Genomic DNA, 115,343 nt, shown 5'->3' with positions numbered 1-115,343 from the left:
AAATATCACGGACGCAGCGTCAACGTGGTTCATACCAACCCGGTCACCGGAGAAGAAACGATGGAAGCTGCCACGGTGCTTTCCACCAGTGATGGAATCGTACTGAAATTCAGAGATCGGATTGAAACGGGCATGCCGGAACGAATTATCTTTCCGGATGTACCCGACGACCTGTACGAGCACCCCACACTTTCGCTTCTGCTGGATGGTGCGGCTCCGGGTAAACATAAGCTGGAATTATCCTATCTGACCAGCGGACTTTCCTGGCAGGCGGATTATGTAGCCACACTCAATGCAGATGATACCCGGCTTGGCCTTATTGGATTGGCCACACTGACCAACCATAGCGGCATTACTTACCCGGAAGCGCATTTGCAACTGATGGCCGGAGAACTCAGCCTGATTTCAGTTGAGCCGCATCCGGCCAGAAAAATGATGGCCATGGTGGCTGATGCAACCGAGTATCAGGAGACCAGAGAAGAACCGCTGTCTGAATATCATCTTTACACATTGCCGGCCGCAACCACTCTGGCAGAAAACCAGGCCAAACAGATCACACTGATGTCAGCAACGGCTATTCCGGTTGCGCAGGAGTTTTTGTTGCGCGGGATGGAGACGTACTACTTTAATAAATATAACAACCAGGACAGCAGGCTGAATCCGGTTGTACTCTTCCAGTTTGACAATAAGGGACAGGGGCTGGGGGTGCCGTTGCCAAAAGGGACTGTCCGTGTCTATAAAAACGATGCACAAAATAACATGCAGTTTCTGGGGGAAGATCGTATCGATCACACAGCAAAAGACGAGCGGGTCCGTGTAAAGCTGGGCAGAGCCTTTGACATCACTGCCACCAGAACCCAAACGGATTTTCAGCAGCTGGACACACCTTCTAAACGCTTCACCGAAACCGCACATCAGATTGAAATTCGCAACACCCGTCAGGAAGATATCAGTATCCGGGTACAGGAGCCTATTCCCGGTGACTGGATAATGATTTCAGAATCCATGCCTCATACCAAACCTGCTTCCAGCCTGGCTGAATGGATGATGCGGGTACCGGCAAATGAGAAAGTGATATTGAGCTACCGGGTCCGCGTCAGGCACTAGAAACGCAAGTACCAGAAACGCCGGATCAGACAGTCGCGATTTCCCGGTATTACTCTCCCCGGCTTCTGATTCCCAGCAGGTAGTCTTTGACCAGATGAATCTGGGCTTCATCCATCAGCATGGGTGAGTGCCCGATACCCGCCAGCTCGGTAATCTGCACATCAGGCCGGCGCTGCATTCTGCCGGCTGTTTCCGGTGTCAGTACACCGGATTTTTCACCACGAAGTACCAGAACCGGAAGGTTCAGCCTGTCCCAGTAAGCCCATAAATCGATGTCTTTTATATGATCCGGCCTGAAGCCGGATGAAATGGCCGGATCGTAACGGTAGCCAATTGTCCCGTCTCCATATTCACGTGCACTATATTTCGCCAGATGGTGCCATTGCGCATCAGTAAACCGGCTGTAAGGTAACGCTGTACGGCGCATGTGGAATTCCAGTTCACTCAGACTGTGAAAACGCGGATCTGTACCAATCGTACCGGAAAACAGACCCAGCACCCCGGCAGGAACAAATGGCCCGATGTCACTCATTACCAGTGCCCTGATGTGGTAGGGAACCGTCTCACGCTGACGGGCAGCCAGCAGCATGCCGATCAGCCCTCCCATTGATACCCCGACCCAGTAAACATGGAGATGGCTGTTGTGGTTCTGCCGGTAAATGTGTTCAAGCACACGTTCCATATCCGACACATAGGTTGCTGCCGAATTGTAATCAGCAGCCTCGGCCAGCCAGTCACTTCGCCCCCGCCCTGCCATATCTACACAAACCACTCTGAAATCCTGCTCCAGCGCTGCTGCGAGAAAATCAAAATCCCTGCAGTTACGGGTTAACCCGTGGGCGCACACCACCACATATTTATTCTTTGGATCTCCCCAATCGGTATACGCAAGCTGACGCCGGTTCCGCCCGGGTTTCATTTTTCCGGACTGCTTTGGCGCTGGCAGGAATTGCCATGTGATCGCAGAAAAATCTTTCATGGTATTTTCAGGGATTAAGAAAAATCGGTCCGGCGCGGCAGACTTACAGCATTGCAACTGATAACAACTGCAGCTGTGTTTTTACAGCAGATACCACCGAAAAAAACGAAGGTTGTTACAAAAGCGATTACCCGGCACCTGTTTAAATAAAAACAATAAAAACAGCGAAAACAACAGCCGTTCAGTTTCCTGGAAAACCAAGGAACCTCTGATTAAGCCCTCCATGAGCCGCATAGCAGGCAAAATCGTGATGATCGCAAGGAGCGCGACGAAGGTCGCAGCTATTTTCTATGATGCCGAGGAGCACGACACAGCGAGCGCATGATTTTGCCGCAACCTTTTAGGGTACAGGTTTTTCAGACAGACTGTGGCGTTGAGCCCGTTGTGAAGGGGCCAGCCACACTGCCTCACCCGCCTTGCACTCCATCTGCAAAACACGGTGTGTGGCCATGCGGGACTTGATCAGAGCGGTTCCCTAACGTCTGCGAAGCGCTTTTGCAATCCGCATTCTCAGCGCATTGAGCTTAATAAAGCCCGCTGCATCCGCCTGATGATAGGCACCGCCATCTTCTTCAAAGGTGGCAATATTGGGATCAAACAGTGAATCTGTCCTGGAATCACGCCCGACTACCGTTACATTGCCTTTATAGAGCTTGACCCGAACCCAGCCATTGACGTTGACCTGGGATTCGTTGATCAGTCCCTGCAGCAGTTTTCTTTCCGGGCTCCACCAGTAGCCGTTATAAATCAATGCAGCGTAACGCGGCATCAGGTCATCCTTCAAATGGGCAACTTCCCGGTCAAGCGTGATCGACTCGATTGCACGGTGAGCACGCAACATGATGGTACCGCCCGGGGTTTCATAGCAGCCGCGCGATTTCATTCCGACATACCGGTTTTCCACCAGATCAAGGCGCCCGATACCATGTTTTCCACCCAGCTGGTTAAGCCTGGCCAGAACAGCCGCGGGCGACAGCTTCTCCCCGTTCAATGCAACGATATCACCCCGTTCATATTCCAGATCCAGGTATTCAGGCTCATTCGGTGCGGCTTCCGGCGATACCGTCCAGCGCCACATGCTTTCTTCCGGCTCGGCAGCGGGATCTTCCAGCGCACGGCCTTCGTAGGAAATATGCAGGAGATTGGCATCCATGCTGTAGGGTGACCCCTGCTTTTTCTTCATTTCAATCGGAATGCCCTGTTTCTCGGCATACGCCAGCAGTTTTTCACGTGAAGTCAGATCCCACTCACGCCAGGGAGCGATAACACGGATATCCGGCTGTAATGCGTAGTAACCAAGTTCAAAACGTACCTGATCGTTTCCTTTACCGGTAGCCCCATGCGAAACCGCATCAGCCCCCGTCTGCTGTGCAATTTCCACCTGCCGTTTGGCAATCAGCGGCCGGGCAATACTGGTACCCAGCAGATACTCTCCCTCATAAATCGTATTGGCACGGAACATGGGAAAAACATAATCGCGCACAAATTCTTCACGCAGATCTTCAATAAAAATTTCTTTGATCCCAAACTGAACGGCTTTGGCGCGGGCAGGTTCAATTTCTTCACCCTGACCCACATCCGCCGTGAAAGTAACAACTTCACACTGGTAAGTATCCTGCAGCCATTTCAAAATAACCGAGGTATCCAGCCCGCCTGAAAATGCCAATACTGCTTTCTTAACTTTATCCATGTCCCTTCACAATCAAAAAATTTCCAGGTAATCTGGGGTTACCTGATACCAATCCTGCCCAGCAGCAAATATTCCATCAGTGCTTTTTGTGTATGCAGCCGGTTTTCAGCTTCATCCCACACCACTGACTGGGGCCCGTCAATCACTTCCGCATCCACTTCCTCTCCCCGGTGCGCCGGCAGACAGTGCATGAACAGCGCCTCTTTTTTAGCGCCTGCCATCATTTCAGCATCCACCCGAAAATCGGCAAAATCGTTTTTACGCGCAACCGCCTCATCTTCAAAACCCATGCTGGTCCATACATCTGTTGTAACCAGATCAGCATCCCTGACCGCATCATGCGGGGAAGCAAACTGCTCGTAGTGATCCGTACCGTACAAACCGGCCCGTTCCGGCTCTACTTCATAGCCCGGCGGAGTGGAGACATGCACGTTGAAATCAAATACCTCGGCGGCCTGCAGCCAGGTATTGCATACATTATTGGAATCACCAATCCATGCCACGGTTTTACCCGTAATGCTTCCGCGGTGCTCCATGAAGGTATAAATATCCGCGAGGATCTGGCAGGGATGATATTCGTCTGTTAATCCATTAATCACCGGCACACGTGAATTTTCCGCAAAACGGGTGATGATTTCATGTTCGTGCGTACGTATCGTAATGATATCGACCATCCTTGAAATCACCCGGGCAGCATCTTCGACCGGCTCGCCACGGCCCAGCTGAGTATCTCGTGTTGACAGGTAAATGGCACTGCCGCCCAGCTGGTGCATTCCGGCTTCGAATGAAAGACGGGTACGCGTCGAATGTTTCTCGAAAATCATGGCAAGCGTTCGGTCAGTCAACGGCCAGTAACGGCGATATTGCTTGAATTCATTCTTGATCCAGCGGGTCCGGTCGAACAGGTATTCATGTTCCTGCCGGTCAAAATCCTTAAACTGTAAAAAATGCCTGATCTGCATAAATGCTTTTACTGATAAAAATATTCAGGAGTCTGCATATCTGTCCTGGTAATAAACCAGTGGGAGCAAGACCTGACTGCGCCTGACTGTGTTTGAAAATACGAAGAGGAAAGGTCGGGAAAGGCTTGTCTGGCAGCTATTATGCAGCTGCCGTTACGGCTGTTTTCCCTGATTCTCAAGAAACTGGTCAATGAGTGCAGAAACCTCAACAACCACCTGTTCAGCTTCTGCTTTTTGCATATTCAAAGCCGGCAGCAAACGCACCACTTTTTCGGAAGTCACATTGATCAGCAACCGGCGTTTCAGCGCTTCAGGTACAAGAGCACCACAGGGGACAAGCAGCTCAATTCCGATCATCATCCCCTGCCCGCGAATTTTCAGCACACCCGCCCATGCCTGCAACCGTTTCTCAAACTCCCCCCGCATAAAGCTGCCAATGGAAACAGCGTTATCCATCAATCCTTCCTGCTCGATAATATCAAGGGTGGTCAGGGCTGCCCTGCACGCCAGCGGGTTACCGCCAAAAGTAGAGGCATGATTGCCAGGCTTGAATACTTCTGCCGCTTTTCCACCTGCCAGACATGCTCCAATGGGTACACCTGAGCCCAGTCCTTTCGCCAGTGACATGACATCCGGTCTGATTCCACTGTGTTGAAACGCAAACCATTTTCCGGTACGGCCCAAACCACACTGCACTTCATCCAGCATCAGCAGCCAGCCGTTCTGATCGCAGATTTTGCGCAACCCCTGCAGGTAACTGGCTTGTGGAAAATTAACCCCTCCTTCACCCTGATAGGTTTCCAGCAGGATGGCCACAATTTCTTTATTGTTGGCAGCAACCCTGGTAACCGCTTCCAGATCGTCGTAGGGCACCCGCACGAATCCCGTCAGCAATGGCTCGAAACCCGCCTGTGTTTTGCGGTTGCCCGTGGCCGTCAAAGTTGCCATCGTCCGGCCATGGAACGATCGCTCCATAACGATGACGGTTGGCAGGCTGATTCCCTGATTATGGCCGTAAAGCCGGGCCAGCTTGATAGCGGCTTCGTTCGCTTCCGCTCCGGAATTACAGAAAAAAACCTTATCCAGGCCTGACAGGCCGGCCAGCCTGTCTGCCAGCCGCTCCTGGTGCTGAATATGGTAGACGTTGGAGGTATGAACCAGGGTTGAAACCTGTTCGCACAATGCTTTTGTCAGAGTCGGGTGACAGTGTCCAACACCGCAAACCGCGATACCTGACAGTGCATCGAGGTAGCGGTTACCCTGGTCATCCCACAGCCAAACCCCTTCACCCCTGACAAAAGTAACAGGGAGCCGTGCATACGTATTCATTACATGAGACACAGACAATCCATCCAATTTTTCTAATTCTGAAACAATATGGTGGCCTGCGCCACCCCTCCCGGGGACCAAGCCGTCCCGCATCCGATCGAACCAATGTTCACTTATTTATCATTTCATTTCAAGCAGTTTTTCTGTCGACACCTGGAATGACCGCTTATCTGTCCTGCTATCCGGCATTATTTTTTCTGCCAGGAGCCATTTCCCTGCTGGTACCACCAGCCCGATCTGGCTGAAGCTGTCCAGCGCTGGGCAAATGTCAAACGGATATCCTCTTCCCATTCCGGGTGATTATTGGCCAGTGCGATTTCACGATAAAGCGCATTACGATCCTGATTTTCAGCAGTAACGAGAGAATTGACTGACTGGCGAGATGAAAGTGGCACTGCATTGGCATCACGCAGCGCAACCAGCCCGTCACGGGTCAGCCCTACCGCACCGCTATCATAAAATGGCGCCAGCTGACTATGGCGCTGCTGCATGTTTTGTTTCAACCGGGTAACTGCGGGTGTATTGGCTTCAAAATCAACTGCTGTCGCGGTACCGGCGCACATGAAAAGAATCAGTGCAGTCAGCATCAGGAAGTTAATCAACTGTTTACACACAGATTTTTCCTCTCAGAAAACAGGATTGAACATTACGCCCAACCCTGGCTATGGCTTGGTTTTATCGGTTTTATCGGTTTTACTGTCAGTTTTACCATCAGTTTTATCGTTGATGTTTCTACCTGACTTGCCGTTTTCCTCTCCACCTTTCCCGGCCTGCCATACCTCTTCGATGATTTTGTCGGCCACTTTTTCGGCTGCGGCAGCTGGAAAGTAAATGTTAATCGTCACACAACCAGCCAGCAGCAAACCGGCGGCCATCAGCCCTGCCGGGAGGAAGTCATTTTTAGTCATATCCGTGAATAACCGGGTTACCACTCTCAATTGCCTGTTTAAGACGTTTAAGCAATTCATGCCAATCAACGCTCCGATTATAGCCGGTAATGTTAATGGCTGGTATTCCGCTGCCTTTAATCAGCATATAGCTGTCATCATGCGTCAAAGATTCAATCCCCCCCATATCGCAGATACCATTGCGCAATTTGCAGCGCCAGCCAATTTCCGCATAACCGAATTGTTCAAACAACCCGAGAAAACGTTGCTGAATAGCCGTAACCGCAGATCTGCCCCCCAGTGCGATAAGATTTCTGATAGCCGCCTGACTGATCCGGCGTTTGTCATCCCCTGCACTGCTGGTAATTTTTGCATCAAACCTGACTGGCTCCCGGTTAATCAGCTCCAGATCATTAATCTCAACATCAGCCCGACCCTGTATATTGCCAAATGAGTAGGCATGCGTCAGTAAACCAAGATCAATGTGATGCATGGCAATATCCGCAGTCAAATGCGGCGTCAAGCCAAGCGGCTCGGTCAGCACCAGATTTCTGGCCACGACAACCCCATCGAATATTCCAAATACAAGCTCACCCTCCATCGTCACCGTCGAATTGGCGTAACGCACTCTCGGTATGGTGCCGGATAACGTCCCGAACATCGGCTGAATCTGCAGGGATTCGGTCAGCTTCTCCATGGAAATCGGGGAAATCAACCCGTTAAATTGCCATTGCCAGCCGGAGTCCCCGGAATCTTTGGAATCTTTGGAATCCTTGGAGCTCTTGGAATCTTTCCTGGCGGCTGAAAAATGCGCTATCGCCATTTTTCCATCCAGTATCGGGATTTCCGCATACGGAATACTGAGCTGTAATCCTTCTGTCTGAATCGGGATTTGCGTTTTCCCCACAGGGATACCTATTACCCGGGCATGATCAAACTGAATCAAACCATCCCGCTTCACATTACGGCTCCACGGCAGACGGGCACCAAGTCCTGCAACCGCAAACCGTCCCTGCGCATCTGTCAGGGATGCATTATGTACTTCAATGAACAATGACGGGTCATTGTCTTCCGGATAATGCCAATCAATATCCATCTTGCCGGTCATCTCTGTTTCAGCCAGCGCGGTCTCCACAACCAGCGGCCGGATGATATTACCAAACAAGGTTGACAGCGTCAGATTTCTGGCTGCAAACCGGGCCTGCTGCCATGACTGATCAGCAATATTCAGCACTGCGGAAAAATCTGCCTTACCGATACCGGCCAGATTAAATTCCCCCTGCGACAGATGGATATGTCCGTCCTGTATCGTTCCTCCGGCTGCCAGCTGATGTGCTCCGCCGGAGAAATAAAATGGCTGCCAGAACACCTCCCCTTCCGGCCAGGTAAGCTTGCTTTGCCATCGCCAGCCATGCCGGTCCTGTCGTGCATCCATATCAAGCTGCAGGCTGATCCGCTCACCCGCATGCAGGCCGCTCGCATCACTGAAAGCAAGGTTACTGATATTCAGCCGGGCAGATAGTGCTGTAACAGAAGCGCTATCCCCGCTCAGATGAAAATTGCCATTCAGTATTGCCTGGCGCACCTGTACCGGCTCTTTCTTTCGGGGTAATAAACCGGCCAGGTATTTGCCATCCCCATTGATTACTTTCAGCGCTCCCTGCCATTTTTCTGTCTGCCAATCGATCACCAGTTGCCATGTCTCTTTTGACTGGCGAGTCGAAACAGGTCGTACTTCAAGTTCAAACTTTTTTTGCAGCAGAGACAGCCGGAAAGTCATTTTCAGAGATTGTCCGCCAATCCGTAATATCCCCCGGTCGCAAATCACCGATTCTCGGGTGATTCGCACCGGGCCACATCCCACATGCAGATTACGCCATCTCTGTTTCCCAATCGCCACTTGCTCCAGATTGATTTCAAGGTTCGAAGCAGGCGATCCAGTCAGCCGGATACCGGCCGAGCGAATGCTAAAAACGGGATGCCGGATATTTTCCAGCATAAAATCAAGATGAGGGGCGGCTGCCGCTACCGGACAATTCAGGATGAAAAGCAGTATCAGCGGAAGAAACAGCCGGCATCGCGCCACTGGCCGGCACACGTAATCCGGGAAACTGTCACGATGAAACCAGAACCTGTCCGGTTTCATGTCTTTCAGGAAGGGAAGATCCCGGTTGATAAATAACGATCCCCGCGATCACACACAATAAATACAATCACTGCATTTTCCACCTGTGCAGAAACCTGCAGAGCGGCAGCCAGAGCACCCCCTGAAGAAATACCGGTAAACAGGCCTTCTTCACATGCAAGGCGGCGAGCCATATCCTCAGCTTCCTGCTGAGATACCAGCAAGATACGATCAACCAGCTCCGGCTGATAGATCCCGGGCAGATAGGCTTCCGGCCATTTTCGGATTCCGGGTATTTGCGCACCTTCCTGTGGCTGTACACCGACAATTTCCACTTTCTGCTTTTGCTCACGAAAATAACGGGCGCATCCCATGATCGTACCCGTTGTTCCCATACTGCTGACAAAATGCGTAATCCTGCCTGCGGTATCCCGCCAGATCTCAGGTGCCGTGGTTTCATAATGTGCCAGCGGATTATCCGGGTTGGAAAACTGATCGAGAATAATGCCCCTGCCGGCTTTGCACAGTTGCTCGGCCGTGTCTCTTGCCAGCTCCATGCTTCCTTCTTTAGGCGTCAGGATAAGCTCGGCACCATAGGCAGACATCACCTGCCGGCGCTCCAGGCTCTGATTTTCCGGCATCACCAGAATCATGCGATAGCCCAGGGTCGCTGCAGCCATAGCCAGTGCAATGCCGGTATTGCCACTGGTCGCCTCAATCAGCGTATCTCCCGGCTGAATATCACCACGCCGCTGTGCACACATGATCATGGAGTAAGCTGGCCGATCCTTGACTGAGCCGGCCGGGTTATTGCCTTCCAGTTTTGCCAGAATGGTATTACTGGTTTTGCCGGGAATACGTTTGAGCTGAACCAGCGGGGTGTGGCCGATGAAATGTTCGATGGTGTTATACATGGCGCCTGTCCGGATACGTGTTGTCATCAATAAAGTAAAATTATCTCATACTCATACAAGGTAAACGCCCGGCGCCACCATACAAAAAACCCCCTTGCGGACGCTATCCGCAAGGGGGTCCAGGAACCGATCTGAAAGAAATTGCCTGTCAGCACAATCCCGTCACAAACTTTCAAGCAGTTTTTTCGCTTCGTCTTTCCGGGAGAAAGGTTTATCACCCGCCAGCAGTTTCTCAAGCTCCTGGCGTGCTTCAGTTTTTTTGCCGGATCTGGACAGACCAACCGCATAATGATAACGGATCTCCAGTGCTTCCGGAGCAGCCGCTACCGCCTTTTGCAGTAGTGATGCACCCCGTTCAGCCTCCCCTTTCTCAACCAGAATCCAGCCGAGGGTATCAAGAATAGCCGGGCTGTCTGGCGCCTGTTTATAGGCTTTCTCGGCATAGTCAAGCGCAGCAGCGGGATCTTTTTTCTCCTGGTATATCCAGGCCAGATTGTTAAGCGTTGCCGCATGGTCAGGGTGTTGTTTCAGGATAGTTTTGTATTCTCTGATGGCAGGATCATATTTTTTTCCTGCCAGATAAACACCTGCCAGATACATGCGCACAGCATCATCAGCCGGATTTTCCTTCAGCCATTGTGTGATGCGCTGATCAGCCTGTTTCTCTTTTCCACTCTGGCTCAGGGCAGTATGCAGTTTGATCTGCAGCTGACTGCTTTTCTGTTTCTCCAGGGCTTTTTCATAAGTCGCAGCAGCGGCAGCTGCATTCTTTTGCCCCATCTGTAAATCACCTTCCAGCTCAAACCCTACCGGCAGCTTCTCATGCTGTTTTTGTATTTCCCGGGCAATATTGAGTGCATCCTCTACACGACCGGCTCCAGCCGCCAGTTGAGCCTGCATCAGTTCAGCTTCCCAGAAATCCGGTTTGATTTTTAATGCTTTTTTCAGTAGCTCATCAGCAGCCCTGGTGTTCTGCATGGTGGCGTGAATTTGTGCCAGCTGTAACTGGGCCGGTGCTGAATCAGGCAGTCTGGCAGCCAGTTTTTCAAAATTTTCCAGCGCAGCTTCCTTGTTGCCACTCGCCAGATACGCGCGCGCCAGTAATTCTGTGACACTTAGATTATCGGAATATGTACCTTGCAGTTTTTTGGCCAGTGCGAGTGCCTTTGCGGGCTCGTTCATTGCCAGATAATGTGCTCCCAGCTGCAGGGCGGGTTGTATCTCATCCGGATTCTCCCGGCTGGCCTTTTCCAGCCATTCGGTTGCCTTTTCCCTGTTTCCCTGTGAAAGCGCAATACCGGCCAGTGCACTCATCGCCTGCACATTCTTTTTGTCGTGCTGCAGAATATCTTCAAAACGCTTTTGTGCAGCATCAGGATGCTTTTCCTGCAGGTCGATTCTGGCCAGATTGGAAATGGCAGGAAAATAGTCTGACTTGATGGATAGTGCTTTATTGAAGCTCGCACGTGCTTTGGCCAGATCTTTTTTACCCAGATAAACACCGCCTTTCAGATTATGCAGCAACGGGTTATCCGGCTGTTCGGCCAGTTGTGCATCAACCGCTTTCAGTGCCTTATCAAATTCACGCAGCTGTAAATGAGTCAGCACCAGCATGACGCCTGCCCGTCCTGTCTGATCATGCAGCTGGGTAGCCTGTTCGAGATCAGCAATCGCACTTTTACTGTCCCCCTGCCCCATCTTGCTCATCGCCATCGCGGTATATAACGCGGCATTATCTGGTGATAGCGCACCTGCTTTTTCAAAATATTCAGATGCCTGCGTGAAATCTTTCGATTGCATATAGGCCTCTCCCGCGAGTGCAAACAGCTGCGGATCCTGCTGAACTGCCTTTAACGCCGGAGCCAGTGTTGTGATCGCCTCTTTGGGCTGATTGTTCTTCAGCTGAATCGAAGCCATCAGTTTGATGGCATAAAGATTGTTAGGGATCGCCTTCAGGTACTGATCAATATACTGTTCAGCTTGTGACAGCGACCCCAGTGCAAACTGGGCCGCACCCGCAAGCAGTACGCTGGGCAAATGACCGGGAGCCGCACTGAGCACCTTTTGCAAAGTTTCAAGCGCTACCGCATGTTTACCCTGAGTAAAATCAAGTAACGCCTGGGTATAGGCTGCAGACAGGCTGCCGGGAGCAAATTTACGAACCGTATCCAGGTCTGCCTGGGCTGTTTCAAATTTCCTGGTGCTGATTGATATGGTTGCCCGATTAATATAGGCAGCTTCTGATTCCGGGTTCAGCTTAATTGCCCGATCATAATCAGCCAGCGCTTCGTCAATCTTGTTCTGGGCCCGCAGCAGGTCCCCCCTGAACAATACTGTGCTGCTGTTTTCCGGATTGAGCTTCACTGCTTCTTCCGAAAAATTCATGGCAGATGCAATGTCGTTCCGGGCAAGCGAACATCTGGCCAGTCCCATCAATGCATCCGCAAAGCCCGGTTTGTCCTGTAATGCCTGTTCAAATAATGCCTTGGCTTCCTCAACTTTCCCCAGAGCCAGTGAAGCATTGCCACGCAGAGCGAGCAACTCAGCAAAATTTCCCTTGTCAGACAATTTCCCGGTTTCATCCAATACTTTCTGGAACTGTCCTGTTCCAAGCCAGGCACGACTCAGACCAGGTAATATCTTGACCGGATCCATCCCAAGATCAAGTGCTTTATTCAGCTCCTTTTCGGCTGACAAAGCATCCCCTTCCTTGTCATAGAGCATCCCAAGCAGGTAACGGATTTCGGGGTCATTCGGGCTTTGCTGGAGCGCATTTTTTAACTGGATAATGGCCGCCTTATCGTTACCCTGCTGCTGATATTGCTTGGCTTCTGCCACCAGTGCCTGTGCATCCATCGATTTGCCACAAGCCGAAAGTACCAGAATAACAGCCACTACAGGTGCCACAATCGCCGTCGGTCTCATTCGGGTGATCTTTTTACCTGAACCGCTCATACCCACCTCTTTTGGTAATTAAATATCTGATTAAATGTTTGTATTTTTACAGCTGCCACCTTGAATACAATCCGGAGTTACAGTTTTTTATCCAAATATCATTCAAATGACGATTTATAGCACAATCTGGTAGTGAGTGAATTTAAGAAATAAACCCAAAACAGGCACCTGCTTCAGAACCAGGATTACCTGATACCCCGTTTGGATACCAGCGAGGTTATTTCAGCTTCATTTACACGTATTAAAAAAGATAAGTACACACACTCCACGCGCACATGGAACATAAACGTGTCGGAAGGTTTCGGTGAAACGGACGAAAAGAGGCGTGCCGGCAGACTGATTCCCGTATTCTCGGAGAATCAGTCATTTTGAAGGTTGTTTATACAGACAGGAATTGCACCCGTTCTCAGGAGTACTCTAAATCACAGGTCAGTCAGATACGACCCGAATGTCCGGTTCGATCGTCCTCAGGAGCTGTTCGATCCCTCTCAATGTCCCGGAGATCGAGCTGGGGCAGGTACCACATGCTCCCTGATAATGGATACGCAGGATGCTGCCCTCCAGCGCCAGAACATGAAGATCCCCTCCATCATGCTGCAAAAAAGGGCGTACTTCTTCATCCAGCAGGATATTGATACGCTCCAGTCGCTGCTGGTCTTCTTCACTGAGATTAGCCAGTACTTCGCTGGCTGCAGCCACTACAGCAGCTGACTGGTCAGTTGCTGCCGGTGCGGCACGGATTGGATCCGCTACTGCACGTGCCAGATCCTGCCAGTCTGCCCCGCCATCCTGTGTAATCGTAATCCAGCGATCCACATAAAAAATATTGGTTACATGGTCAATATCAAACAACGCGGCAGCAAGCGGATCATCCACCGCCTGCTCAGCGTTGTCGTAAGATTTGGTAACCCCCCAGGTCAGTGGCTCCTTCAGCACAAACTTTAGTGCGTTCGGGTTAGGTGTTCCTTCAATTTCAGCAATTTTTGGCATGATTTTGTCAGTGATTATTCGCCACCAGCTGATCTTCATGATCATCTGCCTCTGTTGTAGCCCCCGCCACTGAATTCATGGCTGCATGCAGGGTATGCCACGGCAGAATCGCACACTTGATCCGGGTTGGTAAATCACGCACCCCCGCCAATACTTTGAGCCGGCCGAGATGATCAAAATCTTTCTCTATCCCGTCTACCAGCATCTCTCTGAATTCCCGGATCAGCTCTTCTGCTTCCTGAAAAGATTTGCCTTTAACGGCATTCGTCATCATTGAGGAAGAAGCCTTGCAGATTGCACAGGATTCTCCCCGGAACGCAATCTCATCAATGCGCCCGTCATGCATATTGATATCCAGATCAATACGATCACCACACAACGGGTTATGTCCGGTTGCATGGTGGCTGGGAGAACGGAGAGCACCGTAGTTACGCGGCTTGCGGTTATGATCAAGAATGACTTCCTGATAAATCGATTTCAGACTCATTGTGCGAAAACCTTTTGTACGGATCGGATACCCTCCACCAGCGTATCAATCTCTTTTTTAGTGTTATAAAACGAAAACGAAGCACGTGATGTCGCTGCCACGTTGAAACGCTGCATGATTGGTTGTGCACAATGGTGGCCTGTGCGTACAGCAATTCCATCCTGATTCAGCAAAGTGCCCACATCATGCGGATGAATACCGTCCATCACAAACGATATCACTGCCACTTTATTCTGACAGTCACCCACAATTCTCACTCCCGGAAGTGCTCTGATCTGTTCTGATGCATAAACCAGCAGCTCGTGCTCATAAGCGGCAATGGCATCAAGGCCAATCTGTTCCAGATAATCGATTGCCGCACCAAAACCTATGGCAGCTGCAATAGGGGGAGTGCCTGCCTCAAACTTATATGGAATCTCGTTATAAGTTGTTTTCTCAAAGGAAACCGAGGTAATCATATCCCCTCCCCCTTTGAATGGCTGCATGGATTCGAGCAAATGCGCTTTCCCGTACAGAATACCGATCCCGGTAGGACCACACATTTTATGAGCAGAAAAAGCATAAAAATCACAATCGAGATCCCGCACATCGATTTTCAGGTGCGGCGCCGCCTGCGCGCCATCAACCAGAACAGGCACACCATGCTGATGTGCTGTGGCAATCATGCGCTTAATCGGGTTGATACTGCCAAGTGCATTGGAAACATGTGACAGCCCGACAAATCGGGTTCTGGAATTGAAAAGCTTTTCATATTCCTCAACTAAAAGCTCACCTGCATCGTTAATTGGAACCACACGAATGCGCGCCCCTTTTTCCTCAGCCAGCATCTGCCAGGGGACAATATTGGAATGATGTTCAAGCGCGGTCAGGATAATTTCATCCCCCTCCTGAATAAATTTTCGCCCGTAACCATGCATTACCAGATTGATACTGTCAGTCGTCCCGCTGGTAAAAATCACTTCCCTTTCTTCCCGCGCACTAATGAAGCACTGCAGTTTACGCCGCGCTGCCTCGTATTCCTGCGTCGCAATCCCGGATAAATGGTGTACCGCACGATGAATGTTGGCATGCTGGGTTTTCTGGTACCGCACCAGACGATCAATCACGATTTGCGGCATCTGGCTGGAAGCAGCGTTATCAAGGTAGACCAGCGGCTTGTCCTCTACCCTGATACCCAGAATCGGAAAATCAGCACGCAGCCGTTCCATTCCTGATATTGCTGTTTGTCTGACAGCTGGTGTCAATACATTGACCGTTTCCATGTTTTAACTGATCCGTGTTCTTGCAAGGATATATTGTTCGAGGTGTTGCCTGAGTGAAGGTACTGTGACACGGCTGATTACCTCTCCTCCAAATGCGTAAGTTAACAGGTTGCGCGCCACTGTCTCAGTAAGCCCTCTGCTTTGCAGATAAAAAAGTGATTCTCTATCCAGTTGACCCACCGTGGCGCCATGAGCACATTTAACATCATCCGCAAAAATCTCAAGCTGGGGCTTGGTATCCACACGAGCCCTGTCTGACAGCAGCAGATTACGGTTCAGCTGTCTGGCATCGGTCAGCTGCGCATGCGGGCGCACCATGATTTTTCCACTGAAAACACCGTGTGCACTGTCATCCATAATACATTTATGAAGCTGCCTGCTTCTGCAATGTGGATTGGCATGATCAATGAAAGTATGCGTATCCGCGAGCTGTCGGCCTGCTATTAAAGCCAGCCCGTCCACTTCACACCCGGCATTCTCGCCAGCCAGTGTAATCTTCTGGTCAAAACGTGAAATATGCGCGCCCAATGCAAGGCTGATCGAATCATATTGAGCAGATTTTGCAACAAGAGCAGAACTGTTCGCGATATGGAAAGCTTGCGGACTTTCACGCTGTACGCGGATATGATTCACACGGGCTGAATCCTTTAAGTACATTTCCGTTACAGAATTCGTCAGTGAAACGCCTTCGTGCAACGCGACATACTCTTCAATAACAGTCACACTGGCTCCTGATTCAGCTACCACGAGACAGCGCGGATAGACAGTCACTTCCTTCCGGGAAGAGATATACAGAATGTGAACAGGTACTTTCACTGCAACATCAGCTGGTACGATGACACAAACACCTTCATGCATCAGTGCTGTATTCAGTGCCACAAATACATTTTCCTGAAAATCAGCAAGCCGGCCGAGATACTGTTCAGCTACAGAGGACGTACCGGTTAAACCAGACAAACTGCTGACAGTAATGGAATTGTCAGCAGTTTGAACAGAAAGTCCGGGCACATACCGGCCATCAATAAACACCAGTTTACAGACCGCTTCATCAAGAAAGGTATCTGCCTGATTATCCGATACCGGTAAAGTGGCAGCAGATGCTCTTGGAAACGGGGTTGCCCTGAGTGAGGAAATATCAGTAAAGCGCCATTCCTCATCACGGATCGTAGGTAGCCTCAGCGATTCGACACAATTTAACGCATCTGCCTTAAGCTGATCCAGATACGATACAGAATGAACCGGAGAGATTTCTTTCTTCCACGATGCAATCAGCTTATCAAGATAGTCATCCTTGATAATCATATTCATGGCTGCGCTCCGGCCACCTGATCATTTGCATGAATCCAGTCATAACCATGCGTTTCCAGGGCCTGTGCCAGCTCCTTGCCGCTCGTTCTGATGATACGCCCTGCTTCCATTACATGAACAAAATCGGGAACGATGTAATCCAGCAGGCGCTGATAGTGTGTTACCAGAATCATGGCGTTATCTTTGCCGGACAGCTGATTAATCCCATTCGCTACGATTCTGAGTGCATCAATGTCCAGCCCTGAATCCGTTTCATCCAGCAGTGCAAGACGAGGTTCAAGCAACGCCATCTGCAATATCTCGTTACGCTTCTTCTCACCGCCCGAGAATCCCTCATTGACACTGCGATCGAGAAAATCCGGATTCATTTTGAGCAATTTCATTTTTTCCCGAACAAAATCGTCAAACTCAAGCGGATCCAGCTCTTCCTTGCCACGCTTCCCCTGAACCGTGTTGTAAGCCAGTCTCAGAAAATGATCGTTAGCCACTCCCGGTATTTCCACCGGATACTGAAAAGCGAGAAATATACCTGCCTGTGCACGTTCTTCCGGTGCCAATGCAGATAAATCCTGACCGTCAAAAAGCAGCGTACCCCGGGTTATTTCATAATCCGGATGGCCGGCCAGTACTTTAGAGAAAGTACTCTTGCCCGAGCCATTCAACCCCATAATGGCGTGTATCTCTCCACTTTTAACGGTTAGATTTACCCCCTTGAGAATCTCGATTCCACCCACTGTTGCATGTAAATCATGCACTTCAAGCAGAATTTTGCTGTTTATATTTATCATCCAACACTTCCTTCCAGCTTAAAGCTGAGTAACTTGGTAGCTTCCACGGCAAATTCCAGTGGCAGCTGCTGAAAAACCTCTTTGCAGAAGCCATTGATAATCATCGATACCGCTTCTTCCGCACCAATACCACGCTGAGCAAAATAAAACAGTTGATCTTCACCGATTTTGGAAGTCGAAGCTTCATGTTCAACCTGAGCGCTGCTGTTCTGCACCTGGATATACGGGAAGGTATGCGCTCCGCACTGACTGCCGATCAGCATCGAATCACACTGTGAATAATTACGGGCATTTCGGGCTGTCGGGGCGATTCTTACGAGGCCGCGATAACTGCTGTTGGACTGCCCTGCCGAAATTCCCTTGCTGACAATAGTGCTGCGCGTATTCGGGCCAATATGGATCATCTTGGTACCGGTATCAGCCTGCTGGTGATGGTTGGTCACTGCAACAGAATAGAACTCACCAACTGAATTTTCTCCACGCAAAATGCACGAAGGGTATTTCCAGGTAATCGCGGATCCTGTTTCGACCTGCGTCCAGGAAATACGTGAATTTCTACCTTTTGCCAATCCGCGCTTGGTAACAAAATTATAAATACCACCGACACCGTTCTCATCACCGGCATACCAGTTCTGTACGGTTGAATACTTGATATCCGCATCATCCAGCGCGACCAGTTCAACAACAGCCGCATGCAGCTGGTTGGTATCAAACCGGGGTGCAGTACACCCTTCCAGATACGAAACGGAAGCGCCTGCTTCCGCAATGATCAGCGTGCGCTCAAACTGCCCGGATTCTTCCGTATTGATACGAAAATAGGTGGATAAATCCATCGGACATTTGACGCCCCTGGGGATAAAGCAGAAAGAGCCGTCGGTAAATACAGCGGAATTCAATGCCGCATAATAGTTATCTCCCGGAGGAACAACCGTACCCAGGTACTGTTTGATCAGCTCAGGGTATTTATGCACAGCCTCTGAAATCGAGCAGAAAATAATACCAACTTCAGCCAGTTTTTCCTTATAGGTCGTTGCAACCGATACACTGTCAAAAATGACATCGACAGCAACCCCTGCCAGGGCTGCCCGTTCATGCATAGGCACCCCCAGTTTCTCAAAAGTACGCAACAGCTCAGGATCCACCTCATCCATACTGGCCAGTTTTTTCTTGGGCTTGGGTGCCGAATAATAGCTGATATCCTGAAAATCAATTTTTGGGTATTTGACGTTTTGCCACGCAGGCTCAACCATATCGAGCCATTTCCGGTAAGCTTCCAACCTGAAAGCAAGCAACCATTCAGGCTCATTTTTCTTGGAAGAAATCAGCCTGATAATGTCTTCATTGAGCCCTTTAGGCGCAATATCTGCTTCTATATCTGTGACGAAGCCGTGCTTATATGGCTGGTTCACCAAATGTTGTAATGCAGCACTCATTTTTTATAATTCCTGATTTACTGGGTTTTAAGGCTGAAACTTTCTCCACAGCCACAAGTATTATCAATATTCGGGTTGCGAAATTTGAAAGAACTGTTCAATCCTTCCTGGATAAAATCAACTTCAGAGCCATCAACAAACGGCAGCTGATCGCACTGAACAACAACTTTGGCACCGTTTGATTCAAACAGCTGATCGTTCTCTCGCACTTCATCAGCATAATCAAAACTGTACGCAAAACCGGAACAGCCTGATTTTTTAACACCCAGCCGCAACGCAACCCCTTTACCCCGTTTACCCAACTGCTGCCGGATCTGCCTGGCGGCACGTTCGGTTAATGTAATTGCCATAAGCATACCCTCTCGCAAACAGACAGACAGTCAGAATGCAGCTTCCCGCATGTCATACAGCTTAACGACGGCCTGCTCACGCTGCATTTCGCGCAGCAGCTCACGCTCACTCTGTTCCTCCACCAGCCGTTTCAAAGTCACGTGGCCAAGATAGTCATAAATGATTTCATGCAGTTTCGCCCATAAATCATGAGTCATACATTTGCCGTCATCCAGGCAGTTTTCTTTGCCGCCACACTGAGTAATGTCGATAGGCTCGTCCACTGCCAGAATAATGTCAGCCACGGACACTTCATCAAGACTCTTGGCAAGACAATACCCGCCACCCGGTCCCCGGACGCTGTCTACCAGCTTGCGCTGACGTAACTTGGCAAACAGCTGCTCCAGATAAGACAGCGATATACGCTGTCGCTCGCTGATATCCGCCAGTGCAACCGGCCCGCTGCCATGCCGTATAGCGATATCCAGAAGCGCCGTAACCGCAAACCGTCCTTTTGTCGTTAATCTCATTGCTACCCCCTAGCGTATTGTTTTAAAGCGACTTGGAAACGCTTACTGTTAATTTTGTTCAGGGTGTAACTGTATAATACCCGACAATATCAGTCAACTATATTGCATCGGGATCTTAAGTAACAGACAACCACCATTAATGTGACTATCTTTATGAAGGGAATGGTATTTTTGCAAAAAACGACTTGGAATGAATAGACAAACAGGCTGTTGGAAAACACAGTAATGACCAGGTTCAAGACAGATCACAACCGGGAAATACCATAAAACAGACGAGAGAAAAGTTGGTACCTGCAACATCACAAACAGACTTCGCCCTCCCTTTCAACAGCTTCTTGTGAGATACGCTTATTTCCTGAGGACCAGCAAGGGTGGCAGTGACAAAGTTGCGCGCGTCCCCAGCAGACCGATCACCGTTACGCCAATGACACTTACCAGCACCCCCGTCACCCCAATCCAGGGGCTCGGTGAATAGCTGATATGCAGTGCATATTTACCGATCAGATAGCCAAGGATGCTCGCTCCTGCCGCTGAGAAAAAACCAGCCAGTGCTCCAAGCACCGCAAACTCCACTGCCCACGCACGTATCAGCTGCTGTTTCCTGGCACCCAGCGTACGAAAAATTGCAGCTTCATAAATTCTTTCATCCTGAGTTGATGCTATCGCGGCATACATCACGGCAAACCCTGCCAGCAAAGTGAAGAGAAAAACAAACTCGATTGCCCGTGTTACCTGTTCAATCATGCTTTGTACGCGTTCAATCACGCTCGCCACATCAATTACCAGAAAATTGGGGAACAGGTGGATAAGCTCCTGCATGATAGGCAGCTTATCTGGCGGTAAATAAAAGCTGGTGATGTAACTGGCCGGATAGCCATCAAGCGCTCCGGGGCGAACCACAGCAAAAAAATTCACATGGAAGGTATCCCAATCCACAGTACGCAAACTTGTGATTGTTGCTGAAAACTCCTTGCCTCCCGCGTAAAAAGTCAGATGATCATTCATCTTAAGGCCAAGTGTTTCTGCAAATCCCGCTTCCATCGACAACTCATGATCAGATGAGGCAGTTTTTCCCTGCCACCACCGGCCCGCCACGATTTCATTATCCGGCTGCAGCGTATCCATCCAGGATAAATTAAATTCACGGTTGATCAGCTGCTTGGCTCGCGGATCCGGAAAATCATCAAGATTTACCGGCCGATCATTAATCTTCAGCAATCGGCCGCGCACCATCGGAAAAATTTTGGGTCGCGGAATAGCATGTTCATCAAAAAATTTCATCAGCTTTTCCTGCTGATCCGGCTGAACATTCACCAGAAAACGGTTGGGTGCATTCTCCGGAAGACGGGCATGCCAATCCTCCATCAAATCACCACGTGTCAGTGTCAAGGTCAACAGCGCCATGAACCCCAACCCGAGAGCTGTAGCCTGTACCAGGCTGGGAATCGCCCGCCTTCGTATATTTGCCAGCCCGTAACTCCACGGGCCTGATCCCTGCGGGCGGGTCAGCAGGAACAACCGGATCAGCAGCAAGCCGAACAGGCCGAACAGGATAACAGCCAGCAGAAAACCCAGCATGATCATGACCCCCAGGTTAAATGACCCGGCTTTCCAGACAAACAGAATGGACAGCATCACCAGCCCAAACCCGTACCCCGCCAGGCTGTGTAAATTTGCCAGATCAAGATCGCGCCGAATAACGCGCAACGCAGGTACCTGCCGCAAGTTCAGCAGGGGTGGCAAGGCAAATCCCAGCAACAGCAGCATCCCGGTTAATATTCCCTGTACGAACGGTAATACACTGGGTAACGGCAATACAATCCCAAGCAACTGTTGCAGCCAATATGACAAAAATTCCTGTGCAAGCACGGCAAATACGCACCCCAGTAAACTTGCAATCGAACCCAGCATCACAAAATAGAGCGAATACAGGCATAGCAGAGTAGATTCGGTCGCACCCAGGCAGCGCATCACAGCACAGCCATCCAGGTGGCGCTGGATAAAACGCCGTATAGCCAGTGCCATTGCTGCCGCCGCCACGACTACACTGGCCAGCGCAGCCAGACTCAGAAATTTTCCTGCACGATCAAGTGCTGACCGGATTTCCGGGCGCGCATCCTGAATTCCCTCCGCGCGTTCACCTGGAGATAACCGTTCACTGATCCAGCGCCGAAACTCAGCCACCTGCCCATCCTCCCCCGCAACCAGAAGCTGGTAGTTAATCCGGCTGCCAGGCTGAATCAGCCGGGTGGCCGGCAGATCTTTCTCATTCATCAGTAATCTGGGATTCATGCTCACGAACCCGACAGTATGATCCGGCTCACTCTTCACCACAGACATCACGGTCAGCTCAGTGGCACCCACTTCGATCCTGTCACCCAGCGTCACATTCAGCGCCATCATCACTTTTTCATCCACCCAGGCTGTTCCGGGTTTGGGTATTCCCTCTGCTATCCGGGTATGCTGAACCGCACCGCCTTCTGTCGGAGGATCAACCAGTTTCAGCTCCCCGCGCAACGGGTAGCCGCGTGAGATAGCCTTGATGCTTGTCAAAAGATTTTTGTCATCAACGCTGATCATGCTCGGAAATTTAATCAGCCGGGTAGTCCTTAACCCGATCTTGCGTGCGTGTTCAGCATAACCGGGCGACAAGGGAGCATCGGAAGTCACCAGCAAATCTCCCCCCAGTAACTGATTACTCTCCAGTACCAGTGCTTTCTGCACCCGATCCGAGAAAAAGCTGACCGTTGCCACACTGCTCACTGCGATAATGAGGGCCAGGGTAAGAATATGCAGTTCTCCCGCCCGCCAGTCCCGCAGCAGCAACCGTAAGGAAAGCCTGATCATGTTCATTGCAGCGTACCTTCAGGCAGATAGATAAAAATGAGAAGCTGAAAAATCAAAGCCGGGTCAATCAGCCGCCCGGCCGGCAACCAGCTTGATAACACGAGAGCAGCGGGCAGAAAGTTTTTCATCATGTGTTACCAGGACAAGCGTTGTCCCCTGCTCCCGATTGATAGTGAACATCAGATCAATGATCTGAGCTCCGGTTGCCGCATCCAGATTACCAGTCGGCTCATCAGCAAACAGCATTTTGGGATGTGTGACAAAAGCACGGGCAATCGCCACACGCTGCTGCTCCCCCCCGGAAAGTTGTCTGGGATAATGCCTGATCCGCTTTTCCAGCCCTACCCGCACAAGCCAGGACTGTGCAATATCATGGGCATAGGTATTATCAGCACCAGACAATTCCAGCGGCAGCATGACATTTTCAAGAGCGGTCAGCGAAGGCAGCAACTGGAACGACTGAAACATAAACCCAAGCAATCTGCCACGTAAACCGGCCCGCTCATCCTCATCCAGCTTAAAAATATCTGTGCCATCGAGAAAAACTGTTCCCCGGGTTGGCACATCCAGCCCTGCCAGCAAACCAAGCAGTGTTGACTTTCCGGAACCGGATGCCCCCACTACCGCAATCGATTCTCCGGCATCAACCTGGAAATTGATATCCTGCAGGATAGTCAGCCGGATCTCGCCGGTATCAACCTCTCTGGTTAAATGACTGACCTGTATGATAGGCTGGTTACTTGCACAAGCAGAAACCGATTGTTCAGCGGGGTGTTGATTTGCCATGAAAAAATTACTGTCTGTCATATTTTGTTTATTTTGTATTTTCTCATTCAAACCCGCCTGGCCGGAAACCGGCACCCGTATCATGGTGCTGGGAGACAGCCTGTCCGCAGGATACGGGCTGCCACCGGGTACTGGCTGGGTGGATTTGCTTGAACAGCGATTACAAAGCCGGTCTCCCGATGATAGCGTAATCAATATCAGCATCAGCGGAGAGATTACTTTAGGTGGACGTAACCGGATTGAGCAGGCACTCAAGGATCATGTACCCGATATCGTTATTGTTGCGCTGGGAGCAAATGACGGTCTTCAGGGTCGTTCAATCCCTTCCATTTACGAAAACCTGGAAGCCATTATCCTGATCTGCAAACGGTACAATGCCACTCCATTACTGGTCGGTATGCAACTGCCGCCGAATTATGGCATAAGTTATACACAAAAGTTTCGTGATATCTACCCGCATCTGGCGCAAAACCAGCAATTACAGCTGGTGCCATTTTTAATGGCGGGTTTTGGCGATCGGCCTGAATTCTTTCAGGCCGACGGGATACATCCCGCTATTCGGGCCCAGGAAAAGATACTGGACAATATCTGGCCTGCATTGACTGAAGTATTGAAATCAGGGGGCACCCGTCACCAGTAATGCGCCGGCCAGATAAATCAGTACAGAAATAAGCCTCCCCTAAAAATGCGCTTCTGAAACAGGCAGTCCGGGCTCGGCCTCAGAATTCTCAAGGCTGGCTGGCGTTCAAATCCAGATTTCTCAAAAACACGCGCAATTCATCCGGCAAAGGTGCTTCCAGGCGCAAAACATTACCCGTTACCGGGTGAGTACAGACCAATACTGTCGCATGTAAAAACATGCGCCTTAACACCAGACCATCCCCGGCATCTTTTTGCAGCTGTTTATTCAGCCCGAAATCACCATATTTATCGTCACCTGCAATAGGAAAACCCAAATGTGCCAGATGTACGCGGATCTGGTGTGTACGGCCGGTTTTGAGTTCGGCGCGGAGCAGACTGAAATCTTCCCAGGCCTGCTGCAATGTAAATAATGTATGTGCCTGCTGTGCCTTATCCCGGTTATTTTTATCCGAGGCAACAGCGACGCGCCTTTCTCCTTCCGCAGTCAGATACTTATTCAGCGGCAGGCGGACATGCTGCACCGGGTTTTTCCATCTGCCACGCACCAGTGCCAAATAATACTTTTCCACTGTACCTTCACGAATCTGCCTGTGCAAATCCAGCAGAGATTGGCGTTTCCGCGCCAGCAGCAGAATGCCGGAAGTTTCACGATCCAGACGATGCACCAGTTCCAGAAACTTCCAGTCCGGATGTTGCCGGCGCAACTGCTCGATTACACCATGGCTGATCCCGCTACCTCCGTGGACCGCAGTCCCGGCCGGTTTATTGATCACCAGCAGCTGATCATCCTGATAAAGGACATCAAAATGATCTGCCCGATATGTTTTTTGCATGGATATCGGACTGGCCGGCCTGATAACAGGCGGAATACGTACTTTGTCATCGAGCTGCAGACGATAACTTGCATCAATGCGTTTACTGTTGACTCGTACCTGACCACTGCGAAGTAGTTGATAAATATGACGCCTGGGTATTCCCTTAAGCAGTTTGATAAGAAAATTATCGATACGCTGACCTTCAGAACCTTCATCAATCTGTTTAACTGCCGCATGTTCCGATATAATGCCCCGCATAATTTTCTCTTTACCGGGTACTTCGCTTTTACCTATACTCTTCATACCCGAATTCCTGTAAATCTGTTTTTTCACCATGAAGCGATTACGCGGTCAGTCAAGAAGTCATGTACCCGAATTTTCGTTTTCATAAGCTGGATAAAACCAATTTCCGGCTGGTTAATGTCGCTCACCAAATAAAAAGCAGCGATGGTATTTAATTTACGCGCTCAACATACACACATCCAAGTTCCTGATTTCATACCCGGATACACAGGGTATGTTCTCCGCAGATTCTGTATCTCGCCCGTTTCTGATCCGGTCAGTTTTGCAACCAAAACATCGGATGACAGTTATCAATTGATTATTCTCAAAGGATACCGTAATCATCATCCGCATCGTGATTCAACAAACCGGGCGACAAACGCACCCAGACAAAATTCATCAGGGTGCCACACTGACAGCGAACGAGGGGTTTACCCGTAAACTGAGCGCGGGAGACACTAAATGAAACGCATGTTATTCAATGCAACCCAGCCTGAAGAGCTGCGTGTTGCCATTGTGGATGGGCAGAAGCTCATCGATATCGATATTGAAACCGCAGGCAAGGAACAGCGCAAAAGTAACATTTATAAAGCAACTGTTACCCGCCTTGAACCCAGTCTTGAAGCTGCCTTCGTCGATTACGGCGCCGGCCGTCACGGTTTTCTGCCTTACAAGGAAATTGCCCATACCTGTTTTGACAAAAATACCGACTGGTCCGGCCACCGCGTGGCCGATCTGTTACGTGAAGGCCAGGAGCTGATTGTACAGGTTGACAAGGATGAACGTGGCAACAAAGGTGCTGCGCTTACAACCTATATCTCGCTGGCAGGGCGTTATCTTGTCCTGATGCCAAACAACCCGCAAGGCGGTGGTATTTCACGCCGCGTCAGCGCGGAGGAACGGGCAGAATTGCGTGAAGTCATTAACAGCCTTGAAGTACCGAAAGGCATGAGCATCATTGCGCGCACCGCAGGTATCGGACGCAATGAAGAAGAATTGCAATGGGACCTGAATTACCTGATACAGCTCTGGCGTGCCATTGAAGAAGCGGCCGGCAATGGCAAAGGTGTCTTTCTGATTTATCAGGAAAGCAGTCTGGTAATCCGCGCCATTCGCGACTATTTTCATTCTGAAATTGGCGAAATCCTGATCGACAATCCTGAAATATATGAGCAGGCATACCAGTTCATGGCCAACGTCATGCCAGCGAATGTAGACCGTTTAAAACTCTATCAGGATGATATTCCACTGTTTTCCCGTTTCCAGATCGAACACCAGATCGAAACTGCCTATTCCCGTCAGGTGACTTTACCTTCGGGAGGGTCGATCGTGATTGATCATACCGAAGCGCTGGTCTCAGTCGACGTTAACTCGGCGCGCGCTATCCGTGGCTCGGATATTGAAACTACCGCACTTAACACCAATCTTGAAGCCGCCGAAGAAATTGCCCGGCAATTACGTCTGCGCGACCTGGGTGGCCTGGTGGTCGTGGATTTCATTGATATGGAAGTTTCCCGCAACCAGCGGGAAGTGGAATCCAATCTGCTCAGGGCACTGCGTCTGGATCGTGCTCGTGTCCAGATCGGGAAAATATCCCGCTTTGGCCTGCTCGAATTATCACGGCAACGCCTGCGCCCCTCTCTTGGTGAAGGAAACTACATCCCCTGCCCCCGCTGTCATGGTACAGGCCATATCCGGGGAACCGATTCATCTGCTCTGCATATCCTCAGAATCATTCAGGAAGAAGCGATGAAAGAACAAACCAGTATGCTGCAGGTGCAGTTGCCGGTGGATGTCGCCACATTCCTGCTGAATGAGAAACGCTCGGAAATTTACCGGCTCGAAGCACGCCTGAAAGTGGGAATTATCCTGATTCCCAACATCTACATGGAAACACCCAACTACACAATCACCCGATTACGCCATGAAGATGTCAAATCAGCGGAATTACCGCCCAGTTATGAAATGGCAGAAAAAACCACGGAAGAGTCCGTACTGCCATCCACGTCACAGGAGCCCAAGGCTGTCCGCCCCAAGGCTGCAGTAACCGGTATCAACCCGGAGCAACCTGCCCCTGTCTCCACAGAAAAACCTCGCGAGCAACTCTCGTTCCTGGACAAATTCTTCAGCCTGTTCAGACCGGCAAGCAGCGGCCAGGCGGAAGCCGATCCAACCAGAGAGGAGACGCAAACAAAACCTGCCCGCAATGAACGTGGCCGCAACAGGCGTGATCGCGGTCGCAATCGGCGCACAAAGATAAATTCTCAGGCTGCTGCAGATGAATCATTACAGGATACAAATTCTGCGGTGCCCGATCACACTGCTGAATATGCTGCTGATCAGACCAGCGATAACAATTATCAGCATCACAGAAACGATCAGTCCAACACACCCGCAATCATGGCAGGAGAAGCCGCACCTGCTTCAGACTCTGCCACCGAGAAGAAGTCAGATAGACGAGGACGTTCACGCCGTCGCCGCAGCAACTCTCATCGTGACCAGGAAAATTCAACAGCTTCAAGCCTGATCATTGAGCAAACTGACGCGACTCAGACTGCAGAAATTGCGGGAGATGAGGTAACTGAAGTCATCGGATCGACTACAGCAATTGAAATGATTGAGGTGATTGAAGCGACCAAAACCATTGAGATCGCTGATAGCAGCGTAAATTCTGCAGATGCAAAGGAAGAAGGTAAAAACAGATCTTCCTCCACTGAACCAGTTCAGGAAGCGGATACCGTAATCAACCCTGCTTCAGCAGATCAGCCGGCTATTTCTGCAGAATCCCCTGAAACAGTCGCCTCTGGCGAAGTGGATAACAGCAGCGGTGAAAAAGCCCCACGTCCCGTAATTGAACTGCCGGATCTCGCTCAAAGCGGGCTGGTCATGATAGAAACAGCTCCGGACAAAATAGCTGAGGTTACGGAAGAAGCTCCACCGGCACCGGTCAGAAGGCCACGCACCCGTTCCGGCCATTCGGCAAAATCTGAAGCCGGTGATACAGAACCACTGGTACAGGTAGAAACCAGGGATTGATGCAATCACCGGACAAAACTCTGCGGTGTGCCTGCCTGTTCAGGAAATACATGCCGCAGAGTAATGCCTCACACTCACCCGGTGGCGGACCCCAAATCAGATAACACCTGTCATCGGCAAGGTGCAGTTACAGCCTTCCTCTTGGATGATGCCGGGCATGCAACTGCCTTAACCGCTCGCGGGCAACATGAGTGTAAATTTGAGTGGTGGAAATGTCGCTGTGGCCCAGTAACAGCTGCACCACCCGCAAATCGGCACCATGATTGAGTAAATGGGTGGCAAAAGCATGACGAAGTGTATGCGGTGACAATTGCTTCATGATTCCAGCCTGTTGTGCATGGCGTTTGATCAAATACCAGAACGCCTGGCGCGTCATAGCATCACCGCGTGCAGTAACAAACAGCACGCTGCTGTGTTTACCGGCCAGCAGCGCCGGGCGTGCCTCTTGTAAATACAGATTAAACCAGTGCAGCGCCTCGTCTCCCAGGGGAATCAGGCGCTCCTTACTGCCCTTGCCCAAAATACGTACCACGCCCATATCCTGACGAACCTGTGAAACAGTCAGACTGATCAGTTCAGACACACGCAATCCGGCTGCATAAAGTATTTCCAGCATGGCCCGATCGCGTAACCCGAGCGGTTGCCGGATATCCGGGGCTGCCAGTAATGCTTCCACTTCAGCTTCAGCCAGACTTACCGGCAAATGGCGGGAAACTTTCGGGCTGTCTATATTCAAGGCCGGGTCTGCGGCAATTTTTTCCTGGCGCAACAGGTAACGGTAAAACCGCTTGATACAGGCCAGTTCCCGGCTGGCTGTACTTGCCTTCATTCCCCGGGTAATTCTGTCAGACAGAAAAGCCAGCAAATCCACCCGGGCAACCTCATTTAACAGCCCGTTTGCCCGTTTTTGCTGATCAAGCCATTCAGCCAGCCGCATCAGATCTGCCCGGTAGCTGATCAATGTGTTGCGAGACAAACCATCTTCCAGCCACAAAGCATCCGCAAACTCATCCAGCATCCGGCCGTTTGCTTCAGTTGCATTCATACAGGGTATAGTTGACGGAAACTCGGGATTTCAGGTTGATACGGGTAAATTATCCGGAGATCTCCCCGGAGAGTACACGCACAAATCGGCTGATCAGCGATTAAGAATGATTTCCAGCACAAATTTGCTGCCAAGATAAGACAGAATAAGCGCAACAAATCCAGCCAGCAGCCAGCGGATGGCAGTACGGCCACGCCATCCGTAAAGATGCCGCCCTCCCAGCAAAGCGGCAAATATCCCCCATGAAATAAAACCAAACAGGTTTTTATGGGTCAGCGTAACCGACTGGCCGAATAACTCTTCCGAAAATATCACTCCACTCAGGAGAGTCAGGCTGAGCAGAATAAATCCCGTCCACACCAGACGAAACAGCATTTTCTCCATCACCAGGAGAGGAGGCAGGTGTATGAATATGGAAGACACTACCGAATGATGCAAACGACGCTCCAGCAGGGTCATCAGTATGGCGTGCAGGGCAGCAATCGTGAAAAGACTGTAGGCGAGCATTGCTGCCAGCAAATGAGCGATGAAGGCGGTCATTCCGGCATGCGCCAGCGGATGAATGGAAGGCAGCAGCAGCGGCACCAGCACGGCGATTGCTGCGATGGCGGAAATCGGGGCAATAAGATTCTGCAGCCCCCGCAATGATGAAAAAAATCCTGATACCCAGTAAATCAGCGCGGCAAGCCATACGATTGCCGATATGGCATTCCCGATGCCAAAGCTCAACATCTCACCGGTAAATACAGAGTGATACAGCACCAGACCATGCACTCCCAGGGGAATCAACATTGCATATTGCTGCAGTTTTACACCTGGAGCCTCCCCTGCAGCCGGTTCAGCAATCCGCATGGCTCGCCAGAAATACCATCCGGCAATCCCGTAAAGCAGTGAAGCGCTGAGATAAGTTAAAATGCTGGGCATGGTGGCAACAGGTCTGGACAAATCGGCAAAATGACCATCATTTCACATCCCGGCCGGATAAGGCCGAAGACAATACTGAAGGCTGAAGTGCCTGATGGTTTGTGCAGAGTTTAACACAGGGCGTAAATCTCGCCAGCGGGTAACGTTTTTACAGGAGCATACATGTTTGACAATCTAACCGAACGACTTTCCGGTGTCATTAAAACGCTGCGTGGTGAAGCGCGCCTGACTGAAAGCAATATTCAGGAAGCCCTGCGCGAAGTTCGCATGGCACTGATTGAAGCCGATGTCGCCCTGCCTGCAATCAAAGTATTTATTGAACAGGTCAAACAGCGCGCCATCGGTCATGAAGTACTGGAAAAACTTTCTCCCGGCCAGGCTCTCATCGGTGTCGTTCATGAAGAACTGGCTGCCATCATGGGAGGAGACAAAGCAGAGATCAATCTGAATGTTGCTCCACCCGCCGTTATTTTAATGGCCGGCCTGCAGGGGGCCGGTAAAACCACCAGCAGCGGTAAACTGGCAAAGTGGCTGATGGAGCAGAAAAAAAAGAAAGTACTGCTGGTATCCTGCGACGTTTACCGCCCGGCTGCCATTGAACAGCTGGCACTTCTGGCCGAACAGACCGGCGCTGATTTCTTTCCGGTACAAACCGGCCGGCAACCCGCTGAAATCAGTATTGCCGCCCTCGATTTTGCACGTAAACATCATCATGATGTCGTGATTGTCGATACCGCCGGGCGACTGGGTATTGACGAAGCCATGATGCAGGAGATCAGTCAGCTGGAACAACTGCTGAAGCCGATTGAAACACTGTTTGTTGTGGATGCCATGCAGGGGCAGGATGCAGTCAATACCGCCAAAGCTTTTTCTGAGGCACTGCCGCTGACCGGGGTTATTCTCACCAAACTGGATGGTGATGCACGCGGCGGTGCGGCACTATCCGTTCGCCACGTTACCGGCAAACCAATCAAATTTGCCGGTGTTGCTGAAAAACTGACCGGGCTGGAGCCGTTTTATCCGGATCGCATGGCTTCCCGTATCTTGGGTATGGGAGATGTGCTCGGGCTGATTGAAGAAGCGCAGCGCACCTCGGATCAGAAAGAAGCCGAGCGCCTGATGAAAAAAATGAAATCAGGCAAGGGCTTTGATCTTAACGATTTTCAGCAGCAGTTCCAGCAAATGAAAAAAATGGGAGGAATGAGCGCCATGCTGGATAAACTGCCGCACCAGCTTAGTCAGGCTGCCCAGAACATGAATGTGGATGAAAAAATCATCAATCGTACTGAAGGCATCATTAACTCCATGACTCCTCAGGAACGGGCCAAACCGGAAATTATCAAAGCATCCCGCAAACGCCGCATTGCTGCCGGCTCCGGTGTTTCCGTACAGGAAGTCAATCGTCTGCTTGTGCAATTTGAGCAGGCACGCAAAATGATGAAGATGATGAATAAGGGAGGGATGGCAAAAATGATGAGAGCGGTTAAGGGCATGCTCCCGGGTATGCGGTAGACGTATCTCTGAAAAACTGCCTGGAGTGGCGGCGTACGTGCTACCGTGCACCGCCTGCCCCGATGGCTGCCACAACCCTGTCACCCGCCCTGATTTTCCGTGCTTCAAACCAGCCGGAATTTACCTCAAGTGCATATCGGGCTGCACTGGCCGCGCAGTGCGGGGTGAGTGTTTCGGGTACCATCTCAGCAAAATTGATAATCTTTCCCGTTTCGTCCAGAAAAGCCACATCCAAAGGAATGACCGTATCTTTCATCCACATACAGTGAATACCGGCAACCGGGAAAACAAAGAACATACCGCTGTTTTCAGGCAGGTGTGTACGGTGCATTAACCCGATCATACGGGCTGATGCCGTATCAGCCAGCTCGGCAGTAATCGTATACTCCAGAATACTGAGTTTTACGGTTGGCAACTGCTGATCTTCAGCACCAGCTGTATTCAGTTCGCTGATCATCAATAATAGTATGGCAAGGCAAAGTCTCAGCATTTTCCGGTACTGCCAAACCCTTTCTCGCCACGCTGGCTCAGCTGAAAATCCTCCACAACATTAAAACCGGCCTGAATGACGGGTACGATAACCAGTTGCGCAATCCGTTCCAGTGGTTCCAGCGCAAATGTGGCCTGCCCCCGGTTCCAGATGGAAACCAGTATTTGCCCCTGGTAGTCTGAATCAATCAGCCCCACCAGATTACCCAGCACAATCCCGTGTTTATGCCCCAGGCCGGAACGCGGCAGCACCATGGCGGCAAAACCGGGATCAGCCAGATGAATGGCAATTCCTGACGGAATCAGCAGCGTTTCACCTGGATGAATCTCAGTACGTTCATCAATACAGGCACGCAAATCCAGCCCGGCCGAACCGGGTGTGGCATAACCCGGAAAGCAGTCTTTCAGCCGGGAATCGAGCAGTTTGATATCAACGTTCATTATGGTGATCATCCCCTGTATTTATCGTAAAGACGGGCAATATGTGCCATTACCAGTCCGGCTTGAATATTTTTGCCGGCTTTTGGCAAATGGTGTGCCCCTTCATCATCCAGCAAAGTCAACGTACTCTCATTTGAGCCAATTGCCTCAACAGCATGATTGGCGACAATCAGCGGCAACTTTTTCCTTTTTCGTTTTTCTTCAGCGTAGCGTTCAACCGTATCCGTTTCTGCTGCAAATCCCACACAAAACGGGGGGGTGGGCAGGCTGGCCACATATTGCAAAATATCCGGGTTGGGTACCAGGGTCAGCGTAATATCCTTTGCAGTTTTTTTCAGTTTGGAAGCATGCTGTTCAGCCGGACGATAATCCGCAACAGCAGCCACGCTGATAAAAATATCGCAATTGCTTACTTCGCCTTTGACAGCAGCAAACATCTCGCCAGCACTGACAATATGAATCAACCGGTGAACAGCCGGAAACGGCAAACAAACCGGACCGCATACCAGCGTGACCTGTGCGCCGGCTTCAAGTGCCGCTTGCGCCATTGCCAGCCCCATTTTCCCTGAACTTCGATTGGTCAACCCTCTGACCGCATCAATCGCTTCAAACGTAGGTCCGGCTGTAATCAGCACCCGCTTGCCATCGAGATATTCAGGCTGAAAAAAACGATGTGTTGCGGCCAGCAAATCTATCGGCTCCAGCATGCGCCCTGCCCCGGTTTCACCACAAGCCTGATAGCCCCTGTCCGGGCCGAGTACCATTACCCCATCCTGCCGCAAGGTGGTCAAATTACGCTGGGTTGCGGCGTTTTCCCACATTTGCAGATTCATGGCGGGGGCGATCAGCAGGGGACAGTTTCGTGCCAGGCAAAGCGTGGAAAGCAAATCATCAGCCAGGCCATGTGCAATTCTGGCAATGAAGTCCGCACTTGCCGGCGCAACCAGAATTGCATCTGCTTCCCGGGAAAGGCTGATATGCGCCATGCCGTTTGCCGTATCAGTATCCCAAAGCTCAGTAAATACCTTTCTGCCCGTCAGCGCCTGGAAAGTGGTTGCACCGACAAACCGACGGGCTGATTTCGTCATGACAACCTGCACCACTGCCCCCTCCTGCATCAGCAGCCTGACCAGTTCTGCCACTTTGTAGGCGGCAATACCACCAGTCACTCCCAGCAGCAGGTGTTTTCCCGCAAATGAATTTACCGGAACCATATCCAGTTGATTAAAAAATTATCTTAAGAAAACAAAGCAGCCATTCATTTTCGATCGCAATGGCCGTTTCATACTGATTATTCAGGAAACCGATTACTTTTACAGGATTCGTTCAAATATGGCAATTTCTGACTGGCCGGAGGCTGAACGCCCACGGGAAAAACTGATTGAGAAAGGAGCAGCTGCCCTTTCAGATGCAGAATTACTGGCTATTTTTTTGCGTACTGGCGTTACCGGGGTCAGCGCAGTTGAGCTGGCCCGCAATTTATTGCTGCATTTTGGCAGCCTGACAAAATTGTGCACCGCAAATCTGCAAGAATTCAGTGCATTGCCTGGAATGGGGCCAGCAAAATTTGCGCAACTGCAGGCTGTCATGGAAATGGCAAAGCGAGCGCTGGCTGAAGAATTCAAGTGTGGTGACATCATGGATTCTCCCCAGTCCGTACGTAATTACCTGCGCTTAAGTCTGGGGAGCAAGCCATACGAAGTGTTTGCCGGTATTTTTCTGGACGCCAGACACCGAACGATTATTACTGAAGAACTTTTTAATGGCACATTGACACAGGCCAGCGTTTACCCGCGTGAAATCGTTAAACGTGCCCTGTACCATAATGCTGCCGCCATGATTTTTGCACATAATCACCCTTCCGGAACCGCTGAGCCCAGCCGAGCTGATGAAATACTGACACAATCCCTCAAACAGGCGCTTGCTCTGGTGGATATAAAAGTATTGGATCACTTCGTCATCGGCAGTGATGAAGTTGTGTCATTTGCTGAACGCGGCTTGATTTGATTTGAAAAAACATGTCCATACCAGCTATAATGTTTAACTTCAGTATTTAATCACAGGAGTTTGTAACATGGCGCGTGTATGTCAAGTAACGGGGAAGCGCCCCATGAGTGGTCATAATGTCTCTCATGCCAACAACAAAACTAAACGCCGCTTTCTGCCAAACCTGCAATCACGCCGCTTTTGGCTGGAAAGCGAAAATCGCTGGGTACGTTTACGCATTTCCAACGCCGCGTTACGCACCATTGATAAAAACGGTATTGATGCAGTCATTGCCGATATGCGCGCACGTGGAGAACGTGTCTGATTAAGGCTCAGCAAAACGAACAGGGAAAGGTATAGTTATGCGCGAGAAAATAAAACTGGAATCCACAGCGGGTACAGGTCATTTTTACACCACAACCAAAAACAAACGTGCCAATCCGGAAAAACTGGAGATGAAGAAGTTTGATCCAGTTGCAAGAAAACACGTGACTTACAAAGAAACCAAGCTCAAATAAAAACATTTTTTTGTTTTTAATTTACCTTGGCAACAAAAAACCCGCTTTAAGCGGGTTTTTTGTTGCCATACTATTTTGTTGCTACCGAGACTCTTATCAAGCCATGGCGTAGCTGCGCAGTCTGCGGGAAAAATTTTCCAGTAACTCGATACCACTTTCTTCTGCACGGTGGCACCAGTCCTGCAACTGCTTGAGCAGCTCATCTTTTGTAGCAGCTGAACGCTCCCATATCGCAGACAGCTCTTCCCTCATACGATAAAGTTTGTCCAGCTTTTGAGCATGACTCAACACTCTGCCCAATTTATCACGCTCTTCCTCTTTCAGGGTTTTCGCATCAGCCAATACCCAATTCCGCAAGGTCAGGCCATCCACACCATTTTCAATCGCCGCCTGCTGCATATGTACCAGTTCATTCTTGAATGCAATCTTTAATGATTTGGTATATTTTGCCAGCACTTCGTACCGATGAGAAATAACGGCCTGCAGTGTTTCCAGATCACATTCAGTCTTGGCCTTGTTCAACTGCAATTTAGGCGCTGTTTTCTTCACATGCGCCAACCCCAGTATTTCCAATATCCGGATATACATCCAGCCAATATCGAATTCATACCATTTATTGGATAATCTGGCTGAAGTCGGGTACGCATGATGATTGTTATGCAGCTCTTCTCCACCAATCAGAATTCCCCATGGAACAATATTCCGGCTGGCATCCTCGGCACGGAAATTACGATAACCCCAGTAATGCCCAACACCATTTATGATTCCGGCTGCCATCACTGGCGTCCACATCATCTGTACCGCCCAGATCGTCAACCCGATCGGTCCAAACAGAATCACATTGATAATCAGCATGGACGCAATGCCTGCCACGCTATGTCTGGTATAGACATTACGTTCCATCCAGTCATCAGGTGTGCCATGCCCATAACGGTCAAGTGTTTCCTGATTCCTGGTTTCAATTTTGTAAAGCTCGGCACCTTCTCCCAGCACCTTTTTGATACCGTAGACCAGCGGGCTGTGCGGGTCATCCACAGTTTCACATTTTGCATGATGTTTCCGGTGAACAGCTGCCCACTCCTTGGTGACCATGCCAGTAGTCAGCCACAGCCAGAAACGGAAAAAGTGACTGGGTATCGGGTGCAGCTCCAGCGACCGGTGCGCCTGATAGCGATGTAAAAAAATAGTGATGCTGGCAATTGTTATATGCGTAAACACCAGTGCCACCACAATATACCCCCACCATGGCAGATCTACGAGACCGGTCATCAGTATCGATATAATGTCCATATTTATAACTATCCTCCTTTTTGTTTATAACCTTGCAAAAAATCAATCTAAAGAGATGTGACTTACAAGTCAAGAAAATTAACAATTTTCCAGGGTTAATCCGCTAAAACTATTCGGTACACCCAGGTAAAAACCAGTCAAAATTAATGCGCCTGATCCCAGTTTTTACCTGTACCTGTTTCGATTTTTAATGGCACATTCAGTTTAAGCACACTTTCCATCAATCGGGGCAGATTCTCCTTAACCACAGACAGCTCAGCTTCGGGCACTTCCAGCACCAGCTCATCGTGAACCTGCATAATCAGCTTACTTTGAAGCTGTACTTCTGCCAGCCATCGATGCACAGAAATCATGGCCAGTTTAATAATATCAGCGGCAGTACCTTGCATCGGTGCATTGATTGCCGCCCGCTCAGCTCCCATCTGGCGGTTACGCTGACCACTGCGAATATCAGGCAACTGCAATCTTCTCCCCAACACAGTTTCAACATACCCGTTCTGCTTCGCGAGCTCTCGCGTACGTTGCATATAATCCGCCACTCCCGGGTAGCGTGTGAAATAACGATTAATGAAAGTGCGAGCAGCAGCGCGTTCCAACCCCAATTGAGCAGCAAGTCCAAATTCAGACATACCATAAATCAAACCAAAATTAATAACTTTGGCGTAACGGCGCTGTTCCGGGGTCACTTGCGCAACCGGTACACCAAACACCTCAGCAGCCGTAGCACGATGGATATCCTGTCCTTCAGAGAATGCCCGTATCAGTCCCGTGTCTCCGGATATATGGGCCATAATGCGTAATTCAATCTGAGAATAATCTGCTGAAACGATAAACCAGCCATCCGGCGCAATAAAAGCTTCACGGATACGCCGGCCTTCCGGTGTACGCACAGGAATATTCTGCAAATTGGGATCACTGCTCGCCAGACGACCGGTAACCGCAACTGCTTGGGCATAGTGAGTATGTACACGGCCGGTCTGCGCATTCACCATCTGCGGCAGCTTATCAACATAAGTTGATTTGAGTTTGGCAAGCCCGCGATAATCCAGCAAAACCTTCGGTAACGGATAATTCAGCGCCAGCTGCTGCAATACTTCCTCATCAGTGGAAGGCACGCCTTTTGGGGTTTTCTTGATCACCGGCAACTTATGCTGACCGAACAGTATCTCCTGAATCTGCCTGGTTGAATTCAGATTAAAAGCATGGCCAGCGAGAGAATGTGCCTGCTGCTCAAGCACGATCAGCTGCTGTGTCAGTTCGCCACTTTGCACCTGCAGCAAGCGGGTATCAAGCAGCACTCCATTGCGCTCCATCCGGAACAAAACGTCCAGCAACGGCATTTCAATCTGCTGGTAAATGCGGCAAAGATGTTCATCTTTATGAATTACCGGGAATAAATACTGGTGCAAGCGTAAAGAAATATCCGCATCTTCAGCCGCATAAACTCCTGCCCGCTCGATTTCCACCTGATCAAACCCGATACGTTTGGCCCCTTTACCGGTAACTTCATCATAGGTCAGGGTTTGCATACCCAAATGCCGGCTGGCCAGGCTGTCCAGATCATGTGAAAGATGAGATTCCAGTACATACGATTGCAGCAGCGTGTCGTGTGCAATTCCGTTCAGCATCACACCGTGGCTGGCAAGCACGTGCCTGTCATACTTCAGATTCTGTCCGACTTTGGGTTTATCCGCATTTTCCAGCCAGGGTTTCAATCTTTGCAGAACATGCTCACGATTTAATTGTGCAGGCACCCCCTGATAATGATGAGCAAGCGGTATGTAAGCTGCATGTCCCGATTCAGCACAAAATGAAACCCCGACCAGCCTGGCTTCCATTGGATTCAGGCTGGTCGTCTCAGTATCAATCGAGATCAGTTCAGCGGATTCACATTTCACCAGCCAATCATCCAGTTGTGATTCGTTCAGGATGATCCGGTAATCACGCCTGCTCTCATTTTTATCATCCGGCAATAAGGGCGGATCATCTTCATTCCCTTCATTCGTGATTGAAGCATCTGATACAGCCTCCTGATTTTTCTCCAGAGCAGATGGCTTAAGCTCACGCAACCAGCCCCGAAACTCAAGTTGCTCGTAGAGCTCAACCAGCTTGCCTGTATCAGGTGGAATCGCAATCAGATCATCCCAATCCACAGCAAGCGGAAGATCACATTTGATGGTCAGCAGCCTTCTTGAAACTGACAGCCAATCCAGCGCTTTACGCAAATTTTCACCTGCGACACCCTTTATTTCTTCTGCATGCGCAATCAGATTATCCAGTGTGCCGTACTGGCCAAGCCATCTTGCCGCAGTCTTGGGGCCCACTTTCTCCACACCGGGGATATTGTCAACACTATCCCCTACCAGCGCCAGAAAATCGATAATCTGTGCAGGCATCACGCCAAATTTCTGCAGCACACCCGATTCATCCAAAGATTCATTATTCATGGTATTTACCAGCCAGATACCCGGCCTGACCAGTTGGGCAATATCCTTATCACCCGTTGCAATCACACATTGTGCCTGTTTGCTGATAGCGTGCTCCACCAGTGTCCCGATCACATCATCCGCCTCAACACCTTCTTCCATCAGAAGTGGCCAGCCCATTGCCCGGATACAGGCATATAAAGGCTCAATCTGCCTGGACAGATCATCAGGCATCGGCGGGCGATGGGCTTTATATTGCGGGTAAATCGCATCCCGGAACGTTTTACCTTTTGCGTCAAACACACACGCGCTATAATCTGGCCGGTATTCCTTATGCAGGCGGCGCAGCATATTCAGAACACCATAAATAGCACCGGTCGGTTCATTAAGACGGTTACGCAAATCAGGTAATGCGTGAAAAGCGCGATAGAGATAGGAAGAACCATCGACCAGCAAAAGTGTTTTCATCAAACAAGGATCCCCATGAGCTTGCAAGCAAAGTTATCGGACGCCCTCACCCTGGAAAAACCCTGGGCAGCCAGGGAATCATGGCGGGTTCTCGGTATTGTGGCAGAGTTTGTTGAAGGGACAGAGCGGCTCGAATGCATCCAGCCCGCCATCAGTATTTTTGGCAGTGCCAGAACTCACCCCGAACACCCGTATTATAAGTTAACCGAAGCGATCGCAAGGCAATTGTCGGATGCCGGGTTTTCGGTCATCTCCGGTGGCGGCCCGGGTATTATGGAGGCAGCCAATAAAGGCGCTTTTTATGGAAAAGCCCCCAGCGTAGGATTAAATATCCAGCTTCCCCACGAACAGCACCGCAACGTTTATCAGGATATCAGCCAGACATTCCGCCATTTTTTTGCCCGCAAATATATGTTCATCAAATTTGCAACTGCCTATGTTGTCATGCCGGGCGGGTTTGGAACACTGGATGAGCTGATGGAAGCGTTAACACTCGTTCAAACAGGAAAGACCCGCAAGATGCCAATTATTCTGGTCTGCTCAGATTTCTGGAAAGGAATGATCGACTGGTTCCGGCAGGTACTTATCCAGGAGAATTTTATTTCAGAAGAAGATATTGATCTCATTCAAATAGTGGATGAACCATCTGAAGTTGTTGAAACAATTTTCCGTTACTACGAAACATCAGGGTTTGAGCCTACTGCAGCCGAACGCAACATTCAGCTCAACCTTTAGATTCGACCCGTTCATTCCGCCCGATACCGGCAACCTATTTCAATTTTTCAGATATATCAGTATGAGATCAGTATTTATTTCACTTTTCTGCGGCACTCTGATCTGGATGTCTTCATTGGCATTAGCCCAGCAACAGCCGGACGACCTGATTCCATTACCGGAAATCCCCGAACCTGCTGCTGATGAAGGAACATCGCTTCCCCCGGAATTGGGACTGGATCCCTCTCTGGAACCGGAAATCACGATTCACGAGGGGAAAGACAGGATGATCGAAGAATATCGTGTCAACGGTGAGCTGTATATGCTCAAAATCACTCCCCGGATCGGCAAACCCTACTACCTGCTGAACCGGCGCAGTGCTGCCGGCACACCTCATCGTGGTGACATGGAATCAGGAATCAGTGTTCCGATGTGGCAAATTTACCGATTCTAAACAGAATGGCAAAGGACGTATCCGCCTGCACAAATCTGCCTGGCAGCAGCTGACTCAACCCTAAAATCAACCATTTTTGCTTCATTCATGTCCGTTTTTACTCCGGTTACCAAAGAGCAGCTTGCTGTCTGGCTGCAAAATTACTCACTGGGAACGCTGGTCGATTTGCAGGGTATTTCATCTGGTATTGAAAACACCAACTATCTTGTTACGACCACACAGGGCAAGTTCATTCTCACTCTGTTTGAAAAACTCACGCATGCCGAGCTGCCTTTTTATCTCAATCTGATGGCACACCTTGCCAGGCAGCGCATTCCCTGCCCCAGTCCGGTTGCATCACGGAATCACAGCCTGTTGGGGCAGCTAAACAACAAGCCGGCCTGCATCGTAAGCTTTCTCCCGGGGAATTCAATAGTGCAGGTCGAGGTAAAACAATGTGCGCAGGTCGGCGAAATGCTCGCCAGAATGCACCTGGCCGGACAAAATTATGCCGGCAGGAATAAAAATCCGCGCGGGCTGGCCTGGTGGCAGACCACTGCTGCAACAGTCACCCCTTTCCTTCCTCCCTCCGAACAGCATCTGCTTAAAGAGGAATTACAGCACCAGGCAATGCAAACCACGGTCAATCTACCGCAAGGTATTGTGCATGCGGATCTTTTCCGGGATAACGTCCTGTTCACACCAAATGGTATAGGTGGAATCATTGATTTTTACTTTGCCTGTAACGACACACTGCTCTACGATTTGGCGATTACAGCAAATGACTGGTGTACCGGCAGCGATGGGGCAATGGATCAAACACGTGTACATGCCCTCGTAACAGCCTATCACGCTGTTCGACCTTTGGCAGAAGATGAATACCCTGCCTGGCCTGTCATGCTGCGTGCCGGAGCATTGCGTTTCTGGTTATCGCGTTTGTATGACTATCATTTGCCTCGCCCCGGTGAGCTGACACATAAGAAGGATCCGGCTCACTTTAGACGCATTCTGGAGTATCACCTGAATCATCCAGGTGTATTACCGGTTTTTCAGATCTGAAATCACCTATCGTTGCATGTAGCATATTTTCAGATGGTAACTGTTCTTCTTGCCTGTTTTTGCAGGCAACCGGATTGTTGACGAAAATCTGCCCCGAGTAATCCTGATTATTCGGGTTTACTTCAAACTACTGGAGAATAATGAATGGAAGCACGATACGTACGCGGTAAACAGGGCTTACAGTGGATCTTGAGCGGTTTTTATTTTTTTCGCATGGCGCCACTCAACTGGATACTCTTATGCTTCACCTACTTATTGATTGGTACCACACTGGGGCTTATCCCGTTTCTGGGTGGTTTTGTCGGTATATTAACTGCACCTGTTTTTGTAGCTGGCATCATGGTCGGATGCAGACAGCTGGACCTGAATGGAAAGCTTGAACTGGAATACCTGTTTTACGGTTTCAAGAAATACACCGCCTCTCTCATTACAATTGGTGGAATCTATCTGGTTGGCGATATTTTAATTACCGGCCTTTTTATGTTACGCGGGGGAGATGCGGCAGTTGGCATGTGGCTGCACGGCAAACGGTTTGATGAAACAGAACTGCCCGGCGTGATGAGCAGTCTGTTATCTGCTTCCCTGCTTTCCCTGCTGCTGGCAATTCCCCTGATGATGGCAATCTGGTTTGCCCCCATGCTGGTCGTTTTCGAGAACATGCCCCCGCTTATTGCCATTCGTAAAAGTTTCTTCGCATGCCTGAGAAATCTCTTTGCTTTACAGATTTATGCAATCATCCTGTTTATTCTTGGAATACTTTCAGCCATGCTGTATGGGCTGGGTTTCATTGTCTGGTTCCCGGTCGCATTTGCTTCTGCTTACATCAGCTACAAGGACATCTTCCATTATGAGCAGGAAGAAGATACTGGTTCAGCACCAGACAGCGAAGAAAACAGAAAAGAATCAAACCAGACTGATGAGCGCTGAGTTTCAGCCACTACAGTGCTTCCAGCTTTGCGTAAGCAAGCGAGAGCCATTTTGTTCCAGCCTGGCGGAAATTTACCTGAACACGCATATCCGCCCCATTACCTTCGCAATTCAGAATAGTGCCTGTACCGAACCTGGTGTGCGATACCTGCTGGCCAATATAAAAGCCGGCAGCACTATTCAACCCACGTGAAGCCATTTTTTTAGCCGTCTCAGTCAGCAAATTCTTATTTGCCTGAACAGTATTAGTAAAATCAGAAGTGGATGGTGTTATTCCTGACAGTGAATGGCGATACCCTCCCCCGGAAGAACCGGATCGCAACCGCTTCAGAAGTGCCTGAGGAATTTCATCGACAAACCGGGATGGCACGTTCACACGAATCTGCCCATGCAGCATACGGCTGTCCGCATAACTCAGATATAAGCGCTGCCGTGCACGCGTCATTGCCACATACATCAGGCGTCTTTCCTCTTCCAGCCCATTGGGCTCACTGCGGCTGTTTTCGTGAGGAAACAGCCCTTCTTCCAAACCGCTGATAAAAACTGACTGAAATTCCAGACCTTTTGCGGCATGTACTGTCATTAACTGCACTGCATCGTGATGCCCTTCAGCCTGATGCTCACCACCTTCCAGTGAAGCATGCGCCAGAAAAGCCGTGAGACTGTCATCTTCGGATTCATGCACAAAACTGGTCGCCGCATTAATCAACTCCTTAAGGTTATCCAGTCGCTCACCACCTTCACGTTCAGCCTGATAATGTGCCACCAGACCGCTCTGATCAGCCATACGCCGGATAATTTCCGGCAGTGGCAATCCCCTGGTTTCCTGCTGCAGGGATAAAACCAGACTGACAAAACCCGCCACCCCCCTTCCGGACTGGCTGCTTCTGGTTGCAGATTTTCCTCCTTCATATACGCTCAGTGCTGCCTGCCACAGACTGGTTCCCGACATTTTTGCCTGATCCTGCAGCTGCTCCAGTGTGCGCGCTCCTATTCCTCTGGGGGGGAAATTAATGATCCGCAACAGTGCATTGTCATCATCCGGTAATGCAATTAACCGGAGATAAGCCAGAGCATGCTTTACTTCCTGACGATCAAAGAAACGCATACCGCCATAAACGCGATAAGAAACAGAGGCGTTGAATAAACTGTGTTCCAGTACCCGTGACTGTGCGTTGGAGCGGTATAACAGGGCAATATCGGAAAGGGCCAGGCCATCGGCATGCAGCGCCCTGATTTCATCGACAATAAAACCGGCCTCATCCATATCTGTAGCAGCGTAATACACCCGCACCGGCTCGCCTTCTCCTGCCGCTGTCCACAGGTTCTTGCCCAGGCGCCCCCTGTTATTCTCGATCAGCGCATTCGCCGCATCCAGAATATTGCCATGCGAACGGTAGTTTTGTTCCAGCCGGATAATTTTGGATACACCAAAATCCTTTTCGAGATCACGCATATTGCCAATATGTGCTCCCCGGAAAGCGTAGATACTCTGATCATCATCCCCGACGGCAAAAATGGCTGCATGCTGTTGTAAACCTGACCCTGTCAGCAATTTGATCCACTGATACTGCAAGCGATTGGTATCCTGAAATTCATCCACCAGTATGTGCTCAAACCGGTTGCGATAATGATCGCGCAAAACTTCATTGCGACTTAGCAGCTCATAGCAGCGCAACAGCAATTCAGCAAAATCAACTGTCCCTTCCCGAAAGCTGACAGCTTCGTATACCTGATAACATTCAGCCAGGATCTGGTTGAAATTACCGCGTGTATCGACCTGAGAAGCCCGTAACCCTTCTTCCTTGGCATTGTTGATAAACCATTGCAGTTGCCTGGGAGGTAACGTTTTCTCATCCAGCGAACGTTCTTTCAGAATACGTTTAATGACCGCCAGCTGATCCGCCATATCCAGAATCTGGAACGCCTGCGGCAGCCCTGCATCTTCATGATGGGCCCGCAGCATACGGTGACACAGACCATGAAACGTGCCAATCCACATATTGCGAATATTAACAGGCAACATCGCACCGATGCGGGCAACCATTTCACGAGCCGCTTTATTAGTAAAAGTAACAGCCAGGATATTTTGCGGCTGAGTATGGCCCGCTTGCAGCAAATAGGCGATGCGCGTAGTCAGCACCCGGGTTTTGCCGCTACCCGCCCCTGCCAGCACCAGGGCTGACTGGTGCGGCCAGGTCACGGCCTCCAGCTGTTCCGGGTTGAGATCAGTAAGTAATGCAGTCATAGAGAAGGGAACAGCCGAATATCCTGCCTGCCGGTGATGGCAGGCAGGTATTAGAAAAACTACTTTTTGCTTTTTGCCACCAGATCCAGAATCAGTGGTGTAAGGATCAGTTCAATCGCCATGCCCATTTTACCGCCTGGAACAACAATCGTATTGGGGCGAGACATGAACGATCCATTTATCATATTAAGCAGGTAAGGGAAATCTGCACCCTTATGGTCACGGAAGCGGATAACCACCATGCTTTCATCCAGTGTGGGGATATCCCGTGCGATAAACGGATTGGATGTATCAACCGTTGGCACACGCTGGAAATTAACATGTGTACGTGAAAACTGAGGAGTAATGTAATGAACATAATCATGCATGCGACGCAGGATGGTATGCGTTACCGCTTCGCATGAGTACCCTCTGGCAGCGGTATCACGATAGATTTTCTGTATCCATTCCAGATTAACAATTGGAACTACACCCACCAGCAGATCGACATGCTGGCCAACGTCAGCGGTATCGCTCTTGGCTCCGCCATGCAGACCTTCATAAAACAACAGATCGGTACCGGACTGTATAGGTTTCCACGGCGTGAAAGTACCGGGTTTCTGGTTGTATGGCTGCGCTTCCTGCTCATTATGCAGATAAAGGCGTACCTCACCCGATCCGCTCTGACCATACGATCTGAATAACGCCTCCAGTTTCTCAAACTCATTGGCCTCCGGACCAAAATGGCTAATGGGACGTCCCCCTCCTTTTTCCGATTCCTCAACTGCCCGTTTCATGGATTCACGGTCATAACGGTGGAAGCTGTCTCCTTCCACTACTGCCACATTCAGCTTCTCACGCTGAAAAATGTGTTCAAAACTTGTCTTGACCGTGGATGTTCCGGCTCCGGATGATCCAGTAACTGCAATAACGGGGTATTTCTGTGACATTTGTTTCTATCTCCTCAAATATAAAAAATAATTTCCTAAAAAAACAGCAAACTGTAACTGACAACAGCAGGGTGATTTCTGTACATCACCCATACAGCTGCAAATGAATTCATTAATTTATCTGGTGCAATGAGGATTTTTCCCTGTTGCTTTTGCCCGTTGCAGTAACTGTTGCGCTCCCGGTAAATTCGCCTGCAGATTCTGTATACGAGAAGCATGCGACGGATGCGTGGAAAGGAACTCCACCGGCTCCATCCCCTGACCGGCCTGATCCATTTTTTGCCACAATCTTATGCTTTCAGTCGGATTAAACCCGGCCCTGGCCATTAAATCCAGGCCGATCTTATCCGCCTCGGATTCTTGCAGCCTGCTATACGGCATGATAATCCCATACTGGGCCCCCACCCCAAGAAGACCAATTGCAGTTTGTCCCAATGCGGACTGGGGTGCAGCAACTGCCTGGATGAGTGAAATTCCCAGATTGGTGCCCGCCTGTTGAGACAATCGCTCATTACTATGGCGAGCCATCACATGTCCAACTTCGTGACCAATTACTGCCGCCAGCTGGTCCTGGTTATCCACCAGATCGAGCAAACCGGTATATACGCCGATCTTACCGCCTGGCAACGCAAATGCATTCAGGGATTTATCTTCAAATACAACCACTTCCCACTCACCCCCCATTTCACGTGTAATTGCACCGGCAACACAGTTAACAAAATGGTTACTGGCCGTATTATGACTGATCCTGCTTTCGCGCTTCAGGCTGTCAAATGCCTGGAGACCCATACTGTTCACCTCTGAATCCGGCATAAAGACCAGCTGTGACCGGCCGGTGGGAGAAGTTGCACAAGCGGCAAGCACGCCAATCAGCAAACAGGAAAACAGCTGTTTTATCTTTAAAAGATGCATCATCATTCTTTCCCCGCTTTAAGGTAACAACCGGACAGGAACACGTTATTCCCTGGCACCCAGAGCCAGCGCCAGCTTACGGGACTGCTCCGCATCTGCTTCGGAGAAAGGCTGATCAGTCCAGCCGGCCAGATGTGTCTGAATAATGTTCCCAATTGCCTGAATCCAGAGTGGATGCTCATTAAGACTCGGTATGTAATGAAATTCTCCTCCACCCGCTTCAGTAAAAACAGCTTTTCCTTCCATGGCAATTTCCTCGAGTGTTTCCAGACAATCTGAAACAAAACCGGGACAAACAACATCAACCCGACTGATTTTCTGTTCTCCCAGTTCTTTAAGCACAACAGCTGTATAAGGATCTAGCCACTGTGAAAAACCAAAACGTGACTGGAAACATATCTGGTAATGATTCTCCTCAAGCGCCAGTGCTTCTGCCAGCAGTCGTCCTGTTTTCCGGCACTCGCAATGATAGGGATCACCTCTGTCCAGCGTTTTGCGCGGCACGCCGTGAAAGCTGATAACCAGTTTGTCAGGCCGGCCATGCGCCTGCCAGTAATCACGGACATTTTGGGCCAGAGCGGCGATATAACCCGGATCATCGTGATAATGCCTGACGGTACGAATATCAGGAATATTACGCATCTTCCTTAAAGCTGAAAAAACACCATCCAGCACGCAACCGGTGCTGCTGGCGGCATATTGAGGAAACAGCGGCAATACCAGAATCCGATCACAACCTTGCATTTTCATCTGCTGCAGCTTTTCTGCAATAGATGGATTACCGATAATCATTGCATACTCAACCACCAGCGGGGAATCAACCTGTTCACCCAGTAAGGCTGCGACCTGTGCTGTCTGGCGTTCGGTATGCACTTTCAGGGGAGAACCTTCAGCTGTCCATATCTGCTCGTATTTCCCGGCAGATTTGGCTGGCCGAATGTTAAGAATAATACCGTTCAGAATAAACCACCACAGCCAGCGCGGAAACTCCACGATGCGCGGTTCACTCAGGAATTGTTTCAGATAAGGACGCAATGCTTTGGCAGTTGGAGCCTCTGGCGTACCCAGATTAACCAGCAGAACACCAACTCTGCCTGGTGAACCATGTCGAAAAACGGGCTCTGGTAACATATGGCTCATCAATGGGAAGGAATATGCGGAATACTACGATAAATTGCTTGAAAGCAGCCTGGCTGTAATGTCTACAATGGGAATAATGCGCTCGTATGCCATACGCCGCGGGCCAATCACACCCACTGTGCCGACAATTTTCCCTTCCATCTCATAAGGGGCTGTCACTACGCTGATTTCTTCCAGCATTGTTTCATCTGATTCCCCTCCGATAAAGATCTTCACCCCGTGCGCCTGTCGACTCAGTTCCATTAACTGCAGCAGCCTGGATTTTCGTTCAAACAGCTCGAACAGGCTTTTCAGGCTGGAAAGATTTTCTGATAAATCACGCACATCAAACAACCGATGCTCTCCCGCGATAACGACAGCCTCACTGCTTTCCTGCAAAGCATCATTACCCATTTCAATAGCCGCATTCATGAGCCCGGTCATATCCCGGCGCAGCTGGGTCAATTCGTGCTGCAGACCTGAACGAATTTCTTCCAATGTACAACCGGCATAATGCTGATTGAGGAAATTTCCGGCTTCAATCAGATCTGACTGGCTGTAGACTGTTTCCGTAAGAATAATCCGGTTCTGGACATCCCCTTCTGGCGTTACCAGAATCAGGAGAATCCGCTTCTCGGTCAGTGCCACAAATTCTATATGACGGAAAACTGCCCCTCCCATCCGCTTGGGTGTTACCACCACTCCTACAAACTGCGTCAGATCCGAAAGCAGGCGGGATGTAACATTCATTAAACGGGCAGGATTATTTGGATGCAGCTGATTTTCCAGCAGGGTGATTTGCTCATTATCCAAAGACTTGACTACCAGCAGGGCATCGACAAAAAAACGGTAACCCAGTGTTGTTGGCATCCGCCCGGCAGAAGTATGAGGGCTGGAAACGTACCCCATTTCTTCGAGGTCTGTCATTACATTGCGAATCGTTGCCGGACTCAAATCCAGCCCGGAAAATCTGGCAAGAGAACGCGAACCAACGGGCTGGCCTTCATGGATATAACGCTCAACCAGGGTCTTTAGCAGAATTTTTTCACGTTCATTAAGCATCTGTTTATTTTACACGAATCAGCCGTACGATAAGGAGGGTTAGCCCGGGAGGAATCCCCCTCAGTCTCCAACATGCCAGTAAACAGCCCTTTACAGCTGATTTCTGCCTTTTTTACCATGGGCTGCGGTAATATCCGGTCATATCACTATTTGCAGCCAAACTGATTACTTGAAACAAAAATCAAAGTGAAGTTAACTGTTTCAGCCCTCATCATCCATGAATAGCGACTTGTTCAAAACGATTGCTTTAATTGGGAAGCATAAAAACCCGGATATTGTGATTCCCCTGCTGAATCTGGCAGCGTATCTGACTGATCAGGGTGCCAGTGTAGTCTTGGATTCACTGACAGCAACACATATCAGCAGCAGCAAATATCCCGTATTGACACTGGAAGAAATCGGCAAACAGGCTGATCTTGCAATTGTGCTGGGAGGTGACGGAACGATGCTCAACATCGCTCGCGCGCTCGTCCTGTTCGGCGTCCCGCTCATCGGCATCAATCAGGGCAGGCTGGGCTTTCTGACAGATCTTACAGCCGATACAATGCATGAAACCCTGAATGCCATGCTGGCCGGGCAGTTTGTGGTGGAAAATCGCATGCTGCTGACAGCCGAGGTAACCCGCAATGGAGAAAGCATCTTCAAAGAACTGGCTTTTAATGATGTAGTGCTCCACCGCGGTATTAGCAGCGGCATGATTGAGCTTGAAGTTCATATTAACGATGAATACGTTTATTCTTTACGATCAGACGGGCTGATCATTGCAACCCCTACCGGGTCAACTGCTTATGCGCTTTCTTCCGGCGGGCCAATCCTGCACCCCGGGCTTAATCTGATGACATTGGTGCCCATCTGTCCACATACCTTGAGCAACCGTCCAATCGTTATCGGTGCGGATGCAACCATCGAAATCAAAGTTCATTTCACAACCGAGATTAAAATCTACACAGATAGCCATTCCTGGTTTGATCTGGGTGAACATGACAGAGTATTTGTTCGTCGCTGCCCGGACACCATCAAGCTCCTTCATCCTGTCCACCACAGTTATTACCGGATGCTCCGGGAAAAACTCGGCTGGAGCAGTATTCTTCAGAAAAACAGTCGTTAACCCCCCATGCTGCAAAACTTATCCATCCGGAATTTCGTGATCGTTGATCATATTGATCTGCATTTCAAATCCGGTTTTACTGTTCTGACCGGTGAAACCGGGGCAGGGAAATCCATTCTGATTGATGCACTGGAGCTTGTACTGGGCAGACGGGCTGATATCAGCCAGATCAGGCACGGCTGTAAACGTGCTGAAATTTCTGCTCAGTTCGATGTAAGCGCAATTCCCGCTTTACAGGAATGGCTGGCGGAAAATGCACTGGAAGATGAGGCCGGTATATGCCTGTTGCGTAAAATCATGGAATCAGGCGGACGTTCACGCAATTTTATCAACGGACATCCTGCCACGCTCCAGCAATTACGTACTATCGGAGAATGGCTGGTAGACATCCACGGGCAGCACGCACATCAGCTGCTGATGCACAGCCATAAGCAATGCGAGTTACTTGATTCCTGGGCGGGAGAAACAGAGCTTGCCCGGGAAGTAGCCATCTCATACCGGCACTGGCAGGATCTTTGTCAGCAGAGATCCACCTGGGAGCAACACAATGAGCAAAATTTGCGTGAATACGAAACCCTCACCTGGCAACATCAGGAACTGGCCACCCTGAATTTCTCACCAGAAGAATGGGAAAATCTGCAAATTGAGCATAATCGTCTGACACATACGGCCAGCCTGCTGGAAACCACACAATTCAGCCTGGAATCATTATCAGAGAATGAAACAGCGGTATTGTCGCAACTCAGTACTGTCATTACCCGTCTGCACAGCTTGTCAGATATTGATAACACGCTCGCTCCTGTCTGCCACCAGCTGCAGTCCGCACAAATACAACTGCAGGAAACGGTGTATGAACTGAAACGCTATCTGCAGCACCTGGACATCGATCCCCGCAGATTACAGGAAACAGAAGCACGTATTGCTGCCGTTCACAGTACCGCCAGGAAATATCGTGTTACACCGGAAACACTGCCTGATTTGCTGAAAACAACCCGGCAGCACCTGGAACAACTGGGTAATGCAGCCAGTAGCGAAGCACTGACTGAAGCCGAGCAATCTGCCCGGGATCATTTTGAAAATCTTGCCGGGAGATTAAGTAAAATCAGGCAGCGTGCAGCAGAACAGCTTTCGGAGCAGGTAACGGAGGCCATGCAAACACTGGCAATGACCGGCGGCTGTTTCAATGTGGCGTTGATACCCGTGCCATCAGGCAGTTTTCACGGTATGGAGCAAATTGAATTTCAGGTAGCAGCTCACCCGAATCTGCCATTACGTCCCCTAAATAAAGTGGCTTCTGGTGGAGAATTATCCCGCATCAGCCTGGCAATTCAGGTTATTACCAGTAAAGCCGGCACCGTTCCCACTCTGATTTTTGACGAAGTTGATACCGGAATAGGAGGGCGTGTCGCCGAGATAGTCGGCAAACTGCTCCGGCAACTGGGAGAGGCCCGGCAGATAATGAGTATTACGCACCTGCCGCAGGTTGCCGCCAAAGGGAACCATCACTGGCGCATATCCAAGACCTCCAGCCCGGAAAATAAACAACTGCCGGTCAGTCAAATTTCAAAACTGAATAAAATTGAAAGAATTGAAGAAATAGCCCGTATGCTGGGTGGTGAAAGCCTGACTGTCGCCACGCGCCAGCATGCAGCTGAAATGCTGGGCTACAAAGAATCAGACTGCTGATCTGAGCAGACAGCAGAGTACCGGAAAAAACCTCTACCCCACATTTCCATTTCGTTCTTTGGTTTCCTCTACCGGAGCAACGTATGTAATCAGCTTTTCCGGCTGGGAAGTCTCGTTACAAACCATTTTTCCTTCCACTACCGCACCCTGGTGAATTTTTATGGTTTTATAGAAAATATCCCCGGTAATTTTAGCTGCCGGCTGTAGCTCAAGATTTTCCGCAGAATGAATCGGCCCCCTCACTGTGCCATTAATGACTACATACGGTACCTTGATTTTTCCTTCAACTATCCCCTGTTCACTAAGCACCAGCAAGGAATGTGGCTTACCACCGGCTGCTGCAATATTGCCACAAATACGACCATCCACACGCAACCCGCCAGAAAACTGGATATCACCTGTAATTACGGCATCCGATCCAATCAATGTATCGATATCACTGACTGTTTTATGTTTTCTTCCGAACATGTTCCGATTCCTTGCGAGATAACTGGATTGTCTTCGTCAACACGGCTTTACTTGAACCATTCTCATAAATAAGCACCTGCAAACTCTTTACTGCCGTATCTGCCGGTATCTGGAAGCTTTTCTCCAGTCTGTGATAAAAGCGGAAACTGATTGGGAATTCCTTGGAGGCATTCTCACCCACCAGTGAAATAAATTTCTCTTCACCATTCTGGAGTAATCCAACCACAAATTCGAGTCTGCCACTGAATTCTTTTGATCGCTGCCCCCCCTGGGCAAGCAACAAAGTGTACAGATACTCGCCTGGAAGCTGGCCTGCTTCCAGTGAAAAACGGTGAATAACAAGCTCTATATCAGCAGATTCCTCATTTCCTGAAATCATCTGCTGAAAGAGGGTTAAATCTTCTCTTAACCGTTCATTTTCTTCATCCAGTGATTTGACCTGTTTTACCAGATCAGCACGTGTGGCATTACTGATTTGCAGCTGTCTGACAAGTTCTGCAAGCTGCGAGCAAAGCGCGGTGTCATATTTTTCCAGACAGCTGTTGGATTCAAGAATCTGCTCAAGTGCAGGATCATTCGTGACATTATCTGCCGGCCTGGCCGTATTCTGCCCGACAACATACATGCCATAAGCCAGTAGAGCTACCAGTGACAACCCCAATAACACCATCAGCAAACGCCGGTGCCAGGGGACGTGGGGGCGCACAACCAGTTTAGGCGCGCTAATGCTTTGTTTGTTATTCAGCAATTTTCCCCCGGTTCTTGGCAGTTTATGGAAGTTCTACGTATACCTTAATAACAGCTCAGCATTGTTTTTGCCATTTCACCTGCAAAATATAGCCGACTTAAGGCAGCAGCGGAACATGCCGGATTCCTGTTGTCTCAGGTAGCGCATACATAATGTTCATATTCTGAACGGCTTGCCCTGCAGCGCCTTTAACCAAATTATCCGTAACCGAGAGTATCACTACCGTATCGCCATTTCCCGGGCGATGGACAGCAATCCTGCAGAAATTCGAACCACGCACCGAACGGGTTTCCGGATGACTGCCTGCCGGGAGAACATCAACAAAAGGCTCATTGGCGTAACGATTCTCGTATAAGGACTGCAAATCAACATCCCCAGTCAGTCTGGCGTAAAGTGTGGCATGAATTCCGCGAATCATGGGAGTCAGGTGAGGTACAAAAGTCAATCCAATCGGCTTGTTTGCTCTCTCAGACAGGCCCTGTCTGATCTCCGGCAAATGACGATGACCTGGTACTGCATAAGATTTGAAATTGTCTGAAGCTTCCGCATACAGCGAATGTATTTCAGCCTTGCGACCCGCTCCGGATACGCCCGATTTGGTATCAGCAATCAGATGATCCATATCCACCACCCCCGCCTCAACCAGCGGAATAAAACCCAGCTGTACTGCTGTCGGATAACAGCCTGGATTGGCAATCAGGCGTGCACCCCGAATTTTCTCCCGATTCACTTCAGGTAAACCATAAACGGCCTCAGCTACCAACCCAGGTGCGGCATGCTTCATGCCATACCATTTTTCCCATTCCGCAACATCCTTAATCCGGAAATCTGCCGCCAGATCAATGATTTTTATTCCGGAATTCAGTAAAGCCTCAGCTTGCTGCATAGCTATACCATTTGGTGTTGCGAAAAAAACAACATCACATTTTCCAAAATCCACCCTGGTCGGATCACTGAATTTAAGTGCAATTTGCCCGCGCAAGCTGGGGAAAAGTTCATCTACTCCGATCCCGGCTTCCTGCCGCGATGTAATAACTTTAATTTTTACTTTCGGATGCTGCACAAGAATACGCAGCAGCTCAACACCTGTGTAACCTGTCCCACCTACGATACCAACATTGATCATCTTTGAAAATTAACAACCAAGAAGTTAATTATTTATCCGGGAATTGCTGCCGCTCAATCGCAACATACTACAAAATCTGATACAAAAAAGCCGCCCATAAAAGGGCGGCTTTTCAATTTGTTCTGCAAATAATGACCATCACCGCTTGGAGAACTGCTTGCGGCGTCTCGCCTTACGCAAACCAACTTTTTTCCGCTCCACCTCGCGTGCATCCCTCGTTACAAAACCAGCTTTACTCAGGGCCGGCTTCAGTGTTTCATCGTAATCGATTAATGCACGGGTTATGCCATGTCTGACCGCACCGGCCTGTCCTGATTCTCCTCCGCCATGGATATTTACCATAACATCAAAATTAGAGGTGTTTCCAGTCAGCTCCAGAGGCTGACGAATGATCATACGCCCTGTTTCGCGGGAAAAATACTCGTCAGCGGGTTTATGATTTACTGTAATGACACCTGTGCCCGGTTTAATAAAAACTCGTGCAACTGAACTTTTTCTGCGACCGGTTCCGTAGTTATATTGAATAGCCATGACTGGTTGGATTAAGCGTTAATTTCAAGTGACTGCGGTTGCTGAGCCGCATGAGGGTGAACATTTCCAGCATAAACCTTCAATTTTTTTATCATGGCATAGCCAAGCGGGCCTTTAGGCAACATGCCCTTTACCGCCTTTTCAAGCGGCCTGGCAGGAAAACGCTCATGCATTTTTTTGAAAGTAGTCTCGTAAATCCCACCGGGGTAACCGCTATGGCGATAATATTTTTTATCTTCAGCCTTATTACCGGTAACTCTTATCCTGTCGGCGTTAATAACCACGATATAATCGCCTGTATCAACGTGTGGCGTATAAATAGGCTTATGTTTGCCACGCAGGCGGTGAGCAATTGCTGCAGCCAGCCTGCCCAGAACTTTATCAGTTGCATCAACCACAAACCACTCATGATTCACTTCATGTGGCTTGGCAGAAAAAGTTTTCACTAATTTTCCTTTTGTTTTTATGGTACAAGATAACCGCGGATTATGAATTACCCTGCGAACAAAGTCAAATCGGGAGGCGGGTAAAAACTGCCGCTTCGTCAAATAATAACCATCACTGACAAACTCACACCGTTCAATTCAACAAATCTATGACGCAGGTTATAATTAAGCTTTTGCTGATCCCCATGAAACAACTCATTCTTTCTCTGTTTTTACTGGTATTGGCTTCTCCGGCATGGTCACAGCAACCGGAACTGGCAGTCGCGGCCAAATCATTCATTCTGACTGATTTTCACAGCGGACAGACACTCGCCAGCTCCAATCCGCACGAGCGACTGGATCCCGCCTCGCTCACCAAGCTGATGACAGCTTACGTCGTCTTCTCTGCACTGAAACAGGAGCGCATAAAAATGGATCAGGTTGTTCCTGTTTCCAATCGATCCTGGCGTATGGTGGGTTCGCGCATGTTCATTGAGCCCAACAAACCGGTAACAGTTAATGAACTGATTCATGGTGTAATCATCCAGTCAGGTAATGATGCCTGTGTTGCGCTGGCAGAACTGATCGCCGGTTCGGAAGATCTGTTTGTACACATGATGAATGAGGAAGCCAAACGTCTGGGTATGCACAATACGCATTTCATGAATTCAACCGGACTAACGCACCCCGAGCACTACAGTACCGCATATGATCTGGCATTACTGGCAGCAGCCATTATCAGAGAATACCCGGAGCACTACCCGCTCTATTCCATGCGAGAGTATAAATACAATGGCATCACTCAGCAAAACCGCAATCGCCTGCTGTGGACAGATCCCAATGTTGATGGAATGAAAACAGGATGGACAGAAGCCGCCGGTTACTGTCTGGTGACATCGGCAAAACGTGACCAGCGACGCCTTATCTCTGTAGTCATGGGCACCGCCTCACCCAACGCTCGCAGTATTGAAAGCCAGCGTCTGCTGAATTACGGATTCCAGTTTTTTGATACCGCCCACCCCTATAAAAAAGATCAGCCTGTCGCCAATGTCCAAATCTGGAAAGGTGAACAAAACAAGCTTAAAGTCGGGTTTGACCGGGATATTTATTTCTCTCTTCCCAAGGGCAAGGTGGGAGGATTAAAAGCCCGGATGGAATACCGCCAGCCACTTATTGCCCCAATCAGCCAGGGTCAGGAAGTAGGCGCAGTAAAATTTGTCCTGGATGGACAGGAAATTGCCACCTACCCTCTGGTTGCCCTGGAAACGGTTGATACCGCCAATTTCCTCGGGCGTTCCTGGGATAACCTGAAAATGCTGTTCAACTGAACTCGGATAATAAAAAAATAGACATGATTTACCTCAACGGCAGATTCTTACCGATAGAACAGGCAACTGTCCCCGTATTGGACAGAGGTTTCATCTTTGGTGATGGTGTTTACGAAGTCATACCGGTTTATTCACGTAAACCGTTCCGGCTGGGTGAACATCTTTCCCGGCTGCAGCACAGTCTGGATGGCATACGTCTCCAGAATCCCCATTCAGAGGAACAGTGGGCTGATTTGATTGAACGCATCATTGAGCTAAATGAAGGTAGTGATCAATACCTTTACCTGCATATTACCCGCGGAGTGGCAAAACGCGATCACGCATTCCCCCGCGGAGCCACACCTACCGTCTTTATCATGAGCAACCCGCTAATGACACCTCCTGGAGAGTTGCTCGTTTCCGGTGTTTCGGCAATCACCGCCCGGGATAATCGCTGGGGACGCTGCGATATCAAAGCTATCTCGCTGCTGCCCAACATTCTGCTACGTCAGCTTGCCGTAGATGCACAGACCACAGAAGCCATTCTGCTGCGTGATGGCTTACTGACCGAAGGGGCCGCCAGTAATATTTTTATCGTAAAAGATAATCTGCTGCTGACCCCTCCTAAAGATCACCGCATCTTGCCCGGCATCACCTACGATGTCGTATTGGAACTGGCTGAAACACACGGCATCCCACACGCTGTCCGAGATATATCTGAACTTGAATTACGCACCGCACAGGAAATCATGCTGACTTCCTCCACCAAGGAAATTCTCCCAATCACACGGCTGGATGGGCAACCCGTCAGCAACGGGGTACCCGGCCCGGTTTTCAGGCAGTTGGACAGGCTCTACCAGGCATACAAACTGGAAGTAATGCGCGGACATACTTCAACTGATAACACAGCTTCATGAAAGAAGAATCTCTCATTGAATACCCATGTGATTTTCCGATAAAAATCATGGGAAAATCACAACAGGGATTCACTCAAACTGTCCTGACCATTGTTAAAACTCACGCACCTGATTTTGACGATACCACCCTCGAAGTTCGAACCAGTAAAAGTGGTACCTATCTGAGCCTTACCTGCACCATCCAGGCTACTTCACGCACACAGCTGGATTCTCTCTATCAGGCACTGCACGATCATCCAATGGTAACCATGTTGCTCTAGGGATTCTCTGAAAAATGCCGGTGAAACACCGGCATAAGGAAAAAACAGACAACAGACAGCATGCTTACCGTAACTGTGAAAAATATGGGGGTAGTCGAATACCTCACCACCTGGCAGGCCATGAAGGAGTTTACGGCACAGCGTACCCGTGAAACGCCTGATGAAATCTGGCTGCTGGAACATCCGTCTGTTTATACTCAAGGCATCGCCGGAAAACCTGAACACCTGCTTTTCCCCAGCCAGATCCCGGTTATCAGAACCGACCGTGGTGGACAAATCACCTATCACGGCCCGGGACAGGTCATTCTCTACCTGTTACTGGACCTGCACCGCCGGCAGCTGTATATCCGGCAACTGGTCAGAAAAATGGAGGGGGCCGTGATAGACTTGCTGGACGAATACGGTGTCGTTGCACAAGGCAGCGAGGAAGCTCCCGGTGTCTACGTCAACGGTGCCAAAATTGCCTCTTTGGGGCTGAAAATTCGGCGCGGAGCCTGCTATCACGGGATAGCCTTCAATGCCGACATGGATCTTGCGCCCTTCACAGCAATCAACCCCTGCGGCTATCACGGTTTGCGTGTTACACAGGCAAAAGAGCTTGGCATCACTGACGGCAAAGAAATACTCGCCGGCAAGCTGGCACAACATTTTATTGCTCAACTAACTCAATATACAACAAAGGACAGTCATTCTCATGACCGCTGACACCCATCAACGAGGTGCCGCCAAAACGGCACGCAACCCGGTCAAAATCGATCTGGAACAATCCGGCCAGCTCTTGCGCAAACCTTCCTGGATTCGCGTGCGCTCCCCCAACAGCCAGCGGTATCAGGAAGTAAAACGCCTGCTGCGTGAGAATAAATTACACACGGTCTGCGAGGAAGCTTCCTGTCCGAATATCGGTGAATGTTTCGGCCGCGGTACGGCAACCTTCATGATCCTCGGTGATTTGTGCACCAGACGCTGTCCATTCTGTGATGTGGCGCATGGCCGGCCTCACGCTCCTGATCCCGATGAGCCGATGCATCTGGCAAATTCCATCGCGGTGCTAAAGCTTAATTATGTCGTCATCACCAGCGTAGATCGTGATGATCTCAGGGACGGTGGCGCGCAGCACTTTGCAGATTGCATCCGCGCGATTCGCGCCCAGTCGCCACAAACACGGATCGAGATTCTTGTCCCCGATTTTCGCGGCAGACTGGAAATTGCACTGGACAGGCTGTCTGCCTGTCCGCCTGATGTGATGAACCACAACCTTGAAACCGTACCACGCCTGTACAAACAGTGCCGGCCAGGCGCAGACTACGCACACTCATTACAATTACTCAGGGATTTCAAGGCAGCTTTCCCTCATATCCCGACCAAGTCCGGTCTGATGCTGGGGCTGGGGGAAACCAATGAGGAAATTATCGAGGTGATGCGGGATTTGCGTGCACATCAGGTTGATATGCTAACCATCGGCCAGTATTTGCAACCCAGCAAGGGGCATCACCCCGTCATGCGCTATGTTTCACCCGAAGATTTCAAGTCATTTGAACGCATTGCCACAAACTTCGGATTCAGCCACGCCGCCTGTGGTCCAATGGTGCGTTCAAGCTATCATGCCGATCAGCAGGCGCATGAAGCCGGCATTGAGTAAGAACGCCGATCAGGAAATGATCCGCGGTTAATTTATATCGCCCCGTCCCGGACAGCCTCGGCACGGTACCCGACTTCCTGTTCAGGTACAGCGTCATCGCCATGGTCTGTACCTGCCGGCATAGCGGGAAGGGGCTCTTCATCAAATGCTTTATCGCCCTCCTCAGTTGCAATACCAAGCGGTTTGAGCCCGGCAAAATCATACCGGCGGGTATCTGCCAGATGTGAAAGCTGAATATTCTGTAAAGCCGTAAACATCGTCTCAAGCCGGCCGGGATGTTTTTTATCCCATTGCTGCATCATTTCCTTGATTACCTGCCGCTGCATATTGGGCTGTGAACCGCATAAATTACAGGGAATAATGGGAAATTGCGCTAACCGGGCATAAGCTGCCAGATCTTTCTCCTTGCAGTACGCCAGCGGACGAATCACCACATGACATCCATCGTCACTCACCAGCTTGGGAGGCATCGCTTTCAGCTTTCCACCATAAAACATATTCAGAAAAAAAGTTTCCAGAATATCATCACGATGGTGGCCCAGCGCGATCTTGGTGGCACCCAGTTCAGTCGCCACCCGGTACAGCACCCCCCTGCGCAGACGGGAACACAGACTGCAAGTTGTTTTTCCCTCGGCAATCACCCGCTTTACAACGCTGTAGGTATCCTGCTCGACGATACGGAAAGGCATATTTATTTCCGTCAGATAACCGGGCAGCACATGCTCAGGAAAACCAGGCTGCTTTTGATCCAGGTTGACAGCAATCAGCTCAAAATCCAGTGGCGCATGCACTTGCAAGTTATGCAAAATATCCAGCAGTGCATAGCTGTCCTTGCCGCCGGACAGGCATACCATAACTCGATCACCGTTCTCAATCATATTGAAATCGGCAATGGCAGAGCCAACAAGACGCCTCAGCCTTTTATGCAGCTTGTTCGCGTTATATTCGGATTTTCTGGAAAACGCATCCGTAATCATATGAATTTACAAGGTGCCTAACAAAAATACTGTTAAAAAACTGCCAGAGCTCCCCGTTCCGGAGAAAAGCAGAGGAAGAAACGTTCATATAAGACAAGACGGGTATAAAAACAGAACCGCCCGCTCTCCCTGCCTATCCGGGACAGGAAAAAGAGAAAGTCAGTTATAGTTACATCTTCAAGGTTTTACCCCTTGAATCATAGCAATTTGAACAAATAAAAATTATAGCAATGCAACAGTTGACTCGCCAGGGATGAGGAAGAACATTATCTGCACGCTTATGGTCAAACTGACCGGAAGCCAGCGTTATTCTTTCTCAAACCGGCATAAAGCAAGCGTTTAGTGCTGCCTGTCTTCCCTGGTCGTTGCAAACAAATGCATGGCAAGATTATTGGAGAGCAAATGAAAATACAATTCAACCGATTTTTTACCCGTTCCTTACTGACTGCTGTATTAGCAGGAGTTGCCGGCGTGGCTGCAGCAACAACAACCGTCGAAGTGTATAAAAGTCCAACCTGCGGCTGTTGTGCCAAATGGGTTGATCACATGCGCGACAACGGATTTACCGTCAACATCCACGATACCGGTAACGATGAAACCAGAGCAGAGGCCGGTATCCTTCCCGAGCTTGGTTCATGCCATACCGCCATGATTGATGGTTATGCCATAGAAGGACATGTCCCTGCCAGCGACGTCAAACAGCTTCTGAAAGAACGTCCCCGCGCAGTTGGATTATCAGCCCCCGGCATGCCACATGGTTCTCCTGGCATGGAAACCGGGCGGGTTGACACCTATAACGTACTCCTGATCAGAAAACCCGGAGACAAGCGCAGCGCCGCAGAGATTTATAATCGATACGGCCCGGATAAACCCCAACCGGCAGAGAAGGCATCCGAAAGTAACACAACCCAATCTATTCTGAAACTTAAATAACGTGATGTCCGTAAGAATCACAGCGCTTGTATCACTGCTCCTTACTGCTGCCTGCTCGGAACAAACCGGCCCTCTGACGGCAGGCAGCACACTGGATCAGATTTTAGGCAGAAATTCCGCTGAACAAATTGTTCGAAATTTTGATCCTGAACAAATGGCGCGCGGACAGGCGCTTTTCCGGAAAAATTGTGCGGTATGCCATGGCCGGAACGCAGAAGGCACTCCAGACTGGCGCAAGCCCCTGGAGAATGGCAGATACCCGCCCCCGCCTCTGAATGGAACGGCGCATGCCTGGCACCATTCCACAGAAGAATTGAAAAACTTCATTCTGAACGGTGGCCCTCCGGGGGAAGGACGCATGCCCGGCTGGGCGGGAATCCTGAAAGATCAGGAGATTGATGACATCCTGGTCTGGATTAAATCCCTGTGGCCGGACGAAGTTTATCAGGGGTGGTACACCCGAATCGAGAACAGACCGAAATAAGCTGCTGAAATATACTCCCTTAAGTTCTGCAGCCCGGTTTTGCAGATATGCAGCATCGCCACCCTGGCGTACCTGTTCTGTAAAAATAAAAATCCTTCACGAAAAACCATCCACCGGCAAATTATCTGTCAGATAATTTGCCGGTATCTCTTTTTCCGTCATCAGCTACTGCCCTCACGTACTTTTCTCCAGAATTTTTGCCATTTTGAAATAAAGAGGATTGTTGACATTTGCTGATGTTTATCAATAAAACTACCACCCTTCTGCTTTTCCGGAACAATTCGGATCTCTGTAATCTGCTGATCAGCAGTTATCAAATTTTCAAAAAATTCTCCCGGCAACAGCTGTTCCAGCTTCGGTAAACATAACTGAACCTGTTTCCAGCAGGCTTCCTTCTTGCACCACTCGGAAATATTTGAAATACCCTGTGGCGGACAGGTAATATCTCCGTACACTATTTCTGAAATAATAGCAATGGTTCTTTCAAGTACGGAATCGATTCTTTGCTTATCCCAAATTGCCGAAAAATTAATGTTTTTTTGGCTGCGCTTTGCAATCTCTCCCAGAGCTGCAAGGGTATAGGCAACGATATTGGCACGGTATCCGCCGTTATACCAAGGTTGACCGGATATGATTTTTTCAGCAGCTCTAAATATGATTACCCGGGCAACAGCCCTTCTGAAATAGAACCCATCAAATTTATCAGATGATTTTTCCCATTCATGGCAGATTCGAGCGGCATATTGTGAGAAATTTTTCTGTGAGCCAAGATTGACCCATTTGGGATGGTCATCCCAGACATTCTCGAATTTTGCAAGATCCGTCTTGGTGAACATCTGCAGCTTGGGATGCTCGGCCTTGAAGCGACGCTGCTCTGCCGGTGTCAGTTTTGACTGTGCATCGGCATACTGACCGCGTGCGCGCTCGTAGAACCAGCGCGTCTCGCGAGGGGATCCCTTCTGCGCCGGCGCCCAGATGCGCCGCGAAAACCCTTCCATCCGGACATGGAACGGATGATTCGAGAAGAAGTCGGCAGCATTCACCCGATTCTGGGTGTTCGCATACTCCGATATCTTCGGCACAACCATCTCGCTTTGCTGGCTGTCGATGACGGACAGCTTCATCTGGACGAATATCTGGGAAAGGTCCGCCTTGTCCCGCTTCCGCGTATGGAACAGGGATGCGGTGGTCTGCCCGCCATTGACGATCTGGAGATCGACAATCCTTGTGATCGCCAGACCGGAATCCGTTGCCTCGGTCTCGACACTCTGCGCAGTGGCCGTGATCCCGTTGTTGTAGGCAAAGAACATTCCCGGCTCGTTCAGGATCGTTGCCCGTATGCCCCGGTTCACATTGCCACGGGCCTGCAGGAAGGTGCGAACGTTCTGTTCAAGCAGGCGTGCTCCGAATTTTCCGTACAGAGTCGCCAGAGAATCGGCAGGCATGACCATGAGGAAGGACTGATAGGTATCAGCTCCCAGATGAGCAGGAAGGCTGGCGATTCCCCTGCCGAACATCTGCACGAAGTCCAAATCAAGCGGCTCCTTGTGACTTCGAGAATTGCGCTGACGATGAAGTCGCGAAATATCCCATACGTGATAGCTGGCAGGAATGCCAGCAACTTCCCCTTCCGGAAGGCTCTGCACTGTCCCGCTGAGCGTGCGCTCGGAGAGAAGAATCAGGTTGAGTGCGCCGATGGCTCCTCTGCGATCGGCGATCTGTTTGGCGAGACCGTACGCAGGCGAAGTGACCTCAAGATCGACCGCAAGATTCCTGTCGATACTTGCCTCGAAGAACCTGGACAGACGCTTGAATGTCGATTCAAGCTCTGTCTTTGTCAGGGAAGCCAGTTCGGTACGGAAATCGAAATCAGCAACAAAAAGATCCAGGTTCCCTTCGTCATTGAACCAGTATCCATCCACCCGCATCCCGCCCTGTGGAGGACGATAGTGACACAATTCGAACCCCTCGGTGAAGCCTGTTTCGACAAGTTCGTCGGCAACAGTTTCCATGAACTCATCAAGCTGGAACCGGCCATTGGCTTCGGCACCAGACAGGAGTTCCTGTCGAAAGTCGTGGAAGAATTCATAGGCTGTCTGTTCCATCAATCTCCTCCAAAGACGACCGCCTCGTCACACTGATACGGAGCGATCGTTTCAAGCCTGATGTCGTAGGCGACCTTGACAATCCCAGTCGGCAATTGCGATCGCATGAGACGCGGAAAATCATCGGCGACCCGATAGCTGCGCACGTCGCTGACGACAAAACGCGGCTCATCGTAGTCAGGGAGCGGCGCGTAGCCGTGCGCAACCAGCTTCCGGTCAAAGGCCTCGATGGCCTCTGCCTTGTCGAGCCGCGCCTGGACGGCAGTGACAAGCTCGTTGAGCGAGCGGGCACCTGCCGCGTCAGCCAGATTGCTCAGCCGGTACACGCGCAGGAACAGTGCGTCGTTCAGGGATTCGAGCTGGTCTTCCGACGAAATGCGGATGCTGCTTCGTTCGGCGCCCGAGAGGGATTTGACCTCGACAGCCGTGTTGCCGAAGATGAAATCCTGATGTGACCGTTCCGGACCAAGCCAGGCTTCGACGACGGCGTTGCTCGGCATTTCCCGATCGATCAGTTCCGTCAGGAAGACGATTTCGGCGAAGAGGCCTCGAACATCCTCTGCGGACAGATGCTGACTTCGGCCCGAGAGGAAAGTCTTCCAACGACGGATGTGCGCCAGCGAGACTGCCAGAGAGCTGGCCGAGTCGGTGGCATGCTCCAGCGCGAATGCAAGGGTACGGCACAGTCCCTCGAAAAGATCGCGATCAACCTGTCTTTCAAGAGCGAGGACCAGGTGTTGCTGCCCCTGATCTCCGGCACGAAGATCGACATCGACGCCGTTCACCGCGACCGCGTTCTTCCGATACTGTGCTGCGTGGTCGCCGTGAAGTTCCACAATGAACAGACAGGCACCACTGGCATCGCGTCCCCAGAAGCAGGGCACGGCCGTGTTCACTGCAACCTGACGGACATTGAAATCCGCTCCAGGAACGGCGATTCCATCCCAGGGCGAGGACTCAGGCATCGTAGTCCTCCTCCTCGTCAGGATCGTCCGCATAACCCTGCATCTGCTGGAGCCAGACCTTGTTGACGACGACATTGATGGTCGTCGAGTAGTCCCCGTAAGGGAAGCTCATGCCAAAGGCAGCGATCGGCCCCATCACAGCATCGCCCTTGGGCTCCAGACTGTGAATCATGAGGAGGGGTCTGTTCCTCACCATCCGGTAATGTGTGTCGGATACCGCCCCCGAGCCGTCGTCGTCGCCTGCGACTGTTCTCGCCTCAGCGCGTTGCTCGTCGCTGAGCCCGAGCTTCTCGTCACCACGCGAAGCAACCCTGTCCTTGTTCAGGCGCCACGCAATGCCATTCGGCTGATCCTTCCCGACGACACGCACCTGATTCCTCAAGGTGAATGGGCGTTCGCCGCCCGATCCACCCGAGGGAGAAATCAGCAGAACATCCGCAAGCGGACGCTTCGTTGCGATCCGTTCGAGATAGCTCACCACGTCTGATTTCTGTCCCGCAAAGGTCGAATGGCATTCGAATCGAGTGAGAAAATCGGCGATCACCTCGACGGGCACGTCTCTGAAGATGACGCCTTTCTCGGTGGACTCCTCCGGCCGTCCGCCGAATCCATTTCGCCAGTGATCGGCGATCAGCTCAAAGTTCCTGGCATTCACGTCGGGGGCGGTGGAGACGATGTAGCTTTCACGGAGTCGCCCACTGAAACTCTGTTCGACCGTGACCTCCTGGCCGGATCTCATCTTGTTCGCGGCCGTGATCAGCAGGCTGTCCGGATGCGAGCGGACGTAAAGCCCAAAGTCCTTTGGACTGAGGCGATCGCGCCGCATGCGCTTGACCTGCTGCACAAGTTCTTCGGCAGCTTCGGCGATGTGGGAGTACCAGTTGATCGAATCGCGGGAGAGATGGACACGGCAGAGATCCTCGAAGCCCAGCCGGTAGCCGAACCAGCGACCCATCTGCATGAGGGTGTCGTACATCTTCGTGTTGCGGTACATGTAGCTGACGGTCAATCCCTCGATGGTCAAGCCTCGCGACAGACTCAGACCACCGACCGCGACCACAGTCAGCCCAATACCTTCCTTCTCGTAGCGGGTGTAGTCGAGCACTTCGTCACTCTTGCTGTTGATGACGTAGAGGTGAAGGTGCTCAAAGACGCCGACGAGAGCTGCCTTCACTTCCTCCCACGTCACCCCGGCATCGGCATACTCGGCGTCGAAGGCACCCTTCAGGCCTTGCATGTACATGTTCCTTGAAGAAACACCCTCCGGCATCGCGTAGTTTGCGAGAACCGCTTCCCTGATCTTCTTTTCCCTGAGGCTCAGGAAATCGCGCACAGCCTTCTGCACCGGCACAAAGCGCGACACATTGACCATCATCGAGCAATGCTTGCTGGCCTGTCCGCGCAGGTTTCGGATGGCGCGTGCGACGATGAACTCGTCGAGTGCGCGATAGAGGCTGGGAGGCAGCTCATGGACAGGATCGTCGCGTTTGTGCGAGTAGGGAATGAGATCCTCGCAATCATCGATCGGCCTGATGATCGATTCGCTGGTCGCCTCATTCAAGAATACTTTCTCCGCACCGAAATAGGTGGTGGGTGCATCCAGGCAATAGATGAAGTCGCGAGGGAAAAGCTCTTCCTGCACATCATCGCCATAGGCATCCGGATTGATGAAGATGTTGGCGAACGGGGTTGCCGTATATCCGACGTAGCAGGACTTCGCAAACAACCCCAGGATGCGGCGAATCATGGCATTCGTCCGGGTCGGATCCAGGTCCTCCTTGTTCGTGTTGATGGATGCGTTGTCGGCTTCGTCGTCGATCAGCAGCATGGGTACATCGGAGATGCGGTCTTCTCCTTCGGCGTTCAGCGCCTTCAGCCATTTGTGCAACGCAGTGAGCGTCGTGACGTTCTTCTTGATGATCAGGATGATCGGCTTGCTGAAGTCGTTGATCTTCCAGCCGCTCTTGGCCGCTGTGTTCTTGTTGAAGTCCTCGTTGATGTTGGTAAGCGTTGCCGGATGCGGATAGCCCGGAGCGAGACCGACGCCGATGTTGCGGCGATCCTCGGGATCACTCGATCGGCCTATAAAGGCCTCGTCGATTCGCTGCTGTGTCTGCCTGCGCAGGTTGTTGTGAATGCCTGCGATGACGACAATGAACTTGTAGCCCGCATCGGCTGCACGTGCTATCAGACCCGTGTAGTTGGCTGTCTTCCCTGACTGCACATGGCCGATGACCAGGCCACGGCGGTTCCAGCTCGTGCCTTCGCTCAGTGGATCCTGAAGATGACCAAGAATGCGGGTGGTCACATCGCTCAGCGACTGGACCATCTGCGGAGGCCAGCCCTCGTTGCGAAGGAATTCCTCGTATGCACTGGCATAGGTCCAAGTGACGTCCTCGCGCTTGTGAACCCATTGATCGTCATGCTTCGCATTGACATCAACCAATGAAATGCCTGCTCCCATGCGGGTCACAACCGATTCCATGGCCTCGGTGACAATGTTGCGGAGATCTCCCGCATAGCCGAAGATTGAAGCAATCTGTCTTGCCTTTTCCTCCACCTGATCGCGCGTCGGCGTTTCCGCCATGTTGGCAAGGCCCGAGATAAGCGCGTTGGCAATGTTTCGTTCTTCCGTGATGGCTGTAATGCTCATGCAAAGGCCTCGCTGATGAATTTTTCGGCCAGCTCCATCTGACCATCGAAAAGATGCGTGGAGCGCACGATCTGAAGAAAGGCCTTCGCATCGCCCGGCCTGTCGCCGTACAGCACCTGGCGCAGGCTTCTCAGGCGCTCCATGGTCTGGCTTTCATCCACCGATCGCTGATTGATCTCGCGTGGGTGGGTTGAGTAGTCGGAATAGATCATCTCGACCGGTAGCGAGGCCGCAACCGAATCAAGCAGCGTGCGCAGCAGGTCTGCATCCTCTGGCGAGAGTCTTTCTGCCAGTGAGACGATGATCGGATGCTGGTCGTTGATCGCGAACCGGATGCCATCATGATCGGCATAGCGCTCCCAGAACGGTGCCTGGGTTTCCTGAAACAGCTTCTGTCCGCGTCCCCGATGTACCGTCACACTGCGGCTGGTGATTCTGGCGATGATCTGGCGCAGGCGCTCACGCACCACATGAGGGGGTCGCGCGCGCGACTTCTTGATGTCGATTGTCCAGGCTTCGTCCAGACTGTTGGGGAAGTCGATCTGCACCCGCGCCAGCTTGGTGGCCTCACCCTTGGGCACCAGCCGGAACCAGTCTCCCCACGCCATCAGCCGCCCGTTCCGATAGACATAGCCTCCCTGGTTGGAGATAAAGTCGCTGCGATCCTGGTAGTAGTCGTACTCGGACGCGGAAAGACGGCTGTGGTGTGGCAGCACATAGGGTTGCAGGCACACTTCCGCATCGCCGATGCGGACAATTTCCTCCGGAAGAACCTGAGTGGCCGGATTCTTTCTGCAGAAAGGATCGAATGCGGCAATGGGGTGACCGTTGATGGCAAGCGTGATTCTGGGATGCCCCTTGACCTCGCCCGAAAGGAAGCGATGGAAGACGAGGGCGAGATGTCGCCCCACCACCTCAAGCTTCTCGTTCACGATTTCCTGCCGCCGATCCCCGACTTCGTCTTCGAGTATGCGATCGAGTTCTCGCCAGAGGACTGCGGTACCGTGCCTTCCGAGCCGATCGACATAGGGCAGCGCCTGGATGTCGGCCTCATCAAGAATGCTCAGGATCCAGTCGTCTGCTGCATCGATGCGATCCAGGTTCCACTCGGCACCACAGATGGAGGCATCACTTGTGCTGACCACTGTCAGGGAGCGGCACTGCGAGAACGACGCCGTCTTCAGCCCAAGACCAAAGCGTCCGAGATCCCTTGGGGAACGGTGCCGTCTGGGGTTGTCGGTTCCATGACGCATTGCGGCCAGCAATTCCGCCTCATCCATGCCTCTGCCATTGTCGAGAATGACAAGTACGGGATGTTCGCCCGAAACATCGCAGACAATGTCGATCACATCCGCACCCGCGGAAATGCTGTTGTCGATCAGGTCTGCGATGGCCGTTTCGAGCGAGTATCCGAGATCCCTCATCGACGCCGAGAGACAGGCCGCGCTTGGTGGATGTCTGTGCTCCCGTGCCATTAATTAATTCCTGTAAGCTGCTGACAAATTTTCTGAATAACAGAGTCCGGGTTATTTTTCAGTTCACACTCCCAGACTATAATTACACGCCAACCCTGATTTATCAGTTTATCGGCCACTTCTTGGTCTCGCTTAACTGTTCCCTGAAATTTGGCAACCCAGAAATCAGTGCGTGTACTGGGTGTGGTTGCGTTTTTACACCCGGAATGCCGGTGCCAATAACAGCCATGAACAAAAATAACAGTTTTGTAACGTGGCAGAACCAGATCAGGTTTTCCAGGAAGATTTGATACGTGCAGACGAAACCGGAAACCCGCCTGGTGCAGCAGAGAACGCAGACATTTTTCTGGGCGCGTATCTTTATTGCGGATACGTGACATATTCCAGCTGCGATGTTTAGGAGAAATCCGATCTGCCATTAGTCATCTTTCATTGAATCAAGGACTTCAGCAATGATTTCTGCTATCTGTGCAGCAAGATATGGAGGGACGGCATTCCCTATCTGATGGTATTGCTGAGTTCGCGGACCCTCAAATTTATAATTATCAGGGAATGTCTGCAGACGAGCAGCTTCCCGAACAGTAAGGCTGCGGCACTGAAGAGGATCATAATGAATAAAGTAATGTCCATCCTTCGAGATGTGCGATGTGATTGTCGTGGCAACTTCATGCGACAGCTGTACCCGGAAACGATCAGAAAACATTTTTCCCGATGCACCAAGGCCCGCATTGCGATGGTCAGGAAGAAGAGATCCCGGGAAATCAGAAAGCTTTGGACTGCGCTTCATAACTTTGGCAAATACTGCCGCATACATATAGCGACGAAGATCGGACGCCATATGGGTGCGCGCGCCATGAGCGTCCAAAAAGCATAATCTGTCATCGCGCATGAATGTCAATACACGATGCTGTCCTACTATCCGACCCGGATACCGGGCTGATGACCGTTCCACAGGAGGGCTGCCGCTATTGGTGTATGACCTGATCCTGCTAACAATGGTAGCGGCACACTCATTGTTCAGCTCTCTGTACAGATCTCCTGTCGCTACTGCGACAATTTCATTCCACCATGCTTCCGGACTGTCCCTACCGCGGGATAATCCACTGCGCACAGCCGGAAGATGTCCGATGGTATCTTCAACAGCAGGAGCCTTATGCCGGCACAACCGGCGAGGCTTAACATTTATATCGCTGCGAATTCCGACAATAAACATCCTGTGACGGGCCTGCGGAACCCCAAATTCTTCTGCTTTCACAAGAAAAAGCCGTGGATCAACGCATTCACCGGGAAGCTCATCCTCTGACAATGAATAGAGACGATAACCCAGACCGTTAATGCTGCTGCCAAGAGCAGCTTTGGGGGCTGTCAGATCACCAATAATACGCCAAATTACAGGCTGGCCTTCGACTCGTGCCGACAGAAGTCCCTTGACGTTTTCCATTACAAAGACTGGAGGATGGTGATCAATAATGATTTTCAGATATTCACGATACAGAAAATGCCGCTCATCATTCTCAAAATCAGGGCTTTTCATCATCCGGGAACGACCGACAAGAGAATAAGCCTGACACGGCGGACCACCAACCAGCACCCATTTTTTCCTGCCTGTCAGGCGCTTATTTATGATTTCCTGTACATAACCGTGTGTTTCTTTTCCCAGAGCGATCTGCAGTGCGGATTTGCTGGCTTCGTGATACTGCGTATTGTATTGTCGGTACAGATCTTCAATTTCGATACCGCCACGAAGATAATCATAATAGGGTTCAGGTATTTCTTCTGATGGGAACAAGCGAAGAAAATGGCGGAGTAAGAGTGTCCTATGCGAAAACAAATCACATTCAATGGAAACAAGGCTGTGAAAGCGCGGCTTACCACTTTCACCAGGGCAGGTCGCAAAACCCTCCCCCAGTCCGCCCGGACCGGCAAACAAGTCTATTACGGGGTACTGACTGTTTTTTTCCATTCAACTATCAGGCTTAATCAAGACAAACCAGGCTACTGCAACTAATCATAAAGCACACTTGCAGCATTAAGGAGAGGGCATTTCAACACCTTTTTTTCCACACATCTCCTTCTGTACTGGATTTTGATGGAAGATGCCACAGGAGTTGATATATCCCGGCTGGCGAGGTATCAAGAATATCGGTGAAAGAATGGGTAATAACCGCAATCTTCAGTTTTATTGCCGGAAGATATATATGGCGCGCCCAGCACGATTCGAACGTGCGACCCCTGCCTTCGGAGGGCAGTACTCTATCCACTGAGCTATGGGCGCCTGGGAAAAACGGTTTACTGATGTGCTGTTCCCCTGTTTTCCAAACAGGGCTGAGAAACAGCCGATAGCAGCAAGCAGACAAATGTGTGGAGTTTGAAGAGCTGCTTACCGGTTAGATTACTGCTGTAATAAAGGCGGCCATTATACTACTACCTCCACCCAACGTTTTAACGTTGCTGAAACAGAGAAAAACAGACAACCCGGAGCTATTTTTCTGTTTTCTGTTCGTTATCCGGCCAGGAAAAATACACATAGCCCTTCTGGGGTACTTTGGCCTCTTTAAAGTGCTTCAGGGCTTCACGATCCACCTCTTTATCCCACCAGATCGCGCGTGCCTCTTTTTGTTTTTCGATAAGTTCGGGCTGTTTTGCAAACAGTTCCCGCATAAACTTGGTGTGTTCCGATTCGTAGAAATAATCCATACCTGTTTATCCCTGAAATCATTAATTATATAACCCGCCCCTTTAATCGCCGAGCGGTGATGTGGTTATTCTGTTTTTACCATCAACCCGCCCGGAATATGACCGGTCATTATAAATCAGTAACAAAATCAGCAAGAAGGAAAATACCGGATCCATATATGAAAGTATTAAAACAGGAGTGGGTTTTTTGTCAGCGCAACGGAAACGATATAAGCAAACACTACTTGCGCCAGCATCCAGGCCATCACTTTTGTCCGGCGTGTCCTGCCTAACCTGAAAGCAATAACACCCAGCATGATGTAAACCAGCAGGCCGATAATTTTTGCAGCCAGCCAGGTTTCAGCAAGCGGGTTTCTGTGGGTAATGACAGCCAGCGTAACAGCACTCAGCAGCAGAATTGTATCGTTAACATGTGGAGCAACTTTTACCCAGCGCTGCTGCAGCCAGGGAGAAACATTCAGCATCCATATTCCGCGCAGCAGAAATAATGTGTAGCTGATGATGACACAGCTTACATGCACATATTTCAGTACCAGGTAGTCACTCATCATTAGAAATTAGAAAAATGACCAGCCGTGACTTCCCGCAACAGCGCCTGCAACCGTAATCAGGCTAAGGCTCAACAGTATCCAGTGCATTCGCTGCATTCTGGCCAGTGTAGCTTCAGGGTCCTGCTGCGCGCGCTCGCTGACTTTTTTATGCAGTACTCGCGGTTCCAGTACGAACAAAAACAGAGTAAAGATACTCCACACCAGCACCATGGCATGCATCCACCAGAAACGCACCTCAGTAAAACGATACCAGGCATCGAGAACATGGATCATATAAAAACCGCTCAGCCCGACCAGTAATGTGGTAAATCGTGCCTGGCGTGCAAAGCGTTTCTCGATACGCTGAAAAATAGCTGTCCGATCAAAATCCACCGGTGACATACGGGCAATTACCGGCAGCAAGGTGGTTGTCACCATCGCCACTCCGCCTATCCATAACACAACTCCCAGCACATGCAACACCCTTGCCAGTATGAAATCATCCATCTCGACCACCTTTCAGTTTTTCAACCAGAGGCAACACACCAGCCTGATCAGGCTTCAGACCAGCCAAGTGCCTCGTCATAATCAGAGAATACGATCACATCCGCTTCTGTAAACAAATTGGATACCCACGCGCTCCATGCCTGCCACTGACTATCCGTTACCACTGCCACCCGGTTGATTTTACTGCCATGCTCACGCATAAACCGGATCTCTTCCCAGGCAACATCCATCGAATAGGACACCATATCGCGCAAATCCAGCAGCAAATTGGCTTCTCCATTGAAATGAAACTGGTAGAGCACCTGGTCTTCAAACTGCCTGAAATCATCCAGAGTGAACTCTCCGATAATTGCGACAATGATAAGATTATCTGTTTTTTCAATATTGATCATGGATCATATGCTCCAAATGATGAATGTTAGTCATAGATAGCCCTCATAACATCTGATATTCCCGCCTCTGCTTTATCCAGGATCAGTCATCCAGGGTGACGATACTTGTACGCCGCGCTGGTACACCACGAAAACTCAATAACCCCCCCAGTATGATTAACCCCATACCAGCCCAGGCAGAAACCGGCAGGCGTGCGTCCCAGAAAAACAGATCCATCAGCCCTGCAAACAGCACAGAGCTGTAGGAAAGCACCCCGACCGTGATGATATTGCTCCCCCGGTGCGCCCGGGAAATGGCTAATTGCGCCAGCGTTGCGGTTATCCCTATTCCCAGTGCCAGTGTCAGGCTTTGCAAATTGACCGGACTGAAAGAAGTGAATAACAACCACAGGCCGGTAGCAACCGTGCAAACCAGCGTGAAATAAAACACGGTGATCCATTCCGACTCACCCAGCTCGCTCAACTGCCTGACATGGAGGTGAGCAACACCTGCAAACAGGCCAGAGCCGATACCAATCAGTGCCATATACCATTGTCCCTCTGCCAGAGTGGGTCTGAGCAGAAGCACGACACCCGCAAAACCCGTCACAAGCGATCCAGCCAGCAACCAGTTAAATTCTTCTTTCAGCCATATCACGGCCAGGAAAGCAAGAAACAGAGGCCAGGTGTTGTTCAATGAAATTGCCGATGCCAGCGGCAATTGCAGAATACAGTAAAAAAACAGCAACACCCCACCCAGTCCGGATAATCCGCGCCAACAATGCGTTTTCCAGTACATTGTTGCAATGGGCATACCATAGGCACGCATGACCAGGAAGGTAGTAATCACCCCCACCAGCGATCGGTAAAATACCAGCTCGGTATTGGAAAAGAACGCTGCAGCCAGTTTAACCAGCACGCCCATGCAGGCGAACATCAAGCCCGCCACCAGCATCCATAATGAGGCCATCCCGGCAGCAAAATCCCGTTTTAATACAGATGCGGCCCGATTTCCCGCCGCAGGAAACGATGAAAGTGTTCCATTCCCGCTTCCATCGGCTGCTGATATGGACCCGTTTCATTTATCCCATGTTCATACAAAGCACGTCGCCCTGCTGTAATTCGCCTGCAGATTTCATCATCTTCCCGGGCGGTTTCCTGATATGCAGCCTGCTCTCTTTCCACAAATTCACGCTCGAACAACGCAATTTCTTCCGGATAATAGAATTCAACAATATTCATACACTGTTCTATCCCGGTTGGCAGCAACGTGCTGACAACGAGCGTATCCGGATACCACTCCACCATAACATTCGGGTAATAGAGCAGCCAGATCGCACCATGACGCGGAACCTGCTGGTTATTCTGCTGCAGCACCTGTGTGTGCCACTTCTGATAAATCTCTGAACCTGCCCGGTTGAAATCAGGATTGACTCCGACAGTCTGAACGCTGAACCAGTCACCAAATTCCCATTCAAGCCGGCTGGTGTCCACAAAATGCCCCAATCCGGGATGAAAAGGATCAACGTGGTAATCTTCCAGATAGACTTCAATGAATGTTTTCCAGTTGCACTGGTAATGGTCAATCTGGACACGATCCAGTACATACCCTGAAAAATCCAGCTCGTTACGGGCCTTCATACCTGCGAGATCACGGTTAACATCACGTTTTCCGGAAAAAATCAGCCCGTTCCAGTGCTGCAAAACTGTTTTACCCAGATTCAGACAGGGATTCTTACTGAAATGCGGCGCTCCCAGTAACTTGCCATCCATTGCATAAGTCCAGCGATGAATCGGGCAGACAATATTTCTGGTGCTGCCACGCCCTTCCAGAATGGTTGCCTGACGGTGGCGACAGACATTCGACAGCAACTCAATACCGTTTTCATTGCGCACCAGAACCCTGGCATTGTTTTGAGTGGCAGGCACGTAATAATCGCCTGCTTCCGGCACCATCAGCTCATGCCCGACATAACCGGGCCCCTGGTTAAACAGCAGCTGCTTTTCCAGCTCAAGTATCTGCGGATCTAAATACCAGTCAACAGAAAGTTGCGGTTGTGCAACAACAGGATCGGAAGTTTGTACAAAGCTGGACATTATTTTCAGTGCCACCTCTCAGTCAGGGAATAAACAAAACCAACCGGGGAAAAATCAAATTTACCGCGACAGGATACCTTAGCAGTGAACATGATCTTTTTCCACAAAATCAACCGGAGCAGCAAACAGCGTCACCTGCCCGGTATGCACCACATCATTTCTGCCACACGGTTACTGTATGGTATCGCCCGCAGCACTACTGCTCAGCCACGCCAAGATTTAACCACATCACTTTAGTCATCGACTATAATCAGTCGCTTAATCGGGTTAACAATCTGCAAATACCGTTAAAGTCGCGCATTATCCTCTTCTGTTACGGGATTACAAATGTAATGTGCCGAATACAAAGCGCCTAAAGCGTTCCTAAAGTAGTGCTCAAAGCGCTGCACGCAGATTGTCATGTCGCAAACAATTCACTCGTACCAGCCCAATACAATGAAAACAGATAACAAGTTCACCACTATTCAATTACTCATTACAGGCCTGTTCGCATTAAATCTGACAGCTTGTGACAGCGAGCAGGAGGTAAAAAAAGACAGCAGCAAGCCAGTCGTACAGGCTCAGGGACCCGCTACCGGGATACTGGCCGACTCGGCAGTGGAAGGTGTGTCCTACTCCGCCTCATCCGGTGCATCAGGCGTCACAGATGCGGCCGGACTTTACAAATTCAATCATGGTGATAGCATTGATTTCCATATTGGTAAACTGAACCTTGGCAAAATCACCGGAACAGGCCTGACTACACCCATTGAACTGGCAGCAGATGACCGGAACAAACTGCTTAATCTGCTGATCCTGTTCCAGTCACTTGATGCTGACAATGATCCGGCAAACGGCATCTCCATACCGCAAGCTGCAGCAGATGCACTGGACACGGCGCTTGATCTGACAGCCGATCCTGCTTCCTTTCCCGCTTCCCCGGCACTTGCTGCTGCCAGAGAAGCGGCCGGCATACCTGGCAGCGCCAAAACGGCGGAAGAAGCCAATACCCATTTTCTGTCACAAGCCATCAACCTGCTGGGCAGTCATCTGTGGGTAAACCAGGACGATACCAGTTTGAACTTCTTTCGCTTTTCGACGGATGGCAGCGGGCAATACCTGCATGGTATTGCCACCCCGGATGATGCCTGTGATGCAAACCGTGCCTGCGGCAGCAGGCTGGTATTTACTGCGGGCGTGGAATACGGCACCGCCAAAGCAACCGAATATGACAAACGCGGCTTCAAGATCACCAGCACGACTGAGGTGGACACCGATATTCAGTCAGGGCTGTCTCATCCTCGCCCCAACTGGCGCATCTACACCAATGGAGATGAGCTGATCATTTCCGATATTGTCATTGTGCAGCGTGAAAAAGAACAGGCGAGCCTGTTTGGTGAACTGTTCCATATCACCGAACCCATTAAACTCAGCTCCGATGATGAAGTGGCAGAGACCACCATACAGGAAATCCGTTACCGGAAAATGGATAACTCCCAGGGTATTGTTGGTGCCTGGGCGGTCAACAGGGATTCAATCAAATCTCCTGTTTTTCTGTTTTTCCCGGATAACCGCTACATGCTGATTGATCCGGTCGGCAATGCTACGCAAACCTCACCGGCTGCATGTGCCAAACCCGGAGTTGAACTTGCCAGCTATACATTTGATGCAGCCAGCGACTCACTCAAACTGTCCAGCTTCACTTACAACACGGCTGGCTGTGCCGGTTTATCGAAACTGGATGGTAAACAGATCTCCTTCAAGATCGATGCAAATGCACAAAGTGCGATACTTTCCAGCGATGGATTAGCGCCCGTCACACTGCAGCGCCTGTCCAACTGACACCTCTCCAGTCAAACAGAGACTTACCGGGAGAATACGCCAGTTACGGCATTCTTCCGGCAAGCTGAATCCGGATTACTCCGGCATGGCGATTATCCGTGTTGCACTTGACGTCCCGGTTAACCGGTTATTTGACTACCTTGCTCCGGGTGCAGGTACAGATGATATAGGCCGCTGTGTACGTGTTCCTTTTGGCAACCATAATCATTCAGACAGCCGGAAAATCTCCGGAGTTATTCTTGATATCGGCGAAATATCATCCATCCCGGAAGAAAAACTGAAATACGCCGGTCAGATTGACCGCGAAACTTTGCCGCTACCCCGATCCCTGCTCCAGTTATTCGAATTTTGCAGCCGTTATTACCATTACCCGATCGGTCAGGCCGTGATGAACGGCCTGCCGGCATCACTGCGGCAATCTAACCATATCGCTCGCCGAAAACCGGCCGTATCTCCGGACTGGAAACTGACTGAAGCCGGGAAGGCCATTCCCCTCTCAGCCATCCCTTCCCGGGCGAAAGCAAAGCATCAGCTGTTTTCCCTGTTGCATGAACATGGAATCATGACAGCTGAAGCCTGCAAAACCCTGCCACCCCATTCCCGCAAGCTGTTACAGGAATTCAGGGATAGGGGCTGGGTAGAACAATATCTGGCCCAGCCTGACAAACCAGTATTCAGTACAGCCCCCGCACCTGTTCCGACAGAAGAACAGGCACACGCCATCTCAGCAATTCTCGGCAGTACGGGTACATTTTCTCCTTGGCTGCTCAACGGTGTCACCGGAAGCGGTAAAACAGAAATCTACCTGCAGGCAGCCACCTCATTACTCGCACAGCAAAAGCAGGTTTTGATCCTGGTACCGGAAATCAACCTCACCCCACAATTGGAAGCGGTTTTCAGGAAACGCTTCCCGGGAACAACACTGGTCAGTCTGCACAGCGGGCTGAACGACAGCGAACGCTGGCATGGCTGGCAACAGGCACAACAGGGAAAAGCAGGCATTATTCTGGGCACGCGCCTTGCCATTTTTACCCCGATACCGGAACTGGGCCTGATTATTGTCGATGAAGAACACGATTACTCTTTCAAGCAGCAGGATGGGTTGCGTTACTCCGCACGTGATCTGGCCATTTATCGTGCCAGACAGGCCGGTATTCCCATCATCCTGGGTTCTGCCACGCCTTCCCTGGAAAGTTATCACCAGGCGCTCACCGGCCGTTACCGATTACTGCGGCTCCATTCACGTGCGATCAGCCGGGCGACGCTACCAGCTATCCGCTGCATCGATTTACGCATCACCTCTACTCAGGAAGGATTGTCAGAACCGGTACTCGAAGCACTGCGCCGCAATCTGTCCAAAAAACAGCAAAGCCTGGTATTCATCAACCGGCGTGGCTATGCTCCAGTGTTGCTCTGTAAATCCTGTCGCTGGATTGCAACCTGCAAACGCTGTTCCAGCCGTCTGGTTGTTCATTTGCGAGAACGACAGCTACGCTGTCACTATTGTGGTGACCAGCAGCCTGTCTCACCGGCATGCCCGCAATGTGGAGACCCTGATATCCTGCCGTTTGGCCATGGAACACAGCGAGTCGAGGCGGCACTGGTCAGTCATTTTCCGGAAGCACACATTTTGCGGGTTGATCGTGACAGCATTCGTCATAAAGATGCCTGGCAGAAGGTACTGGAACGCATTCATCGCGGAGAGGCGGATATACTGGTTGGCACCCAGCTACTGGCAAAAGGCCATGATTTTCCGAACCTTACACTGGTATGCGTGCTAAATGCCGACGCCTCACTTTACAGTACCGATTTTCGTGCTGAGGAACATCTGTTTGCCCAACTGATGCAAGTGGCCGGGCGTGCCGGCCGGGCAAATATTCCCGGTACGGTTCTGATTCAGACTGAGTTCCCGCAACACGCGCTTTATCAGGCATTACAGCGTCAGGATTACACAATGTATGCGCAAGCACAGCTGAAAGAACGTAAATCAGCCGGATTTCCTCCTTTTGTTTACCTGGCGGTATTGCGTGCAGAGGCCCCCGTGCTGACGGATGCGCTGGAATTTCTGCAGCAGCTGGCAGCAGTAGCGGCCCTTTCGGAGGATTACGCTCACATCCGGCTTTATGATCCTGTCCCCGCCCCGATGCAGCGCCTAAAAGGACTGGAACGTGCCCAGCTGCTGATTCAGGCACGCTCCCGCAGACATTTACAGCTATTTCTCAGTGACTGGCATCAGCGCATTGCCGCATTACCCGTTCGCAGAAAAATACGCTGGCATCTGGATGTTGATCCGCTGACGGTTTAAGTCCCCCCTCCTCAATCCTGAGTGCCGCGAATCAGCAACACGGGAACAGATGCTGATCGCGCCACACCCTCAGCAACACTGCCAAGCAATAACCGGCTAAAACCCGAGTGGCCGTGTGTGCCGATTACGATCAGTTCCGCCTGCCAGCGTTTTGCTTCTTCCACCAGAACACTGGCGATCCGTTCATTATTCGACTGAATCAGCCTGGTTTCGATCGGAATATTGGCAGCCCCCACTATTTCAGCAGCACTGGCCAGTATTTTCTCACCACAATCATGAATCGTTTTTTGCAATTCCTCGTAATTGAAATAATTTTCATCCACCAGATAAATCGCATCCTCATAAACATGTACGAGCTCAAGGCGGGCCCCCATCTGCTTTGCCAGTTTGATCGCTTCCTGCAAAGCATGGCTGGAAGTAAAACTGCCGTCCACCGGAACCAGAATTTTTTGATACATATCCCCTCCTGCAAAAATTGACCGGACTTTAAGAGCCCTCTGAAACATATTGGTGAGGCGCTTGTCCCGAGTAAAAAACGCAGTTTACAGAGAGTAAATGATGAGCCGCATTTTCAGACTGTTTTTAACGTGGTGACCAACGCAGGCCGTTTTTCAGAGGATCCTCAGGCGCTGCGTAAATGAGTATATCTGACCAGTAATACTGCCAGCAGGGGCAGCACAAAACCCAGAATCGTTACGGTAATCAGTAATGCGCCCAATTCACTGTAATCGGCGGCCAGCAATATCCTGCCGGTCTCCGTATCTTTGACCTCCCGGGTTACCGTAAATATCTGATTGATATATTTGGTTGCCAGCTGTGAGGCAGACAGTGCCAAATTAGTAAATGAGGCCATGACTGCAAAGAAAGTTGCCTTAAGTTTTTCAGGTGCGGAATTGGCAATCCAGGCCAGCATCGGGATCATGGATATTTGCCCCAGTGGTGACTCCAGTGCAGTATCAATCACAGCAATGAAACGTGCATCGACAACACCGCCGGTGTGTGCTGCAGTCCACTCATGCAAACCGAAATACATTGAGATCACCGGCAATGACAAAATTGTGCCGGCCACGGTCAGTGCACCGATGACGTAAGCCATCGAACGTTCGGCCATGAAACGGCGAAAAATGAACATGCCGGCAAGCGTCAATACAGAACCGATTAATGAAAGTGTCGCCATAAACTGCTGATCAAAACCCAGTTCATCAATCATCCACCAGGTTGAACCTGCACCCGGTGAGGGAACCGCGCGAAACACAAACACCAGCACCGCCGTTCCCACCAGTACATTGCGTGCATCGCTATCCAGCTCGGCTGTCAGCTGCCTGATCAAAAACAGTACGATTGCCATCGACAGGCAGAATATACTTTCTTCAGCATAGGGAATCTGCACCAGGCCAACTCCCAGTGAGACAACGGTAAACACCAGCCCGCCCCCGAGTATCCACCAGTTAACAGGCGGTGCATCAACATGCACTCCCAGCAGGGTGTTGATTTCACTCTGACTCAACCCCTGCCCGGTAAACCGTCTGATCTCACGCCACCTCAGCCAGCTCGCCAGCCAGATCCCGCACACGGATACAAACGGTATTACCAGCGCAAGCTGGTACACAAACAGATAGGCTGCCGCCTTACCCGTTTCCGAAAGCGCAGCGACATCTTTCATCAGTACAACATTCGCCAGCGCAACCAGAATACCGCCACCAATAATGGCAACACGCCCCAGCGTCTGCATCGTAATATGCATCTGCTTGCGTGTTTCAGGATCAATCAGCCGCCCATCCGCTTCAGCACGAGGCACAGCTTCCACCGTCATGGCATCAGCCACCACATCCTGCAGCACATAACCAACGGGTGACAGCAGAGATGCCAGTACATACCACTGTGATAATGGCGCAATCTCACGCATGACTTCATCATGCCCGAGCAGCCCGATCATGATGAACAGGCTGGTTGCAATCAACCCTGCTCCCAGATAGACCAGCACACTTTTCCAGCGCCACATTAAATCCACCAGGTGGCCCAGCGGCATTTTCAACGCCCACGGCAGCGCCATCCAGAAACCAAGGGCGGCCAGAAATTCTGCCGACAGCCCCAGTCTCTCCTTGACATAAAAAGTGCCAACGATTCCGGTCAGACTGGAAATACCAGCTGCCAGATAAACCATCAATGGCGGCAGGTAGGAAAGTCGCATCTCCCTGCCCAGAGACAGCAGGTTAACATCCACCCACCGCACCAGCACGGTGGGCAGCCGTGTTACGGCAAGCCAGATATCCACTTGATTATGCGCAACTCAGGCAGGACGTTTGCCAATGCGCACCAGAACATCCTGCTGCCCCCCATTACGCAGAATGGTGAGGGTTGCCGGTTTACCTGGTGCAAGGGATGCGACCAGATTCAGCATTTCAGAAGAATCAGCAATGTGTTTGCCATTTACTGCCAGCAAAACATCTCCAGGTTTGATTCCGGCATCATCAGCCGGCCCGTTCTTAAGTACGCCGGCAATCAGTGCCCCTCCCGCTTCCTTGAGGCCAAATGACTCTGCCAGTTCCGGAGTGATGTTCTGCATACTCACCCCCAGCCAGCCGCGTACGACGTTACCTGTTTCAATGATCTGCTGCATGATCTGTTTGGCTGCATCCACCGGTATCGCAAACCCGATTCCAAGCGAACCGCCGGTACGTGAATAAATTGCGGTATTGATTCCGATCAGATTGCCGGAAGTATCCGTTAGTGCCCCACCCGAATTACCGGGGTTGATTGCGGCATCGGTCTGGATAAAGTTCTCAAATGTGTTGATCCCCACCTGGGAACGCCCCAGTGCACCAATAATCCCCATGGTCATCGTCTGCCCTACGCCAAACGGGTTTCCGATCGCCAGTACAATATCCCCTACTCTGGCTTTGTCCGATTCGCCGAAAGTAATACTGTGCAGGTTATCCAGGTCAATTTTCAGCACAGCCAGATCACTTTCAGGATCTGAACCGATCACCCGTGCTTCCGCATTTCTTCCATCCATCAGTGCCACCTGGATTTCGTTGGCAGCTTCTACCACATGGTGGTTCGTGAGAATATAGCCTTCCGGGCTGACAATCACCCCCGATCCCAGGCTGCGCTCAGTTCTCGGACCGAAACGGTCACCAAAAAACCGTTGAAAGGAAGGATCATCCATGAACGGATGAGAAGGTACTCGTACCTCTTTACTGGTAAAAATGTTCACCACCGAAGGCATGGCCACTTCTGCCGCCGTATGAAATCCACCCGTATTCAGCGCCTGATCCATATTTCCCTTAACCGCTTCACGAATAGTTGCAAGCTTCCCGCGCGGCGTCCACGGAAGTAATTCCGGACGCAAGGTCGAAACCACGAAAAAAATGGCAAGAATAACGGTGACCGTTTGTGTGAAAATCAGCCAGAGTCTTTGCATAGAAAGTCCCTTATTCGAATAAACAGAAAAACTATTATGCATCAAAATATGCTGGAAAATTACCTGAATAGTCTGCTTGCCATTCAGCAGTTCCGTGATTACTGTCCCAATGGTTTACAGGTGGAAGGCCGTGCCTCAATACAAATACTGATCAGTGGTGTAACCGCTTCTCAGGCTCTGATAGAAGCCGCACTGGATTTGCATGCAGATGCCATTATCGTGCACCATGGCTATTTCTGGCGCGGGGAAGATCCCTGTCTGCGAGGCATCAGGCGCCACCGTATTGCCACGTTAATCAAACATAACATCAATCTTTACGCCTATCACCTGCCGCTGGATGCACATGTTGAACTGGGCAACAATACCCTGCTTGGAAAGAAACTGGGAATAATCGAGGAAGGCCGTTTTGGTGAGCAGAATATTGCTGCTTACGGCCATTTTCCGGAATCAGTCAGTCTCGACAGGCTGGATGCGTTACTCAGCTCAGGCCTTGGCCGCAAACCACTGATTATAGGCGACCCGCACAAACCGGTCCGGCGAATTGCCTGGTGTACCGGGGCAGCCCAGGGTTACTTCGAGGAAGCGATCCGACTGGGTACGGATGCGTTTATTACCGGTGAAATCTCTGAGCAAAACGTGCACATTGCCAGAGAATCCGGTGTTATGTTCATTTCAGCAGGACACCATGCCACCGAGCGCTACGGTATCCAGGCACTCGGTGAGCATATCTCGCGAAAATTTGGTATTGCACACCACTTCATTGATGTGGAAAATCCGGTATGAATGATACCGGAAGGACAGAGTGAACAAAGTTATGCTACGGCCATCGAATAACGAAAAAAGACTGCTTACCGGTTTTCGTCGTTATCATCCTGATGCTTGTTTTTTTTACGGGGAAGCGTCCACCAGATGAGGAAAATAAATAATCCCAGCGCCAATGCTGCTTCAAGTGCCAAAACCCACATATTCTCTCCACACAAAATGTTTTTACCAGACAGTTACTTTAACCGATATCGGCTGAAAACCCAATTTGCCGCCCTGTTGATCTCCGTTCCATTCATTTTGACAGGATGCAAAACTGAAACGATTGCAACCCGATCTCCTGCACATCCGATCCCGGCAAAAACAGCTGCCATCTCTCCAGACTTAGGCACGGCAAAGCCCGTTCAAGGCACAGGGGTTAAACCGGATAAAAGGTTACTCAAGGCAGCCAGCTGGTCAAAGCTGCCGGGCTGGCAGCACGAAAGCCTGATTCCGGCATGGAATACCTTCATGCAAAGCTGTAAATCACTTGAAAAACATCCACCATGGCAGGAAGTGTGTTCGCAGGCTGCATCCATTCGGCAAACCAGCGAACAGACCGTCCGGAAATTTCTTGAAAATCACTTTGAGCCTTATCAGGTGACTAACCCGGATGGCAGCACCACCGGACTGGCAACAGGCTATTACGAACCATTACTCAAAGGCAGTCGCAAATACTCCAGCCGGTTTCGCTACCCAATCTACGCCGCCCCAGACAATCTGCTGGCGATTGAGCTGAAAGACACACAACCGGGGGCAGGTCAGACATCGTTACGCGGCCGCCTGCAGGGACGCAAGATTGTGTCTTACTACACTCGTGCCGAAATTGAAAATAACCGCAACCTGCTGAAAGGGAAAGAATTGCTGTGGGTGGAAGACGAAGTAGAACTGTTTTTCCTTCAGATACAGGGATCCGGCCGCATCGTGCTGGAAGATGGAGAAACCGTAAAAGTTGGCTTTGCCGATCATAACGGACACCCGTACCGCTCTATCGGAAAAGTATTGATTGATCGCGGCGATCTGCCTGCCTGGCAGGCATCCATGCAAGGCATCAAGCAGTGGGGCCGGCAAAATCCCACCAAATTAAAATCCCTGCTGCAACAGAATGCCCGCTATATTTTCTTCCGTGAATTGCCGCCCGAGCTGACCGGGCCAATTGGTGCGCTGGGCGTTCCCTTAACTGCCGGCAGAAGTCTGGCCATCGACCCGAGCAGCATCCCGCTGGGTGCACCGGTTTACCTGGCCACTACCTGGCCCAATACAGCCCGGCCGCTTAACCGGCTGATGATTGCGCAGGATACCGGTAGCGCCATCAAGGGTGGCGTACGTGCTGATTTCTTCTGGGGATACAGCCCGGATGCCCAGGTCCAGGCGGGGAAGATGAAACAGCAGGCCCAGATGTGGGTTTTACTTCCCAAACAGTACAGGGAATAGGCACGTCAGCCAGTCAATCAGACGGACAATGCTGAATCACTGATGCTGATTACTTGCTTCCCACCTGATCCAGCCGTTTTTCGATTTCGGCCTGGGGAATGAATCCCGGCACCACTGAGCCATCTGCAAAAATCAGAGTGGGCGTACCGGTTACCTGGTTCTGACGACCTGATTCCAGCAATATCTGTAACGGTGCATCACAACTCTTGCTGGCAGGGGCAACCGATCTCAGCATAAAATCATCCCATGCCTTAACCCGATCTTCAGAACACCAGATAGCTTCAGCTGTTTTCATGGAGCCATTGAGAATGGGGTACAGCAGGGTCTGGATAGTGACATCCGTCACACCGGCCAGTTCTTTTTCCAGTTTTTTACAGTAAGGGCAATTGGGATCAGAGTACACAATCAGTGTACGCTTTCCGTTTCCTTTGACTGTTTTAATTGCGCGATCCAGTGGCAGCGTATCAAGTGCGATCCGCCGTGAATCGCGAATCTGCTGCATACGCTCACTGGTCAGGCTGACTCGCTTCCTGGCATCCACGATATGCCCCATGAAGAAATATTCAGCCTTCTCATCCGTATAAAAAATTTCTCCATCGATCACGGCTTCATATAACCCCAAGTAAGGCGTTTGTGTCAGACTTTCTATTTTGCTTCCCGGGAAAAGCGCCTGAATTGCTTCTTTCAGATCCGCTTCATTCGCCTGAACAATTCCGGCAAACAATGAACCCAGCAGGCTGAATAAACATAAAAACAAACGCATACCCTTTCTCCCATGTAAAAATCCAGTAACCATCAAAAATGAATTCAGCCCAATTTCAGCTCAGCGCATGACGCATCAGCCGGTTTTTCAGAAGTGGCAGCCGGTTGGTAATACCCAACCCCAGATTCCTGATGCGCATAATGGCTGCATCCTCGCTGCCAAACAGTTTCTGCAGCCCGTCCGTCACCCAACCCATGGCGAGAATATCCTCCCTGCGATTACGTTCGTAACAGCGCAGCAAAGAAAATTCACCACAATCTCCCAGCCCGTCAAACTGCATAAGAACATGAGCCAGCTCACGGGCATCGCGCAATCCCAGATTAACACCCTGGCCTGCCAGCGGATGAATCCCGTGTGCCGCATCACCAATCAAAGCCAGCCTGGGTTTGACAAGTGATTTGGCCTGTACAAAGTTCAGCGGGAAACCGCGTTGCGGCGTAATCAGCTGCATTGCTCCCGGCGCATGTTCCGCTGCCCGGCCAACCTGTTCACACAGCGCCCCGGGGGAGAGTGTGAGCAACTCATCAGCCAGCACGGTATTCGCTGACCAGACCATCGAAACCCGCTTTCCCGGCAGCGGCAGCAGAGCAAGAATGCCGTCACGGCGAAACCACTGGCGGGCAATGTGATGATGAGGCTGTTCCACCTCAAAATTGGCGACTACTCCGGTCTGATGATAGCTATGGCGATCCACCTGAATCCCCGCCTGTTCGCGCACACGGGAACTGACACCATCTGCCCCGACCAGCAACGCCGTCTGCAGAACCGTACCATCGGACAAGGTCAGCTCAACGTGGGATTCATGCCAGGCCAGTGAATCACACTGTGCCGGACAAAACAGCTGCACATTGTCCGCTTCCGTCAGCGCCTCCCAGACGGCATGCTGCAACTGGCGATTCTCGATGATACAGGCAAGCTCCGGCACACCGCTTTCATATGCGCTGAAATCAATCCGGGCTGCGCTATCGTCACCCTGCACCCGCATTTCATGGACCGGTGAAATCCGGTCCGGATCCATACGCTGCCAGACACCACAGGATTGCAGGAATTCCACACTGCCGGGGCTGATCGCATACACTCGCGCATCCCAGCTGTCATCAACCGGCAAAGGGGCTGGTTGCCGTGTTTCAATCAGCGCCAGCTTCAGCCCGCTACCCTTTAACGCAGCCAGCAGACTCGCGCCCACCAGCCCGCCCCCAATCACTACAATATCGAATTTCATCGCCGGATTATACTAAGGAACCCTCGCCTGGATCACTGTTTTCGACCACCCGGCGGAAAACAAACCCGTACACCGCACCCGTCACCACAAAGAAGCCACGAGCTGACGCGGCAGCCCGGTACGCTGTCACCATCATTACCGGATTGCTTTTGTCTGCCGCGCTACACTCGCGGCTCAAGACCTGATGGTGTTCACAATGAAGCTTCATCCCGCCATTTCCATTTCAGCCAGATGCGCAGCTGCCTGAAGCTGTCCGGTTCAATATTGTCCGGCAGGATGACCACGGTACGATAACGGTATGTCTGCCCCGCTTTCAGGCAGAGCACGGTCATATAAGATGCGACAAAAGTACTGGCATCGATGGTGGTATGAATGGATTCACCTGCATAAGTCTCAATTCTGCAGCGGTTTCTTCCGGTCAGATGCAGCATCATGACTGATCGCGGAGAAACAAGCCAGGCATAGCGCCGCAGGTAATAATAAAGGCTGCCTGCCAGCAGCAGGGTAATTATGATCTTCACCACCACAGGCAGCGCCAATGGCCAGAACACCCCGGCTGCCGTACAATGCGCAAGACTCAGCAGTGCCGCCAGTCGCCTGGAGGGCCGCAGCTGAATTGAGAGTTCATTCATTGATTGATATTGATTTAACCCAACACAGCATTTTTTCTCATGCACCCCGACTGGCTCACATTTCTGACAGCGCAAGGCGCTCTTATCGAACAAAACCGGGTATTGCATTTCGGACAGCCTGCTGCCGAACTGGCACAAGCCGAATCAGGCACAATCCTGGTCGACCTCTCCCACCTTGGCCTGATCCATTTTTCCGGCGAGGATACTCAACATTTTCTGCAAAGCCAGTTAAGTTGTGACATCCATTCGGTCAGTTCAGAGAAAGCGGGCTATGGCGGCTATTGCACACCCAAAGGCCGTCTGCTGAGCAGCTTTCTGGTATGGCAGGCCGTTTCCGATAACAGCTGCCTGATGCAGCTCCCGGCAGAGCAGGTGGAAGCCATTGCCAAACGGCTGAAAATGTTTGTACTGCGGGCCAGGGTGATTATTCAGGATCATACCGGCAATTGCATCCGCATCGGTATCGCCGGCAAGAACACTCACACGCTGCTGCAGAACGTGTTACCAGATACGATTCTTTCCACTGAACCACTGACTGTAACGGCCATCCCTGATGGACAGATCATTTGCCACAGTGAAAACCGGTTTGAAATTCTGGTGAATCCTGCTCGTGCACCTTCATTATGGAAGCAACTGAGCGATCAGGCACGGTGCGCGGGGGCTGCTGTCTGGGACTGGCTGGAAATCCGGGAAGGTATCCCGGCGATTTTCAAAGTGACCCGGGAGGAATTTGTTCCGCAGATGATCAATCTGGATGCCATAGGCGGAGTCAGTTTCAGGAAAGGATGTTATCCCGGGCAGGAAATTGTTGCCCGCACACAGTATCTCGGCAAAATAAAACGCCGCCTGTACTGCGCTCATCTGGACGTGGATTCAGGTATAAATGCTGCTGCAGGTGACGGTCTGTTCAGCACGGAGACCGGCGATCAGTCATGCGGGATGATTGTAAACGCTGCACCTTCACCCGCAGGGGGAATTGATGTCCTAGCCGTAATTCAGTCCGGCAGTACGGAGACCGGTTCAATTCACTGGAAAACACCGGACGGCCCGCAATTGATCATACTGCCCTTACCTTACGCAATTACCTGATTTCTTCAACTGACAGCGCTGCTCTAAAAACCTTTTGGGACATGTCAAAGTGACAACGCAGGCAGTTTTTCAGAGGATTTTTAATTTGTTATACCATTGTGTGACAGCAACTGCACAATATCGGTATGACCCTGTTTTTTAGCCCACTCCAGCGCTGTCCCGTCTGCTTCATTCCGAATCCGGGCATCTGCCCCGTGTTTTAACAGCAGATCAACTGTTTCGTAATGATTGCCTCGTGCCGCCATCATCAGGGCGGTTGTGCCGTTATCCGTTGTAGCGTTAATCCTCGCTCCGTAACTCAGCAGAAACTCAACTATTTCCCTGTACCCCCTGCTGGCAGCATAAATCAGCGGATTCCACCCGTCATGATCAATTTTTGCACCTTTCGCATACAGCTGTTTGACCAGATCCAGCTGCCCGTAATAACTTGCCAGCATAACAGCTGTTTCACCATATCTGTTTTGCAGGTCGGGATGGGCACCTGCCTCCAGCAGCAGCCTTCCCATTTCCGGATTTTTATTGCGAGCGGCCAGCATCAGCGCTGTTTCATCGTGCAGGTCCCGCATATCCGGGTTCGCACCTTCCTCCAGCAGGCTCTTGATACGATGGGTCTTATTGTTCTCTACCGCTGAGATTAAATCCTCATCTGCACCGGCATAAACGGGCAAACACAGGAAAACAGTACAAAACAGGGTAATAACTGACGCAATGCGCCATTGATTCCATGGAGATCTGTTCATCTCAGGCCACCTTGAACAAGTTGAAGAAGTTATGGGTTGTTACCGCAGCAATCTCAGCCACATCCGTTTCACGCAACCGGGCGATTTCCTCGGCAACATGCCGGACAAATGCGGGCTGATTAGTCTCACCCCGATGAGGAACAGGCGCAAGATAAGGAGAATCTGTCTCAATCAGCATCCTGTCTGCCGGTATTTTTCTTGCGACTTCTTTAATGATTGCCGCATTTTTGAAAGTCACAATTCCGGAAAATGAAATATAAAAATTCAGATCGAGCGCACGCTGCGCAATCTCCCAGGATTCGGTAAAACAGTGCATCACCCCGCCAATTTTATCTGCCCCCTCTTCTTCCATGATACGCAGCGTATCTTCTGCTGCTGCACGGGTATGGATAATCAGCGGTTTACCACATTGCCTGGCGGCACGAATGTGTCGTCGAAACCGCTCACGCTGCCATTCGAGGTCCCCCTGCAGCCGGAAATAATCCAGACCGGTTTCCCCCAGTGCAATTACCTTTGCATGATCTGCCAGCTCCACCAGCTGTTCGATCCCGGGCTCCGCCGTCTCTTCATAATCGGGATGCACGCCTACCGAAGCAAACAGATTCGGGTGCGACTCAGCCAGTGCGCGTACGCGCGGAAAATGTTCCAGATTGACACCAACGCATAAGGCATGGGTTACCTGGCTGGTTTGCATATTCGCCAGTAATTCATCCAGGCGGCTGGCGAGATCGGGAAAATCAAGGTGGCAATGGGAATCAACAAACATAGGATTTTTGAAGGCGGTTTCGATTCGGTTCAAGTGGTTTCTGCTCAGCTTCCTGCAACCTTGCCGGAAGCTATGGGTTTGAAAGCGGTCTTATCCACATCTGCCCAGCAGTTAGGTGTTTCAAACAGGCGTACATGTTCCAGCGCCAGCCGGCCTGTATATTCATTCAGAAACGTGTGATGCAATATGTCAAAAGCGATCAGGGCAAGGTTTTCAGCTGTAGGCTGCACGTCCAGCACGATCGTTTTATGCCCTTCCAGGGATTGCAGAAATTCCAGCACACGCGTATCGCCGGCGTAAACCAGAAAGGCATGATCCCACTGATCTATCAGGGCCTCTCTGATAACATGTTTGACCCGCGAGAAATCCATGACCATGCCTTGCTCCGGCGCCCCGGCATCGGTGATAATACCTCCCGAAATCGTGACTTCCAGCACATAGCGATGCCCGTGCAAATTGCGGCACTGGCTCTGATGTGTGGAAATACGATGTCCCGCATCAAACTCGAATTTTCGTGTAATCAACATTCCGGGAATTATAACATTGCCATCTTCTGCCGGACGATTAAGCCAGGATGATCACAGCCGCGACAGTGCCGGGCTGACCTACGTTTATCCGGTCATCTCTCGCCGTGCCGGCGGAGTTTCCATCGGAATTAATCTCAACCCCAACAATGCATGTAACTGGCGCTGCATTTACTGCCAGGTGCCTGATCTTAAGCGCGGGACTGCACCTGTTATTGATCTGGTCAAACTGGAACAGGAGCTGCGGGATTTTCTGCATGAGCTGGTATATGGAAACTTCATGCAGGAAAAAACCCCGCCTGAAGCCAGAGTGATCAGGGATATCGCCTTATCCGGCAATGGCGAGCCGACCAGTGCCCGTGAATTCGAACAGGTTGTTGAAATCATCGGTAAAGTAAAAGCTGATTTCCCCCTGCCGAAAGCACTCAAGCTGGTGCTAATCACTAACGGGAGCCTGATTAACCGGCTGTCTGTGCAAAAAGGATTACGCCTGATGACCAGGCTCAATGGAGAAATCTGGTTCAAGCTTGATAGCGTGACACAGGCCGGGCGGCTGCGTATCAATAACACGCAGGCAAGTCTGCAACGTATGCACAAAAACCTGAAAACAGCCGCATTTCTTTGCCCGACCTGGCTTCAGACCTGTGTATTCAAACTGAATGAAAGGCATCCCGACGCCAGTGAAACCGATGCCTATATCAGCTTTATCCGTACCCTCCTGCAAGAAGGAACTCATATCCAGGGAGTACTGCTTTACACCCTGGCGCGCTCTGCACTGCAACCCGAAGCTCCCGACCTTTCAAAGGCAGATCCAGACTGGATGGAAGCTTTTGCCGACAGAATCAGAGCGCTTGGAATCTCTGTAAAAACCACCACTTGAATTCAATAAAATCAGGGAAACAGCCGGTTTACTTTATCTGTTTGGCTGATTTTTTGAGATTCTTATACAGATCAGGATATTGCGCCTTCAACATCGCCGCGATGATAAGGTCATCCCGTTTTATCTTGGATAAATCGACGTGTTCAATATGAACCAGTCTCAATAATTCCCTAACCGATTTCGGCATTTCCCGTCCACTTTCATAGCGCGAACCTCCACTCTGAGTAACGCCGACCTTGCTCCAGAATTCCTGCTGATTTAATCCAAGCCTCTGACGAATTTCCCGTGGATTAGGTATATCCTTAAAAAGTTTCATATCCATTTTTTGTTTAATATCAATAATTTGAGATAACATCAATACAATGTTATATTTTTGTTATCGTCATAAAATGATTCAACTTAAGCTTGGGAATTCATTCATTAAGGGTATTTTCCACCTGCTTTTTTATCTTTCAGGCATAAACACCAGCCGGGATATTTGTTACACAGAGATAAAAACTGCCGGTACTGAACTAACGTCTCGGAAAGAATCAGCCTGAGAACAGAACAACACCAAACCGATGAATACAACCTGTTATGAGAGTGGAATAAGTGCGGAGAAGTTCGATGAAACTGAATTCATCATTTTGAGGAAAAAAATTTCAGACAGAATCAGCGATGTTCGCGATCCAGTTGCCCGGGCGGATCAATCTGCACGGTAACGTGATCTATCGCATAACGCTCTTTCAGCCAGGATGATACCAGCGAAGGCAGAGATAACGGGTCAACACCACGCGCAGGGCTGACATGAACCGTTGCCACAATCGATTCATCTGTCAGAACCCAGGCATGAAAATGCCCGGCTTCCCCGATTTCCGGCAACTGTGCCAGGCCGCTCTCCACTGCCCGGGCATCTACTCCTCTGGGCACAGCCTGCAGCAGTACATGTATTGAATCTTTAACCAGCTCCCAGGCCGAGCGGACAATCAGCAAAGCGACCAGCACCGACAGAATCGGATCAAGAATCATCCAGCCGGTGAACATAATGCCAACTGCGGCCGCAATAGCACCTGCTGACCCGAACAGATCCCCGATCACATGCAGCAAAGCACCACGCAGATTACTATCCCCCCGGTTACCGGACCATAAAATCCAGGCTCCGGCGAGATTCACAACAAGACCAGCCACAGCCACTATCAGCATGGGTCCGGCCAGGATTTCTGCCGGCGTGTGGATCCGATCAATAGCCTCCCGGATAATCCAGACTACCAGTAACAGCAGCATTACACCGTTTGCCAGTGCAGCCAGCACACGAATACGATGAAACCCGTAAGTTCTCGTACCATCAGCCGGCCGTTTACCCATCCGGTAAGCAATCAGTGCCAGCAAGAGTGCGGCAGCATCAGAAGCCATGTGCCCCGAATCAGCAATCAGCGCCAATGATCCGGATAGCCATCCGCCAATTACCTGTATCAGCGCATAACTGGCGGTAAGAAAAAAAACGAAGCGAATGCGGCGCTCGTTATCTTCTGTAAGAACCAGTTTATGATTGTGGTCCTCATGACCGACCCCGGTATGAGTATGGTTCTGGTGAGGCTGTGGAGTGGACATGAGCTGCCCTTTAATTTCTGCTCTTGTTCAATAAGCAGCATCGGAAACAGTATCAGAAGCAGCAACCGGCAGAAACGGCTGAAACCGGCGCAAGCGCAAGGCATTGCCAAGCACGAACACGCTCGACATCGCCATGGCGCCTGCTGCGAAAACCGGTGACAGGAGCAAACCCCAGGCCGGGTACAATGCACCTGCCGCCAATGGAATCAGCGCTGAATTATAGGTGAATGCCCAGAACAGATTCTGGCGGATGTTGGTGATGGTTGCTTTTGATAACGCTATGGCATTTGGCACCCCCTGCAGGTTACCGGACATCAGCACCACATCGGCAGATTCCACCGCCACATCAGTACCAGTCCCGATCGCCAGCCCCACATCCGCCTCAGCCAAAGCCGGTGCATCGTTAATACCATCACCAACGAAAGCAATCTGCCCGTAAGCTTCCTTCAGGCGGCGCACTGCTTCAATTTTGCCTTCCGGCAGCACCTCGGCCACCACTTCGTCGATACCCAGCTGTCTGGCAATCGCCTGTGCAGTACGTATGTTGTCACCGGTAATCATTGCCACCTTGAGACCCAACTGATGCAGTGCCGCAATCGCCGCCGGTGTGCTGGATTTGATCGGATCCGCCACCGCCATAACAGCTGCCGGATGGCCGCCAATCGCTGCATATAACGGTGATTTACCCTCATTCCCCAGCCGATCGGCTACGCTGGAAAAAGCTTCGATATCCATTCCCAGTTCACGCAGATAGCGATCAGCACCAATCTCCACACTGACGCCCTCTACAGTAGCGTGCACACCCATACCGGTAATGGATTCAAATTCATCCAGTGCCGGTAACGCAATCCCCTCCCGCACGGCTGCATCGACAATGGCACGGGCAATCGGATGTTCCGAGCGCGATTCCACTGCTGCAATCTGTGCCAGTACCTGATTTCGATCAAACCCGGCAGCAACTTCAAAATCAGTAAGCACCGGACGACCTTCAGTCAGGGTTCCGGTTTTATCCACTGCCACCACCCGGGCATCCCTGAGCAGTTGCAACGCTTCACCCTTGCGAAACAGGATACCCATCTCGGCACCACGACCAATACCCACCATGATGGAAGTCGGCGTAGCCAGGCCCATCGCACAAGGGCAGGCAATAATGAGTACCGCCACCGCATTGACCAGCGCAAATGTCAGTGCCGGTGCCGGGCCGAATATCAGCCAGACGGCGAAAGTGATCACCGCTGCCAGCATAACGGCCGGCACAAACCACAGCGTTACTTTATCCACCATTGCCTGAATCGGCAGCTTGGAACCCTGTGCCTGTTCTACCAGACGAATGATCTGTGCCAGCATGGTCTGTCCGCCCACGGCAGTTGCACGCAGCGTAAATGCCCCCCGCTGATTGACGGTCCCTCCTACCACTTCACTGCCAGCCGTCTTTTCAACAGGAACAGGCTCACCGGTAATCATGGACTCATCCACGAAACTGCGGCCCTCCACCACATCACCATCTACCGGCACACGCTCACCCGGCCGCACCTCAACCACATCACCCAAAGCCACTTCACCAGCCGGGATATCAACCATACTGCCATCGCGCAGCACATGTGCCACCCTGGCCTGCAAATGAATTAACCGTTTGACCGCCTCTGAAGTTCGCCCCCTGGCACGTGCTTCAAGGAAGCGGCCCAGCAGGATCAGCGCGACGATAACAGCCGCCGCTTCGTAATAAACGTTTACCGTACCGGCAGGCAACAGCCCGGGCGCGAAGGTGGCAACCACCGAATAGCTGAATGCGGCGAGCGTACCGACCGCCACCAGTGAATTCATATCCGGTGCCAGATGCAGCAATGCCGGGAAACCTTTTGTATAAAAACGCCGCCCCGGAAAAATCAGTACCAGTGCAGTCAATACGCATTGCAGATACCAGCTCTGCCGCATACCGACAGTGGTCATCACCCATTCATGCATACCCGGGATCAGGTGTGAACCCATTTCAATCACAAAAACAGGCAATACCAGCACACAGGCAATGATCAGATCACGCTTGAGCTCAGCACGCTCGGCATCCTTCTTCACGGAAAAACTATCATCAGCCTGCGCTACCGTATCAATCACCCGGGCTTCAAAACCTGCATTCTCAACAGCACTGACCAATACATCGGTACCGGCCACACCCAGTACCGTGGCACGTTCTGCAGCCAGATTCACTGTCGCATCCGTGACACCGGGTATCGCCTTGAGTGCACGTTCAAGCCGTGCCACACACGAAGCACAGGTCATACCTTCCACGGCCAGCTCAACGGTAGCTGCAGGTACATCGAACCCCACGTTCTCGATTGCCTTAACCAGCGCCAGGCGATCCACCGGACCAGTCATACGGATATCCGCACGTTCAGTCGCCAGATTAACCGACACGCCACTCACCCCTTCGACTTTAGCCAGCGCCGCCTCCACCCGACCCACACAGCTCGCACACGTCATACCCTCAACAGGCAGACTGATAGTCGTATCTGTTGCACAAACGTCAGTGTTGTTTGATGTATTCATCTTCTGCTTTCCAGAGAATAATTTTCATTTGAATCAATCCCTTCCTTTATATACAGAAGGAATCTGCCATCAAACCAGAATAATACCGGCCAGCGGTGGCAGGGTAACAATGATGGAATCCGCCTGGCCGGACCACGGCTGCCCGGTTGGAATACAATCCCCGGAATTACCGGTATTGCTGCCACCGTAGTAGGCTGAATCACTGTTAAATACCTCACGGTAGGATTTCGATTCCGGTACACCCATCCGGTAACCGCTGCGTGGCACCGGGGTAAAATTCAGGATCACCAGCATGCATGATCCGTCTCTGGCACGTCGCTGATAGCTGATAACGGATTGTTCTGCGTCGTGACAATCCAGCCAGGAAAATCCTTCCGCAAAAAAATCCTGTTCGTGCAGCGCCGGTGTATTCAGGTAGAGATGATTCAGATCCCGCATCAATGCCTGAATGCCACGATGCGGTTCACGTTCCAGCAGGTACCAGTCAAGCTCATGATTTACCCGCCATTCGCGCCCCTGAGCAAATTCATTACCCATGAAATTGATTTTCTTGCCCGGGCAGGTCATCTGATAAGTAAACAGCAGGCGCAAACCGGCAAATTTCTGCCAGCCGTCACCTGGCATTTTGTCCAGCAGGGATTTTTTGCCATGCACCACTTCATCATGCGACAGTGGCAGCACGAAGTTTTCACTATAGGCATAGAGCTGGTTGAATGTCAGTTCATTGTGGTGATAGCGTCGATGCACCGGATCCAGCTGCATGTAACGCAGCGTATCGTTCATCCACCCCATGTTCCATTTCATGGAAAAACCCAGCCCGCCCAGATAAACCGGGCGCGACACCGCCGGCCAGGAAGTGGATTCCTCAGCAATGGTTAGTGCACCAGGAAATTCACCATGCACCATCATGTTCAGCTCACGCAGGAAATCAATGGCATCAAGATTTTCCCGTCCGCCAAAACGGTTGGGTAACCACTCCCCTTCCTTGCGCGAATAATCAAGGTAAAGCATGGAAGCCACCGCGTCCACACGCAACCCGTCAATATGAAAAACGGACAGCCAGAAATGTGCACTGGAAAGCAGAAAGGATTTCACCTCATTGCGCCCGTAATTGAAGATATACGTTCCCCAGTCATGGTGGTAACCCAGGCGCGGATCCTCGTGTTCATATAAAGCCGTGCCGTCAAACCGCGCCAGCGAAAAACTGTCCTGCGGGAAATGCGCCGGAACCCAGTCGAGAATCACACCGATTCCGGCCTGATGACATCTGTCCACAAAGCTCATGAAAGCTTCCGGACTGCCATAACGACTGGTTGCTGCGAAATAGCCGGTTGCCTGATACCCCCACGATTCATCCAGCGGGTGCTCGGATACCGGCAGCAGCTCAACATGGGAATATCCCATCTCCCGCAGATAAGGAAGCAAATGATCGGCAAGTTCATAATAAGAATAGAATCTGCCATCCGGATGACGTTTCCATGAACCCGCGTGCAGCTCATAAATATTAAGGGGAGCGTGCAGCCAGTCCCAATTCTCACGCCGAGCCATCCAGTCAGCATCATTCCAGCTGTATTTCTGTTCGGAAGGAATCAATGACGCATTATTGGGGCGCAGCTCATACCGGGTTGCATAAGGATCTGTCTTGAGCACTATCTCACCACTGATCCGGTTCCGGATTTCATATTTGTACACCGCCCCCTCGGGCAAATCCGGAATAAACAATTCCCACACACCACTCTGGTCATGTACCGTCATGGGGTATACCCTGCCATCCCAGCGGTTGAAATCTCCAACGACACTGACACGCTCGGCATTGGGTGCCCACACAGCAAAACGTATACCGGTAACGCCATGATTTCTGGCCCGCTGAGCCCCCAGCATACGGTAAGCCTGTAGCAGGCGACCCTCATTAAACAAATACAGATCGTGCCCGGAAATCTGTATGGGGAACGCATAGGGATCATGGCGCTCCTCGATCTTCCCGGTTTCTGCATGCTCCATGCGCAGCAGATAAGGATGTGCGACACCTTCGCCCATCCATTCAAAAATTCCATCTTCATGTACACACCGCATTGGCTGAAAACCTGACGGGGTATGCAGCCACACACGCGCCATACGGGGCTGAAACACTCTGACCAGCCTGCCATTCGGGACAGCGTGCATCCCCAGATAGGAACAGGGACGATGCAGCCTGGCTGCCAGCAGCAATGACTGTGCAGAATCGTCCGTTAAACCGGCTGATGAGAAAGGCTGGGATTTCATTGGCATGGACTCGTTATCCCCTGTCGCTATCACTTGCGTGGCGGCTGGCAATGGTTATTCGGATCAAGTAAGATGAACAAAGAGTATGCGGTTTTTTACAACACTGCAAATCAGCGAGGCGATCATGAAAGTTCAGCAAGCCGTTCAAATGGATGATAATCCACGCTTTGTCAGCACACTTACCCGCAACACACTCGCTCTGATCCTGGCTGGTGGTCGCGGAACACGCCTCAAGAATCTGACAGACTGGCGTGCCAAACCGGCCGTTCCATTCGGCGGCAAGTTTCGTATTATTGATTTCACACTATCCAACTGTGTCAATTCAGGCGTTCGCCGCATCGGTGTCGTTACCCAGTACAAGGCACAAAGCCTGATACGCCATATCCAGCGCGGCTGGAGTTTTCTCGACGGCCGGTTCAAGGAATTCATCGAACTGTTGCCCGCCCAGCAGCGCACGGAAGACGAAACCTGGTATCAGGGCACGGCTGACGCTGTCTTTCAGAATCTTGACATCATCCATACACACAATCCCGGCTACGTACTGATTCTTGGCGGCGATCACATTTACAAAATGGACTATGGCCGGATACTGGCCGAGCATGTTGAAAAACAGGCGGATCTGACGATTGCCTGCCTGGAAGTACCGGTTGCAGATGCCAGCGCATTCGGTGTTATGGCGGTAGACGATGACTGGCGTATTACCAGTTTTGCCGAAAAACCCGGTCACCCCGCCGCGATTCCCGGAAAACCCGGTCATTCACTGGCCAGCATGGGTATTTATGTCTTCAATGCAAAGTTCCTGTATGAGCAGCTGATCCTGGATCACGATATGGAGCAGTCCTCGCATGATTTCGGGAAAGATGTCATTCCCCGCCTGGTAGAAGGGAATGCCCGTGTATATGCTCACCGCTTCCAGAATAGTTGCGTCAATATGGCTTCCGGTGTGCCCTACTGGCGTGATGTCGGCACAGTGGACGCCTATTGGGAAGCAAACATTGACCTCACCACCGTCACACCTGATCTGAATTTATACGATGAAGACTGGCCGATCTGGACTTACCAGGAACAGCTCCCCCCTGCCAAATTTGTCTTTGATGACGATAACCGGCGCGGCCGTGCGCTGGATTCACTGGTATCCGGCGGGTGCATCATCAGCGGCGCAACGGTACGCCGCTCCCTGTTATTCTCCGATGTACAGGTGCGCGGCTACAGTACGATTGAAGACTCCGTTATCCTGCCTAATGTCACTATCAGCCAGCATGTTCATCTCCAGCGGGTCGTGGTGGAAAAAGATTGCGAGATCCCCGAAGGGCTTCAGGTCGGTTTTAATTCTGAAGAAGACAAAAAGCATTTTTACGTCACGCCAGACGGCATTACACTGATCACCCCGGAAATGCTGAAACAGCGCATTCACTATATCCGTTAAATTTCCCGAGCCGGCCGCAAAGCCGGCCTGATTCTTATCCACTTCCTGTATATAAACTGATTTACGATGGACAGCCGTTCTTCCAGACTTGACCTTGTATTACTGTGGCACATGCATCAGCCGGACTATCGCGACTATAACACCGGAGAATTCATGCTGCCGTGGGTTTATCTGCACGCCATCAAAGACTATACCGACATGGCGCATCATCTTGAGAAACACCCTGCTATCCGGCTGGTGGTGAATTTTGTTCCTGTTCTGCTGGATCAGCTGGAGGATTACACCGATCAGTTCACTTCCGGCACGATTCGCGATCCCTTGTTGCGCCTGCTTGCGGCACCGGATCTGGATCAGATTTCTCCCAATGAACGTCTGCATATCCTGAACAGCTGTTTTCTGAGCAACCATGACACCATGCTCAGGCCCTACCCGCCTTATCAGCAGCTGCGTGAGCTGTACGATCACCAGCAGAAAACAGGTGACCGGGAATTAATGTATGTTTCCGGCCAATACCTGGCTGATCTGCTGGTGTGGTATCACCTCGTCTGGATGGGTGAAAGCGTGCGACGGGAACATGAATGTATCGTCCATCTCATGTCACAAGGCAAACTGTTCAGCCATGGCGACCGGATCCTGCTGTTCAATCTCATCGGTGAGCTTATTCGCAACATCATCCCGCGCTACCGCAAGCTGGCTGAATCCGGCCAGATCGAGCTTTCCACCACGCCACACTATCATCCGCTTGCGCCTCTGCTGATCGACTTCACCTCTGCCCGGGACAGCCTGCCTGAAATTACCCTGCCTGCCCATTCCGCCTACCCGGGCGGGCGCAATCGAGTAGCATCTCACCTGCAATCCGCCATTGACAGCCATAACAACCGCTTTGGCAGCAGCCCTGCCGGCATCTGGCCTGCTGAGGGAGCTGTCTCAGAGCCGCTACTTGATATCCTGATTGAACACGGCCGCCAATGGTGCGCCAGTGGTGAGGCTGTTCTGGCCAACAGCCTGCGTAAATCCCATCCCGATCAACCGTTACCTGCCCGCAACGAATACCTTTACCGCCCATACCGGTTTAAATCCGGGGACAACAGCATCCTGTGCTTCTACCGGGATGAACAGTTATCCGACCTAATCGGGTTCGAATACGCCAAATGGTACGGGCACGATGCCGCCGCCAACCTTATCCAGCGGCTCGAACGTATCCACAGCGAAACAGCCGGCAACCCGGCACCGATTGTCAGCGTCATTCTGGATGGCGAAAATGCCTGGGAATCGTACCCCTACAATGGCTATTACTTTCTCAATGATCTGTATGCCATGCTGGAAGCCAATCCCAATATCCGTACAACAACCTACAGCGACTATATCGCCGGGTTGCACGACAATAAAATTGAGGTAACACACCTTCCAGCCCTGGCAGCAGGAAGCTGGGTATATGGCAATTTTTCCACCTGGATTGGTGATCACGACAAAAATCTCGCCTGGGAATTATTGTGTGCCGCCAAACAAAGTTACGACCTCGTCATGCAAAGCACCCGCCTGACGGATCAAAAAAAGGCAGCAGCAGAGCGGCAGCTTGCTTCCTGTGAAAGCTCAGACTGGTTCTGGTGGTTTGGTGACTACAACGCGCCCCGTTCAGTAGAGCGTTTTGATCTCGCTTTCCGCAAAAACTTGGTGAACCTCTACCATCTTCTGGAAATCCCTGACCCGATCACCCTCCTTGAACCTATCAGCCGGGGAGGAATCTCTGCAGGAGAAAGCGGTGCGATGCGACACGCTTCCTCCTGATTCCGGCACATAAAATCCGGCACGAGCAATACAAACCGCTGATAACTCCCTAACTTGCAGGATATTCCGATGACCTCATCCATATCACTTCTTTTTGGTGTCCATGCCCACCAGCCAATTGGCAATTTCCCGGAGGTTATCACTGATGCACATGAGCGCTGTTATAAGCCGTTCCTGCACACCCTGTACCGCTATCCGGAATTTCGTTTTGCTGTCCATTTCTCCGGCTGGCTGCTGGATTTCCTGTTTGAGCACTACCCGCACGATATGGCACTGCTGCGCGAAATGGTCAAACGCGGCCAGATCGAGCTGTTTGGTGCAGGAGATACCGAGCCGGTACTGGCAGTGATTCCCGAACGGGATCGTATCGGCCAGCTCAAGACCTTCTCCGACAAACTCAAAAAAAAGCTGGGGCAACAGCCACAAGGCGCCTGGCTGACCGAACGTGTCTGGGAATCAACAGTCACTCCGGCACTGGCAAATTGTGGTATCCGCTATGTCATCGTGGACGATTATCATTTTATTTGTGCCGGCAAACACAAAACAGAGCTCAATGGTTTTTTCACCACGGAAGAAGATCACCACACACTGGATCTTTTCCCTATCTCGGAAGCCCTGCGTTACCGACTGCCGTTTTCTCCTGCACAGGAAGCTATCGCCTATATTGAATCACTGGCTGATCAGGCCGCTCCCGGCCATCAGCCTGCCGCAGTTTATTTTGATGACATCGAGAAATTTGGTATCTGGCCGGAAACTTATCAATGGGTTTACGAACAGGGCTGGCTAGAGCAGTTCATACAGGGAGTGCTGGCCTCTCCCTGTATCCGGCTGCAACACTACCGGGATTACCACGCCAGCGAAAAAACCCGTGGCGTTATCTATCTCCCCACCACTTCTTATGTTGAGATGAACGAGTGGACGCTACCCGCCGAACCTGCCCATACCTACGCCGATCTTGTCCAGCAGGCCAAATCCGCCGGGGTGTATGAACAAAACAAATCTTTCCTGCGCGGCGGTATCTGGAAAAACTTTTTCTCGCGCTATCCCGAATCCAACTGGATGCACAAACGCATGCTTAATCTTTCCGCACGCTACGCACAGTTACCGGCCAGACAGCGCACAGGCGCCATGCGGCAATGCCTGTACGCCTCCCAGGCCAATGATGCCTACTGGCACGGACTGTTCGGCGGGCTGTATCTTCCCCACCTGCGACGTGCTGTCTATAACAACCTGATTGAGCTGGAAGCGCTGCTTGACCAGCACACTCCCCGTACCCCTCAATATCAGGAAGATATTGACCTGGATGGTATCGAAGAAATCCACCTGCAAAATGGAAGCGTGCAGGCGATTCTTAAACTGGACGGCAGTGCCAGCATCTGCGAACTGGATACTTATCCGCTCAGGCACAATTTTGCTGATACCCTTGCCCGCCAGACAGAACACTACTATCGGAAAATCCGGCTGAATTCACAGGAAAATTCAGCACAGTATCAATCCGGAATTGCTTCCGCACATGACCGGGTCAGCTTCAAGCATGAAATCAGCCCGGCCGATCTGCAACCGGATCCACATCCGCAATACCTGTTTATCGATCACCTGAATGGCGAAACATTGCACTACCAGCTGCAACCTGTAACCCGTGAGAATGAAATCATTTTCCGGGCGGAAACGGCTTCCGGGTCACTCAGCAAATATTTCCGGATTTCCGGCAGTCAGCTGCAGGTAACGTACGAATGTACAGGTAAACCGGACGGAGACCTGCAAACCGAAATCAACCTGGCCATGCCCAGCTGCGATGGCCCGGGCGGGCGTTATATCAGGAATCACACCGTGCTATCCGGCTTCGGGCAACGCATCGAACTGGCTGATCTGACTGCACTCACACTGGAAGACGATACCCTGGGTGGCAGGCTGGTGCTTAAAATTAAATCGCCGGCCAACCTTCACGCCCGCCCGCATTTCACCGTTTCACAATCGGAGGGTGGATTCGAAAAAATCATGCAGGCAGTCAAACTGACACTCACCTGGCCGGCAACCGGCTGCAAGCAGCAAATCACTCTGCAATTTGACAAAAAGACAGATCACCACAGCAGCAACTCGGATTAACCGGACAACACCGGCAGGGCAATATATGACGACAGAATCCCGGCGGCTTGAACAGTGCAATGAAGGCGGTGTCCCCTGGAAAAAATGGGGGCCTTATTTAAGCGAACGGCAATGGGGTACCGTGCGGGAGGATTACAGCGACAGCGGGGATGCCTGGAATTATTTTCCACACTACCAGTCGGGTGCACGTGCCTACCGCTGGGGGGAGGACGGGCTGGCCGGCATCAGTGATGATCGCCAGCTGCTCTGTTTTGCGCTGGCATTGTGGAACGGACACGATCCTGTACTGAAAGAACGTCTGTTCGGTCTGACCAATCAGCAGGGCAATCACAGTGAAGATGTCAAGGAATACTATTTCTATCTGGATGCCACTCCCACTCACAGTTATCTGAAATACCTCTACAAATATCCGCAGGCCGCTTATCCCTACGAAGATCTGGTCACCACCAGCGGGCAACGCTCCCGGCTGGAACCGGAATATGAGCTGCTGGATACCGGCATCTTTAATGAGAACCGGTATTTCGATATTTTTGTGGAATATGCCAAGGCTGATACGGAAGATCTGCTGATCCGCATCACTGCTGTTAACCGGGGCCCTGAAACTGCCAGTTTACGGCTGTTGCCCACCCTCTGGTTTCGTAATACCTGGTCGTGGGAATCCGGTACAGCAAAGCCGCAACTGTCCCAGGAAAAAAATCCGGGCAACTACCGGGTAATCCGCGCCGAACATGAAGTACTGGGTGAATACCAGCTATTCTGTGCGGACAACCCGCCTTTGTTGTTTTGTGAGAATGAAACCAACGCCTGGCGGCTGTTTCACAGCAACAACACCGGCCTCTATACCAAGGATGGCATCAACAACCATATCGTCTCCGGTCAGGCAGATGCCGTCAATCCCGCCTGTCACGGCACCCGGGCGGCAGCGGATTATGCATTGAGTATTCCTCCTGGAAACAGCAGCGAAATCCGCTTGCGCCTGTGTCGTGCTGAATCCGTCAGTGCAGACACTATCTTTACTGATTTTGATCAGCTCATTGATCAGAGAAAAAAAGAAGCTGATGATTTTTATGCCACCCTGTCCGGTAACAAACTCGGCAGGGAACAGCAGCGCATTCTGCGGCAGGCACTGGCTGGCATGATATGGTCCAAGCAGTATTACGAATTCGACGTAAAACGCTGGCTGGATGAGCATCATCAGCAAAGTATACGCGACACCGGCTGGGAACATATGCAATGCAGGGACATTATTTCCATGCCGGACAAATGGGAATATCCGTGGTTTGCCGTCTGGGATACCGCTTTCCACACCCTGCCGCTGGCCATTATTGATCCCGCCTTTGCCAAACAGCAGCTCAGTCTGTTTCTGGAAAATCGCTATCAGCACCCGAACGGGCAGATTCCGGCTTACGAATGGAATTTCTGTGATGTGAATCCACCCGTACATGCCTGGGCGGTTTATATGGTTTACCAGGTCTGCCAGGATTATCACGACCAGAATGATCTGGCATTTCTGAAATCTGCCTTTGCCAGTCTGGAAAAAAATTTCTGCTGGTGGGAAGCCCACCGGGAGCCGGATAAAAATGTGTATGAAGGCGGATTCCTGGGACTGGACAATATCGGCGTATTTGACCGCAGTACCCCGCTGCCCACCGGCGGCCACATTGAACAGTCAGATGCCACTGCCTGGATGACCCTGTTCTCGCAGAATATGCTGCAAATCGCGCTGGAGCTGAGCTTCCATGAACCGGATTATGAACAGAGGGTGCTGTCCTATCTGAACCGTTTCATGTCAACCGCCGCCGCCATGCAGGATGTCAGCGATGAGCACCGCGATATGTGGGATGATGAAGATGGTTTTTTCTATAACGTGTTGCGCTTTCCGGATGGCCGCTCAACCCGTATCAAGGTACGCTCCCTCGTCGGTCTGCTGCCGCTGTGTGCCGTAACTGTCATTGAAAAAACCACACTGGATAAACTGCCGCAGGTGGCAAAACTGTTTGAAGATCTGGTTCGGCGCCGGGATTACCTGACTCGCCATCTGTTCTGCCCGATCAGGCCCGGTGTTGAAGGTCGCCGTCTGCTGGCTGTTCTGGATGAGGACAAACTGCGCCGGATACTGGCAAGAATGCTCGATGAACAGGAATTTCTGAGTCCTCACGGCATCCGCTCACTTTCCAGATATCACCTGGAACATCCCTACGAATTTTACTGGAACGGACAAACATTCACCGCGGATTATCAGCCGGGGGAATCCACCACCAATATGTTTGGCGGCAATTCCAACTGGCGCGGCCCGGTCTGGGTACCTGTCAATCTCCTGATTATCCGTGCACTGCTCACGCTGTACGCCTATTACGGCGATAATTTCCGGATTGAATGTCCGACCCGATCAGGCAAGCAATGCAACCTGTTCCAGATCGCCAAAATGATTTCCGCACGACTGCTGCATATCTTCCTGCCGGATGAGTACGGCAGGCGCCCCGTTTTTGGCAGTACAGAAAAATTTCAGACCGATCCCCACTGGCGGGATTATCTGCTGTTCTACGAATATTTCCACGGTGAAAACGGCTCCGGACTGGGTGCCAGCCACCAGACCGGCTGGACAGGCGCGCTGGCCGCCCTGCTCAGTATATTCGGCTCTCTGGAACAGGAAGAACTGACCGAACTGGGCATGCAGGAAATCCCCGCCATTCTGGCAGGAAATAACGGCCCTCTGCAAATATAGCCGTTACCTGAAAAACAAACCATGGCCTGAATTCGATTATGCCTGCAAAGCCAGGCTGGCAACATAAAATAGCTAATAGCTTCCCGGAAACCTCTCTATCCGCATTAAAATAATACGTCCCCCACATAACGTGGCATTCAGCCAATCAATCGGAGTTTCAAACATGTCATTTACCGAATTCCGCACCCAGTACCTGGTGCGTTTCTGGTCACCTATCCCGGCTTTACTGTCACTGGGAGTTGCTTCATCCTGTTACTTTGCGATTACTGGTACTTTCTGGGCGGTAACTGGTGAATTCACCCGCTGGGGAGGACATATTGCCGCATGGCTTGGTTTTGCTCCGCAACAGTGGAGCTATTTCCAGCTGATCGGCCTGAAAGATTCACCACTCGAGCGTATTGATGGCGTTATGATCATTGGCATGTTTGCCGGTGCACTATGTGCTGCACTGTGGGCCAATAATGTGCAGCTGCGCTGGCCGACCAGCCGGCGCCGGCTGGTGCAGGGGCTGATCGGCGGCATCATTGCCGGTTTTGGTGCGCGCCTGGCGATGGGGTGCAATCTGGCGGCTTTCTTCACCGGTATCCCGATGTTTTCACTCCATGCCTGGGCTTTCATGCTGGCTACGGTCACCGGAGCATGGATCGGTGTAAAACTCTGCCTGCTGCCGCTCCTGCGTACCCCGCTGCGGCTGGATACTGTACCCAGCACGCTGTTTGCTGACACGGCCGCTCTGGCCCGGCGTGCTCGCCTGCAAAATCGCTTCGGTTTACTGATTGCTGTATTGATACTCGGCTTTGCTGCCTCACGCTTTGAAGTTTCACTGGTGTTGGGTCTGGCAGTATTGTTTGGTGTATGCTTCGGCGCGGTAATCGAGCGCGGACAAGTCTGCTTTACCAGCGCTGTGCGTGATCTGTGGACCACCGGACGCACCCGCATCGCTTACGGTATCCTGTTGGGCATGGCGGTAGCCTGTCTCGGCAATTTCGGTGCAATCGCGCTGGGTGCCACACCCAAAATCTTCTGGATGGGCCCCAATGCCGTGATTGGCGGACTGCTGTTCGGTATCGGCATCGTACTGGCCGGTGGCTGTGAAACCGGCTGGATGTATCGGGCAATGGAGGGACAGGTCCATTTCTGGGTAGTCGGCATCGGCAACGTCATTGGCGGCACCCTGGTCGCCCTCTTCTGGGATGAGCTGGGTGGTGTACTGGCCCTGCCCTACCCGAAAATCAACCTGCTGGAACAGCTGGGAACAGGCGCCGGTCTGCTGGCCAGTCTGATCGGGCTGGCACTGGCAGCCGGGCTGGTTTACCTGAATGCCCGACGCCATAACCAGCGCCATACTGCCGCAGCCAGTCTTCAGGAAAACCTTGCTCAATGAGCCGGAAACCTGATCTGTCACTGGATTTACGCGGGGAACATTGCCCCTACAATGCCGTTGCCACGCTGGAAGCCCTGGCTGGCATGGCACCCGGACAGATACTGGAAGTCATTACCGACTGTGCCCAATCCGTAAACGGCATCCCCGAAGACACTCGCGCCAAAGGTTACAACTGCCTGACAGTCGAGCAGCACGGCCCGCTGTTCCGTTTTGTTATTCGCGTGCCCGGCTGATTACATTCGAAAATGACTGATCAGACTGATGTATCAGAAGTACGAAGAAGTATGAGAACGCTGATATTTCTCTACCGCCTGCATCACCAGCGAATAAACCGCAGGTACCACTACCAGCGTTAACAATGTCGATGAAATCATGCCACCAATCACTGCGATGGAAAGCGGGCGGTTGGTTTCAGCACCGGCACCCAGCCCCATCGCTGCCGGTAACAGTGCAAGGATAACGGTCAATGATGTCATCAGCACCGGTCTCAACCGAACCGGGCAGGCTTCCCTCAGTGCAGCATCCACAGATTTGCCCTGCTCACGCAGCTGGTTGGTCAGATCAATCAGCAGGATCGAATTTTTAGCCACCAGGCCAATCAGCAGTACCAGGCCGATCATGGAAAATATGTTAAGTGAATTGCCCGTCAGCCATAAGGCAAAAATACCGCCTATGATTGCCAGCGGCTGCGCGACCATAACGATAAGCGGTTGCAGAAAAGAGTTAAACTGACTGGCCAGCACCATGTACAGCAGAACTAGCGCCAGGATAAAAATAAACAGCGTATTTGACATGGTTTTAGCCAGCTCTTCCGCCTGACCGGTCATCTTCACCGCGTAGCCGGCCGGCAGAAATTCAGCAGCCTGCTGAAATACCATATCGGCAGCTTTGCCCAGCGGCAGTGTCGGGTTGGCATAGAACATTGCCGCATATTGCAGATCAAATCGCCCAATCACGGCTGCACCGAGGCTGTCGTGGAAACTGGCAACCGTATCCAGCCTGACCAGTTCATTCCCGGCACTTCGCAAATAAATTTTCTTCAGATCTTCAATCTGGCTGAACCGATTTTCTTTACCTTTAATCCTGATTTCATAACGCTGACCATCTCCCGGTTCATCACTGAACCTCGCCACATCCACCCCACCGGTAAACATATTGATTGCCGTAGCGACATCTGCGGCTGAAATACCAAGACTGGCCGCGCGCGTCCGATCCAGATTCATCACCAGCTGTGGCAAGTCAAGATCAAGATCCAGATCTATTTTACCCATTCCCGGTATTTCACCGAGCCGCCGCTGCATCTCACCGGATAAACGCCCCACTTCCTGCAGATTGGGGCCGGTCAGGTTGAACTGTAATTTTTCAGAACGCTGACCACGCACAATCGCAACCGGGGCAGGAAATGCCTGCACTCCCGGAATTCTGTCAAAACGTTCTCTCAGCTTGGAAATTAATGCTTTCTGGGTCATGGTTCGATCCTGGCGATCAAACAGACGAACACTGACAAATCCTCTGTTTACCTGGCCATCCTGCCCGGCTCCAATAATGGAAAGGTAGGTGGCCACTTCAGACGGGTAGGAAGCCAGCACACCTTCAATCAGCCGCATGCGCGAATCGGTATAGTCAATACTTGAACCCAGCGGAGTCCTGAAATTAACCGTGAATACCCCTTCATCCGCTTCCGGAGCGAGCTCCTTCTCCACTTTGCCGAAGAAAAAGCCGCTGCTCAACACCGCAACGACTGTAATCAGTACAACCTTCCAGCGGTGAGTGATCGAATAATCAAGCAGCGAGGTGTACAGCTGATCCATACGGTTGAACCAGTCAGCCATCCGGTAATAAAGGCGGCCATGTTGTTGTTCAACACGCAGATAACGTGAGCACAGCATGGGGGTCAGCGTAAGCGAAACCAGCAGGGAAATCATCACACCAAACGTCACAACCACTGCAAATGATTTGAAAAATTTGCCGATGATGCCATCCATGAAAATCACCGGCGCAAAAATACAGACAAGCGACAGCGTGGCTGCAATTACCGCAAACACGACTTCATGACTGCCTCTGACCGAGGCCGCTGCCGCATCAACCTTACCATTTCCCGCCTGATCCCGGCTCATGTGCCGAAAAATGCTTTCCAGCACAACAATAGCGTCATCCACCACCACCCCGATCAGCAGCAGCAGCGCAAGCAGTGTCATAGTATTGAAGGTAAACCCCGAGAAATACATCACGGCGACGGCTCCCATCAGGGATACCGGAATGGCAGTGGCAATGATTAACGTGGAACGTACTGAGCGCAGGAACAGCCATACGATCAATGCGGCCAGCAATGTGCCTTCCACCAGATGTTCCTGCAGCGAATTTACCAGTTCCCTGATAAAAATAGCGTCACTGGTGGAAACACTGATGCGCATACCGGGCGGTAAACCCGGGACAATATCTTCTTTCAGCTTGCGCTCGACTTTCTCGATAATGGCTACTGTATTGGCATTCGAAACCTTGACAATGCCTATTCCCAGCGAAGGCTCTCCCTTGAAGCGTGCCACCTGACGATAATCGGCCAGATCATCCGCGACCTCCGCTATTTCTTTCAGCCGGATTGGGGCGCCATTACGATACGTTACGATCAGATTGCTGATATCCCTGATATTGTGGAATTCCAGATCGAGCTTGATCAGCTTTTCGGTATTCTTCCCTATGAGAAAACCACCCGGTAACTGAATATGTTCACGCCGGAAAGCATTGATGACGTCACTTGCGACCAGGTTGTAGGAGGCCAGGCGTTCGGGCAGGATATTAATTCGTATGGTACGATCACGCCGCCCGCCAAGACGGACTTCACCGACGCCATCAATCGTCTCCAGCTTCTTCTTGATAACGTTAAAGCCGAACAGATTGAGCTGCTGCAGTGTGCGATCCCCCTGCAGCGACAGCCACATTACCGGCTGCGCATTGGTTTCAATTTTACGCACGATCGGTGGATCAGCATCGTCCGGCAATCGCCGCAGAATCTGGCTGATATTCGACTGTACCTCGTTGTAGGCAACATCAATGTTCTTATCCAGACTGAATGTAATGGTGGTAACTGAAACACTGGGTGAAGAACTGGATTGCACATGTTCAATACCGGGGATGGTATTGATGGCAGTCTCGATAATGCTGGTAATACTGGCATCAACAATATCGGGATTGGCTCCAATCAGCGTTGTTGTCACCGAAATCATGGGGAATTCGATATACGGCCAGCGATCCATGCCAATGCGCTGATAACTGATTATCCCCAGCAATACCAGCAACCCGGAAACCATCCACGCCAGCACATGGCGCTTGATTGACAACTCGGGCAGTGTCATGAATCCGCCTTTCCTGATGCTTCTTTCTGTACCGAGATTTTAGCGCCATCGGTCAGGAAAGCGGCGCCATCCAGCACCACCTGTTCACCCGCCTGAATACCTTCAATAATTTCGACCATGCCATCCTGCCTCAGGCCGGTATGCACGATTCTCTGATGAACCTGTGCCTGATCCTGACTGACCGCATAAACCACTTCACCCGCTGGCCTCAGTACCACACTTTGTTCCGGTACCACGACCACATCCTTGCGTACATCCAGCACAATCACACCACTGACGCTGGCTCCCGCATGCCAGCCAGGCTGATTTTCCACATCGGCCAGTACATCTATTGCCCGGTTACCCGCGCCGATCGCCGGTTTCAATTCTCTGATGTGAGAAACGATTTCAACATCAGAAGTCGGTGAGCTCAACCGTACTTCCAGACCGGGTTTGATATGCGAGGCAATACTCTCAGGAAATGGGAGATGCGCGCGCAGCCGCTGGTTACTGATGATCTGGAACAGCGGATCACCCACCTTGACATAATCCCCTTCGGAAACTACCCGGGATTCAACAGTTCCATCCATAGGGGAAAGCAAACGTGTTTTGGATTGATTGTGCTCGATAGTCGCCAAACGGGATTTAGCCCCCTCCAGCTGACGGTGTAAAGCAATTTCCTGGGTTTTAACATCATCCAGCACAATTTGTGAAATAAAATTGCGTTCAACCAGCCTGGCATTGCGTTCGACCAAACGCTTCTGATTGTTCAATAAAGCCTCCAGCCGGGAAACTTCACTAACCGCCTCTCTTCGCTGCAGCTGATAATCGACCGGATTCAGCAAGGCGATTTCCTGCCCTTTTTTCACATGCTGCCCCTGACGCACCTGCACTTTAAGTACACGCCCGGAAACTTCAGCCGCAATGGTCGGATCCATCAAACCTTCGAGCGATCCAACCGTTTCCTCACGCACTTCCATCGAAGCCTGTTTAGCAGTAATTACGCTGACTGAAGGCGGGTTGACGACTTTTGCCACCTCTTCCTGTTTGCCGCAAGCAGAAAGCAGTACCAGAGCAACATACAGCAGTTTTTCTGTTCCATTCAACATTACTGTTAACACCCTCCTTACAACGCAGATGAGTAAACTGGCAATCAGAAGCCCCTCTCTATGACAGGGGTAAAGGATTGGATTGGGGATAGTACCAAAATATGCCTTCCATCTGCCTGGAAAGAAAAGCATATTCAGGCCGGTGTGCTGTAATATGCGGAATGCAAAGTCAGACTATCGTATCGTAAAAGCAGGAAAGTAAAGCTGCGCCGGATACAAACAGGTCGGTGAGGGTTGTCAGCAAGTGACCGCCATAGGGGGACGGCACACCCGGCGCGGGCTTTATTACTATTGTGGGATTTTTACTGCGAAGATCTTTACCAAATGCTGTTTGTGCAGGATATTTCTACCCCCGTCAGCCCCGGAAGAGAACTAACAGGGGTATTCGGATAAAGTATTGGATAACAAAAAACAGTGCTTCCAGCTTCTTAGTACACCTCAGATACCACCTGCTGCAAAACGAGCTGATATTACGATCAATGACCCCAGCACTGCCATAATAAACACAACAGCAACCATCATCTTTCTAAAAGTTTCGGTATCACTGCCCTTTACTACTTCACCCATTTTCTCACTCCTTTCTTTATATTAACCCGAAGAAAATCATGCTCCTGATTGGCATCTGTTTTATTGATCCACGTCAATAAAATGCAGCTTTACTGTCGCAACCACCCGGTTGATCTGGTTTTTGTGCAGCAGACAGGGCAAACAAGATCTCTGCTCGTATCAGATACCTGCCCAGATACGGGCAAATGCAATTACAGGGGAGAAAACAGACTGAAGTCGATCAGTCGCTCAAAAATGAATGGGTAAAGAGAGATCAGGAAAAGGGAAAAGCCGAGAATCAATATGAGCTCAATTTTCCTGTTTAATTTTATTCTTGGTTAAGGCAGTAAACAGGGCTGGAACAGTCTTTTTTTCCTGTCGATATGCAAGGAACAGCGATTGAGTTTCCGCTTGTCTGGCTGCAGCCGGTGAAGCCGGATTAGACTGCGGAACGTAAGGTTGGGTAAAAATAGGGTCGCTATGTTTTGATATACCTCCTCTGCGCGAATCGGCATATCTGTGCGACGCAGGCAGCTTCCTGCCTTTCTCATTTTCGGTATTCTCCGCTGGTTTACTGTCATGGCGAGAATTACCGGATGCCATCCGGTTTTTCCGGTCCGGCAGATTGCGTAAAGATTGCTCTGCTTCAAAACCGGTAACCGGCTCTACCTCCAGTTTAGTATTCAACAGTTTCTCAATATTGGCCAGCAGCTCTTTTTCATGTTCGCTGACCAGAGAAATTGCTTTTCCTTTACTGCCTGCCCGACCGGTACGCCCGATACGATGGACATAATCCTCCGGATTACCGGGTAATTCGTAATTAACAACATGAGACAGTTTTTCAATATCAATCCCGCGGGCTGCAACATCAGTCGCAACCAATATCTGTATTTCACCATTCTTGAATTCAGCAAGCGCTTGTGTCCGCTGCTGCTGATTTTTATCACCGTGAATGGCTGCCGCCGAAATCTCATTACGAGTCAGCATTTGTGCCAACTGGGAAGATCCATGCTTTGTTTTGACAAAGACAAGCGCCTGCTTCAAATTTTGCTGACGAATCAGGTGAAGCAGCAGGGCAAACTTATTACCCGGATTTACCCGGTGAACAATATGTGAAATAGATTCATTCACCGTATTTCGTGCTGCAGCTTCAATCCGGATCGGCTGTTTCAGCAGGCTGTCAGCAAGCTTTCTGATTTCACTCGAGAACGTGGCTGAAAACATCAGGCTTTGTCGCTGCTGGGGCAATAATGCCATTACACGTCTGATATCCGGTAAAAAACCCATATCCAGCATGCGATCTGCCTCATCCAGCACCAAAACTTCGGTCTTCGAAAAATTAACCGCCTTTTGTTCAACCAGATCCAGCAGACGACCGGGAGTGGCTACCAATATCTCCACCCCTGTTTGCAATACCGCAATCTGGGGTTCAATACTAATTCCACCAAAAACGACCGCTGATCTCAGTGCAAGATATTTTCCGTATTTTTTGACGCTTTCATCGATCTGCATGGCCAGTTCGCGGGTTGGTGCCATAATCAATGCGCGAACTGGGTGCCTGGCAGGAGACATACTTGTACTGGCATGTGCCTGCAGGCGGTAAAGCAAAGGAAGGGTGAAACCGGCTGTCTTGCCGGTGCCTGTTTGTGCACTGGCCATCACATCCCTGCCAGCCAGAATTGAGGGAATAACCTGTGCCTGGATTGGTGTGGGATTTACATAGCCCTCATCACTGACGGCGCGAAGAATTTCGCTGGACAGACCCAGCTGGTCAAACATTATCTCGCTGCTCATAGCCTATGTTTGCACCTGCAAGAAATACACAGTATCGAATCGGTTTGAAGTATTTCCATAACAGGGTAATGAATTAAGTTAATAAGTGTAAGTATAAGCTTAACCCCTGCCGGTTTGGGCTCACTCAAAAAATACCCCTGCTCACACGCTGCAACCTGGAAATATCGCTCATTTTTTACTCAAAATCACTTTAAGATTAATTCCGCCATTTTTGAACCATTTGACCAGGCCGCTCACTCTGCCAAGAGCACTCAGAAAAATCGGAGCGCCACTAATGGCAACAGCATCCACCAGACAATACCAGGCGGATACCCCACTAGGCGGGTTGCCTTGTGTCAATTCAAATATCGGTTCAAGCGCAGCCCACCGCCAGGTACCGGCTGCGGTACCAATCAGTTCCAGCCAGGTGGTAATAAAGAATGCCGCCAGATATACCATCGGCGACCTGCCTTTGAACAGATAGATCAGGAACACCACATAAAGCAGGGCCCCCACCTGATCACCATGCTCGGATAATCCGCTAACCCCCCATGCTGACCAGAACCCGCACACAATCATCACAAACGCTGCAATTTTCCGGGCGTGCTGGAGAAAAAAACCTGATCGAGCCAGTGCTACAGCAGTCAGATAAACCATACCGTGGCCCGGGGGTACGTACAGCGGTACATTCTCCATACGGTAGGTATACCCCCCCATATAAATGGATGCAAAATGCTCACCGGCTGTTGCAAAAGCGACAGCAATCACAACCTGCATTCTTATTTCCCGGTTTTCACCACGAAGCAATAGAATCAGGAAAATCCAGGCAATGACACCCAGCATATTTTGTAACAATAAGGTTCCATGTGCATCAATCACGAGGCTAACCGCAACACAAAAAAAGGTAAATGCCGCGATGAAATAATCACGCTTCCTGTGTATCGGATTTTCGATTGTTTCCGGAAATCTACGAAACATGTTTAACCTATTTTGAAAATAAAAAAACCGCCTTATCTGACGGTTGAAAACAGTGACCTGCTTGTTTCATTTACCAGCCGAGAACAAGCCCTGATAGCAATGTTTAAAATATAAACACTTGTTGCCTGCTGATCTATCCGGATTATTTCTGAGATATCCATAGATAATTAAAGCTGCTGGCCTGAATCTATTCTGAAAGGGCCATCACAGCCCCCTCAGAACAAACAAATACAATCACACCACCAAAAAATGATTACTCTTTTCCTTTTTTGGCAGGTTTGGCACTGGCCTGGAATTCATCATGGAATTTGAATTTCGGTTCGCCTTCAAATACACCTTCCAGTTTGTAGTGTTCGTGCATGGCTTTGGTGTTCTTGACCATCT

The 115,343-nt window shown here is 50.8% G+C and carries 100 protein-coding genes, 1 tRNA gene and 1 pseudogene (1 of these 102 running past the window's edge); 32 read left to right on the top strand and 70 right to left on the bottom strand.

The features are described 5' to 3' along the window. Positions 1-1,107, top strand: the 3' portion of a protein-coding gene (locus tag IT527_RS05520; RefSeq protein WP_292967482.1) for a DUF4139 domain-containing protein. Its footprint begins 333 nt before the window's first position; only the last 1,107 of its 1,440 coding nucleotides appear in the window; its start codon lies off the left edge, out of view; the stop codon is at positions 1,105-1,107. Positions 1,108-1,156: 49 nt separating this feature from the next. Here the strand turns inward: IT527_RS05520 and IT527_RS05515 are convergent, their stop codons facing one another. The 19 genes from IT527_RS05515 to IT527_RS05425 form a co-directional block, all read right to left on the bottom strand. Further along, complete coding sequence (locus IT527_RS05515) at positions 1,157-2,086, bottom strand: alpha/beta hydrolase (RefSeq protein ID WP_292967480.1); 930 nt, start codon at positions 2,084-2,086, stop codon at positions 1,157-1,159. Positions 2,087-2,561: 475 nt separating this feature from the next. After that, complete coding sequence (locus tag IT527_RS05510) at positions 2,562-3,776, bottom strand: argininosuccinate synthase (protein WP_292967479.1); 1,215 nt, start codon at positions 3,774-3,776, stop codon at positions 2,562-2,564. 38 nt (positions 3,777-3,814) lie between these two features. After that, the gene (gene argF / locus IT527_RS05505) at positions 3,815-4,738 is read right to left on the bottom strand and encodes an ornithine carbamoyltransferase (protein WP_292967477.1); all 924 of its coding nucleotides are present in this window, start codon (positions 4,736-4,738) and stop codon (positions 3,815-3,817) included. A gap of 153 nt (positions 4,739-4,891) precedes the next feature. After that, positions 4,892-6,079: an aspartate aminotransferase family protein gene (locus IT527_RS05500; RefSeq protein WP_292967475.1), complete on the bottom strand. Its 1,188-nt coding sequence runs from the start codon at positions 6,077-6,079 to the stop codon at positions 4,892-4,894. A 176-nt stretch (positions 6,080-6,255) separates the two neighbouring features. Continuing rightward, positions 6,256-6,681 carry a YdbL family protein gene (locus tag IT527_RS05495; RefSeq protein WP_292967473.1) on the bottom strand — a complete coding sequence of 142 codons (426 nt, stop codon included), beginning with the start codon at positions 6,679-6,681 and terminating at the stop codon, positions 6,256-6,258. 48 nt (positions 6,682-6,729) lie between these two features. Beyond that, positions 6,730-6,975: a hypothetical protein gene (locus IT527_RS05490; protein ID WP_292967471.1), complete on the bottom strand. Its 246-nt coding sequence runs from the start codon at positions 6,973-6,975 to the stop codon at positions 6,730-6,732. Next, positions 6,968-9,100, bottom strand: a complete 2,133-nt coding sequence (locus tag IT527_RS05485) for a hypothetical protein (RefSeq protein WP_292967470.1) — start codon at positions 9,098-9,100, stop codon at positions 6,968-6,970. The genes IT527_RS05490 and IT527_RS05485 overlap by 8 nt, the downstream gene beginning before the upstream one ends. Positions 9,101-9,105: 5 nt before the next feature. Continuing rightward, positions 9,106-9,993, bottom strand: coding sequence for a cysteine synthase CysM (cysM, locus tag IT527_RS05480; protein ID WP_292967569.1), 888 nt, complete (start codon positions 9,991-9,993; stop codon positions 9,106-9,108). A 162-nt stretch (positions 9,994-10,155) separates the two neighbouring features. Continuing rightward, on the bottom strand, positions 10,156-12,918 hold the full coding sequence (gene prsT / locus IT527_RS05475) for an XrtA/PEP-CTERM system TPR-repeat protein PrsT (protein ID WP_292967469.1): 2,763 nt from the start codon (positions 12,916-12,918) through the stop codon (positions 10,156-10,158). A gap of 459 nt (positions 12,919-13,377) precedes the next feature. Then, positions 13,378-13,977 carry a NifU family protein gene (locus tag IT527_RS05470; protein ID WP_292967468.1) on the bottom strand — a complete coding sequence of 200 codons (600 nt, stop codon included), beginning with the start codon at positions 13,975-13,977 and terminating at the stop codon, positions 13,378-13,380. Continuing rightward, a complete protein-coding gene (gene sufU, locus IT527_RS05465; protein ID WP_292967467.1) occupies positions 13,946-14,425 on the bottom strand; it encodes a Fe-S cluster assembly sulfur transfer protein SufU in 480 nt (159 codons plus the stop codon). The genes IT527_RS05470 and sufU overlap by 32 nt, the downstream gene beginning before the upstream one ends. Continuing rightward, positions 14,422-15,687 (bottom strand): cysteine desulfurase, encoded by a 1,266-nt coding sequence (locus IT527_RS05460; protein ID WP_292967466.1) that lies wholly within the window; start codon positions 15,685-15,687, stop codon positions 14,422-14,424. The genes sufU and IT527_RS05460 overlap by 4 nt, the downstream gene beginning before the upstream one ends. 3 nt (positions 15,688-15,690) lie before the next feature. Continuing rightward, on the bottom strand, positions 15,691-16,995 hold the full coding sequence (gene sufD / locus IT527_RS05455; protein ID WP_292967465.1) for a Fe-S cluster assembly protein SufD: 1,305 nt from the start codon (positions 16,993-16,995) through the stop codon (positions 15,691-15,693). Beyond that, positions 16,992-17,783, bottom strand: a complete 792-nt coding sequence (gene sufC, locus IT527_RS05450) for a Fe-S cluster assembly ATPase SufC (RefSeq protein WP_292967463.1) — start codon at positions 17,781-17,783, stop codon at positions 16,992-16,994. Before sufC ends, sufD begins: the two co-directional genes overlap by 4 nt. Beyond that, positions 17,780-19,216, bottom strand: a complete 1,437-nt coding sequence (gene sufB / locus IT527_RS05445) for a Fe-S cluster assembly protein SufB (RefSeq protein WP_292967461.1) — start codon at positions 19,214-19,216, stop codon at positions 17,780-17,782. Before sufB ends, sufC begins: the two co-directional genes overlap by 4 nt. Positions 19,217-19,233: 17 nt before the next feature. Next, positions 19,234-19,566 carry an iron-sulfur cluster assembly accessory protein gene (locus IT527_RS05440; RefSeq protein WP_292967459.1) on the bottom strand — a complete coding sequence of 111 codons (333 nt, stop codon included), beginning with the start codon at positions 19,564-19,566 and terminating at the stop codon, positions 19,234-19,236. A 30-nt stretch (positions 19,567-19,596) separates the two neighbouring features. Continuing rightward, entirely contained in the window at positions 19,597-20,076 is a 480-nt protein-coding gene (locus IT527_RS05435; protein ID WP_292967457.1) for an Rrf2 family transcriptional regulator, read from the bottom strand. Between the two features lie 348 nt (positions 20,077-20,424). Continuing rightward, positions 20,425-22,929, bottom strand: a complete 2,505-nt coding sequence (locus IT527_RS05430; protein WP_292967455.1) for an FtsX-like permease family protein — start codon at positions 22,927-22,929, stop codon at positions 20,425-20,427. A 57-nt stretch (positions 22,930-22,986) separates the two neighbouring features. Next, a complete protein-coding gene (locus tag IT527_RS05425; RefSeq protein WP_292967453.1) occupies positions 22,987-23,709 on the bottom strand; it encodes an ABC transporter ATP-binding protein in 723 nt (240 codons plus the stop codon). Between IT527_RS05425 and IT527_RS05420 the strand changes: the two genes are divergently transcribed. Then, positions 23,708-24,349: an arylesterase gene (locus tag IT527_RS05420; protein ID WP_292967451.1), complete on the top strand. Its 642-nt coding sequence runs from the start codon at positions 23,708-23,710 to the stop codon at positions 24,347-24,349. The two genes, IT527_RS05425 and IT527_RS05420, sit on opposite strands and share 2 nt — an antisense overlap. Positions 24,350-24,437: 88 nt before the next feature. Here IT527_RS05420 and IT527_RS05415 read toward each other — a convergent pair whose 3' ends face one another. After that, positions 24,438-25,469, bottom strand: coding sequence for an RluA family pseudouridine synthase (locus IT527_RS05415; RefSeq protein ID WP_292967449.1), 1,032 nt, complete (start codon positions 25,467-25,469; stop codon positions 24,438-24,440). A 441-nt stretch (positions 25,470-25,910) separates the two neighbouring features. Here IT527_RS05415 and IT527_RS05410 point away from each other — a divergent pair, with 441 nt between their 5' ends. Further along, positions 25,911-28,484: an Rne/Rng family ribonuclease gene (locus tag IT527_RS05410; protein WP_292967447.1), complete on the top strand. Its 2,574-nt coding sequence runs from the start codon at positions 25,911-25,913 to the stop codon at positions 28,482-28,484. 127 nt (positions 28,485-28,611) lie between these two features. Here the strand turns inward: IT527_RS05410 and xerD are convergent, their stop codons facing one another. After that, positions 28,612-29,529, bottom strand: coding sequence for a site-specific tyrosine recombinase XerD (xerD, locus tag IT527_RS05405; RefSeq protein WP_292967445.1), 918 nt, complete (start codon positions 29,527-29,529; stop codon positions 28,612-28,614). A 93-nt stretch (positions 29,530-29,622) separates the two neighbouring features. Further along, on the bottom strand, positions 29,623-30,453 hold the full coding sequence (gene ccsA, locus IT527_RS05400) for a cytochrome c biogenesis protein CcsA (RefSeq protein ID WP_292967443.1): 831 nt from the start codon (positions 30,451-30,453) through the stop codon (positions 29,623-29,625). A gap of 162 nt (positions 30,454-30,615) precedes the next feature. Here ccsA and ffh point away from each other — a divergent pair, with 162 nt between their 5' ends. Beyond that, positions 30,616-31,965 carry a signal recognition particle protein gene (ffh, locus tag IT527_RS05395; RefSeq protein WP_292967441.1) on the top strand — a complete coding sequence of 450 codons (1,350 nt, stop codon included), beginning with the start codon at positions 30,616-30,618 and terminating at the stop codon, positions 31,963-31,965. Between the two features lie 40 nt (positions 31,966-32,005). On the opposite strand, the gene IT527_RS05390 is transcribed toward ffh, so the two are convergent. From IT527_RS05390 to coaBC, 3 genes are read right to left on the bottom strand one after another with little or no spacing between them, the layout of a single operon-like run. Then, entirely contained in the window at positions 32,006-32,455 is a 450-nt protein-coding gene (locus IT527_RS05390; protein WP_292967439.1) for a DUF192 domain-containing protein, read from the bottom strand. Then, positions 32,449-32,898, bottom strand: a complete 450-nt coding sequence (gene dut / locus IT527_RS05385) for a dUTP diphosphatase (protein ID WP_292967567.1) — start codon at positions 32,896-32,898, stop codon at positions 32,449-32,451. Before dut ends, IT527_RS05390 begins: the two co-directional genes overlap by 7 nt. 5 nt (positions 32,899-32,903) lie before the next feature. Then, the gene (coaBC, locus tag IT527_RS05380; RefSeq protein WP_292967437.1) at positions 32,904-34,109 is read right to left on the bottom strand and encodes a bifunctional phosphopantothenoylcysteine decarboxylase/phosphopantothenate--cysteine ligase CoaBC; all 1,206 of its coding nucleotides are present in this window, start codon (positions 34,107-34,109) and stop codon (positions 32,904-32,906) included. A 118-nt stretch (positions 34,110-34,227) separates the two neighbouring features. On the opposite strand from coaBC, the gene radC reads away from it, so the two are divergent. The 3 genes from radC to rpmG all read left to right on the top strand — a co-directional run bounded on the left by radC (position 34,228) and on the right by rpmG (position 35,399). After that, positions 34,228-34,902 (top strand): DNA repair protein RadC, encoded by a 675-nt coding sequence (gene radC, locus IT527_RS05375; RefSeq protein WP_292967435.1) that lies wholly within the window; start codon positions 34,228-34,230, stop codon positions 34,900-34,902. A gap of 67 nt (positions 34,903-34,969) precedes the next feature. Beyond that, positions 34,970-35,206 (top strand): 50S ribosomal protein L28, encoded by a 237-nt coding sequence (gene rpmB / locus IT527_RS05370; protein WP_292967433.1) that lies wholly within the window; start codon positions 34,970-34,972, stop codon positions 35,204-35,206. 37 nt (positions 35,207-35,243) lie between these two features. Continuing rightward, the gene (gene rpmG / locus IT527_RS05365) at positions 35,244-35,399 is read left to right on the top strand and encodes a 50S ribosomal protein L33 (RefSeq protein WP_292967431.1); all 156 of its coding nucleotides are present in this window, start codon (positions 35,244-35,246) and stop codon (positions 35,397-35,399) included. Positions 35,400-35,495: 96 nt separating this feature from the next. Here rpmG and IT527_RS05360 read toward each other — a convergent pair whose 3' ends face one another. Then, positions 35,496-36,689, bottom strand: a complete 1,194-nt coding sequence (locus tag IT527_RS05360; protein ID WP_292967429.1) for a fatty acid desaturase — start codon at positions 36,687-36,689, stop codon at positions 35,496-35,498. 143 nt (positions 36,690-36,832) lie between these two features. After that, positions 36,833-39,583, bottom strand: coding sequence for a DNA polymerase I (polA, locus tag IT527_RS05355; RefSeq protein ID WP_292967427.1), 2,751 nt, complete (start codon positions 39,581-39,583; stop codon positions 36,833-36,835). A 15-nt stretch (positions 39,584-39,598) separates the two neighbouring features. Between polA and IT527_RS05350 the strand changes: the two genes are divergently transcribed. From IT527_RS05350 to IT527_RS05335, 4 genes are all read left to right on the top strand, one after another. Then, positions 39,599-40,318, top strand: a complete 720-nt coding sequence (locus IT527_RS05350; protein ID WP_292967425.1) for a TIGR00730 family Rossman fold protein — start codon at positions 39,599-39,601, stop codon at positions 40,316-40,318. 61 nt (positions 40,319-40,379) lie between these two features. Next, the gene (locus IT527_RS05345) at positions 40,380-40,751 is read left to right on the top strand and encodes a DUF2782 domain-containing protein (protein WP_292967423.1); all 372 of its coding nucleotides are present in this window, start codon (positions 40,380-40,382) and stop codon (positions 40,749-40,751) included. 87 nt (positions 40,752-40,838) lie between these two features. Next, complete coding sequence (locus IT527_RS05340; protein WP_292967421.1) at positions 40,839-41,789, top strand: homoserine kinase; 951 nt, start codon at positions 40,839-40,841, stop codon at positions 41,787-41,789. A gap of 144 nt (positions 41,790-41,933) precedes the next feature. Further along, on the top strand, positions 41,934-42,716 hold the full coding sequence (locus IT527_RS05335) for a BPSS1780 family membrane protein (RefSeq protein ID WP_292967419.1): 783 nt from the start codon (positions 41,934-41,936) through the stop codon (positions 42,714-42,716). Positions 42,717-42,726: 10 nt separating this feature from the next. Here IT527_RS05335 and IT527_RS05330 read toward each other — a convergent pair whose 3' ends face one another. The 5 genes from IT527_RS05330 to hrcA form a co-directional block, all read right to left on the bottom strand. After that, positions 42,727-44,964 (bottom strand): UvrD-helicase domain-containing protein, encoded by a 2,238-nt coding sequence (locus tag IT527_RS05330; protein ID WP_292967417.1) that lies wholly within the window; start codon positions 44,962-44,964, stop codon positions 42,727-42,729. A 59-nt stretch (positions 44,965-45,023) separates the two neighbouring features. Then, positions 45,024-45,893: a phosphoribulokinase gene (locus tag IT527_RS05325; protein WP_292967415.1), complete on the bottom strand. Its 870-nt coding sequence runs from the start codon at positions 45,891-45,893 to the stop codon at positions 45,024-45,026. Positions 45,894-46,010: 117 nt separating this feature from the next. Continuing rightward, entirely contained in the window at positions 46,011-46,811 is an 801-nt protein-coding gene (locus IT527_RS05320; RefSeq protein WP_292967413.1) for a M48 family metallopeptidase, read from the bottom strand. 39 nt (positions 46,812-46,850) lie between these two features. Next, positions 46,851-47,945, bottom strand: a complete 1,095-nt coding sequence (gene hemH / locus IT527_RS05315; RefSeq protein ID WP_292967411.1) for a ferrochelatase — start codon at positions 47,943-47,945, stop codon at positions 46,851-46,853. A gap of 24 nt (positions 47,946-47,969) precedes the next feature. Continuing rightward, positions 47,970-48,986: a heat-inducible transcriptional repressor HrcA gene (gene hrcA / locus IT527_RS05310; RefSeq protein WP_292967409.1), complete on the bottom strand. Its 1,017-nt coding sequence runs from the start codon at positions 48,984-48,986 to the stop codon at positions 47,970-47,972. A 217-nt stretch (positions 48,987-49,203) separates the two neighbouring features. Here hrcA and IT527_RS05305 point away from each other — a divergent pair, with 217 nt between their 5' ends. Both IT527_RS05305 and recN read left to right on the top strand, forming a co-directional pair. Then, positions 49,204-50,094, top strand: a complete 891-nt coding sequence (locus tag IT527_RS05305; RefSeq protein WP_292967407.1) for an NAD kinase — start codon at positions 49,204-49,206, stop codon at positions 50,092-50,094. 6 nt (positions 50,095-50,100) lie between these two features. Continuing rightward, positions 50,101-51,780, top strand: a complete 1,680-nt coding sequence (recN, locus tag IT527_RS05300; RefSeq protein WP_292967405.1) for a DNA repair protein RecN — start codon at positions 50,101-50,103, stop codon at positions 51,778-51,780. Between the two features lie 33 nt (positions 51,781-51,813). On the opposite strand, the gene IT527_RS05295 is transcribed toward recN, so the two are convergent. The 5 genes from IT527_RS05295 to rplM form a co-directional block, all read right to left on the bottom strand. Beyond that, positions 51,814-52,248, bottom strand: coding sequence for a polymer-forming cytoskeletal protein (locus IT527_RS05295; protein WP_292967403.1), 435 nt, complete (start codon positions 52,246-52,248; stop codon positions 51,814-51,816). After that, on the bottom strand, positions 52,229-52,996 hold the full coding sequence (locus IT527_RS05290) for a DUF6776 family protein (protein ID WP_292967401.1): 768 nt from the start codon (positions 52,994-52,996) through the stop codon (positions 52,229-52,231). Before IT527_RS05290 ends, IT527_RS05295 begins: the two co-directional genes overlap by 20 nt. Positions 52,997-53,093: 97 nt before the next feature. Beyond that, the gene (argC, locus tag IT527_RS05285; RefSeq protein ID WP_292967400.1) at positions 53,094-54,122 is read right to left on the bottom strand and encodes an N-acetyl-gamma-glutamyl-phosphate reductase; all 1,029 of its coding nucleotides are present in this window, start codon (positions 54,120-54,122) and stop codon (positions 53,094-53,096) included. Between the two features lie 138 nt (positions 54,123-54,260). Further along, positions 54,261-54,653 carry a 30S ribosomal protein S9 gene (gene rpsI / locus IT527_RS05280; RefSeq protein ID WP_292967398.1) on the bottom strand — a complete coding sequence of 131 codons (393 nt, stop codon included), beginning with the start codon at positions 54,651-54,653 and terminating at the stop codon, positions 54,261-54,263. Between the two features lie 11 nt (positions 54,654-54,664). Further along, the gene (gene rplM, locus IT527_RS05275) at positions 54,665-55,099 is read right to left on the bottom strand and encodes a 50S ribosomal protein L13 (protein WP_292967396.1); all 435 of its coding nucleotides are present in this window, start codon (positions 55,097-55,099) and stop codon (positions 54,665-54,667) included. Between the two features lie 185 nt (positions 55,100-55,284). On the opposite strand from rplM, the gene IT527_RS05270 reads away from it, so the two are divergent. Genes IT527_RS05270 through lipA form a run of 5 tightly spaced genes read left to right on the top strand, consistent with a single transcriptional unit; the run spans position 55,285 to position 59,201 of the window. After that, positions 55,285-56,406, top strand: a complete 1,122-nt coding sequence (locus IT527_RS05270) for a D-alanyl-D-alanine carboxypeptidase family protein (RefSeq protein WP_292967394.1) — start codon at positions 55,285-55,287, stop codon at positions 56,404-56,406. Between the two features lie 23 nt (positions 56,407-56,429). Beyond that, the gene (locus IT527_RS05265; RefSeq protein WP_292967392.1) at positions 56,430-57,302 is read left to right on the top strand and encodes a D-amino acid aminotransferase; all 873 of its coding nucleotides are present in this window, start codon (positions 56,430-56,432) and stop codon (positions 57,300-57,302) included. Then, the gene (locus IT527_RS05260) at positions 57,299-57,562 is read left to right on the top strand and encodes a DUF493 domain-containing protein (protein ID WP_292967390.1); all 264 of its coding nucleotides are present in this window, start codon (positions 57,299-57,301) and stop codon (positions 57,560-57,562) included. The genes IT527_RS05265 and IT527_RS05260 overlap by 4 nt, the downstream gene beginning before the upstream one ends. Positions 57,563-57,622: 60 nt before the next feature. Continuing rightward, a complete protein-coding gene (lipB, locus tag IT527_RS05255) occupies positions 57,623-58,267 on the top strand; it encodes a lipoyl(octanoyl) transferase LipB (RefSeq protein ID WP_292967388.1) in 645 nt (214 codons plus the stop codon). Continuing rightward, entirely contained in the window at positions 58,257-59,201 is a 945-nt protein-coding gene (gene lipA, locus IT527_RS05250) for a lipoyl synthase (protein WP_292967386.1), read from the top strand. The genes lipB and lipA overlap by 11 nt, the downstream gene beginning before the upstream one ends. Before the next feature lie 32 nt (positions 59,202-59,233). Here lipA and ttcA read toward each other — a convergent pair whose 3' ends face one another. Next, positions 59,234-60,178 (bottom strand): tRNA 2-thiocytidine(32) synthetase TtcA, encoded by a 945-nt coding sequence (ttcA, locus tag IT527_RS05245; RefSeq protein WP_292967384.1) that lies wholly within the window; start codon positions 60,176-60,178, stop codon positions 59,234-59,236. Between the two features lie 402 nt (positions 60,179-60,580). Here ttcA and IT527_RS05240 point away from each other — a divergent pair, with 402 nt between their 5' ends. Together IT527_RS05240 and IT527_RS05235 are read left to right on the top strand one after the other, a co-directional pair. Beyond that, positions 60,581-61,111, top strand: coding sequence for a DUF411 domain-containing protein (locus tag IT527_RS05240; protein WP_292967382.1), 531 nt, complete (start codon positions 60,581-60,583; stop codon positions 61,109-61,111). Positions 61,112-61,115: 4 nt separating this feature from the next. Beyond that, positions 61,116-61,595 (top strand): cytochrome c, encoded by a 480-nt coding sequence (locus IT527_RS05235; protein WP_292967380.1) that lies wholly within the window; start codon positions 61,116-61,118, stop codon positions 61,593-61,595. Between the two features lie 161 nt (positions 61,596-61,756). Here IT527_RS05235 and IT527_RS05230 read toward each other — a convergent pair whose 3' ends face one another. From IT527_RS05230 to IT527_RS05170, 13 genes are all read right to left on the bottom strand, one after another. After that, positions 61,757-63,700: an AIPR family protein gene (locus IT527_RS05230; RefSeq protein WP_292967378.1), complete on the bottom strand. Its 1,944-nt coding sequence runs from the start codon at positions 63,698-63,700 to the stop codon at positions 61,757-61,759. Next, positions 63,700-64,665, bottom strand: coding sequence for a PD-(D/E)XK motif protein (locus IT527_RS05225; protein ID WP_292967376.1), 966 nt, complete (start codon positions 64,663-64,665; stop codon positions 63,700-63,702). The genes IT527_RS05230 and IT527_RS05225 overlap by 1 nt, the downstream gene beginning before the upstream one ends. Beyond that, positions 64,658-67,318: a Z1 domain-containing protein gene (locus tag IT527_RS05220; protein WP_292967374.1), complete on the bottom strand. Its 2,661-nt coding sequence runs from the start codon at positions 67,316-67,318 to the stop codon at positions 64,658-64,660. Before IT527_RS05220 ends, IT527_RS05225 begins: the two co-directional genes overlap by 8 nt. After that, on the bottom strand, positions 67,315-68,793 hold the full coding sequence (locus IT527_RS05215; RefSeq protein ID WP_292967372.1) for an ATP-binding protein: 1,479 nt from the start codon (positions 68,791-68,793) through the stop codon (positions 67,315-67,317). Before IT527_RS05215 ends, IT527_RS05220 begins: the two co-directional genes overlap by 4 nt. Further along, the gene (locus tag IT527_RS05210; RefSeq protein ID WP_292967370.1) at positions 68,793-69,212 is read right to left on the bottom strand and encodes a very short patch repair endonuclease; all 420 of its coding nucleotides are present in this window, start codon (positions 69,210-69,212) and stop codon (positions 68,793-68,795) included. The genes IT527_RS05215 and IT527_RS05210 overlap by 1 nt, the downstream gene beginning before the upstream one ends. Then, positions 69,212-70,756: a DNA cytosine methyltransferase gene (locus IT527_RS05205; protein ID WP_292967368.1), complete on the bottom strand. Its 1,545-nt coding sequence runs from the start codon at positions 70,754-70,756 to the stop codon at positions 69,212-69,214. Before IT527_RS05205 ends, IT527_RS05210 begins: the two co-directional genes overlap by 1 nt. 236 nt (positions 70,757-70,992) lie before the next feature. Then, a tRNA-Arg gene (locus tag IT527_RS05200) sits at positions 70,993-71,068 on the bottom strand. 206 nt (positions 71,069-71,274) lie between these two features. Further along, positions 71,275-71,490 carry a DUF3460 family protein gene (locus IT527_RS05195; protein WP_292967366.1) on the bottom strand — a complete coding sequence of 72 codons (216 nt, stop codon included), beginning with the start codon at positions 71,488-71,490 and terminating at the stop codon, positions 71,275-71,277. A 167-nt stretch (positions 71,491-71,657) separates the two neighbouring features. Beyond that, entirely contained in the window at positions 71,658-72,041 is a 384-nt protein-coding gene (locus tag IT527_RS05190) for a SirB2 family protein (protein ID WP_292967364.1), read from the bottom strand. A 6-nt stretch (positions 72,042-72,047) separates the two neighbouring features. Next, positions 72,048-72,527, bottom strand: coding sequence for a hypothetical protein (locus IT527_RS05185; protein ID WP_292967362.1), 480 nt, complete (start codon positions 72,525-72,527; stop codon positions 72,048-72,050). A gap of 47 nt (positions 72,528-72,574) precedes the next feature. Further along, complete coding sequence (locus tag IT527_RS05180; protein WP_292967360.1) at positions 72,575-72,919, bottom strand: STAS/SEC14 domain-containing protein; 345 nt, start codon at positions 72,917-72,919, stop codon at positions 72,575-72,577. Between the two features lie 82 nt (positions 72,920-73,001). Next, the gene (locus tag IT527_RS05175) at positions 73,002-73,868 is read right to left on the bottom strand and encodes a DMT family transporter (protein ID WP_292967358.1); all 867 of its coding nucleotides are present in this window, start codon (positions 73,866-73,868) and stop codon (positions 73,002-73,004) included. 20 nt (positions 73,869-73,888) lie between these two features. After that, entirely contained in the window at positions 73,889-74,995 is a 1,107-nt protein-coding gene (locus IT527_RS05170; protein ID WP_292967356.1) for an aromatic ring-hydroxylating dioxygenase subunit alpha, read from the bottom strand. A gap of 399 nt (positions 74,996-75,394) precedes the next feature. On the opposite strand from IT527_RS05170, the gene IT527_RS05165 reads away from it, so the two are divergent. Next, the gene (locus IT527_RS05165; RefSeq protein ID WP_292967354.1) at positions 75,395-76,816 is read left to right on the top strand and encodes an adhesin; all 1,422 of its coding nucleotides are present in this window, start codon (positions 75,395-75,397) and stop codon (positions 76,814-76,816) included. A gap of 85 nt (positions 76,817-76,901) precedes the next feature. Further along, entirely contained in the window at positions 76,902-79,121 is a 2,220-nt protein-coding gene (locus tag IT527_RS05160; RefSeq protein ID WP_292967352.1) for a primosomal protein N', read from the top strand. Positions 79,122-79,132: 11 nt separating this feature from the next. Here the strand turns inward: IT527_RS05160 and IT527_RS05155 are convergent, their stop codons facing one another. From IT527_RS05155 to IT527_RS05145, 3 genes are all read right to left on the bottom strand, one after another. After that, positions 79,133-79,579, bottom strand: a complete 447-nt coding sequence (locus IT527_RS05155; protein WP_292967350.1) for a universal stress protein — start codon at positions 79,577-79,579, stop codon at positions 79,133-79,135. 164 nt (positions 79,580-79,743) lie between these two features. Continuing rightward, a complete protein-coding gene (locus IT527_RS05150) occupies positions 79,744-81,312 on the bottom strand; it encodes a hypothetical protein (protein ID WP_292967565.1) in 1,569 nt (522 codons plus the stop codon). A gap of 99 nt (positions 81,313-81,411) precedes the next feature. Then, on the bottom strand, positions 81,412-82,545 hold the full coding sequence (locus IT527_RS05145; protein ID WP_292967348.1) for a Do family serine endopeptidase: 1,134 nt from the start codon (positions 82,543-82,545) through the stop codon (positions 81,412-81,414). Between the two features lie 36 nt (positions 82,546-82,581). Between IT527_RS05145 and IT527_RS05140 the strand changes: the two genes are divergently transcribed. Both IT527_RS05140 and IT527_RS05135 read left to right on the top strand, forming a co-directional pair. Beyond that, positions 82,582-83,328 carry a Nif3-like dinuclear metal center hexameric protein gene (locus IT527_RS05140; RefSeq protein ID WP_292967346.1) on the top strand — a complete coding sequence of 249 codons (747 nt, stop codon included), beginning with the start codon at positions 82,582-82,584 and terminating at the stop codon, positions 83,326-83,328. A 489-nt stretch (positions 83,329-83,817) separates the two neighbouring features. Further along, positions 83,818-84,780, top strand: a complete 963-nt coding sequence (locus IT527_RS05135; RefSeq protein WP_363278052.1) for an MltA domain-containing protein — start codon at positions 83,818-83,820, stop codon at positions 84,778-84,780. Between the two features lie 49 nt (positions 84,781-84,829). Here the strand turns inward: IT527_RS05135 and IT527_RS05130 are convergent, their stop codons facing one another. From IT527_RS05130 to IT527_RS05120, 3 genes are all read right to left on the bottom strand, one after another. Next, entirely contained in the window at positions 84,830-85,543 is a 714-nt protein-coding gene (locus tag IT527_RS05130) for a DsbC family protein (protein ID WP_292967342.1), read from the bottom strand. Positions 85,544-85,598: 55 nt separating this feature from the next. Beyond that, on the bottom strand, positions 85,599-86,765 hold the full coding sequence (locus IT527_RS05125) for a UbiH/UbiF family hydroxylase (protein ID WP_292967340.1): 1,167 nt from the start codon (positions 86,763-86,765) through the stop codon (positions 85,599-85,601). A gap of 191 nt (positions 86,766-86,956) precedes the next feature. Further along, positions 86,957-87,397 carry a protein YgfX gene (locus tag IT527_RS05120; RefSeq protein WP_292967338.1) on the bottom strand — a complete coding sequence of 147 codons (441 nt, stop codon included), beginning with the start codon at positions 87,395-87,397 and terminating at the stop codon, positions 86,957-86,959. Between the two features lie 39 nt (positions 87,398-87,436). On the opposite strand from IT527_RS05120, the gene IT527_RS05115 reads away from it, so the two are divergent. Beyond that, entirely contained in the window at positions 87,437-88,486 is a 1,050-nt protein-coding gene (locus IT527_RS05115; RefSeq protein ID WP_292967336.1) for a folate-binding protein, read from the top strand. A gap of 80 nt (positions 88,487-88,566) precedes the next feature. Here the strand turns inward: IT527_RS05115 and IT527_RS05110 are convergent, their stop codons facing one another. From IT527_RS05110 to queD, 3 genes are read right to left on the bottom strand one after another with little or no spacing between them, the layout of a single operon-like run. Then, positions 88,567-89,226, bottom strand: coding sequence for an ankyrin repeat domain-containing protein (locus tag IT527_RS05110; RefSeq protein WP_292967334.1), 660 nt, complete (start codon positions 89,224-89,226; stop codon positions 88,567-88,569). Position 89,227: 1 nt separating this feature from the next. Then, the gene (locus IT527_RS05105) at positions 89,228-89,992 is read right to left on the bottom strand and encodes a TatD family hydrolase (protein ID WP_292967563.1); all 765 of its coding nucleotides are present in this window, start codon (positions 89,990-89,992) and stop codon (positions 89,228-89,230) included. A gap of 44 nt (positions 89,993-90,036) precedes the next feature. Beyond that, on the bottom strand, positions 90,037-90,519 hold the full coding sequence (gene queD / locus IT527_RS05100) for a 6-carboxytetrahydropterin synthase QueD (RefSeq protein ID WP_292967332.1): 483 nt from the start codon (positions 90,517-90,519) through the stop codon (positions 90,037-90,039). Positions 90,520-90,535: 16 nt separating this feature from the next. Here queD and IT527_RS05095 point away from each other — a divergent pair, with 16 nt between their 5' ends. Beyond that, complete coding sequence (locus IT527_RS05095; protein WP_292967330.1) at positions 90,536-91,396, top strand: radical SAM protein; 861 nt, start codon at positions 90,536-90,538, stop codon at positions 91,394-91,396. A 28-nt stretch (positions 91,397-91,424) separates the two neighbouring features. Here the strand turns inward: IT527_RS05095 and IT527_RS05090 are convergent, their stop codons facing one another. The 4 genes from IT527_RS05090 to glgB all read right to left on the bottom strand — a co-directional run bounded on the left by IT527_RS05090 (position 91,425) and on the right by glgB (position 97,792). Beyond that, positions 91,425-91,712, bottom strand: coding sequence for a helix-turn-helix domain-containing protein (locus tag IT527_RS05090; protein ID WP_292967328.1), 288 nt, complete (start codon positions 91,710-91,712; stop codon positions 91,425-91,427). Positions 91,713-92,047: 335 nt separating this feature from the next. Continuing rightward, on the bottom strand, positions 92,048-92,986 hold the full coding sequence (locus IT527_RS05085) for a cation diffusion facilitator family transporter (RefSeq protein ID WP_292967326.1): 939 nt from the start codon (positions 92,984-92,986) through the stop codon (positions 92,048-92,050). Positions 92,987-93,013: 27 nt separating this feature from the next. Beyond that, complete coding sequence (locus IT527_RS05080) at positions 93,014-95,530, bottom strand: heavy metal translocating P-type ATPase (RefSeq protein WP_292967324.1); 2,517 nt, start codon at positions 95,528-95,530, stop codon at positions 93,014-93,016. A gap of 69 nt (positions 95,531-95,599) precedes the next feature. Then, positions 95,600-97,792, bottom strand: a complete 2,193-nt coding sequence (gene glgB / locus IT527_RS05075) for a 1,4-alpha-glucan branching protein GlgB (protein WP_292967561.1) — start codon at positions 97,790-97,792, stop codon at positions 95,600-95,602. A gap of 124 nt (positions 97,793-97,916) precedes the next feature. Between glgB and glgC the strand changes: the two genes are divergently transcribed. The 6 genes from glgC to yedF all read left to right on the top strand — a co-directional run bounded on the left by glgC (position 97,917) and on the right by yedF (position 107,454). Continuing rightward, positions 97,917-99,218 (top strand): glucose-1-phosphate adenylyltransferase, encoded by a 1,302-nt coding sequence (gene glgC / locus IT527_RS05070; protein ID WP_292967559.1) that lies wholly within the window; start codon positions 97,917-97,919, stop codon positions 99,216-99,218. Positions 99,219-99,284: 66 nt separating this feature from the next. Then, positions 99,285-101,006 (top strand): glycoside hydrolase family 57 protein, encoded by a 1,722-nt coding sequence (locus IT527_RS05065; protein ID WP_292967322.1) that lies wholly within the window; start codon positions 99,285-99,287, stop codon positions 101,004-101,006. A 69-nt stretch (positions 101,007-101,075) separates the two neighbouring features. After that, complete coding sequence (locus tag IT527_RS05060; RefSeq protein ID WP_292967320.1) at positions 101,076-103,112, top strand: alpha-amylase/4-alpha-glucanotransferase domain-containing protein; 2,037 nt, start codon at positions 101,076-101,078, stop codon at positions 103,110-103,112. Positions 103,113-103,137: 25 nt separating this feature from the next. After that, the gene (locus IT527_RS05055) at positions 103,138-105,837 is read left to right on the top strand and encodes a glucosidase (protein WP_292967318.1); all 2,700 of its coding nucleotides are present in this window, start codon (positions 103,138-103,140) and stop codon (positions 105,835-105,837) included. Between the two features lie 163 nt (positions 105,838-106,000). Further along, complete coding sequence (yedE, locus tag IT527_RS05050; RefSeq protein ID WP_292967316.1) at positions 106,001-107,221, top strand: selenium metabolism membrane protein YedE/FdhT; 1,221 nt, start codon at positions 106,001-106,003, stop codon at positions 107,219-107,221. After that, a complete protein-coding gene (gene yedF, locus IT527_RS05045; protein WP_292967314.1) occupies positions 107,218-107,454 on the top strand; it encodes a sulfurtransferase-like selenium metabolism protein YedF in 237 nt (78 codons plus the stop codon). The genes yedE and yedF overlap by 4 nt, the downstream gene beginning before the upstream one ends. 33 nt (positions 107,455-107,487) lie before the next feature. On the opposite strand, the gene IT527_RS05040 is transcribed toward yedF, so the two are convergent. The 6 genes and pseudogenes from IT527_RS05040 to IT527_RS05015 all read right to left on the bottom strand — a co-directional run. Further along, positions 107,488-110,574 (bottom strand): efflux RND transporter permease subunit, encoded by a 3,087-nt coding sequence (locus IT527_RS05040; RefSeq protein WP_292967312.1) that lies wholly within the window; start codon positions 110,572-110,574, stop codon positions 107,488-107,490. Beyond that, a complete protein-coding gene (locus IT527_RS05035) occupies positions 110,571-111,662 on the bottom strand; it encodes an efflux RND transporter periplasmic adaptor subunit (RefSeq protein ID WP_292967310.1) in 1,092 nt (363 codons plus the stop codon). The genes IT527_RS05040 and IT527_RS05035 overlap by 4 nt, the downstream gene beginning before the upstream one ends. A 438-nt stretch (positions 111,663-112,100) precedes the next feature. After that, positions 112,101-112,229, bottom strand: a complete 129-nt coding sequence (locus tag IT527_RS05030) for a hypothetical protein (protein ID WP_292967308.1) — start codon at positions 112,227-112,229, stop codon at positions 112,101-112,103. Positions 112,230-112,517: 288 nt separating this feature from the next. Then, positions 112,518-114,002 (bottom strand): DEAD/DEAH box helicase, encoded by a 1,485-nt coding sequence (locus IT527_RS05025; RefSeq protein WP_292967306.1) that lies wholly within the window; start codon positions 114,000-114,002, stop codon positions 112,518-112,520. 168 nt (positions 114,003-114,170) lie between these two features. After that, entirely contained in the window at positions 114,171-114,959 is a 789-nt protein-coding gene (locus tag IT527_RS05020) for a hypothetical protein (protein ID WP_292967304.1), read from the bottom strand. A gap of 253 nt (positions 114,960-115,212) precedes the next feature. After that, positions 115,213-115,343, bottom strand: a pseudogene (locus tag IT527_RS05015) (cytochrome C554); the annotation flags it as partial.

Origin of the sequence: Nitrosomonas sp. (assembly GCF_020852615.1) — a bacterium.
Lineage (GTDB): Bacteria > Pseudomonadota > Gammaproteobacteria > Burkholderiales > Nitrosomonadaceae > Nitrosomonas.
This window is presented reverse-complemented; position numbering and strand designations above follow the sequence as displayed.

Bases quoted from the DNA above. Each gene is read 5' to 3' on its own strand.
- IT527_RS05190 (WP_292967364.1), bottom strand. From the start codon at position 72,041: ATGATGAGTGACTACCTGGTACTGAAATATGTGCATGTAAGCTGTGTC.
- sufC (WP_292967463.1), bottom strand. From the start codon at position 17,783: ATGATAAATATAAACAGCAAAATTCTGCTTGAAGTGCATGATTTACAT.
- hrcA (WP_292967409.1), bottom strand. From the start codon at position 48,986: ATGCTTAATGAACGTGAAAAAATTCTGCTAAAGACCCTGGTTGAGCGT.
- IT527_RS05305 (WP_292967407.1), top strand. From the start codon at position 49,204: ATGAATAGCGACTTGTTCAAAACGATTGCTTTAATTGGGAAGCATAAA.
- IT527_RS05205 (WP_292967368.1), bottom strand. From the start codon at position 70,756: ATGGAAAAAAACAGTCAGTACCCCGTAATAGACTTGTTTGCCGGTCCG.
- IT527_RS05155 (WP_292967350.1), bottom strand. From the start codon at position 79,579: ATGTATCAAAAAATTCTGGTTCCGGTGGACGGCAGTTTTACTTCCAGC.
- rpsI (WP_292967398.1), bottom strand. From the start codon at position 54,653: ATGGCTATTCAATATAACTACGGAACCGGTCGCAGAAAAAGTTCAGTT.
- glgB (WP_292967561.1), bottom strand. From the start codon at position 97,792: ATGAAATCCCAGCCTTTCTCATCAGCCGGTTTAACGGACGATTCTGCA.
- IT527_RS05265 (WP_292967392.1), top strand. From the start codon at position 56,430: ATGATTTACCTCAACGGCAGATTCTTACCGATAGAACAGGCAACTGTC.
- IT527_RS05080 (WP_292967324.1), bottom strand. From the start codon at position 95,530: ATGAATACATCAAACAACACTGACGTTTGTGCAACAGATACGACTATC.
- IT527_RS05515 (WP_292967480.1), bottom strand. From the start codon at position 2,086: ATGAAAGATTTTTCTGCGATCACATGGCAATTCCTGCCAGCGCCAAAG.
- IT527_RS05020 (WP_292967304.1), bottom strand. From the start codon at position 114,959: ATGTTTCGTAGATTTCCGGAAACAATCGAAAATCCGATACACAGGAAG.
- coaBC (WP_292967437.1), bottom strand. From the start codon at position 34,109: ATGGTTCCGGTAAATTCATTTGCGGGAAAACACCTGCTGCTGGGAGTG.
- lipA (WP_292967386.1), top strand. From the start codon at position 58,257: ATGACCGCTGACACCCATCAACGAGGTGCCGCCAAAACGGCACGCAAC.
- IT527_RS05030 (WP_292967308.1), bottom strand. From the start codon at position 112,229: ATGGGTGAAGTAGTAAAGGGCAGTGATACCGAAACTTTTAGAAAGATG.
- IT527_RS05330 (WP_292967417.1), bottom strand. From the start codon at position 44,964: ATGACTGCATTACTTACTGATCTCAACCCGGAACAGCTGGAGGCCGTG.
- sufD (WP_292967465.1), bottom strand. From the start codon at position 16,995: ATGAATATGATTATCAAGGATGACTATCTTGATAAGCTGATTGCATCG.
- IT527_RS05145 (WP_292967348.1), bottom strand. From the start codon at position 82,545: ATGCAAAGACTCTGGCTGATTTTCACACAAACGGTCACCGTTATTCTT.
- IT527_RS05210 (WP_292967370.1), bottom strand. From the start codon at position 69,212: ATGGCAGATCGGATTTCTCCTAAACATCGCAGCTGGAATATGTCACGT.
- rpmB (WP_292967433.1), top strand. From the start codon at position 34,970: ATGGCGCGTGTATGTCAAGTAACGGGGAAGCGCCCCATGAGTGGTCAT.
- IT527_RS05060 (WP_292967320.1), top strand. From the start codon at position 101,076: ATGACCTCATCCATATCACTTCTTTTTGGTGTCCATGCCCACCAGCCA.
- IT527_RS05160 (WP_292967352.1), top strand. From the start codon at position 76,902: ATGGCGATTATCCGTGTTGCACTTGACGTCCCGGTTAACCGGTTATTT.
- ffh (WP_292967441.1), top strand. From the start codon at position 30,616: ATGTTTGACAATCTAACCGAACGACTTTCCGGTGTCATTAAAACGCTG.
- IT527_RS05470 (WP_292967468.1), bottom strand. From the start codon at position 13,977: ATGAAGATCAGCTGGTGGCGAATAATCACTGACAAAATCATGCCAAAA.
- IT527_RS05130 (WP_292967342.1), bottom strand. From the start codon at position 85,543: ATGCGTTTGTTTTTATGTTTATTCAGCCTGCTGGGTTCATTGTTTGCC.
- IT527_RS05040 (WP_292967312.1), bottom strand. From the start codon at position 110,574: ATGACACTGCCCGAGTTGTCAATCAAGCGCCATGTGCTGGCGTGGATG.
- rpmG (WP_292967431.1), top strand. From the start codon at position 35,244: ATGCGCGAGAAAATAAAACTGGAATCCACAGCGGGTACAGGTCATTTT.
- IT527_RS05415 (WP_292967449.1), bottom strand. From the start codon at position 25,469: ATGAAGAGTATAGGTAAAAGCGAAGTACCCGGTAAAGAGAAAATTATG.
- IT527_RS05065 (WP_292967322.1), top strand. From the start codon at position 99,285: ATGGACAGCCGTTCTTCCAGACTTGACCTTGTATTACTGTGGCACATG.
- IT527_RS05230 (WP_292967378.1), bottom strand. From the start codon at position 63,700: ATGGAACAGACAGCCTATGAATTCTTCCACGACTTTCGACAGGAACTC.
- xerD (WP_292967445.1), bottom strand. From the start codon at position 29,529: ATGAATGCAACTGAAGCAAACGGCCGGATGCTGGATGAGTTTGCGGAT.
- IT527_RS05055 (WP_292967318.1), top strand. From the start codon at position 103,138: ATGACGACAGAATCCCGGCGGCTTGAACAGTGCAATGAAGGCGGTGTC.
- IT527_RS05170 (WP_292967356.1), bottom strand. From the start codon at position 74,995: ATGTCCAGCTTTGTACAAACTTCCGATCCTGTTGTTGCACAACCGCAA.
- IT527_RS05270 (WP_292967394.1), top strand. From the start codon at position 55,285: ATGAAACAACTCATTCTTTCTCTGTTTTTACTGGTATTGGCTTCTCCG.
- IT527_RS05225 (WP_292967376.1), bottom strand. From the start codon at position 64,665: ATGCCTGAGTCCTCGCCCTGGGATGGAATCGCCGTTCCTGGAGCGGAT.
- IT527_RS05220 (WP_292967374.1), bottom strand. From the start codon at position 67,318: ATGAGCATTACAGCCATCACGGAAGAACGAAACATTGCCAACGCGCTT.
- IT527_RS05420 (WP_292967451.1), top strand. From the start codon at position 23,708: ATGAAAAAATTACTGTCTGTCATATTTTGTTTATTTTGTATTTTCTCA.
- IT527_RS05235 (WP_292967380.1), top strand. From the start codon at position 61,116: ATGTCCGTAAGAATCACAGCGCTTGTATCACTGCTCCTTACTGCTGCC.
- IT527_RS05360 (WP_292967429.1), bottom strand. From the start codon at position 36,689: ATGGACATTATATCGATACTGATGACCGGTCTCGTAGATCTGCCATGG.
- IT527_RS05435 (WP_292967457.1), bottom strand. From the start codon at position 20,076: ATGAGATTAACGACAAAAGGACGGTTTGCGGTTACGGCGCTTCTGGAT.
- IT527_RS05025 (WP_292967306.1), bottom strand. From the start codon at position 114,002: ATGAGCAGCGAGATAATGTTTGACCAGCTGGGTCTGTCCAGCGAAATT.
- glgC (WP_292967559.1), top strand. From the start codon at position 97,917: ATGAAAGTTCAGCAAGCCGTTCAAATGGATGATAATCCACGCTTTGTC.
- yedE (WP_292967316.1), top strand. From the start codon at position 106,001: ATGTCATTTACCGAATTCCGCACCCAGTACCTGGTGCGTTTCTGGTCA.
- argF (WP_292967477.1), bottom strand. From the start codon at position 4,738: ATGCAGATCAGGCATTTTTTACAGTTTAAGGATTTTGACCGGCAGGAA.
- IT527_RS05165 (WP_292967354.1), top strand. From the start codon at position 75,395: ATGTCGCAAACAATTCACTCGTACCAGCCCAATACAATGAAAACAGAT.
- lipB (WP_292967388.1), top strand. From the start codon at position 57,623: ATGCTTACCGTAACTGTGAAAAATATGGGGGTAGTCGAATACCTCACC.
- IT527_RS05185 (WP_292967362.1), bottom strand. From the start codon at position 72,527: ATGGATGATTTCATACTGGCAAGGGTGTTGCATGTGCTGGGAGTTGTG.
- IT527_RS05340 (WP_292967421.1), top strand. From the start codon at position 40,839: ATGTCCGTTTTTACTCCGGTTACCAAAGAGCAGCTTGCTGTCTGGCTG.
- IT527_RS05105 (WP_292967563.1), bottom strand. From the start codon at position 89,992: ATGTTTGTTGATTCCCATTGCCACCTTGATTTTCCCGATCTCGCCAGC.
- IT527_RS05325 (WP_292967415.1), bottom strand. From the start codon at position 45,893: ATGTCACAGAAATACCCCGTTATTGCAGTTACTGGATCATCCGGAGCC.
- IT527_RS05215 (WP_292967372.1), bottom strand. From the start codon at position 68,793: ATGGCACGGGAGCACAGACATCCACCAAGCGCGGCCTGTCTCTCGGCG.
- yedF (WP_292967314.1), top strand. From the start codon at position 107,218: ATGAGCCGGAAACCTGATCTGTCACTGGATTTACGCGGGGAACATTGC.
- IT527_RS05430 (WP_292967455.1), bottom strand. From the start codon at position 22,929: ATGAACATGATCAGGCTTTCCTTACGGTTGCTGCTGCGGGACTGGCGG.
- IT527_RS05510 (WP_292967479.1), bottom strand. From the start codon at position 3,776: ATGGATAAAGTTAAGAAAGCAGTATTGGCATTTTCAGGCGGGCTGGAT.
- polA (WP_292967427.1), bottom strand. From the start codon at position 39,583: ATGAAAACACTTTTGCTGGTCGATGGTTCTTCCTATCTCTATCGCGCT.
- IT527_RS05110 (WP_292967334.1), bottom strand. From the start codon at position 89,226: ATGAACAGATCTCCATGGAATCAATGGCGCATTGCGTCAGTTATTACC.
- IT527_RS05335 (WP_292967419.1), top strand. From the start codon at position 41,934: ATGGAAGCACGATACGTACGCGGTAAACAGGGCTTACAGTGGATCTTG.
- IT527_RS05035 (WP_292967310.1), bottom strand. From the start codon at position 111,662: ATGTTGAATGGAACAGAAAAACTGCTGTATGTTGCTCTGGTACTGCTT.
- IT527_RS05115 (WP_292967336.1), top strand. From the start codon at position 87,437: ATGCACCCCGACTGGCTCACATTTCTGACAGCGCAAGGCGCTCTTATC.
- IT527_RS05345 (WP_292967423.1), top strand. From the start codon at position 40,380: ATGAGATCAGTATTTATTTCACTTTTCTGCGGCACTCTGATCTGGATG.
- IT527_RS05125 (WP_292967340.1), bottom strand. From the start codon at position 86,765: ATGAAATTCGATATTGTAGTGATTGGGGGCGGGCTGGTGGGCGCGAGT.
- IT527_RS05410 (WP_292967447.1), top strand. From the start codon at position 25,911: ATGAAACGCATGTTATTCAATGCAACCCAGCCTGAAGAGCTGCGTGTT.
- IT527_RS05485 (WP_292967470.1), bottom strand. From the start codon at position 9,100: ATGAAACCGGACAGGTTCTGGTTTCATCGTGACAGTTTCCCGGATTAC.
- IT527_RS05490 (WP_292967471.1), bottom strand. From the start codon at position 6,975: ATGACTAAAAATGACTTCCTCCCGGCAGGGCTGATGGCCGCCGGTTTG.
- IT527_RS05460 (WP_292967466.1), bottom strand. From the start codon at position 15,687: ATGGAAACGGTCAATGTATTGACACCAGCTGTCAGACAAACAGCAATA.
- IT527_RS05175 (WP_292967358.1), bottom strand. From the start codon at position 73,868: ATGGCCTCATTATGGATGCTGGTGGCGGGCTTGATGTTCGCCTGCATG.
- sufB (WP_292967461.1), bottom strand. From the start codon at position 19,216: ATGAGTGCTGCATTACAACATTTGGTGAACCAGCCATATAAGCACGGC.
- prsT (WP_292967469.1), bottom strand. From the start codon at position 12,918: ATGAGACCGACGGCGATTGTGGCACCTGTAGTGGCTGTTATTCTGGTA.
- IT527_RS05195 (WP_292967366.1), bottom strand. From the start codon at position 71,490: ATGGATTATTTCTACGAATCGGAACACACCAAGTTTATGCGGGAACTG.
- argC (WP_292967400.1), bottom strand. From the start codon at position 54,122: ATGATCAATGTTGGTATCGTAGGTGGGACAGGTTACACAGGTGTTGAG.
- cysM (WP_292967569.1), bottom strand. From the start codon at position 9,993: ATGTATAACACCATCGAACATTTCATCGGCCACACCCCGCTGGTTCAG.
- IT527_RS05120 (WP_292967338.1), bottom strand. From the start codon at position 87,397: ATGAATGAACTCTCAATTCAGCTGCGGCCCTCCAGGCGACTGGCGGCA.
- IT527_RS05320 (WP_292967413.1), bottom strand. From the start codon at position 46,811: ATGATGATGCATCTTTTAAAGATAAAACAGCTGTTTTCCTGTTTGCTG.
- radC (WP_292967435.1), top strand. From the start codon at position 34,228: ATGGCAATTTCTGACTGGCCGGAGGCTGAACGCCCACGGGAAAAACTG.
- sufU (WP_292967467.1), bottom strand. From the start codon at position 14,425: ATGAGTCTGAAATCGATTTATCAGGAAGTCATTCTTGATCATAACCGC.
- hemH (WP_292967411.1), bottom strand. From the start codon at position 47,945: ATGAGCCATATGTTACCAGAGCCCGTTTTTCGACATGGTTCACCAGGC.
- IT527_RS05180 (WP_292967360.1), bottom strand. From the start codon at position 72,919: ATGATCAATATTGAAAAAACAGATAATCTTATCATTGTCGCAATTATC.
- IT527_RS05090 (WP_292967328.1), bottom strand. From the start codon at position 91,712: ATGAAACTTTTTAAGGATATACCTAATCCACGGGAAATTCGTCAGAGG.
- IT527_RS05440 (WP_292967459.1), bottom strand. From the start codon at position 19,566: ATGGCAATTACATTAACCGAACGTGCCGCCAGGCAGATCCGGCAGCAG.
- IT527_RS05140 (WP_292967346.1), top strand. From the start codon at position 82,582: ATGCATCAAAATATGCTGGAAAATTACCTGAATAGTCTGCTTGCCATT.
- IT527_RS05260 (WP_292967390.1), top strand. From the start codon at position 57,299: ATGAAAGAAGAATCTCTCATTGAATACCCATGTGATTTTCCGATAAAA.
- ccsA (WP_292967443.1), bottom strand. From the start codon at position 30,453: ATGCCCAGCATTTTAACTTATCTCAGCGCTTCACTGCTTTACGGGATT.
- IT527_RS05085 (WP_292967326.1), bottom strand. From the start codon at position 92,986: ATGTCCACTCCACAGCCTCACCAGAACCATACTCATACCGGGGTCGGT.
- queD (WP_292967332.1), bottom strand. From the start codon at position 90,519: ATGTTGATTACACGAAAATTCGAGTTTGATGCGGGACATCGTATTTCC.
- ttcA (WP_292967384.1), bottom strand. From the start codon at position 60,178: ATGATTACGGATGCGTTTTCCAGAAAATCCGAATATAACGCGAACAAG.
- IT527_RS05295 (WP_292967403.1), bottom strand. From the start codon at position 52,248: ATGTTCGGAAGAAAACATAAAACAGTCAGTGATATCGATACATTGATT.
- IT527_RS05240 (WP_292967382.1), top strand. From the start codon at position 60,581: ATGAAAATACAATTCAACCGATTTTTTACCCGTTCCTTACTGACTGCT.
- IT527_RS05425 (WP_292967453.1), bottom strand. From the start codon at position 23,709: ATGGCAAATCAACACCCCGCTGAACAATCGGTTTCTGCTTGTGCAAGT.
- IT527_RS05150 (WP_292967565.1), bottom strand. From the start codon at position 81,312: ATGCGACTTTCCTACCTGCCGCCATTGATGGTTTATCTGGCAGCTGGT.
- recN (WP_292967405.1), top strand. From the start codon at position 50,101: ATGCTGCAAAACTTATCCATCCGGAATTTCGTGATCGTTGATCATATT.
- IT527_RS05350 (WP_292967425.1), top strand. From the start codon at position 39,599: ATGAGCTTGCAAGCAAAGTTATCGGACGCCCTCACCCTGGAAAAACCC.
- IT527_RS05390 (WP_292967439.1), bottom strand. From the start codon at position 32,455: ATGCTGAGACTTTGCCTTGCCATACTATTATTGATGATCAGCGAACTG.
- IT527_RS05135 (WP_363278052.1), top strand. From the start codon at position 83,818: ATGCAAAGCTGTAAATCACTTGAAAAACATCCACCATGGCAGGAAGTG.